Origin of the sequence: Streptomyces sp. NPDC004732 (assembly GCF_040609235.1) — a bacterium.
Taxonomy (GTDB): domain Bacteria; phylum Actinomycetota; class Actinomycetes; order Streptomycetales; family Streptomycetaceae; genus Streptomyces.
Genome location: NZ_JBEXJR010000009.1, coordinates 111530 through 224773, shown reverse-complemented (window position 1 = coordinate 224773; position 113244 = coordinate 111530). Strand labels below are relative to the sequence as shown.

Annotated in this window: 99 protein-coding genes and 3 tRNA genes (2 of these 102 only partly in view); 41 read left to right on the top strand and 61 right to left on the bottom strand. The window is 72.2% G+C overall.

The genetic code is table 11. From position 1 onward, the window contains the following. The 6 genes from ABZV77_RS27630 to ABZV77_RS27605 form a co-directional block, all read right to left on the bottom strand. Nucleotides 1–728: the 5' portion of an oxidoreductase gene (locus tag ABZV77_RS27630; RefSeq protein ID WP_356262136.1), read on the bottom strand. The gene continues 199 nt to the left of window position 1, outside the view; 728 of the gene's 927 nt are visible here — the first part of the coding sequence; the start codon lies at nt 726–728; its stop codon lies beyond the left edge, outside the window. Nucleotides 729–820: 92 nt separating this feature from the next. After that, nucleotides 821–1618 (bottom strand): SDR family oxidoreductase, encoded by a 798-nt coding sequence (locus ABZV77_RS27625; protein WP_356262133.1) that lies wholly within the window; start codon nt 1616–1618, stop codon nt 821–823. 90 nt (nt 1619–1708) lie between these two features. After that, nucleotides 1709–2293, bottom strand: a complete 585-nt coding sequence (locus ABZV77_RS27620) for a TetR/AcrR family transcriptional regulator (RefSeq protein ID WP_356262130.1) — start codon at nt 2291–2293, stop codon at nt 1709–1711. Between the two features lie 43 nt (nt 2294–2336). Then, nucleotides 2337–2678: a nitrite reductase small subunit NirD gene (gene nirD / locus ABZV77_RS27615; RefSeq protein WP_356262127.1), complete on the bottom strand. Its 342-nt coding sequence runs from the start codon at nt 2676–2678 to the stop codon at nt 2337–2339. Beyond that, nucleotides 2675–5236, bottom strand: a complete 2562-nt coding sequence (nirB, locus tag ABZV77_RS27610) for a nitrite reductase large subunit NirB (protein WP_356262124.1) — start codon at nt 5234–5236, stop codon at nt 2675–2677. Before nirB ends, nirD begins: the two co-directional genes overlap by 4 nt. Before the next feature lies 1 nt (nt 5237). After that, a complete protein-coding gene (locus ABZV77_RS27605) occupies nt 5238–6446 on the bottom strand; it encodes an FAD-dependent oxidoreductase (RefSeq protein WP_356262706.1) in 1209 nt (402 codons plus the stop codon). Nucleotides 6447–6727: 281 nt separating this feature from the next. On the opposite strand from ABZV77_RS27605, the gene ABZV77_RS27600 reads away from it, so the two are divergent. The 3 genes from ABZV77_RS27600 to ABZV77_RS27590 all read left to right on the top strand — a co-directional run bounded on the left by ABZV77_RS27600 (nt 6728) and on the right by ABZV77_RS27590 (nt 9340). Beyond that, nucleotides 6728–8224 carry a ferredoxin reductase family protein gene (locus ABZV77_RS27600; RefSeq protein ID WP_356262121.1) on the top strand — a complete coding sequence of 499 codons (1497 nt, stop codon included), beginning with the start codon at nt 6728–6730 and terminating at the stop codon, nt 8222–8224. A gap of 45 nt (nt 8225–8269) precedes the next feature. Further along, a complete protein-coding gene (locus tag ABZV77_RS27595) occupies nt 8270–8461 on the top strand; it encodes a hypothetical protein (protein ID WP_356262118.1) in 192 nt (63 codons plus the stop codon). 96 nt (nt 8462–8557) lie between these two features. Then, entirely contained in the window at nt 8558–9340 is a 783-nt protein-coding gene (locus tag ABZV77_RS27590; RefSeq protein WP_356262116.1) for a TSUP family transporter, read from the top strand. Nucleotides 9341–9365: 25 nt separating this feature from the next. Here the strand turns inward: ABZV77_RS27590 and ABZV77_RS27585 are convergent, their stop codons facing one another. From ABZV77_RS27585 to ABZV77_RS27560, 6 genes are all read right to left on the bottom strand, one after another. Beyond that, entirely contained in the window at nt 9366–10037 is a 672-nt protein-coding gene (locus tag ABZV77_RS27585) for a class F sortase (RefSeq protein WP_356262113.1), read from the bottom strand. A gap of 118 nt (nt 10038–10155) precedes the next feature. Continuing rightward, nucleotides 10156–10722 (bottom strand): hypothetical protein, encoded by a 567-nt coding sequence (locus tag ABZV77_RS27580; protein ID WP_356262111.1) that lies wholly within the window; start codon nt 10720–10722, stop codon nt 10156–10158. Between the two features lie 304 nt (nt 10723–11026). After that, nucleotides 11027–11872, bottom strand: coding sequence for an aminotransferase class IV (locus ABZV77_RS27575; protein ID WP_356262109.1), 846 nt, complete (start codon nt 11870–11872; stop codon nt 11027–11029). Next, entirely contained in the window at nt 11869–12390 is a 522-nt protein-coding gene (soxR, locus tag ABZV77_RS27570; RefSeq protein ID WP_356262106.1) for a redox-sensitive transcriptional activator SoxR, read from the bottom strand. The genes ABZV77_RS27575 and soxR overlap by 4 nt, the downstream gene beginning before the upstream one ends. Before the next feature lie 72 nt (nt 12391–12462). Further along, nucleotides 12463–13761, bottom strand: a complete 1299-nt coding sequence (locus tag ABZV77_RS27565) for a HAMP domain-containing sensor histidine kinase (protein WP_356262104.1) — start codon at nt 13759–13761, stop codon at nt 12463–12465. After that, entirely contained in the window at nt 13761–14495 is a 735-nt protein-coding gene (locus ABZV77_RS27560) for a hypothetical protein (RefSeq protein ID WP_356262101.1), read from the bottom strand. Before ABZV77_RS27560 ends, ABZV77_RS27565 begins: the two co-directional genes overlap by 1 nt. Nucleotides 14496–14730: 235 nt before the next feature. Between ABZV77_RS27560 and ABZV77_RS27555 the strand changes: the two genes are divergently transcribed. Beyond that, the gene (locus tag ABZV77_RS27555; RefSeq protein WP_356262099.1) at nt 14731–15198 is read left to right on the top strand and encodes a gamma-glutamylcyclotransferase family protein; all 468 of its coding nucleotides are present in this window, start codon (nt 14731–14733) and stop codon (nt 15196–15198) included. 183 nt (nt 15199–15381) lie between these two features. Then, nucleotides 15382–15672, top strand: coding sequence for a DUF6355 family natural product biosynthesis protein (locus ABZV77_RS27550; RefSeq protein ID WP_055570181.1), 291 nt, complete (start codon nt 15382–15384; stop codon nt 15670–15672). A 61-nt stretch (nt 15673–15733) separates the two neighbouring features. Here ABZV77_RS27550 and ABZV77_RS27545 read toward each other — a convergent pair whose 3' ends face one another. Both ABZV77_RS27545 and ABZV77_RS27540 read right to left on the bottom strand, forming a co-directional pair. Beyond that, complete coding sequence (locus ABZV77_RS27545) at nt 15734–17908, bottom strand: molybdopterin oxidoreductase family protein (RefSeq protein WP_356262097.1); 2175 nt, start codon at nt 17906–17908, stop codon at nt 15734–15736. Nucleotides 17909–18030: 122 nt separating this feature from the next. Then, nucleotides 18031–18687: an ElyC/SanA/YdcF family protein gene (locus tag ABZV77_RS27540; RefSeq protein WP_356262095.1), complete on the bottom strand. Its 657-nt coding sequence runs from the start codon at nt 18685–18687 to the stop codon at nt 18031–18033. Nucleotides 18688–19113: 426 nt separating this feature from the next. Here ABZV77_RS27540 and ABZV77_RS27535 point away from each other — a divergent pair, with 426 nt between their 5' ends. The 5 genes from ABZV77_RS27535 (at nt 19114) to ABZV77_RS27515 (ending at nt 26294) form a co-directional block, all read left to right on the top strand. Beyond that, the gene (locus ABZV77_RS27535; RefSeq protein ID WP_356262093.1) at nt 19114–20004 is read left to right on the top strand and encodes a sirohydrochlorin chelatase; all 891 of its coding nucleotides are present in this window, start codon (nt 19114–19116) and stop codon (nt 20002–20004) included. A 61-nt stretch (nt 20005–20065) separates the two neighbouring features. Then, nucleotides 20066–21376: a deoxyguanosinetriphosphate triphosphohydrolase gene (locus ABZV77_RS27530; RefSeq protein WP_356262090.1), complete on the top strand. Its 1311-nt coding sequence runs from the start codon at nt 20066–20068 to the stop codon at nt 21374–21376. Nucleotides 21377–21624: 248 nt separating this feature from the next. Continuing rightward, nucleotides 21625–22887, top strand: coding sequence for an FAD-dependent oxidoreductase (locus ABZV77_RS27525; protein WP_356262087.1), 1263 nt, complete (start codon nt 21625–21627; stop codon nt 22885–22887). Between the two features lie 43 nt (nt 22888–22930). Continuing rightward, nucleotides 22931–24829 (top strand): DNA primase, encoded by a 1899-nt coding sequence (dnaG, locus tag ABZV77_RS27520; RefSeq protein ID WP_356262084.1) that lies wholly within the window; start codon nt 22931–22933, stop codon nt 24827–24829. Between the two features lie 130 nt (nt 24830–24959). Next, entirely contained in the window at nt 24960–26294 is a 1335-nt protein-coding gene (locus tag ABZV77_RS27515) for a sigma-70 family RNA polymerase sigma factor (protein ID WP_356262081.1), read from the top strand. Nucleotides 26295–26322: 28 nt separating this feature from the next. Here ABZV77_RS27515 and ABZV77_RS27510 read toward each other — a convergent pair whose 3' ends face one another. The 4 genes from ABZV77_RS27510 to ABZV77_RS27495 form a co-directional block, all read right to left on the bottom strand. Continuing rightward, the gene (locus ABZV77_RS27510; RefSeq protein ID WP_356262703.1) at nt 26323–28221 is read right to left on the bottom strand and encodes an ABC transporter ATP-binding protein; all 1899 of its coding nucleotides are present in this window, start codon (nt 28219–28221) and stop codon (nt 26323–26325) included. A gap of 23 nt (nt 28222–28244) precedes the next feature. After that, on the bottom strand, nt 28245–29978 hold the full coding sequence (locus ABZV77_RS27505) for an ABC transporter ATP-binding protein (RefSeq protein WP_356262078.1): 1734 nt from the start codon (nt 29976–29978) through the stop codon (nt 28245–28247). A gap of 229 nt (nt 29979–30207) precedes the next feature. Next, a complete protein-coding gene (locus ABZV77_RS27500; protein WP_356262075.1) occupies nt 30208–31638 on the bottom strand; it encodes an FGGY family carbohydrate kinase in 1431 nt (476 codons plus the stop codon). 88 nt (nt 31639–31726) lie between these two features. Next, complete coding sequence (locus ABZV77_RS27495) at nt 31727–32029, bottom strand: YtxH domain-containing protein (protein WP_356262072.1); 303 nt, start codon at nt 32027–32029, stop codon at nt 31727–31729. Nucleotides 32030–32254: 225 nt separating this feature from the next. Here ABZV77_RS27495 and ABZV77_RS27490 point away from each other — a divergent pair. The 3 genes from ABZV77_RS27490 (at nt 32255) to ABZV77_RS27480 (ending at nt 32669) form a co-directional block, all read left to right on the top strand. Next, nucleotides 32255–32327, top strand: a tRNA-Asn gene (locus tag ABZV77_RS27490). A gap of 5 nt (nt 32328–32332) precedes the next feature. Beyond that, nucleotides 32333–32405: transfer RNA gene (locus ABZV77_RS27485), tRNA-Asn, on the top strand. A 187-nt stretch (nt 32406–32592) separates the two neighbouring features. Next, nucleotides 32593–32669 (top strand) — tRNA-Ile (locus ABZV77_RS27480). A 693-nt stretch (nt 32670–33362) separates the two neighbouring features. Here the strand turns inward: ABZV77_RS27480 and ABZV77_RS27475 are convergent. The 4 genes from ABZV77_RS27475 to ABZV77_RS27460 form a co-directional block, all read right to left on the bottom strand. After that, entirely contained in the window at nt 33363–33704 is a 342-nt protein-coding gene (locus ABZV77_RS27475) for a DUF397 domain-containing protein (RefSeq protein WP_356262070.1), read from the bottom strand. A gap of 97 nt (nt 33705–33801) precedes the next feature. Next, the gene (locus ABZV77_RS27470) at nt 33802–34095 is read right to left on the bottom strand and encodes a hypothetical protein (RefSeq protein WP_356262067.1); all 294 of its coding nucleotides are present in this window, start codon (nt 34093–34095) and stop codon (nt 33802–33804) included. After that, nucleotides 34092–34574 (bottom strand): hypothetical protein, encoded by a 483-nt coding sequence (locus ABZV77_RS27465; RefSeq protein WP_356262064.1) that lies wholly within the window; start codon nt 34572–34574, stop codon nt 34092–34094. Before ABZV77_RS27465 ends, ABZV77_RS27470 begins: the two co-directional genes overlap by 4 nt. A 107-nt stretch (nt 34575–34681) precedes the next feature. Continuing rightward, a complete protein-coding gene (locus tag ABZV77_RS27460; RefSeq protein WP_356262062.1) occupies nt 34682–35887 on the bottom strand; it encodes a helix-turn-helix transcriptional regulator in 1206 nt (401 codons plus the stop codon). Nucleotides 35888–35969: 82 nt separating this feature from the next. Between ABZV77_RS27460 and ABZV77_RS27455 the strand changes: the two genes are divergently transcribed. The 8 genes from ABZV77_RS27455 (at nt 35970) to ABZV77_RS27420 (ending at nt 42617) form a co-directional block, all read left to right on the top strand. Continuing rightward, nucleotides 35970–36638, top strand: coding sequence for an HAD family hydrolase (locus tag ABZV77_RS27455; RefSeq protein ID WP_356262059.1), 669 nt, complete (start codon nt 35970–35972; stop codon nt 36636–36638). Nucleotides 36639–36809: 171 nt separating this feature from the next. After that, nucleotides 36810–37151 carry a hypothetical protein gene (locus ABZV77_RS27450; protein ID WP_356262056.1) on the top strand — a complete coding sequence of 114 codons (342 nt, stop codon included), beginning with the start codon at nt 36810–36812 and terminating at the stop codon, nt 37149–37151. Nucleotides 37152–37157: 6 nt separating this feature from the next. After that, nucleotides 37158–37547 carry a hypothetical protein gene (locus ABZV77_RS27445; RefSeq protein WP_356262054.1) on the top strand — a complete coding sequence of 130 codons (390 nt, stop codon included), beginning with the start codon at nt 37158–37160 and terminating at the stop codon, nt 37545–37547. Nucleotides 37548–37963: 416 nt separating this feature from the next. Next, a complete protein-coding gene (locus tag ABZV77_RS27440; RefSeq protein WP_356262052.1) occupies nt 37964–38290 on the top strand; it encodes an HNH endonuclease in 327 nt (108 codons plus the stop codon). Then, a complete protein-coding gene (locus ABZV77_RS27435) occupies nt 38262–38804 on the top strand; it encodes a DUF4265 domain-containing protein (RefSeq protein WP_356262049.1) in 543 nt (180 codons plus the stop codon). Before ABZV77_RS27440 ends, ABZV77_RS27435 begins: the two co-directional genes overlap by 29 nt. A 587-nt stretch (nt 38805–39391) precedes the next feature. Beyond that, the gene (locus ABZV77_RS27430; protein ID WP_356262046.1) at nt 39392–39796 is read left to right on the top strand and encodes a helix-turn-helix transcriptional regulator; all 405 of its coding nucleotides are present in this window, start codon (nt 39392–39394) and stop codon (nt 39794–39796) included. Nucleotides 39797–39839: 43 nt separating this feature from the next. Then, entirely contained in the window at nt 39840–40643 is an 804-nt protein-coding gene (modA, locus tag ABZV77_RS27425) for a molybdate ABC transporter substrate-binding protein (RefSeq protein ID WP_356262043.1), read from the top strand. A gap of 6 nt (nt 40644–40649) precedes the next feature. Next, the gene (locus tag ABZV77_RS27420; protein ID WP_356262041.1) at nt 40650–42617 is read left to right on the top strand and encodes an ABC transporter permease; all 1968 of its coding nucleotides are present in this window, start codon (nt 40650–40652) and stop codon (nt 42615–42617) included. A 64-nt stretch (nt 42618–42681) separates the two neighbouring features. Here ABZV77_RS27420 and ABZV77_RS27415 read toward each other — a convergent pair whose 3' ends face one another. The 5 genes from ABZV77_RS27415 to ABZV77_RS27395 all read right to left on the bottom strand — a co-directional run bounded on the left by ABZV77_RS27415 (nt 42682) and on the right by ABZV77_RS27395 (nt 52602). Next, nucleotides 42682–44337: a GAF domain-containing protein gene (locus ABZV77_RS27415; protein ID WP_356262700.1), complete on the bottom strand. Its 1656-nt coding sequence runs from the start codon at nt 44335–44337 to the stop codon at nt 42682–42684. A 73-nt stretch (nt 44338–44410) separates the two neighbouring features. Next, a complete protein-coding gene (locus tag ABZV77_RS27410) occupies nt 44411–45448 on the bottom strand; it encodes a rod shape-determining protein (RefSeq protein WP_356262038.1) in 1038 nt (345 codons plus the stop codon). Nucleotides 45449–45684: 236 nt separating this feature from the next. Further along, entirely contained in the window at nt 45685–49791 is a 4107-nt protein-coding gene (locus tag ABZV77_RS27405; RefSeq protein ID WP_356262035.1) for an SAV_2336 N-terminal domain-related protein, read from the bottom strand. Next, on the bottom strand, nt 49781–50878 hold the full coding sequence (locus tag ABZV77_RS27400; protein WP_356262032.1) for a MoxR family ATPase: 1098 nt from the start codon (nt 50876–50878) through the stop codon (nt 49781–49783). The genes ABZV77_RS27405 and ABZV77_RS27400 overlap by 11 nt, the downstream gene beginning before the upstream one ends. A gap of 26 nt (nt 50879–50904) precedes the next feature. Further along, nucleotides 50905–52602: a trypsin-like peptidase domain-containing protein gene (locus ABZV77_RS27395; RefSeq protein WP_356262030.1), complete on the bottom strand. Its 1698-nt coding sequence runs from the start codon at nt 52600–52602 to the stop codon at nt 50905–50907. A gap of 295 nt (nt 52603–52897) precedes the next feature. Between ABZV77_RS27395 and ABZV77_RS27390 the strand changes: the two genes are divergently transcribed. Then, nucleotides 52898–56629 carry a S8 family serine peptidase gene (locus tag ABZV77_RS27390; protein ID WP_356262027.1) on the top strand — a complete coding sequence of 1244 codons (3732 nt, stop codon included), beginning with the start codon at nt 52898–52900 and terminating at the stop codon, nt 56627–56629. 58 nt (nt 56630–56687) lie between these two features. Here the strand turns inward: ABZV77_RS27390 and ABZV77_RS27385 are convergent, their stop codons facing one another. Beyond that, a complete protein-coding gene (locus tag ABZV77_RS27385) occupies nt 56688–58145 on the bottom strand; it encodes an acyl-CoA synthetase (protein WP_356262024.1) in 1458 nt (485 codons plus the stop codon). A 315-nt stretch (nt 58146–58460) separates the two neighbouring features. Here ABZV77_RS27385 and ABZV77_RS27380 point away from each other — a divergent pair, with 315 nt between their 5' ends. Beyond that, a complete protein-coding gene (locus ABZV77_RS27380; protein WP_356262021.1) occupies nt 58461–60857 on the top strand; it encodes a glycosyltransferase in 2397 nt (798 codons plus the stop codon). Then, nucleotides 60854–62122 (top strand): acyltransferase, encoded by a 1269-nt coding sequence (locus ABZV77_RS27375; protein WP_356262018.1) that lies wholly within the window; start codon nt 60854–60856, stop codon nt 62120–62122. Before ABZV77_RS27380 ends, ABZV77_RS27375 begins: the two co-directional genes overlap by 4 nt. A gap of 396 nt (nt 62123–62518) precedes the next feature. Here ABZV77_RS27375 and ABZV77_RS27370 read toward each other — a convergent pair whose 3' ends face one another. The 4 genes from ABZV77_RS27370 to ABZV77_RS27355 all read right to left on the bottom strand — a co-directional run bounded on the left by ABZV77_RS27370 (nt 62519) and on the right by ABZV77_RS27355 (nt 67004). Next, nucleotides 62519–63598, bottom strand: coding sequence for a putative sulfate exporter family transporter (locus ABZV77_RS27370; RefSeq protein ID WP_356262015.1), 1080 nt, complete (start codon nt 63596–63598; stop codon nt 62519–62521). Continuing rightward, entirely contained in the window at nt 63598–64167 is a 570-nt protein-coding gene (locus ABZV77_RS27365) for a cysteine dioxygenase family protein (RefSeq protein WP_356262012.1), read from the bottom strand. Before ABZV77_RS27365 ends, ABZV77_RS27370 begins: the two co-directional genes overlap by 1 nt. A 101-nt stretch (nt 64168–64268) precedes the next feature. Next, nucleotides 64269–65174 carry a LysR family transcriptional regulator gene (locus ABZV77_RS27360; protein WP_356262009.1) on the bottom strand — a complete coding sequence of 302 codons (906 nt, stop codon included), beginning with the start codon at nt 65172–65174 and terminating at the stop codon, nt 64269–64271. 102 nt (nt 65175–65276) lie between these two features. After that, the gene (locus ABZV77_RS27355) at nt 65277–67004 is read right to left on the bottom strand and encodes a serine/threonine-protein kinase (protein WP_356262006.1); all 1728 of its coding nucleotides are present in this window, start codon (nt 67002–67004) and stop codon (nt 65277–65279) included. A 171-nt stretch (nt 67005–67175) separates the two neighbouring features. Between ABZV77_RS27355 and ABZV77_RS27350 the strand changes: the two genes are divergently transcribed. Then, nucleotides 67176–67490 carry a hypothetical protein gene (locus ABZV77_RS27350; RefSeq protein WP_356262003.1) on the top strand — a complete coding sequence of 105 codons (315 nt, stop codon included), beginning with the start codon at nt 67176–67178 and terminating at the stop codon, nt 67488–67490. Here the strand turns inward: ABZV77_RS27350 and ABZV77_RS27345 are convergent. The 10 genes from ABZV77_RS27345 to ABZV77_RS27300 form a co-directional block, all read right to left on the bottom strand. Further along, nucleotides 67480–68076, bottom strand: coding sequence for a hypothetical protein (locus ABZV77_RS27345; protein ID WP_356262000.1), 597 nt, complete (start codon nt 68074–68076; stop codon nt 67480–67482). The two genes, ABZV77_RS27350 and ABZV77_RS27345, sit on opposite strands and share 11 nt — an antisense overlap. Beyond that, nucleotides 68057–68860, bottom strand: a complete 804-nt coding sequence (locus ABZV77_RS27340) for an FkbM family methyltransferase (RefSeq protein ID WP_356261997.1) — start codon at nt 68858–68860, stop codon at nt 68057–68059. Before ABZV77_RS27340 ends, ABZV77_RS27345 begins: the two co-directional genes overlap by 20 nt. 13 nt (nt 68861–68873) lie before the next feature. After that, on the bottom strand, nt 68874–69101 hold the full coding sequence (locus ABZV77_RS27335) for a Trm112 family protein (RefSeq protein WP_356261993.1): 228 nt from the start codon (nt 69099–69101) through the stop codon (nt 68874–68876). Next, on the bottom strand, nt 69098–70006 hold the full coding sequence (locus ABZV77_RS27330; RefSeq protein ID WP_356261990.1) for a hypothetical protein: 909 nt from the start codon (nt 70004–70006) through the stop codon (nt 69098–69100). The genes ABZV77_RS27335 and ABZV77_RS27330 overlap by 4 nt, the downstream gene beginning before the upstream one ends. 14 nt (nt 70007–70020) lie before the next feature. Further along, entirely contained in the window at nt 70021–70755 is a 735-nt protein-coding gene (locus ABZV77_RS27325; RefSeq protein WP_356261988.1) for a class I SAM-dependent methyltransferase, read from the bottom strand. Next, nucleotides 70752–72257, bottom strand: a complete 1506-nt coding sequence (locus ABZV77_RS27320) for a condensation protein (protein ID WP_356261985.1) — start codon at nt 72255–72257, stop codon at nt 70752–70754. The genes ABZV77_RS27325 and ABZV77_RS27320 overlap by 4 nt, the downstream gene beginning before the upstream one ends. Continuing rightward, complete coding sequence (locus tag ABZV77_RS27315; protein ID WP_356261983.1) at nt 72254–76699, bottom strand: alpha-(1->3)-arabinofuranosyltransferase family protein; 4446 nt, start codon at nt 76697–76699, stop codon at nt 72254–72256. Before ABZV77_RS27315 ends, ABZV77_RS27320 begins: the two co-directional genes overlap by 4 nt. After that, on the bottom strand, nt 76696–77415 hold the full coding sequence (locus ABZV77_RS27310) for a class I SAM-dependent methyltransferase (RefSeq protein WP_107098211.1): 720 nt from the start codon (nt 77413–77415) through the stop codon (nt 76696–76698). The genes ABZV77_RS27315 and ABZV77_RS27310 overlap by 4 nt, the downstream gene beginning before the upstream one ends. After that, a complete protein-coding gene (locus tag ABZV77_RS27305) occupies nt 77412–78596 on the bottom strand; it encodes a glycosyltransferase family 4 protein (protein ID WP_055569861.1) in 1185 nt (394 codons plus the stop codon). Before ABZV77_RS27305 ends, ABZV77_RS27310 begins: the two co-directional genes overlap by 4 nt. A 357-nt stretch (nt 78597–78953) precedes the next feature. Beyond that, nucleotides 78954–79988, bottom strand: a complete 1035-nt coding sequence (locus ABZV77_RS27300) for a DUF3068 domain-containing protein (protein ID WP_356261980.1) — start codon at nt 79986–79988, stop codon at nt 78954–78956. 227 nt (nt 79989–80215) lie between these two features. Between ABZV77_RS27300 and ABZV77_RS27295 the strand changes: the two genes are divergently transcribed. The 3 genes from ABZV77_RS27295 to ABZV77_RS27285 all read left to right on the top strand — a co-directional run bounded on the left by ABZV77_RS27295 (nt 80216) and on the right by ABZV77_RS27285 (nt 82643). Next, complete coding sequence (locus tag ABZV77_RS27295; protein ID WP_167355687.1) at nt 80216–80368, top strand: hypothetical protein; 153 nt, start codon at nt 80216–80218, stop codon at nt 80366–80368. Nucleotides 80369–80515: 147 nt separating this feature from the next. After that, nucleotides 80516–81793, top strand: a complete 1278-nt coding sequence (locus ABZV77_RS27290; RefSeq protein ID WP_356262697.1) for a helix-turn-helix domain-containing protein — start codon at nt 80516–80518, stop codon at nt 81791–81793. A 127-nt stretch (nt 81794–81920) separates the two neighbouring features. Next, the gene (locus ABZV77_RS27285; protein ID WP_356261977.1) at nt 81921–82643 is read left to right on the top strand and encodes a hypothetical protein; all 723 of its coding nucleotides are present in this window, start codon (nt 81921–81923) and stop codon (nt 82641–82643) included. A 40-nt stretch (nt 82644–82683) separates the two neighbouring features. Here ABZV77_RS27285 and ABZV77_RS27280 read toward each other — a convergent pair whose 3' ends face one another. Then, nucleotides 82684–83136 carry a MarR family transcriptional regulator gene (locus ABZV77_RS27280; RefSeq protein ID WP_356261974.1) on the bottom strand — a complete coding sequence of 151 codons (453 nt, stop codon included), beginning with the start codon at nt 83134–83136 and terminating at the stop codon, nt 82684–82686. Nucleotides 83137–83265: 129 nt separating this feature from the next. On the opposite strand from ABZV77_RS27280, the gene ABZV77_RS27275 reads away from it, so the two are divergent. Together ABZV77_RS27275 and ABZV77_RS27270 are read left to right on the top strand one after the other, a co-directional pair. Then, nucleotides 83266–84297 carry an NADP-dependent oxidoreductase gene (locus tag ABZV77_RS27275; protein ID WP_356261972.1) on the top strand — a complete coding sequence of 344 codons (1032 nt, stop codon included), beginning with the start codon at nt 83266–83268 and terminating at the stop codon, nt 84295–84297. Between the two features lie 105 nt (nt 84298–84402). Continuing rightward, nucleotides 84403–84831, top strand: coding sequence for an organic hydroperoxide resistance protein (locus ABZV77_RS27270; RefSeq protein ID WP_055553766.1), 429 nt, complete (start codon nt 84403–84405; stop codon nt 84829–84831). Nucleotides 84832–84922: 91 nt separating this feature from the next. On the opposite strand, the gene ABZV77_RS27265 is transcribed toward ABZV77_RS27270, so the two are convergent. Together ABZV77_RS27265 and ABZV77_RS27260 are read right to left on the bottom strand one after the other, a co-directional pair. Beyond that, on the bottom strand, nt 84923–86083 hold the full coding sequence (locus ABZV77_RS27265) for a serine hydrolase domain-containing protein (protein ID WP_356261970.1): 1161 nt from the start codon (nt 86081–86083) through the stop codon (nt 84923–84925). Between the two features lie 87 nt (nt 86084–86170). Continuing rightward, the gene (locus ABZV77_RS27260; RefSeq protein ID WP_356261968.1) at nt 86171–88750 is read right to left on the bottom strand and encodes a M14 family zinc carboxypeptidase; all 2580 of its coding nucleotides are present in this window, start codon (nt 88748–88750) and stop codon (nt 86171–86173) included. A 139-nt stretch (nt 88751–88889) separates the two neighbouring features. On the opposite strand from ABZV77_RS27260, the gene ABZV77_RS27255 reads away from it, so the two are divergent. Continuing rightward, entirely contained in the window at nt 88890–89723 is an 834-nt protein-coding gene (locus ABZV77_RS27255) for an EI24 domain-containing protein (protein WP_356261966.1), read from the top strand. On the opposite strand, the gene ABZV77_RS27250 is transcribed toward ABZV77_RS27255, so the two are convergent. Together ABZV77_RS27250 and ABZV77_RS27245 are read right to left on the bottom strand one after the other, a co-directional pair. After that, nucleotides 89681–90931: a pyroglutamyl peptidase gene (locus ABZV77_RS27250; RefSeq protein WP_356261963.1), complete on the bottom strand. Its 1251-nt coding sequence runs from the start codon at nt 90929–90931 to the stop codon at nt 89681–89683. The genes ABZV77_RS27255 and ABZV77_RS27250 overlap by 43 nt on opposite strands. Nucleotides 90932–91000: 69 nt before the next feature. Beyond that, nucleotides 91001–91291: a hypothetical protein gene (locus tag ABZV77_RS27245; protein ID WP_356261962.1), complete on the bottom strand. Its 291-nt coding sequence runs from the start codon at nt 91289–91291 to the stop codon at nt 91001–91003. 123 nt (nt 91292–91414) lie between these two features. Here ABZV77_RS27245 and ABZV77_RS27240 point away from each other — a divergent pair, with 123 nt between their 5' ends. Both ABZV77_RS27240 and ABZV77_RS27235 read left to right on the top strand, forming a co-directional pair. After that, nucleotides 91415–92011: a TetR family transcriptional regulator C-terminal domain-containing protein gene (locus ABZV77_RS27240; RefSeq protein WP_356261960.1), complete on the top strand. Its 597-nt coding sequence runs from the start codon at nt 91415–91417 to the stop codon at nt 92009–92011. Between the two features lie 130 nt (nt 92012–92141). Further along, nucleotides 92142–92771: a LysE family transporter gene (locus ABZV77_RS27235; protein ID WP_356261957.1), complete on the top strand. Its 630-nt coding sequence runs from the start codon at nt 92142–92144 to the stop codon at nt 92769–92771. Here the strand turns inward: ABZV77_RS27235 and ABZV77_RS27230 are convergent. Then, a complete protein-coding gene (locus ABZV77_RS27230; protein WP_356262694.1) occupies nt 92734–93639 on the bottom strand; it encodes an aminoglycoside phosphotransferase family protein in 906 nt (301 codons plus the stop codon). The genes ABZV77_RS27235 and ABZV77_RS27230 overlap by 38 nt on opposite strands. A gap of 130 nt (nt 93640–93769) precedes the next feature. Here ABZV77_RS27230 and ABZV77_RS27225 point away from each other — a divergent pair, with 130 nt between their 5' ends. After that, nucleotides 93770–94357 carry a GNAT family N-acetyltransferase gene (locus ABZV77_RS27225; protein WP_356261955.1) on the top strand — a complete coding sequence of 196 codons (588 nt, stop codon included), beginning with the start codon at nt 93770–93772 and terminating at the stop codon, nt 94355–94357. A 13-nt stretch (nt 94358–94370) separates the two neighbouring features. Here the strand turns inward: ABZV77_RS27225 and ABZV77_RS27220 are convergent, their stop codons facing one another. After that, nucleotides 94371–95351 (bottom strand): LysR substrate-binding domain-containing protein, encoded by a 981-nt coding sequence (locus tag ABZV77_RS27220; protein WP_356261952.1) that lies wholly within the window; start codon nt 95349–95351, stop codon nt 94371–94373. 58 nt (nt 95352–95409) lie between these two features. Here ABZV77_RS27220 and ABZV77_RS27215 point away from each other — a divergent pair, with 58 nt between their 5' ends. Together ABZV77_RS27215 and ABZV77_RS27210 are read left to right on the top strand one after the other, a co-directional pair. Continuing rightward, nucleotides 95410–96228: an NAD(P)-dependent oxidoreductase gene (locus ABZV77_RS27215; protein WP_356261950.1), complete on the top strand. Its 819-nt coding sequence runs from the start codon at nt 95410–95412 to the stop codon at nt 96226–96228. A 16-nt stretch (nt 96229–96244) separates the two neighbouring features. After that, nucleotides 96245–96655 (top strand): RidA family protein, encoded by a 411-nt coding sequence (locus tag ABZV77_RS27210; protein ID WP_356261947.1) that lies wholly within the window; start codon nt 96245–96247, stop codon nt 96653–96655. On the opposite strand, the gene ABZV77_RS27205 is transcribed toward ABZV77_RS27210, so the two are convergent. Then, nucleotides 96563–97195, bottom strand: coding sequence for a TetR/AcrR family transcriptional regulator (locus ABZV77_RS27205; RefSeq protein ID WP_356261945.1), 633 nt, complete (start codon nt 97193–97195; stop codon nt 96563–96565). The genes ABZV77_RS27210 and ABZV77_RS27205 overlap by 93 nt on opposite strands. Before the next feature lie 168 nt (nt 97196–97363). Here ABZV77_RS27205 and ABZV77_RS27200 point away from each other — a divergent pair, with 168 nt between their 5' ends. Continuing rightward, nucleotides 97364–99850: a glycoside hydrolase family 3 C-terminal domain-containing protein gene (locus tag ABZV77_RS27200; RefSeq protein ID WP_356261943.1), complete on the top strand. Its 2487-nt coding sequence runs from the start codon at nt 97364–97366 to the stop codon at nt 99848–99850. 18 nt (nt 99851–99868) lie between these two features. On the opposite strand, the gene ABZV77_RS27195 is transcribed toward ABZV77_RS27200, so the two are convergent. Then, on the bottom strand, nt 99869–100858 hold the full coding sequence (locus tag ABZV77_RS27195; RefSeq protein WP_356261940.1) for an aldose epimerase family protein: 990 nt from the start codon (nt 100856–100858) through the stop codon (nt 99869–99871). A 24-nt stretch (nt 100859–100882) separates the two neighbouring features. Next, nucleotides 100883–101794: an SGNH/GDSL hydrolase family protein gene (locus ABZV77_RS27190; RefSeq protein WP_356261938.1), complete on the bottom strand. Its 912-nt coding sequence runs from the start codon at nt 101792–101794 to the stop codon at nt 100883–100885. A gap of 342 nt (nt 101795–102136) precedes the next feature. Between ABZV77_RS27190 and ABZV77_RS27185 the strand changes: the two genes are divergently transcribed. Beyond that, on the top strand, nt 102137–102631 hold the full coding sequence (locus tag ABZV77_RS27185; protein WP_356261936.1) for a DUF3145 domain-containing protein: 495 nt from the start codon (nt 102137–102139) through the stop codon (nt 102629–102631). Nucleotides 102632–102710: 79 nt separating this feature from the next. Here ABZV77_RS27185 and fabF read toward each other — a convergent pair whose 3' ends face one another. From fabF to ABZV77_RS27160, 5 genes are all read right to left on the bottom strand, one after another. Beyond that, entirely contained in the window at nt 102711–103973 is a 1263-nt protein-coding gene (gene fabF, locus ABZV77_RS27180; protein ID WP_356261933.1) for a beta-ketoacyl-ACP synthase II, read from the bottom strand. Between the two features lie 71 nt (nt 103974–104044). Then, nucleotides 104045–104293, bottom strand: a complete 249-nt coding sequence (locus ABZV77_RS27175; protein WP_016642582.1) for an acyl carrier protein — start codon at nt 104291–104293, stop codon at nt 104045–104047. Nucleotides 104294–104391: 98 nt separating this feature from the next. Continuing rightward, a complete protein-coding gene (locus ABZV77_RS27170) occupies nt 104392–105396 on the bottom strand; it encodes a ketoacyl-ACP synthase III (RefSeq protein ID WP_356261929.1) in 1005 nt (334 codons plus the stop codon). Nucleotides 105397–105424: 28 nt separating this feature from the next. Further along, nucleotides 105425–106336 carry an ACP S-malonyltransferase gene (locus ABZV77_RS27165; RefSeq protein WP_356261926.1) on the bottom strand — a complete coding sequence of 304 codons (912 nt, stop codon included), beginning with the start codon at nt 106334–106336 and terminating at the stop codon, nt 105425–105427. A gap of 100 nt (nt 106337–106436) precedes the next feature. Then, complete coding sequence (locus ABZV77_RS27160) at nt 106437–107645, bottom strand: helix-turn-helix domain-containing protein (protein ID WP_356261923.1); 1209 nt, start codon at nt 107643–107645, stop codon at nt 106437–106439. A gap of 70 nt (nt 107646–107715) precedes the next feature. Between ABZV77_RS27160 and ABZV77_RS27155 the strand changes: the two genes are divergently transcribed. Further along, a complete protein-coding gene (locus ABZV77_RS27155; RefSeq protein WP_356261920.1) occupies nt 107716–108378 on the top strand; it encodes a pirin family protein in 663 nt (220 codons plus the stop codon). Between the two features lie 73 nt (nt 108379–108451). Here the strand turns inward: ABZV77_RS27155 and ABZV77_RS27150 are convergent, their stop codons facing one another. Both ABZV77_RS27150 and ABZV77_RS27145 read right to left on the bottom strand, forming a co-directional pair. After that, the gene (locus ABZV77_RS27150) at nt 108452–109273 is read right to left on the bottom strand and encodes a serine hydrolase domain-containing protein (protein ID WP_356261917.1); all 822 of its coding nucleotides are present in this window, start codon (nt 109271–109273) and stop codon (nt 108452–108454) included. 19 nt (nt 109274–109292) lie between these two features. Next, nucleotides 109293–109775: a GNAT family N-acetyltransferase gene (locus ABZV77_RS27145; protein WP_356261914.1), complete on the bottom strand. Its 483-nt coding sequence runs from the start codon at nt 109773–109775 to the stop codon at nt 109293–109295. A 94-nt stretch (nt 109776–109869) separates the two neighbouring features. Between ABZV77_RS27145 and ABZV77_RS27140 the strand changes: the two genes are divergently transcribed. Both ABZV77_RS27140 and ABZV77_RS27135 read left to right on the top strand, forming a co-directional pair. Further along, nucleotides 109870–110331: a MerR family transcriptional regulator gene (locus ABZV77_RS27140; protein WP_356261911.1), complete on the top strand. Its 462-nt coding sequence runs from the start codon at nt 109870–109872 to the stop codon at nt 110329–110331. 3 nt (nt 110332–110334) lie between these two features. Then, on the top strand, nt 110335–111351 hold the full coding sequence (locus ABZV77_RS27135) for an aldo/keto reductase (protein ID WP_356261908.1): 1017 nt from the start codon (nt 110335–110337) through the stop codon (nt 111349–111351). A 233-nt stretch (nt 111352–111584) separates the two neighbouring features. Here ABZV77_RS27135 and ABZV77_RS27130 read toward each other — a convergent pair whose 3' ends face one another. Beyond that, the gene (locus ABZV77_RS27130; protein WP_356261905.1) at nt 111585–112865 is read right to left on the bottom strand and encodes an acyltransferase; all 1281 of its coding nucleotides are present in this window, start codon (nt 112863–112865) and stop codon (nt 111585–111587) included. Continuing rightward, nucleotides 112862–113244, bottom strand: the end of a protein-coding gene (locus tag ABZV77_RS27125) for an alpha/beta hydrolase (RefSeq protein ID WP_356261903.1). It continues 781 nt past the right edge of the window; 383 of the gene's 1164 nt are visible here — the last part of the coding sequence; the start codon falls outside the window, past its right edge; the stop codon is at nt 112862–112864. The genes ABZV77_RS27130 and ABZV77_RS27125 overlap by 4 nt, the downstream gene beginning before the upstream one ends.

Below are 113244 nucleotides of genomic sequence, written 5' to 3'. Positions count from 1 at the left end.
CCGGCCGCCGCGGACTGGGCGAGGAGCCGGTTGCCGAGTGCCACGATGCGTTCGGCGGCCTTGCGGCCCTCCATCTTGACGCCCGCGGTCTGCAGATTGGTCGAGGCGTAGCCCGGGTGCGCGGCGGCCGCGAGGGTGTCGGCGCCGGACAGGGCCAGGCGGCGCGCCAGCTCGTGGACGAAGAGGAGGTTGGCCGTCTTGGAGCGGCCGTAGGCGATCCAACGGCGGTAGTTCCGCTCGCTGTTGAGGTCGCCGATGTCGATGTTGGCGAGCGCGTGCAGACCGGACGAGACGGTGACGACGCGCGCGTCGGGGGTGTCCAGGAGGCGGGGGAGCAGCAGCCCGGTGAGGGCGAAGTGCCCGAGGTGGTTGACGCCGAACTGCGTTTCGAAGCCGTCGGCGGTGCGAAGGTAGGGGAGCGCCATCACCCCCGCGTTATTGATCAGCAGGTCGAGGCGCGCGCTGTCGTACGCGGCTGCGAACTGTCGTACGGACGCCAGGTCCCCGAGGTCGAGTGCCCTGAACTCGACGTCCGCGTCCGGCACTTCGCGCAGCAGCCGGTCCACCGCCGCGACGCCGCGTTCCGCGCTGCGGCAGGCAAGGATCACGTGGGCGCCGCGGCGGGCGAGCTCACGCGCGGTGACGTAGCCGAGGCCGCTGTTCGCGCCGGTGACCACCGCGGTGCGGCCGCTCTGGTCGGGGATGTCGTTCGCGGTCCAGGCCGCCATGGGTGGGCTCCCTCTCCATAGGCTTCTTGATCAGAAGTGGCTTCTTACTCAAGAGTAGGTCGGAGGGGGAGCCCGCGGCAGGGGGCCACCGTTCAGGCCGCGGCGCCGCCGTCGATCACCAGGTCGGCGCCGACCACCGAGCCGGATTCGTCGGAGGCCAGGTACAGCACGGCCGCGGCGACCTCCTCCGTCGTCGACACGCGGCCCAGCGGCGTCGACTCCTTCATGCGGGCCGCGCGGTCGGCCTCGGTCTCGCCGGGGCGGAACGACATGGTGGTGTCGGAGGAGCCGGGGCTGACGGTGTTGATGCGGACGCCGTCCCTGATGTGCTCGGCGGCGGCCGCGCGGCTCAGCGCGGAGACGGCGGCCTTGGTCGCTCCGTAGGCGGCCGTGCCCGGCGTGCTGGTGTGCGCGCCGAGGGTCGAGCCGATGTTGACGACGGCGCCGCCCGCGGGCTGGGTGCGCATCTGCTTCACCTCGGCCTGCAGGGCGAGCAGTACGCCGGTGACGTTGATGTCGAGCATCGTGCGCCAGTCCTCCTCGGCCAGCTCGGCGACCGGCTTTCCGGCGCGCAGGACGCCCGCGTTGTTCACGGCCACGTCGAGCGAGCCGAAGCGGTCGACGGTGGCGGCGACGAGCGCGGCGAGGTCGGCGGAGCGGGAGACGTCGGCGGTGACGACGAGCGCCTTGCCCCCGGCACCCGCTATGAGGTCCGCGGTCTCCTTCAGGGGGCCCTCGGTGCGCCCGGCCACCACGACGTTCGCGCCCTCGGCGGCGAAGGCGAGCGCGATGGCCCGGCCGAGGCCGGAGCCACCGCCGGTGACGAGCGCGGTGCGGCCGGTGAAGCGGGCGCGAGGGGCGTGAGGGGTGTGAGGGGTGTGCGCAGTCATGACGGGCTCTTTTCTTGACCGATCGGTTCAGTATTGGGGCAAATAAAAGATGGCTGTACGTGGGTGGGTGGAAAAGCGCCGGGCGGCGGGTCAGTCGAGCAGTGCCAGTGTCTGCTCCACCGCGTCCCGCACCCGCGCGGGGTCCTTGGAGGCCTTGCCGACCACCCGCACGCCCTGCAGCATGACGAGCAGCATGCGGGCCAGCGTCAGCGGATCGCGGCCCTCGGGCAGCTCGCCCTGCGCCTGCGCCCGGACGAGTGCGGAGTGCAGCAGGGTCTCGATGTGGTCCCAGCTGCGCTCGACGCAGCGGGCGGCGGACTCGTCGTGCGGGCCGAGCTCGGCCGCCGTGTTGGTGATGAAACAGCCGCTCAGGCGCCCTTCGCCGGTGGACGCCTCGTTTCCGAAGCGGCGCACCACCGCGCGCACGGCGGGCAGTGCGGGGCCCGGCTGCGCCAGCTCCGCGAGCAGGCGCGGGTTCTGGATCTCGCCGTACCGCTCCAGCGCCTTCAGGTACAGCTCGTGCTTGTTCCCGAAGGTTGCGTAGATGCTGGCGCGCCCGATGCCGAGCGCCTCGACGAGGTCTGCCATCGACGTCGCCTCGTAGCCACGCCGCCAGAACAGCTCGAGGGCCGACTGCAGCGCGGCGTCCGGATCGAATTCCTTGGTCCTGGCCACGAGGGGAATGTTACGTCTTTCTGGAACGAACGGTCAAGCAATCTCAGGCAACCCGTACCGGGTGCACCGCGACCGACACCTCCTCGTCGTCCAGGCACCGCCCCGTCTCCAGGTCGAACCGCTGCTTCAGGAGCGGCGAGGCGACGAACGGCCGCCCCTGCTCCGTCCCGAGCAGCCCCCGGGAGAGCACCGCGGCGCCCGTGAACGGGTCGCGGTTGTCGATCGCGTACGCGCGGCCCTCGCGGTCGAGGAAGAGCGCGGCCTGCCTGCCGTCGGGCAGCAGGGCCGCGAGTCCCCGGCCCGGCACGAGCTGCGTACGGTCGCAGATCTCCAACCAGTCTTCTTCGAGGCGGAGTTGAATGCGGACGGAGGTCGAGCCGCTCATCGGGTGGCTCCTTCCAGGGGGCGGGGGCCGATGGACAGAAGGGGAAGGTCGGGCTTGATCTGGTCGCGCTCGGGGACGAAGCCGACCGTGGGGTCCGGCACGCCCGGCGCGTTCACGAAGGACACGAAGCGCGCGAGCCGCTCCGGGTCGTCGAGGGTCTCGGCCCACTCGTCGCGGTAGTGGGTGACGTGCGCGGCCATCAGCGACTCCAGCTCGTCACAGATGCCCAGCGAGTCGTGCACGACGACGTCCCGCACGTGGTCGAGGCCGCCGTCGATCCGGTCGAGCCAGGCGGCGGTGCGCTCCAGACGGTCCGCGGTGCGGATGTAGAACATCAGGAACCGGTCGATGAGGCGCACCAGTTCGGCGTCGCTCAGGTCCTGCGCGAGCAGGTCCGCGTGGCGCGGGGTCGCGCCGCCGTTCCCGCCGACGTACAGGTTCCAGCCGCTCGCCGTGGCGATGACGCCGAAGTCCTTGGACTGGGCCTCCGCGCACTCGCGGGCGCACCCGGACACCGCCGACTTCAGCTTGTGCGGGGCGCGCAGGCCCCGGTAGCGCAGCTCCAGGTCGATGGCCATGCGCACGGAGTCCTGTACTCCGTACCGGCACCAGGTCTGCCCGACGCACGACTTCACGGTGCGCAGCGCCTTGCCGTACGCGTGCCCCGACTCGAAGCCCGCGTCCACCAGCCTCGTCCAGATCATCGGGAGCTGCTCGACGCGCGCCCCGAACAGGTCGATGCGCTGCCCGCCGGTGATCTTCGTGTAGAGCCCGAAGTCCCGCGCCACCTCGCCGATGACGATCAGCTTCTCCGGTGTGATCTCGCCGCCGGGGATGCGCGGCACCACCGAATAGGAGCCGTTCTTCTGGAGGTTGGCGAGGAAGTGGTCGTTGGTGTCCTGGAGCGCGGCCTGTTCGCCGTCCAGGACGTACCCCTTCGCGCCGATCGACGGCGCGAGCGACGCGATGATCGAGCCGACCGCGGGCTTGCACTCGTCACAGCCCTCGCCGCCGCGCGCCCCCTCGCGTCCGTGCCCGTCGAGCAGCTCGCGGAAGGAGGTGATCCGCAGGGCGCGCACGATCTCGTACAACTCCTGGCGGGTCTGCCCGAAGCAGCCGCACAGCCCGTCGTCGCCGCTCTTCGGCAGCAGTTGCCCGATCACCTTCAGGCAACTGCCGCAGCCCGTACCGGCCTTGGTGCACTTCTTCACCTCGGGCAGGCTGGAGCAGGCGCAGATGGCGTCCTTGGTGACGTTGTGGCAGTTGCAGATCACCGCGGATCCCGGCAGCGCCTCGGGGCCGAGCGCGACGGGGGCGCCCGCGCCCGCGGGCAGCACCAACTGCTCGGCGGGCACCGGCGGTACGGACCCGGTGAGCGGCCGCAGCACCCCGTACTGCTCCGCGTCGCCGACGAGGATGCCACCGAGCAGCTCGCCCTCGGGCGACATCACCAGCTTCTTGTACGTTCCCGAGCGCGAGTCCGTGTAGACGACGTCGAGGCAGCCCTCCGCCGTGCCGTGTGCGTCGCCGAACGACGCGACGTCGACGCCGAGGAGCTTCAGCTTGGTGGAGAGGTCGGCGCCGGTGAAGCTCGCCTCCTGGGCGGCGATGTCGGCGGCCGCCGTCTGGGCCATCTCGTAGCCCGGCGCGACCAGGCCGTAGACACGGCCGTCCGCCGCCAGCGCGCACTCGCCGATCGCGTACACGTCCGGGTCGCTGGTGCGGCACTGCTCGTCGACCGTGATGCCGCCGCGCTCGCCGACGGTCAGGCCGTGGTCGCGGGCCAGCTGGTCACGCGGCCGCACCCCCGCGGAGAACACCACCAGATCCGTGGCGACCTCGCTGCCGTCGGACAGCTTCATGCCCGCCACGGCACCGTCCTCGCCCGCCACGATCTCCTGCGTGCCGGTGCCGGTGTGCACGGTCAGACCCATGCCCGTGATGGTCCGCAGGAGCGCCGCGCCGCCGCCCTCGTCGACCTGCACCGGCATCAGCCGCGGCGCGAACTCCACGACGTGCGTGGCGAGTCCGAGCCCCTTGAGCGCGCCCGCGGCCTCCAGGCCGAGCAGCCCGCCGCCGACGACCGCGCCGGTCGTCGCCCGCCGCTTCGCGTACTCCTCGATGGCCAGCAGGTCCTCGATGGTGCGGTAGACGAAACAGCCCGTCGCGTCCTTGCCCGGCACCGGCGGCACGAAGGGGTACGAGCCGGTGGCGAGCACGAGCTTGTCGTACGTGAAGACGGCGCCCGAGCGTGCGGTGACCGTCCTCGCCTCGCGGTCGAAGCTCTCCGCCGCGTCGCCGACGTACAGCTCGATGCCGTGCTCGTCGAGGAACTCCCGGTCGGTCAGGGAGAGGTCGTCGGGCGTGCGGCCCGAGAAGTACGAGGTGAGCTGTACGCGGTCGTAGGCCGGGCGCGGCTCCTCGCACAGCACCACGACGCGGTGGCTCGCCGTGAGCCCCTGCGCGGCGGCGGCCTCCAGGAACCGCTGGCCGACCATGCCGTGGCCGACGAGCACGAGGGTGGGGCGGGGGAGCGGGGTCTGTGCGGGCGTTGGCATGTCAGCGGCCTCCGTCATTCGTGAGCAGGTGGAGTAGCGGGCTGTCGTCGTCGGGCAGCGGGTCGTCGGCCTCCCAGGCGCGGGCGAGCGTGCCGACCGCGGCGAGCTCGCCGAGCAGCACCCCGCCGACGAGGCGGCCGCCGCGGACGACGACCTTGCGGTACGTGCCGCGGGTCGCGTCGGCGAGCTGGACGACGTCGTCGTCGGGGCGCGGCTCCGGGTCCCCGAAGGCCGCGAGGTCCAGCGGTCCCGGGCCCGGCAGGGTGAGGCGGGTCAGCGTGCGGGTGCCGGTGTAGGGGCGCGGGGCGGTCCCGTCGGCCGGTGCGTGGCCGAGCGCCGCGGCGAGCGTGTCGGCCTGCTCGACGGCGGGCGTCGCCAGGCCGTAGACCCGGCCCGCGTGCTCCGCGCAGTCCCCGACGGCCCGGATGTGCGGGTCGGACGTCCGCAGCAGGTCGTCCACGACGACGCCCCTGCGCACGTCGAGCCCGGCGGCCTGCGCCAGACCGGTGCGGGGCCGCACGCCGCAGGCGAGGACGGTCACATCGGTCTCCAGCAGATAGCCGTCGGCGAGTTCGACGCGGCGCACGGCCCCGTCGGTGACGCCGACCCCGCGCACCCGGCACTCGGTGTGCACCTCGACGCCGAGGTCCGTGAGGTGGCGCCGCACCAGCTCCGACGAGGCCGGGTCGAGCTGGCGCTCCATGAGCCGCTCGGCCTGCTGGGTCAGGACGACCTGGGCGCCCCGCACGGCGAGGGCGCGGGCCGCCGAAACGCCGAGGAGGCCGCCGCCGATGACGACGGCACGGACGCCCGGCGTGAGCGCCGCCGACAGCGCGAGGCAGTCGTCCATGGTCCGGAACGCGTGCACGCCGCCGGGGAGTTCACGGGCCCCCGGCGCGAACAGGCCGCGCAGCGGCGGCAGGACGGGGTTCGAGCCCGTCGCGAGGACGAGGGTGCCGTACGGGACGACGCTGCCGTCCGCGCAGTGCACGCGGCGCTCGGCGCGGTCGACACGGACCGCGCGGGTGCGGAGCACCGGCCCCGGCGGACTCGGCAGGGCGATCACGTCGGGTCCGTACCGGCCCGCGAGGACCTCGGCGAGCAGCACGCGGTTGTACGGGGTGTGCTCCTCCTCGCCGATCAGTACGGTGCCCGCGCCGAGGCGCTGCGCCACGCGGGTACCGGCCAGGCCCGTGCCGATCACCACCACACCGTCGGCCGGTGCGGCGCCGGTGCCGGGCCCTGCGGCGGTCGGCTGCGCCGCTCGCGGCTGCGGTGAGGAGGTCATGTCCCGAAGCGTGCGACGCCGGTGTTACCCGGCAGGATCGGCCCTGTTTCCCTGGCGGAACGCTGCCCTCAGCGGGGTCCGTGAACGGCTGTGAGGGCCCGTTGCTTAACCCCCGTTGAGCCGATCCTCAAGGCCGCCTTAAAGAACGGGCGGACGCCGCTGACCAGGAACTTCCAGGCCCTCACGGCGCCTAGTGTGCGGCCGTGACCACCGAGGCTGCCGACCCCCGAATCGACGCGTACCCAGCGCTGGCCGCGTACCTGCGCCAGCTGGACGCCCCGCTGGACCAGGGCATTCCGCCGATGCCCCAGGAGCCGCCGCGCACGACCGGCGGCGGGCGGCGCCGCGTCCGCGCGACGCCCCGCAAGACGCCCCGAGCCACCCCCGCCCCACCCGTACGCATCACCTTCCGGACCCTGCGCATCGGAATCATCGACGGGGCCCTTGCCATCACCGCGCTGTGGGCCGTGCAGGCGGAGCCGTCCGCCCGGCTCGACGTGCTGTTCGCCACCGGGGCGCACCTGACGGGGCTGCTCGCCGGGTACGGCATCCTCGTCATGCTCTTCCTGATGGCCCGCGTCCCCGCCGTCGAACACGGCGTCGGCGCCGACCGGCTCGCCCGGAGCCACGCCCTCGGCGGCCGGTACGTGCTGAGCCTCTGCGCCGCCCACGCCCTCCTCGCCCTCTGCGGCTACGCAGCCCACGCCGACACCGACCTCCTGCACGCCACCCTCGACCTGCTCGGCTATCCGGGCCTCGCCGCCGCCACCGTCGGCACCGCCCTGCTCGCCGCCGTCGGCGTCACCTCCGCCCGCACCCTGCGCCGCCGCATCCCGCACGAGACCTGGCGCGCCGTGCACCTGCTGACCTACCTCGGCGCCGCCCTCGCCTTCGCGCACCAGCTAGCGGGTCCCGACGTCGCGGGCGGCGTCCTGTCCCTCGGGCTCTGGTCGCTGCTGCACGCCACCGTCGCCGTCCTCCTCGTCTGGTACCGCATCGTCGTCCCCGTACGGCAGGCGCTGCGGCACAGCCTGCGCGTCATCGGCGTGCACGACGAAGGACCCGGCGTCGTCTCCGTCGTCGTGCAGGGCATCGGCGTCGACCACCTGCGTGCCGAACCCGGACAGTTCTTCCGGTGGCGCTTCCTCCAGCGCAGGCTCTGGCACACCGCGCTGCCCTTCTCGCTGTCCGCGCCCGTCCGCGACGACACGCTGCGCATCACCGTCAAGGCGGCGGGCGACCACACCCGGCGGATGCGGCGTCTCAGGCCCGGCACGCGCGTCCTGGCCACCGGCCCCTTCGGCGCGCTCACCGCGCACCGGCGCACCCGGCGCAAGGTGCTGCTCCTCGCGGGCGGCGTCGGCATCACCCCGATGCGGGCCCTCTTCGAGACGCTGCCCGGCGGCCCCGGTGACATCACCCTGCTCTACCGCGCGGGCAGCGCCGAACAGCTCGTCCTCAGGGAGGAGCTGGAGGCCATCGCGCGGGGGCGGCAGGCCGGGCTGCACTATCTGCTCGGCCGCTCCGACGCGTCGTTCGACCCCCTCGCCCCGCAGGCCCTGCGCAATCTGATCCCCGACCTCGCCGACCACGACGTCTACCTGTGCGGCCCGCCCGGCATGTCCGCCGCGGCGACCACGGCGCTCGTCCGCGCGGGCGTCCCGGAGGAACGCATCCACGCGGAGTGCTTCACGTTCTGAGCGCCGCCGCACACCGCACCGCACCTTTCCCCGAGAAAGCAGGACATGGGACGCCACCGCAGACCCCTCGCCCCCGCCCAGGGACCCACCCTCCAGGCCCGCAGGAAGCTCGCCGCGGGGCTGGCCGGGGCGAGCGCGCTCGTCGCCACGGCCCTGGCCCTCGCGGTCGACCCGGCGGCACCCCCGGCCCCCGACCGCCCCGCGGCGGGCATACCCGCACCACAGGCAGCTCCCTGACATCAGAGGTCTCAGACAACTCCCTGACCTCAGAAGTCGCTCAACTTTCACCTATTCGATGGACTGCGTGATCACCGCGTCCTTAAGGTCGCGATCATGCCTGACATATCCCTGACCACGGTCGTCGTCCTGTGTCTCGCCGCCCTGGCGGCCGGGTGGATCGACGCCGTGGTCGGCGGCGGCGGACTGCTGCTCCTCCCCGCCTTGCTCCTCGGCCTGCCGGGCGGCACCCCGGCCGCGCACGCCCTCGGCACGAACAAGGCGGTCGCGATCGTCGGCACGACGGGCGCCGCGGTGACGTACGTCAGGAAGACACCGGTCGACGTGCCGACGGCGGTGCGGATCGGCCTCGCCGCGCTCGCCGGGTCCATGGGCGGCGCGTTCTTCGCGGCGGGCATGAGCACCGACGTGCTGAAGCCCGTGATCATGGTGGTGCTGCTCGCCGTCGGCGCCTTCGTGATCCTCAAGCCCGCCTTCGGCACGGCGCCCGCCACCGGGCCCGCGTCCCCGAAGCGGATCCTCGCCGCGATCGGCCTCGCGGGCCTCGGAATCGGCTTCTACGACGGGCTCATCGGGCCCGGCACCGGCACGTTCCTCGTCCTCGCCCTGACCGCCGTGCTCCACCTCGACCTCGTCGCGGCGTCCGCCACCGCGAAGATCGTGAACTGCTGCACCAACGCGGGCGCCCTCGCGATGTTCAGCTGGCAGGGCGCGGTCCTGTGGCAGCTGGCCGGTCTCATGGCCGCCTTCAACCTCGCGGGCGCCATGTTCGGCGCGCGCACGGCTCTGAAGAAGGGGAGCGGCTTCGTCCGCGTCGTGCTCCTCACCACCGTCTTCGGGCTCGTGGTGAAGATGGCGTACGAGCAGTGGGTGGCGTGAGCGGTGCGCGGCGGGAGAGGGATCCTCAGCGGACCGCGGTGAGGTGGGCGAAGACCACCACGTTGCCCTGGTAGCCCGTCCGCTTCGAGTACTTCCCGCCGCAGGTGATGACCCGCAGCTCCGGCCGGTTCGCGGCGCCGTACACCTTCTCGTCGGGGAAGTCCGCGGCGTCGTACACCTCGTTCGCGTGCACGGTGAAGACGGCGACGCTGCCGTCCCTGCGCTCCACCTCGATCGTGCGGCCCTTCTGCAGCGCGCCCAGCTCGTAGAAGACGGCGGGCCCCTCCTTGTTGTCGACGTGGCCCGCCACGATCGCGGTGCCGCGCTCGCCGGGCGTGGTGCCCGCCTCGTACCAGCCCGCGAGGTTCTTGCGCTCCGGCGGCGGCACGTCGAGGCTGCCCTGCCGGGTCAGGCCGAGGCCCATCAGGGGGGTGTCGACGCCGATCGCGGGGATCCGCACGCGGTCGGGCGGGGAGGGCGGGAGCGGCGTGGTCCCGGAGTCGGGGTCGATGCCGGGGCCGGTGCCCGGGGCGGTGCCTGGGGCGGTCGAGGGGGCCTGCGCGGCCTGCGCGGCGGACGGCTGGGGCGGCGGGTGCGACTCGGCGCCGTTGCTGAGCAGCCACGCCCCGGAGCACAGGGCCACGGCGGTGACGGCACCTATGACGGCGTTGCCGGTCTTCCTGCCCGTACGGCGCATCTGGCGGCCTCCTCGTGGTCACGGCGGACAGGGCCCTCGTCCCCCTCCCCGCCCGCGAGGGGACACGGGCCGGGAGGGGGCAGGGGTGGCGGTACCGGTGGACAGCGGAGGGTGTCCGTCAGATCCTGTCGCCTCTCGCCCGGCGATGCAGGAGCCAGGTACCGCCCGCGGCGGCGACGGCCAGGGCCGCCACTCCCGCCGCGGTCTGCACGGGGTCGGGGCCGAGTGCGCCGCCGACCCCCGTCTTCACATGCCCCTTGGGGAGCTGCTGCTGCCGTTCACCGGCAGCGGCGGTGGAGGTGATCGTCACCATGAGATCGCCCGCGACCTTCTTGTTCTTCGCCCCCGAGCCGCCGGACCCGGAGCACTTCGCGACGATCTCGTACGTGCCGGGCTGCGCGGACGGCGGCACCTCGAACCGCCCGGCCGCGGTCTCGCTGCTCTCCGGGTGGTTGCTCGGCGCCAGCGTGAACGTGCCCGCGCCCACCGCGCTCGCGTCCCCCGTCGCGGTCCCGCCCGAGCCGCAGGCGGTGGTGTTCACGGTGACGGTGGAGCCGGGGGTGACGGTGGCGGGGCGGATTTCGAGGCCCCCGGCCGGTGGGCCGGGAGCGGCGGAGGCGGGGACGGCCAGAGCGCCCGCCGCCACGGCGAGAGCGGTACCGGTCAGCAGACGGGCGTAGCGCATGTGGTCGTTCCTCCGAGGGCCATCGCACGGGCACGGCCCGCGGCACCCCCAAGTGCCGCTGCGTCGGTCGAACCCCGCTCTACCGAGGTAAGTGGCACTCGGCGGCCCACGCCTCCTGATGGGGCATCAGAAAGGCCGGGTACGGGGGTCTTCCGGTGCGGTGGGAGGAACGTTCCAGCAGGTCACCGGCGTGTCGGCGGACAGTGTCCGAAGGGTGTGCGGCTCGCCTGTGAATGGGTGACCCGATGCGCCAGGCGGGGCGCGGGGGCGGGGTGCCGAGAGGTACGGCGGGCGCCCCGGACGGTCAGAAGGCGTCCCACGGCACCTCCTCGTACGCCCCGGCCACCGTCGCCATCAGCTTCTCGTCGACCCCGTACACGACGTCGTCGATCCGCCGCACGGGACGGACCCCCCACGCATTGGTGACGAAGGCCGCCGCGTACGAGGGGAGGTCCGCGAGGGTGACCGGGGCCTGCCGGGTGGGCAGCCCCGCGGCGGGCAGGCGCGACCGGACCAGCTGCATCGTGATGCCGGACAGGTGCGGCGCGTCCGGCCACACGACGTCCGTGCCGTCGAAGAAGGCGATGTTCGTGACCGCGCCCTCGCTGACCTCCCCGCCGGGACCGGTGAGCAGCACCTCGTCGAACCCCGCGGCCCGCGCGAGCTCGGCGTGCCGGGCCTGGCCGAAGCCGCCCAGATGCTTGATGTGGGCGAAGGGCCGCTGGTACGCCACCGAGCGCAGCGACTGCGCTCGGGCCTCCATCGTGGCGGGCAGCTCCGTGGGCGGCCGGACGGTGACCAGGTGGGACGGCTTGCCGTCCGGGGCGTGGACGTAGACCCGTACGGACGCCTCGGTGGTGTCGTCGCGCAGGATGTGCCGGACCAGGCCGCGCACGTGCTCCCCGTCGACGCCGTGCCCGAAGAGCTCCCGCGTGGCCGCGTCGAGCCGGGCCAGATGACGGTCAAGGCCGCGCACCTTGCCGCCCCTGACCTGCATCGCGGTGAAGTGACCCGTCTGGACGAGGGCGGGCCACAGCAGGTTCTCGGCGGTCGCGGGACGCCCGTCGACCTCGATGCGCTGTGCCAGTGCGGCGGTTGTCGTGGCAGTTGTCGTGGCAGTTGTCCTGGGAGGTGTCCCGGCGGTTGTCATACGCACGCGTCCTTCTGGTCTTCCGCCGCCGTCCCGCAGGCCCCGGTGGCGCACGGAACCTGCTTCTCGACAAGGCGGCGCGGGCCGGGGCCGCGTGCGCCGAGCGCGTCCAAGGTGTTGGAGAGCGAGCACCGGGACAGCGAGAGGCAGCCGCAGCCGATGCAGTCGTCGAGGTTGTCGCGCAGCCGCTGGAGGGTCCGTATCCGGGTGTCGAGGTCCTCGCGCCAGCACTCGGAGATCCGCGCCCAGTCCGCGCGGTTCGGCGTGCGGTCCTCGGGGAGCATGGCGAGCACCTCGCGGATCGCGGCGAGCGGCATGCCGAGCTGCTGCGAGGTGCGGATGAAGGAGACCCGGCGCAGGGTGTCCCGGCTGTAGCGGCGCTGATTACCGGTGGTGCGTCGGGACTTGATGAGCCCTTCGGTCTCGTAGAACCGCAGGGCAGAAGGGGCGACTCCGCTGCGCGCTGCGAGCTCGCCGATGGTGGCTTCCTTGGCTTTCGGTGCGAGGCGGTGCGTCATGCGGTCAGCGTAATGACCCCTGGGGGTCAGGTCTCCGGCAAGCGTGCGGTCAGGTCCTCGGCAAGTACGCGGTCAGGCCTCCGGCAGGCGCACCACCGCCACCGCCCCGCCGTCCGCCGCGTTGGAGAACTCCACGTGGGCGCCGATCACCTGGGCCTGGCCGCACGCGATGGTCAGGCCGAGACCGGTGCCCTGGCCGCGTTCCCGCGCGCCGGTCTGGAAGCGCCGCGGGCCGTCCGCCAAGAGGTGGTCGGGGAAGCCGGGACCGTGGTCGCGGACCGTGACCTCGACGCCGTCGACCCGCACCTCGACCGGATCGCCGCCGTGCTTGCGCGCGTTGCCGACGAGGTTGGCGAAGATGCGCTCCAGACGGCGCGCGTCCGTCCGTACGAAGGTCTCGTACGCGCTGTCCGCGCCCACCGCCGTGAAACCGGCCGTCGACCCGCCCGCCCGCTCCGCGATGGCCTCGACGAGCCGCCCCAGCGGATGCACCTCCAGGTCGGGTTTCTCCACCTCCGCGTCGAGGCGCGCCACTTCGAGCAGGTCCTCGGTGAGGGTGCGCAGGGCGCAGACCCGGTCGCGCACGAGCTCGGTGGGGCGGCTCGGCGGCAGCAGTTCGGCCGCCGTGTGCAGACCCGTCAGCGGGGTGCGCAGCTCGTGGGCGACGTCCGCGGTGAAGCGCTGCTCGGCCTCCAGGCGCTGCTGCAGGGACGCGGCCATCGTGTCGACGGCCGTGGCGAGTTCGGCCACCTCGTCCTTGCCGTGCCGCACGCCGGGCGGGCGCGGATGATCGATGCGGGCGTCGAGGTCGCCCTGGCTGATGCGGCGCGCGATGGCTGCTGCGGTGCGCAGTTCGCGGCTCAGCCTGCTGGAAAGACCGGCGCCGCCGAGTGCGGCGAGGCCTACGACGACGGCGCCCGAGACCAGCAGCTGCCGGTCGAACTCGGCCATGTCGTCGGCCTGTTCGTGCAGCGGTTCGCGGATGGACAGGACGTGGCGGGGGTGGTCGCCGACCGGCCGTGCCGCCCAGACGCACGGGTCGTCCGACGTCAGGTCGAGGTAGGTGGTGCGCTGCCCGGCCAGCGCCGCCCGCCGCAGCGACGCGGGGAGGCGGGGGTCGTCGATGGCGGCGTCCGTGTCGGTCTGGTCGACCTGGCCCGTCAGCTCGTACAGCTGGCGCAGCCGGACGAGCTGCGCCACCGCGCCGGAGCGGGCCCCCGAGGAGATCTGGTCGAGCCGCGCGTGGTGGACGAGCAGACCGATGGCGACGGCGACGACCGCGCAGCCCACGGCGAGCAGCGCGGCGATCTTCCAGCGCAGCCCGAGACTGTTGAGCGCGGCACGGGCCCTGGCCGTGGGCCTGCGCGGCATCAAGGGCCCCACGGGGAGGGGGAGCCGGAGGGGGAGCCGGAGGGGCCGGGGTGCTGGTCGTTCGTCCCGGTCGTCCCAGACGTCCCGGTCGGCCGGGGCGACCTCTTGTAGTTCTTGATGTCGCTGACCGTGGACATCCGCGCGCCGTCCCAGTGGAAGCGCACGGCCTGCTCGCCGCCCTCCGAGCACGGGGTGCGCACCAGCAGGTCGGGGCCGATCGTCTCCACGCTCAGGCTCCTGCCGGAGGTGAACAGGATCGGGTAGACCTTGCCGCCGCGCTCGGTGTAGACGGCGAGGACCGACCGGCCGCTCTCCGTGTCGGCGGCCACGAGCATGTCGGGCTTCTTGTCGCCGGTGAGGTCCAGGAACATCGGCGGCCGTATCCCGGCCTGTCCCGGCCGGTCGATCATTCCGCGGTCGGCGAGCGGTTTCGTGCGGGGGTCGGCCCGCAGGATCTCGTGGACGTCCATCGAGGTGAGCCCGCCCGAACCGACCTTCAGGCCCCTCAGCGGCTGCGGGGGCGGCTGGCGCGTGGCGGCTTCGGCGCCCGGCGCCCGCGAGGTCTTCCCGGCCCAGGCGGGCCAGACCGCCTCGGGGCGCGGCTGTACGGAGACGGACGGCGCGGAGTCGCCGTGACCGAGGCCGTCTGTACTGGCGCACCCGGTCAGCGCGAGGGCCGCCAGGGCGGCGGAGGGTGCGCCCAGGAGGAGCAGGCGGCGAGGCATCGGATTCATGGGGTGGCTGACCGTCACGTGGGGGGCGCTGGTGGTGGCCGGTCCAGGGGGCTGCACCGGGGATTCGGCAGAGGACCGGCCACCGCTTTCGAAGGTAGGAACCCTCCATCACGGGAAACGGGAGGTTGTGTAACAGCTACGCCTAAGACCATCGAAAACACGCCACTCGGGACCTTCGCCCTGTCCACTCGACCCGGGCGCCCTGCACTGGGCCGCCGCTGTGCACAATCGGCCTATGGAAGACGAACGCGGCACGGCCCGGCTGCCGTTCTTCGTGTACGGCACGCTGCGCCCGGGGGAGCCCAACCACGCCGTCCACCTGCGCGGCCGGACCGCGGCGGAGGAGCCCGCCCTGCTGCCGGACGCCGTCCTCTACGATGGCCCCGGATACCCGTACGCCGTCGAGCGCCCCGGCGAGGGCCCGGTGCGCGGAGAACTGGTGACCGCGCTCCCCGCCGCCTACGACCGCCTCCTCGTCACCTTGGACCTCCTGGAGGAGTACGCCCCGGGCGACCCCCGCAACCTCTACGAGCGGGTCGTACGCGACGTACTCGACCACGCCGGGTCCGCAGTGCGCGCCTGGGTCTACGTCGCCGCCCCGCGCGTGGCGGCCGGGCTGCGCACCTCGGGCTCGCTGATCGGGGGCGGGGACTGGGCGTCCCACCGGCGGATCCGGCGGAGCAGCCACCTCCCGCCCCACTGATCAACTCCCGCCCCACAACGGCAAATGTGCAGTTCAAACGCTTACGCACCCGAACCGGTGATCTGAATCACTCGTGAGAGCGAGTTGGCGTGACTACGGACGGTGATCGAAGTGAAGCTCTCCGTGTGCACCTGTAGGTGTGCGAGTCGGTGCTTTTGCACCTTGTCTTAGAAGGAGTCGCTCATGCGAGTTCGCCGTTCCCTGCCGGCCCTCATCGGTGCCCTGGCCGTCGGCCTCGGTATGACCCTGGCGTCCTCGGCCTCCGCCGAGCCCGCGGCCGTCCAGAACCCCTGCGGGTTCTACGAGACGGGCAGCGACGCCTACTACAACCACTGCACCAGCGACGGCTCGCACATCGTGATCGAGATCGACGACTGGGGCCCCAACAGCGAGCAGTGCGTGGGCCCCGGCGTGACCTGGATCGGTTCCGCCTCGGGTGTCGACGGCGCCTGGTACACGGGCCGCACCTGCTGATCCCCGTCCCTCGCACGACCGCGGGTCCGGGGCCTCGGCTCCGGGCCCGCGCCACCCGGCCTCACAACCGCTCCACCCGCACCGCGCACACCTTGAACTCCGGCATCCGCGACACGGGATCCAGCGCGGGATGCGTCAGGGTGTTGGCCCGCCCCTCGCCCGGCCAGTGGAACGGCATGAAGACCGTGTCGGCGCGGATCGCCGACGTCACCCGCGCCGGAGCCACCGCCCGGCCGCGCCGTGAGACGACGGCGACCGGATCGTCCTCCTCGACCCCCAGACGCGCGGCGAGCCGCGGATGCAGCTCCACGAAGGGCCCCGGAGCCGCTGAGTTGAGCTCGTCGACGCGCCGCGTCTGGGCCCCGGACTGGTACTGCGCGAGCACCCGCCCCGTCGTGAGCAGCACGGGATACTCCGCGTCCGGCTCCTCCGCCGTGTCCCGGTGCACCACCGGCACGAACCGCGCCCGCCCGTCCTCGGTGGCGAACCGCTCCAGGAACAACCGCGGCGTCCCGCGACGCGCCCTGTCGTCATTGCCCTCCGCCTCCGCGGGACACGGCCAGAACACCCCCTCCCCGTCGTCCTCCCGCAACCGCTCGTAGCTGATCCCCGAGTAGTCCGCGGGCCCGCCCGCGCTCGCCCGGCGCAACTCCTCGAAGACCTCCTCCGGTTCGGTGGGGAACCCCTTCGCGTGCCCGAGCCGCGCCGCCAGCCCGTGCAGCACGTCGAGATCGCTGCGCACCCCGCCCGGCGCGGACACCGCCCGCTGCCGCAGCAGCACCCGGCCCTCCAGATTCGTCACCGTCCCCGTCTCCTCGGCCCACTGCGTCACCGGCAGCACCACGTCCGCCAGCCGAGCCGTCTCGGACAGCACCACGTCCGCCACCGCCAGGAAGTCGAGCGACCGCAGCCGCTCCTCCACATGCGCGGCACGCGGCGCGGAGACGACCGGGTTGGAACCCATCAGGAGCAGCGACTTGATGTCCCCGCCCAACGCGTCGAGCAGTTCGTACGCCGACCTGCCGGGCCCCGGCAGAGAGTCCGGGTCCACCCCCCAGACCCCCGCCACATGGGCCCGCGCCGCCGGGTCGGTCAGCTTGCGGTAGCCCGGCAGCTGGTCCGCCTTCTGGCCGTGCTCCCGCCCGCCCTGCCCGTTGCCCTGGCCCGTCAGGCAGCCGTACCCGGACAGCGGCCGCCCGGCCCGCCCCGTGGCGAGGCACAGGTTGATCCACGCCCCCACGGTGTCCGTGCCCTTGGACTGCTGCTCGGGACCGCGGGCGGTGAGCACCATCGCCGCGTCCGCGCCGCAGAAGAGCCGCACGGCATCGCGCAGTTGGGGCACCGCCACGCCGGTGATCCGCTCGACGTGCTCCGGCCAGTGCGCCATCGCCGCCGCCCGTGTCTCCTCCCATCCGCTCGTCCGCTCCTCGATGTACGCGTCGTCCGTGCGCCCCTCCGCCACGATCAGGTGCAGCAGGCCGAGCGCCAGGGCGAGATCCGTGCCGGGCCGCGGCGCCAGGTGCAGATCGGCCTGCTCGGCGGTCCGGGTCCGCCGGGGGTCCACGACGATCAACGTGCCGCCGTTCTCCCGCAGTTCCGTCAGATACCGCAGCGCGGGCGGCATCGTCTCGGCGAGGTTCGACCCGACGAGGATCACGCACCCGGTGCGCGGGATGTCCTCCAACGGAAACGGCAGCCCCCGGTCGAGCCCGAACGCCCGCTGACCGGCGGCCGCGGCCGACGACATGCAGAACCGTCCGTTGTAGTCGATCTGCGACGTGCCGAGCGCGACCCTCGCGAACTTGCCCAGCGCGTACGCCTTCTCGTTGGTCAGCCCGCCCCCGCCGAACACCCCGCACGCGTCCGCGCCGTGCTCGGACCGGGTGCGGGACAGCCCGTCGGCGATCCGGTCGAGGGCCTCCTCCCAGGTGGCCGGCGTGAGCCTGCCCGTGGCGTGGGACCGGACGAGTGGCTCCGTCAGCCGCACCCGGGAGGAGAGCACCGCGGGCGCCGTGCGCCCCTTGCCGCACAGGGCCCCCTTGTTCACGGGGAACCCGGCACGCTCCACGACCTCCACATCGCCACCGGGGCCCGTCGTCAGGCCCATCCCGCACTGCAGCGCGCAGTACGGACAGTGGGTCGCCGTCACCCCGGCCGGAGCAGCCGTGGACGTGGCCGTGGACGTGGCCGCGGCCGAAGAGGTCGCCGGTGTCACCGATGTCGCTGTGGAGTGCATACCGTCCAGCGTCCGCCGCGGTTGTTACGCGCCCCGGCGTGCTCACGTTACGCACGCGGTAAGCCGACCTCAGCGACCGCCGAACCCCGCTGTGAGGGCTGCGCCGCTCAGGGCTGCGCTGCTCAGGGCCGCGAGGCCAGTGCCCGTGCCACGCCCGGCTCCCGCGGACCCAGGAAGTGCGGGTCCGGCCGGAACGTAGCGTCGAGTGCCGCCTTGCCCGCCGCCAGGACCTCCCGTGCGCCGCCGTAGTACCAGGTCGTGTCGTGCACCGCGTCCACCGCGACCCCGTACGACGACACGCCCGCCGCGTCGCACAGCGCGACCGCCCTGCGTATGTGGAAGCCCTGGCTGATCAGCACCGCCCGGTCCACGCCGAATATCTTCTTGGCGCGGACGCACGAGTCCCATGTGTCGAACCCGGCGTAGTCACTCACGATCCGCCGGTCCGGCACGCCGTGCTTCTTCAGATAGGCGCGCATGGCGTCCGGCTCGTCGTACTCCTCGCGGCTGTTGTCACCCGTCACCAGCACGACCTTTATGCGGCCCGTGCGGTACAACTCCGCTGCCGCGTCGAGCCGGTGCGCCAGATACGGCGACGGCTCGCCCTGCCAGAGCCCGGCGCCGAAGACCACCGCGACCCGGGTGCGCGGCGCCTCGGCGACCGTCCCGATCTTGTCGTCCGTCGACACGAACAGCCAGGTCGCGGGCAGCAGCGCGAGCACGCACAGCACCATCACGGCCTGCACGGTCCGCCGCTGCTCCTTCCGCGTGCGCGGCATCCTCAGCCACGCCGGTCTGCGAAGCCACGCCGGTCTGCGAAGCCACGCCGGTCTGCGAAGCGATGCCGGTCCCCGCAGCCACGCAGGCGTCGACGCCTGCCACCGCCACCAGAACCGCTCCCGAGCCGCCCCTCGCGCCCCTCGCGCCCCGTCCCCACGTCTCTTCATCGGCGATCCGCCCCCGTACCCCGCCGGATCTCCCCCGATCCGATCATTGCCTCAACGGTAAGCCGCTCCGCCGACCGCGTCAGCGACCCGTGCCCCCGAAACACCCCCGAGACCGTCCCCCACACCACCCCGAAGCCCACCTCGAACCCCACCCCGAACCCACCCCTGACAGCGCCCCGCCACCCCCCGTGAGCCCGGCGCAAACAGTCGTCACGGCCGCGCAACGCCCCTGCAACACGTCCCGGCCATCCTCGGTTCATGACGCCGTCGAACCCTCTTCGCGACGAGTCCGGCAGCACTCACCTCGACAGTACGGCGCAGATCATGGACCGCATTTCCAGCCAGCTCGGCACCCAGCTCAGCCTCGTATCGCCCGACGGCAGACGCCGTCCCGCCCTCGTCCTGGTCGCCCACGGCAGCCGCGACCCCCGCGCCCTCGCCACCGTCACGGCCCTCGCCGAGCGGATCCGCGAGCAGCGGCCCGGACTCGCCGTCCGGCTCGGGCACATCGAGCTGAACGAGCCGCTGCTCACCGACACCCTCGACGAGCTCGCCGCACGCACCCGCGCCCAAGCCGTCCTCGTCCCGCTCCTGCTGAGCCGGGGCCAGCACGTCAAGCGCGACATCCCCGCGGCCACCGCCCGCTTCCCCGCCCTCGACACCCGCGTCGCCGCACCCCTCGGCCCCCACCCGCTGCTCGCCGAGGCACTGCACGCCCGGCTCGTCCAGGCGGGCTGGCCCGCGCGGCCGCACGGTGCGAGTGCCCGGCGCAGGCATGCGGTGGTCCTCGCCGCCGCGGGCTCCCGCGACCCGGAGTCGGCCGCCGACACGGAGACCGCCGCCGGGCTGCTCGCCGAACGCCTGGGCGTCCCCGTCGTGCCCGCCTACGCCGCACCGACCGCCGCCTGCCCCCGCACCGTGCCGGAAGCCGTCGCGATGCTGGCCGCGGAAGGGCGGACGCACACCGCCGTCGCCTCCTACTTCACCGCGCCCGGCCGCTTCGCCACGCAGAGCGCGGCCGCCGCCCCCTGGATCGCCGCGGCCCCCCTCGGCCCCCACGCGGCACTCGCCCACCTCGTCCTGCACCGCTACGACCAGGCACGCACCGCCCCGGCAGCAGCCCGCCGACGCAGCCTCAGCAGCGTCTGACGGAGGCCGGATCCACGAGGCCAGATCCCTGTTTGTCAGTGCTTGCGTCTACTGTCGGTGCATGGAAGGCACAGCACCGAACGCGCGATACGAGGCGTACAGCGCCTATGACGAGGCAGCCGCGGAGCGGTGGGCGGCCGAGCCCGACAAGAGGCCGGGGCGCACGGCCTTCCAGCGCGACCGCGCGCGCGTCCTGCACTCCGCGGCCCTGCGCCGCCTCGCGGGAAAGACCCAGGTCGTCACGCCGGGCACCAGGAGCCAGGCCTGGGACGCCAGCGCCCGCACCCGTCTGACGCACTCTCTGGAGTGCGCCCAGGTGGGCCGGGAGCTCGGCGCCGCCCTGGGCTGCGACCCCGACCTGGTGGAGACGGCCTGCCTCTCCCACGACCTCGGCCACCCCCCGTTCGGGCACAACGGCGAGCAGGCGCTGAACGAAGTGGCGCGGGACTGCGGCGGCTTCGAGGGCAACGCCCAGTCGCTCAGGCTCCTCACCCGCATCGAGCCGAAGCGCTTCATCCGCTCCGAGTCCACCGACGAACTCGTCAGCGTGGGACTCAACCTCACGCGTGCCGCCCTGGACGCCGCCACCAAGTACCCCTGGCCGCTGGGCGCCCACCCCACCGACCCGGCATCCACCAAGTTCGGTGTCTACGAAGACGACCGCCCCGTCTTCGACTGGGTCCGCAAAGAGGCCCCGGGGCAGCGCACCTGCTTCGAGGCGCAGGTCATGGACTGGTCCGACGACGTCGCGTACTCGGTCCACGACTTCGAGGACGGCCTGCACGCCGGTCACATCGATCCGAACGCGCTGCACGCAGAGCCCGAGCGCCAGGACATCTACGCCGTGGCGCTGGGGCGCTATGTCCCCGAGGACACCGACCCCGAAGAGCTCGCCCAGGCCCTCGACCGCCTCCTGGACCAGGAGTGGTGGCCGCACGGGTACGACGGATCGGCCGTCTCCCAGGCCCGGTTGAAGGACGCCACCAGCCAGCTCATCGGCCGCTTCTGTCTGGCCGCGGAGACCGCCACCCGCGCGCGGTACGGCAAGGGCCCTCTCACGCGGTACGCCGCCGAGCTCGTCGTCCCGCGCGCGGCGCGCCACGAATGCGCGGTGCTCAAGGCCGTGGCCGATCGCTATGTGATGCAGCGCCCCGCCCAGGAGCGGCTCCGCGCGGATCAGCGCATCGTCGTCGCCGAGCTCGCCGAGGCGCTCACCACCCGCGCCCCCGACGGACTCGACCCGCAGTTCCGCGCGCTGTACGACGCGGCGCCCGACGACCGCGCCGCGCAGCGCGTCGTCATCGACCAGATCGCGTCCCTCACGGATGCCGCGGCCCGCGCCCTGCACACGCGGATGACGGCGAGGCCCTGACCTGAGGTCCTGACATGAGGTCCTGACAAATCGAGAGCAAGTGACCATGGAAAGGCCGTGGCAGGGCCGTGGAGTGACCATGGAGTGACCACGGGGCGTGACGCGATGTGGCCAGTTGGGGGCAGGCCCCCTTCCCCCATCACGCTGCGTGCGGGACGCTCCCAGTGGCGGCAAGCCCAGTTGGCAAGTGTGGCAAGAACATGTTCTTCCGGGGGACACCCCCGGTACCCCGGGCAAGGAGGCATCAAGTGGTCGACGCGGATCAGACGTTCGTCATTGTCGGAGGAGGGCTGGCCGGCGCCAAGGCGGCCGAGACGCTCCGCTCCGAAGGATTCACCGGCCGGGTGATCCTCATCGGCGACGAGCGAGACCACCCCTACGAGCGCCCGCCCCTGTCCAAGGGGTACCTCCTGGGCAAGGAGGACCGCGACAGCGTCTTCGTCCACGAGCCGGGGTGGTACGCGCAGGCCGACGTCGAGCTGCACCTGGGCCAGACCGTCGTCGCCATCGACTGCAAGGCGAAGGCCGTGCGCCTGGGCGACGGCGCCGTCATCCGCTACGACAAGCTCCTGCTCGTCACCGGCGCCGAGCCCCGCCGCCTCGACGTCCCCGGCACCGGCCTCGCCGGCGTCCACCACCTGCGCCGCCTCGCGCACGCCGACCGCCTCCGGCACGTCCTGTCCGCCCTCGGCAGGGACAACGGCCACCTGGTGATCGCGGGCGCGGGCTGGATCGGCCTGGAGATCGCGGCGGCCGCCAGGGAGTACGGCGCGGAGGTCACCGTCGTCGAATCCGAGCAGACCCCGCTGCACGCCGTCCTCGGCCCCGAGATCGGCCAGATGTTCGCCGACCTGCACGCCGAGCACGGTGTCCGCTTCCACTTCGGCGCGCGGCTCACCGAGATCACCGGCCAGGACGGCATGGTCCTCGCCGCCCGCACGGACGACGGCGAGGAGCACCCGGCGCACGACGTCCTCGCGGCCATCGGCGCGGCCCCCCGCACGGCCCTCGCCGAGTCCGCGGGCCTCGACCTGGTCGACCGCGCCGACGGCGGCGGCATCGCCGTGGACGCGTCGCTGCGCACCTCCGACCCCGACATCTACGCCGCGGGTGACGTGGCCGCCGTCCACCACGCGCTCTTCGACACGCGGCTCCGCGTCGAGCACTGGGCCAACGCCCTCAACGGCGGCCCCGCCGCGGCCCGCGCGATGCTCGGCAAGGACGTCACCTACGACCGCGTGCCCTACTTCTTCTCCGACCAGTACGACGTCGGCCTGGAGTACTCGGGCTGGGCGCCCCCGGGCTCGTACGACCAAGTGGTCGTGCGCGGCGACGCGGGCAAGCGGGAGTTCATCGCCTTCTGGCTGCGCGACGGTCAGGTCCTCGCGGGGATGAACGTGAATGTGTGGGACGTCACTGACCCCATCCAGCAGCTGATCCGGCAGGGCACACGGCCCGACCCGGACGCCCTCGCGGACCCGTCGACCCCCCTGGCGTCGCTCCTGGCGTGACCGGCCGGGCGGGAGTGTCACAGGGGAGCCGTAGTATTCCTACGTGGCAGGAAGGATCAATGACGAAGACGTGAAGGCGGTTCGGGACGCGGTCCCGATCGACGCCGTGGTCTCCGACTACCTCCAGCTGCGCAATGCGGGGGGCGGAAACCTCAAGGGCCTGTGCCCCTTCCACGACGAGAAGTCCCCGTCCTTCCAGGTCAGCCCGAGCAAGGGTCTCTTCCACTGCTTCGGCTGCCAGGAAGGCGGCGACACGATCGCCTTCGTGATGAAGATCGACCACCTCACGTTCTCGGAGACGGTCGAGCGCCTGGCCGCCCAGGCAGGCATCACGCTGCGCTACGAAGAGGGTGGGTACAACCCCGCGCACCAGCGCGGCGAGCGGATCCGCCTGGTCGAGGCCCACAAGGTCGCCGCGCAGTTCTACGTGGACCAGCTGGAGAGCCCCGAGGCCGAGATCGGCCGGAAGTTCCTCGCCGAGCGCGGCTTCGACCAGGCGGCGGCCGCGCACTTCGGCGTGGGCTACAGCCCGGCGGGCTGGGACCACCTCACCCGCTATCTGCGCGGCAAGGGCTTCACCGACAAGGAGCTCACCCTCTCCGGCATCTCCCAGGAGGGCCGCCGCGGCCCCATCGACCGCTTCCGCGGCCGCCTCATGTGGCCGATCCGCGACATCGGCGGCGACGTGGTCGGCTTCGGCGCCCGCAAGCTCCGCGACGACGACAACGGCCCGAAGTACCTGAACACGCCCGAGACGGCGATCTACAAGAAGTCCCAGGTGCTTTACGGCATCGACCTCGCCAAGAAGGACATCGCCAAGTCCAGCCGCGCCGTCGTCGTCGAGGGCTACACGGACGTGATGGCCTGCCACCTCGCGGGCATCACCACCGCCATCGCGACCTGCGGCACGGCCTTCGGCGGCGACCACATCAAGATCCTCCGCCGCCTCCTGATGGACAACGGCTCGGCCCGGGTGATCTTCACCTTCGACGGCGACGCGGCGGGCCAGAAGGCCGCCCTGCGCGCCTTCGAGGACGACCAGAAGTTCGCCGCGGAGACGTACATCGCGATCGCCCCCGACGGCATGGACCCCTGCGACCTGCGCCTCGCCAAGGGCGACACCGCAGTCGCCGACCTGGTCGAACCGCGCACGCCGCTCTTCGAGTTCGCGCTCCGCCAGATCGTCGCCAGGTACGACCTGGAGACCCCCGCGGGCCGCGCGTCCGCCCTGGACGAGGCCGCCCCCGTGGTGGCCCGCATCAAGAACACCGGCGCACAGCACGAGGTCGCCGTGCAGCTCGCGGGCATGCTCGGCATCCTCGACACACAGTTCGTCGTCAAGCGCGTCGCCCAGCTGGCCCGCTGGGCCCGCGACCGCGGCGGCCGCGGCCCCGCCCCCGCAGCCCAGCGCTCCTCCCCGGCGTACGAGAGCGCGCCGCAGGGCTTCAGCGGCCCCGCGCTCAACCTGCGCAGCCCCGCCCACCGCACCGAGCGCGAACTGATCAAGCTGGCCCTGCAGTACCCGCAGTTGGTCTCCCCGGCCTTCGACGCGTACGGCCTGGACGAGTTCACCGCCCCGCCCTACGCCGCGGTGCGCCGCGCCATCGAGGAGGCGGGCGGCGCGGAGTACGGCGCACAGGACCCGCAGGAGTACCTCGTACGGGTCCGCGACGCCGCCCCCGACGACGCGGTCCGCTCGATGGTCACCGAGCTCGCCGTCGAGGCGATCCTGCGCAAGACCGTCGACGAGATGTACGCGGGCATCCAGCTGGTGCAGGTCCGGCTGCGCGCCGTCGACCGGCGCATCCGTGACGTCCAGGGCAGCCTCGCCCGGCTCGGCGCGGGCGGCGACCCGCAGCATCTGACCGCCGTGCAGAACGAGTTGTGGGTCCTCCAGCAGTACGGCCAGGCACTGCGCGAGCGGGGCGCGGACGCGCTCTGAGGCGACCTTCCGGGATTCGTTCCGGAGGCCGGGGTTACCCGACGGGTAACCACGCGGTTACGGACCGGACTCAAAAAGTCACCGCACGCCCCTCGTGGCGGCCGTGTGTCGTGCCCCACACTGGGTTCCGGTGCCTGAGTCCTCGGAGCGCGGCCGACCCGCCGACAGCGGGTCCGACACCCCCGCGGTTCCACAATTCGTGTTCGGGACGGACAGCGGCGAGGCCGTCGTCCCTCTCCCGTTGCCGCACGCCTCAGATGCGATCACCCTGGAGGTCGCCCCCGTGCAGACCCAGACCCTCACCCAGACCAACACCGCCCCGCGCGCGGATGCGGATACGGACGTCCTGGAGTCGGTCCCGCCACAGAGCCGAGCCACCCGGCACCCCGAGGCCTCGGCAGCGCAGGAAACGGCCCGGGAAACCGCACAGACCCACGAGACATCCGCCCCGCAGGACGAGGCCCCCGAGACTCCTGAGGCCCCTGACGCCCCCGAGGCCCTCGCGCCCGAGATCCTCGATCTCCCCGCGCCCCGCAGCCGCGCCGACACCGGCGGCCCCTCGTCCGACCTGTTCCGCCAGTACCTGCGCGAAATAGGGCGGATCCCGCTGCTCACCGCGGCCGAGGAGGTGGAGCTCGCCCGTGCCGTAGAGGCAGGCCTCTTCGCGGAGGAGAAGCTGAGCAACACCCCCGACCTGGACTCCCAACTCGCCCTGGACCTCGACAAGCTGGTCGTCATGGGCCGGATGGCCAAGCGCCGCCTCATCGAGGCCAACCTCCGCCTGGTCGTCTCCGTCGCCAAGCGGTACGTGGGCCGCGGGCTCACCATGCTCGACCTCGTCCAGGAGGGCAACCTCGGCCTGATCAGGGCGGTGGAGAAGTTCGACTACGCCCGTGGCTACAAGTTCTCGACGTACGCGACCTGGTGGATCCGCCAGGCCATGTCCCGCGCCCTCGCGGACCAGGCCCGCACGATCCGCGTCCCCGTGCACGTCGTGGAGCTCATCAACCGCGTCGTACGCGTCCAGCGCCGCATGCTCCAGGAGCGCGGGTACGAACCCACGCCCGAAGAGGTCGCCGCCCACCTGGACCTCCCGCACGAGCGCGTCAGCGAAGTCCTGCGCCTGGCCCAGGAGCCCGTCTCGCTGCACGCCCCCGTCGGCGAGGAGGACGACGTCGCGCTCGGCGACCTCATTGAGGACGGCGACGCCACCAGCCCCGTGGAGTCGGCGGCGTTCCTGCTGCTCCGCGAGCACCTGGAAGCCGTCCTCTCGACGCTCGGCGAACGCGAACGCAAAGTCGTCCAGCTGCGCTACGGCCTCGCGGACGGCAGGCCCCGCACCCTGGAGGAGATAGGCCGGATCTTCGGCGTGACGCGCGAACGCATCCGCCAGATCGAGTCCAAGACCCTCAACAAGCTGCGGGACCACGCCTTCGCCGACCAGCTCAGGGGCTACCTGGACTGAAGGCGGCCCCTGGCGGACGGCTGGTCCGCTAGTCCACCTCGGCCACGGCCTGCGCGAACTGAGCCGCGTACAACCGCGCGTACGCACCGTCCGTGGCCAGCAGCGCGTCGTGTGTGCCCTGCTCCACGATCGAGCCGTTCTCCATCACCAGGATGGTGTCCGCGTCCCGGATCGTGGAGAGCCGGTGCGCGATGACGAACGACGTACGCCCGTGCGCGAGGCGTGCCATCGCCTTCTGGATGAGCACCTCGGTCCGGGTGTCGACGGAGCTCGTCGCCTCGTCGAGCACCAGGATCACCGGGTCGGAGAGGAACGCCCGCGCGATGGTGATGAGCTGCTTCTCGCCCGCGCTCACGCCCGTGCCGTCGTCGTCGATCACCGTGTCGTAGCCGTCGGGGAGCGTGCGCACGAAGCGGTCGGCGTGGGCGGCGCGCGCCGCCTCCTCGATCTCCTCGCGCGTGACGTCCTTCGGCGCGCCGTACGCGATGTTCTCCGCGATGGTGCCGCCGAACAGCCAGGTGTCCTGGAGCACCATGCCGATCCCGGACCGCAGTTCGTCGCGGGACATCGCCGCGATGTCGACCCCGTCCAGGGCGATCCGCCCGCCCGTCACTTCGTAGAAGCGCATCAGCAGGTTCACCAGCGTCGTCTTGCCTGCGCCCGTGGGTCCCACGATGGCGACCGTGTGCCCCGGCTCGACGTCCAGCGACAGGTCCTCGATGAGCGGCTTGTCCTTGTCGTAGCGGAAGGAGACGTGCTCCATCGCGACGTGCCCGCGCGGCTTCTCGGGCCGCTCGCCGGGCACCGGGTCGGCCTCCTGCTCCTCCGCGTCGAGGACCTCGAAGATCCGCTCGGCGGACGCGACGCCCGACTGCACCAGGTTCGCCATCGAGGCGACCTGCGTCAGCGGCATCGAGAACTGCCGCGAGTACTGGATGAAGGCCTGCACGTCACCGATCGACAGCGACCCCGAGGCGACCCGCAGACCGCCCACCACGGCCACCAGGACGTAGTTCAGGTTCGAGATGAAGAACATCAGCGGCTGCATGACACCGCTGTTGAACTGCGCCTTGAACGAGGCCTCGTACAGCTGCTCGTTCTGCTCGGCGAACGCCTTCGCCGACTCCTCCTGCCGCCCGAAGACCTTCACCAGGGTGTGCCCGGTGTACATCTCCTCCACGTGGGCGTTGAGCGTGCCGGTCGTCTTCCACTGCTGCACGAACTGCGGCTGCGACCGCTTGCCGACCTTCGTCGCCACGAAGAACGACAGCGGCACCGTCACCAGCGCCACCAGCGCGAGCAGCGGCGACACCCAGAACATCATCACCAGGACGCCGATGATGGTCAGCAGCGAGTTGATGAGCTGGCCCATCGTCTGCTGCAGCGTCTGGTTGATGTTGTCGAGGTCGTTCGTGGCGCGGCTCAGCACCTCACCGCGCTGCCGCTTGTCGAAGTACGACAGCGGCAGCCGCGACAGCTTCGCCTGTACGTCGCCACGCATCCGGAAGACGGTCTTGTTGATGGCGCGGTTCGAAAGCCGCGTCGCCACCGCCATCAGCAGGCCCGCCACCAGGAACGTGCCGAGCGCGAGCAGCAGGACCTCGCCCACCGCATCGAAGTCGATGCCCTTGCCGGGCGTGAAGTCGACGCCGGAGAGCATGTCGGCCATGCCGCCGTGGCCCTTGTCGCGCAGGTTGTCGAGGGCCTGTTCCTTCGTGGTCCCCTCGGGCATGTCACGGCCGACGATGCCCGCGAAGAGCAGGTCGGTCGCGCGGCCGAGGATCTTGGGGCCGAGCACGGAGAGGGCGACGCTCAGGACTCCGGCCACGAGCATCGCGTACATCGTGGCGCGCTCGGGTCTGAACTGCGTGAGCAGCCGCTTGCCCGAGCCTTTGAAGTTCATGGACCGGGAGTCGGGGCCCATCATCGGTCCACCGATGCCAGGGGGCATTACGCGGCCTCCGCTTCCGTCAGCTGGGAGAGCACGATCTCCCGGTAGGTCTCATTGCTCTCCATCAGCTCGTGATGGCGGCCGGTGCCCACGACGCGGCCCTCGTCGAGGACCACGATGCGGTCGGCGTCCCGGATGGTCGACACGCGCTGGGCGACGATGACGACGGTCGCCTCTGCGGTCTCCTGGCCGAGCGCCGAGCGCAGCGCGGCGTCGGTGGCGTAGTCGAGCGCGGAGAAGGAGTCGTCGAAGAGGTAGATCTCCGGGCGCTGCACGAGCGTGCGGGCGATGGACAGACGCTGGCGCTGGCCGCCGGAGACGTTCGTGCCGCCCTGCGAGATGGGCGCGTCGAGCCCCTCGTCGAGGCCCGCGACGAACTCCTTGGCCTGGGCGACCTCCAGCGCGTGCCAGAGCTCCTCGTCGGTGGCGTCCGGGTTGCCGTAGCGCAGGTTGGTCGCGACGGTGCCTGCGAACAGGTACGGCTTCTGCGGGACGAGGCTCACGGTCTTCGCGAGCAGCGCGGGGTCGATGGTGCCCACGTCCACCCCGCCGACCAGGACCTCGCCCTCCGTCGCGTCGATCAGTCGCGGTACGAGGCTCAGCAGCGTCGACTTGCCGCTGCCAGTCGACCCGATCACGGCGGTCGTCTCGCCGGGCCTTGCGACCAGGTGGACGGACTTGAGGACGGGCTCCTCGGCACCGGGGTAGCGGAACCCGGTGTCCCGGATCTCCAGGTGACCGTGGCTGCGCAGCTCGTGCACCGGGGCGGCCGGGGGCACCACGCTGCTTGCGGTGTCCAGGACCTCCTCGATGCGCTCGGCACAGACCTCCGCGCGCGGCACCATCATGAACATGAAGGTGGCCATCATCACGGACATCACGATCTGCATCAGATAGGCGAGGAACGCGGTGAGCGCGCCGATCTGCATGCCGCCGCTGTCGATGCGGTGCGCGCCGAACCACACGACCGCGATCGAGGAGACGTTCACGACGGTCATGACGATCGGGAACATCAGCGCGAGCAGCTTGCCGGTGCCGATCGAGACCTCGGTGACGTCGGCGTTGGCCTTCCGGAAGCGCTCCTTCTCGAAGTCGTCCCGGACGAAGGCGCGGATGACCCGGTTGCCGGTGATCTGCTCGCGCAGCACGCGGTTCACGGTGTCGAGCCGCACCTGCCCGATGCGGAACAGCGGCCGCAGTCGCCGCACGATGAGGCTGACGCTGATGCCGAGGAGGGGCACGACGGCGACCAGGACCGCGGAGAGCGGCACGTCCTGGCCGAGCGCCATCACGATGCCGCCGATGCACATGATCGGCGCGGACACCATCAGCGTGAACGACATCAGGACCAGCATCTGCACCTGCTGGACGTCGTTGGTCGTCCGCGTGATCAGGGACGGAGCGCCGAACTGGCCCACTTCGCGCGCCGAGAACGACTGCACCCGGTCGAAGACCGCGGCCCGCACGTCACGGCCCAGGGCGGCCGCGGTCCGCGCGCCGTAGAAGACGGCGCCGATGTTGCAGACCATCTGCACGATCGTGACGGCGATCATGATGCCGCCGAAGCTGAGGATGTAGCCCGTGTCGCCGTCGACGACACCGTTGTCAATGATGTCGGCGTTCAGGCTGGGCAGGTAGAGCGCGGCGCAGGTCTGCAGGAACTGCAGCAGCACCAGCAGGACGATGGGCTTTCGGTACGGACGCAGATACGTCCGCAGGAGTCGTATGAGCACGCTCGGTCTCTCGAGGAGTCGGGTCTCGGGCCGCGGACTTTCGGGTCGCGGGTGTCGGCAGGGCGGGCAGGCGGACAAGGCCGCCCCCATCCTCCGACACCCGCCCCATGGCCGTGCAACCGATTAACCCATGACCCGGTCAAATTTCAGCCCGGGTCAAGAACTGGTCTCACTCAAGAATCGAAAGCCGTGAAAACCGTCAGCGTCGGCGTCAGTGTCAGCATCAGCGTCAGAAGGTGAAGGCCCCGGGGTGGGACTGCTCCCGCACCGTCGCGTACTGCTGGCGCACGGCCTGCCCCACCGCGAGCTCCTCGCCCGGCTCGAAGACCTGCGCGGAGGCCCCCTGCCAGTGCGGCAGCTGCCCGGTCAGCGCCCACGCGGCCTGCCGCGCCGCACCGATCGCCGCGTAGTCCGCGGGCTGCGGCACCACGACCTGCGTACCGAACAGCATCGGAGCCGAGGCCTGCACGGCGGGCAGCTCGGCGGCGGCGCCCAGCAGGAACACGCGCCGGACGTCCACCCCCCGCCCCCGCAGTACGTCGAGCGCGTCGCCGAGCCCGCACAGCATGCCCTCGAAGGCGGCGCGCGCCAGGTGCTCGGGCTTCATCGACTCCCGCCGCAGCCCGGTCAGCGTCCCCGCGGCATGCGGCAGGTTCGGCGTCTTCTCGCCCTCCAGATACGGCAGGAACACCAGGCCGTGGGCGCCCGGCGTCGACTTCACGGCGAGCGCGGAGAGCTCCTCCAGGTCGGTGACCCCGAGCATCTCGGCGGAGCCGCGCAGCACCCGCACGGCGTTCGACGTGTGGACGACCGGCAGGTGCATCCCGGTGGCGTCCGCGAGCGAGGTGATGCTGCCACTCGCATCGGGCAGCGCCTCGTGGTGCACGGCCATCACGGAGCCCGACGCCCCGAGCGACACCACGGCGTCGCCCTGCTGGACCCCGAGCCCGAACGCCGCCGCCATTGTCTCGCCCGTACCTGCCGAGATCAGCAGCCCCTCGGGCGTCGTCCCCGCGGCCTCGGCGGGCCCGATCACCTCGGGCAGCATCGCCTGGTGCCCCAGGGCCATTTCGACGATTTCCGGGCGGTACGTTCCGCTCGCCGCCGACCAGTACCCGGTGCCCGAGGCGCCGCCGCGGTCGGTCGTGCGCCGGGCGGGCCGCCCGAGGAGCTGCCACACCAGCCAGTCGGGCGCCTGCAGAAGGCTGGCCACGCGCCGCGCGGCCTCCGGCTCCGTCTTCGCCAGCCAGCGCAGCTTCGTCACCGGCAGCGACGACTGCGGCACGCATCCGACGGCCTGCGCCCAGGCCTCACGGCCGCCGAGCCCGTCGACGAGATCCACGGCGGCCACCTGCGCCCGCCGGTCGTTGCCGACGAGCGCGGGCCGCACGGTGTTGCCGTGCTGGTCGAGCGGTACGAGTGCGTTCTGCTGGGCGGACACACCGATGGCCTGCACACCTTCGAGCAGCCCGCCCCCGGCGGCTTCGCCGAGGGAGAGCAGCCAGGCCTGTGGATCGACGTCGGAGGGTCGTCCGCCACCCTCGGCGTTCTCCAGCGGATGAGGGGCGTACCCCTGCTTGAGCACGGCGCCCGTGTCCGTGTCACAGACCACGATGCGCGTGAAATCGGGCGAACTGTCCAACCCTGCGACTATCCCCATGCCTGGAATTCTGCCGCACGGCGGGCGGTGTCCCGTACCCGTGTTCGCTGTCCGCGTTCACCGTCGTCCGCCGCCCGCGCACTGACCACTAGGTGTTGCTGGTGCCCCAGTCGTCCTCGACGCCCCCCTGGCCCCGCTCGCGCAGGGACCGGACCCGGTCGGCGACCGAGTCGGGCATCTTGTCCCCGACCTTCTCGGAGACGGAGTGGAAGGCCTTGCCCGCCACCTCGCGCCCCTGCTGCGTCGCGGACTCGACGGTGTTGCGCACGGCCGGGTTCTGCGAGATCTCGCGGGCAGACTTCTTCAACTGCTCGTAGCGCTCGCGTCCGGCCCGGGTCCCGAGCACGTACCCGAGGGCCAGTCCCGCCACGAATGTGAGCCGGTACCGCATGGCTGCCACCCTTCCCTTGCGTCGGCGTCGCACGTCTGTCACTCGTGTGTCAGGCGTCTGTCAGTCCTCTGTCAGGCGCCCGTCAGTCGTCTGTCGCTCGCCCGCTGATCCACCGAGGGATACCGATTGGCGGAGCACCCCCCTGCTTGCGCTAATGTATGTGTCGCAGCGAGCGCGCGCCGCCCGGAGAGTTCCCAGGTAGGTGCGTTCGATGCAACGAGACGATCCCCTGTAGCTCAATTGGCAGAGCAGCCGGCTGTTAACCGGCAGGTTACTGGTTCGAGTCCAGTCGGGGGAGCTCGGTCTCCTGTAGCTCAATTGGCAGAGCAGCCGGCTGTTAACCGGCAGGTTACTGGTTCGAGTCCAGTCGGGAGAGCTGTGACGAAGGACCCTCGAGATGCCTCTCGGGGGTCCTTTTTCGTGCTTGTTCCGCCCCTGATGGAACCACGCGGGCAGCCCTGCGGTCCTCATGGTCGAGCGATGCCGACCATCCGAAGCAGGAGATCGTATGAGCGGCTATGCTGCGGCAGACGGCGCGCACAAATGTGCGCGACGCGCCGTTAGGGGCGGTAGCTCAGCCGGTTAGAGCAGCGGACTCATAATCCGTCGGCCGTGGGTTCGAGTCCCACCCGCCCCACCACAGCGCTAGGCCGCAGGAACGTTTCCACCTGCGTCAACTGCGCAAACCTTCGGGGGGCGCCCGTTTGGGCGAAGTACTGGTGATCGTTGCCTGGCGCGCTGGCGCGCTGGCGCCCTGGGTCGGCCCGGTGGCTGGCGATCATGGTTCTAGACGTGCGGCGTGAGACGGCCGCGGCCGTCCGGGCGAGGCGCTCGCCCTCTGCAACGAGATCACCGGCCGCAACATCCCGCCGCGGGTGGCCCTGCTCAGGCGATCGACCCCACGGGCCGCGGCGCTGTACTGCATCACTGTGGCTGGCCGACACCGCACGCGATGTCACGGTCGGCTGACTGCGGGCCTTGGGGGGGGGAAAGGCTCTGTCCGAGGCCAAGCTGAGGGACCTCGTCCAGCGGGGGAGGCCCGGCCGATGGGCCGAGCCTCCCTTTGGCGGTGAGGTCCACGGCGACTCAGTTCACCGGTCCGCCTTCACGCCAGTACGGGTTGTCCAGGATCGCGTTCTGCCTGCGCACGATTGCGGCCGTGTGTGCGGGTGTCGGCCCGAGAGGTGTGCAGACCGGGCAGATGCTGGAGCCTGCCGAGCTGCGGATGGTTCGCAGTGGTGGCCCCTGGTGTGCCGAGCAGATCGGGCCGCTCGTCAATGAGCGGGAGTTGTCGTGCGGCGCCTGCCGGGTGTCGCGGGTCTCGCCGCCCGGGTCAGGCTGTGGCGTCTGTCGCGGCGGCTTGGAGCTCGTCCGCGTTTGCCCGGAACTCGTCGAACTCACCCGCGATCACCCCGTCGAAGAACTTGCTGATCTCCACCCGGCTCATGAGCAGTACCGGGGCGGCCGGGTCCTTGTCGTCGCTGATGGCGATCATGCGGGTGCCGTCGGGGATGCTGTGGTGCGGGTGGCCCTGGGCGGGCGGGGCCGCGGCGAGGATCACGCAGTCCTTCAGGATCGGGTCGAGGTCGGTGCGGCCCGCCTTGCGCCAGTCCAGGCGCGGCGCGTTCCAGTTGTCGTAGGGGATGGTGGTTCTGCCGTTGGTGAGCGTGCCCATGGGGCGCCTCCTGTCGGGTTGGGCCCTGGCCGGGCCAGGGCGTGGGTGCCCGCCGCGTGCGCGGCGGGAGTTCGGGAGTTCTAGGGGGGGCGGGTGGTCAGCCGCTGATGGAGTATTGGGCACCGGGAGGGCTCGGGCCTCGGCCCGCGCCGTTCGCAGGGCCTCGCTCTCCTTTGCCTGTCGGTTCCTCCCGCGGTGGCGAGGTCGTGCCGGTGGCGGCCGCGGTCCCGGAGAGGGCGGAGCGCGTGGCCCGGTGCGCGCGGCGCAGCCGTTCCCCCAGCGTGCAGTAGTTCTCGACCCGGCAGGGGGTGCAGTTGTCGAAGTGAGCGAGCAGGCCCTCGTACACCTGCTGTGCCTGCCGTTCCTCGGGGGGCGTTTCCATGAGGGTCACTGCTGGCTCCGTTGAAGCTCGCTGCGGGCGATGTGTACCAGGGCGGCGACGGACTGGACGGGGCACAGGTCGCCGACGATGCGAGGGCGCACTGCCCAGTACAGCCCGGTAGGTCCACGGAGATCGGACGCCGGGACGGACAGGAAGCCGCCGGCCCCCAGCATCGGGGCTTCGCTGTACTTCTGCATCCACCGCATCGTGGGGGATGGCTCGATGAGCGCGTAGTACAGGTGCTGCGGCCGGTTGTGGATGACCGGGCCGTTGAGCAGCTCGGCCAGCGTCGCGGTCACGATGTCCAAGTCCTCTGTCCCGACCGCCCGGTACACGATCCTGGCGGGCAGGCATACCGTGTTGAACCTCTTACCGAGCGGCAGCAGTGCGATCCCGCGTTCCGCCCATTCCCGGTGGGCCTGGTGCGGCGCGGCCTGCGAGCGCGCCAGCCAGTCGAATACCGCTGGTTGCTCTCTGGGACTGGTCATCGGGAGCGCCCTCACTGTCATGGTGATGTGCCTCACGCCAGTGACCTTATGGAGCCCTCAACGAGGCCAACCGAGCTGACAGTTCGGGTGAGCCACAGGCTCGTCCGCTAGACGATCCCCATCCGCACAGCCAGTTGCTCGGCCTGCCGCGCATGCATCGCTCGCGCTCGACGGATGACCGTGAGCACCAGCTGCCGCGCGAGCGGAGTCCGGGCCAAGTCCTCCGGAGCGATGGCTTCAAGAGCCAGCAGCGACAGCAGAACAGCAGCGTCGTCACGACGCTGACTGTGGCAGGCCGCCACTTCCAGCCCGAAGGTGAACTCGCGCTCCACCGAAACCAGCGGGCCGGTGTCGACGGCGTCCGCTGTGTGCAGGGCCTCGCCCGTCTCGCCCGCTTCCATCTCGATGGACAGCGCGTGCAGCGCGAGGTTCGTTGGCCCGAATACGGTCCACGCCACGTTGCTGTCGTCCGGCACCGCACGGGCCGCGGGCGCCGCCTGCTCGACCAGCCGCTCGCGCGCCTCCCACCATCGGCGTCGGCGAGAAGCCCCGAGCACGGCCACCAGCTGGAGAGCGCCGCCCATCGCCTGTCGCTCCAGTTCCGGCATGTGTGCGGTGGCCACCTGCTCGGCCGCCCGCAGCACCAGCTCTTCGGCTTCGGCAGGCTGGTCAGCAGCGAGAAGCACGTGCCCAAGGTTCCACTGGGCAGCGGCGATACGCAGCGGATCGTCAGTGTCCTCGGCGGCCCGCATGGCTCGATCGGCCGCCAGGGTGGCGAGGTCGACACGGCCGGTGCGACGCAGGTAGGAGCGGAGCAGGCAGTACAAGTCAGCGGCGGCACGTAGCACCGCACGTCGCTCGGCGGCGTCATTACCGGCGCGCGCTACGCGAAGAGTGTGCTCTACGTCAGCTACCAGGTCGGGGAGAGTGTCGGCCGCTGCGGTGAACCGTTCGGAACTGCTCTGCCAGCTGTGCCACGCTGCCTCGACCCGGTCTCTCAGCACGCCCGCGGGCACGGGGGTGGAAGGACGCGGGGGACCGTATCCGAGGAGGGCCTGGCCCACGGCAGCCTCAGGGCGGCCGATCGTCTCCTCCTCCTCGGGTGGCGGTTGCTCAGAGAGCAGGGCTGCGGTGGGAACGCCGAGCTCCTGCGCGAGGGCGTACAGGATCGGCAGTGACGGCACCTTGAGGCCCCGCTCGATCTGGGACAGATAGTCCGGGGAGATACCGACCAGCCCAGCGACCGCGTCCTGTCGGCGTCCGCCGCGGTAGTGCCGGATCCGGTCCCCGATAGGGAGGTCTGCCGCAACCATGCGCCCACTCCTCGCTCACTACTCCTGAGCGTAGGGTGCCCGCTACGTGGGGACATGGGAATCCAGCGAGGGAGGGGACGCCGTGGCGAAGCTGGTGCTGTGGGACATCGACCACACGCTGATGGCCATGCGCGGACTCGGCGGTGAGCTGTGGGCCGCTGCGTTCGAGGAGGTGACGGGCGTGCCTCTGCGCGAGCAGGCATCGGTGACTGGGTCGACGGAGCGTGTGATCCTGCGCGAGACGGCGCGGCTCCACGACATCCCTTTCAGCGACGACCTGTTCACGCGGTTCGCTGACGCGCTCGGTGCTGTGCACCTGCAGCGGGCGGCCGAAGTGCGCGAGCGGGGGCACGCGTTGCCCGGGGCCGCCACCGTCCTGGCAGCGCTCGACAAGCGCGGGGTCCGGCAGTCGGTGGTGACCGGCAACGTGCGTGGCGTGGCCGAGGTCAAGCTCGCGATGTTTGGCCTCGATACGTACCTCCGCCTGGACGACGGCGCCTACGGGGAGGACGGCGAGGAGCGGCCCGAGCTGCTCCGCGCGGCGCTGGCTCGCGCAGACGTACCGGCCGTGGACGCCGTGTTCCTCGGGGACACTCCTGCTGATGTGGCGGGCGGGCGCGATGCCGGGGTGCGGGTGGTGGCGGTCGCCACGGGCAGGACGACGCGGGCCGAGCTTCAGGGGGCTGGGGCCGAGGTCGTGCTCGACGAGCTCGCCGACACGGGGCGGGTCCTCGACGCGATCGGGGCATGACGACAGGCCCCCTTCCGCCTGAGGTGCATTTCAGGGGGCTTGTGCCACACGTACTGCAGTCGGGTTGGGGTCCAACGCCTCGGCTTTTGGCGTCCGTTCGGGGGCGGGGCGGGGTTGTGGCCGGGGTAGCACCTTCACGTCGGTATACCACCGAATCTGACTGTTGCTGATGTGCACACGTACTATGTGCTGGCGGGGGCCACACCAGTACTCGTTCACAATTCCGGGCCGTGCGGAATTTCGACCCGTCACGAGAAGGCCGGTGATATCGGCAATTATACTGATGGGCAGAAGACCCGGGATCCGGCGTCGCAGTGGTATCACGAGGAATTGAGTAATGACGAGCTCCTGGACGGGATCAACAATCCTGGCGACGGAGACGGAATCCTCGTCTCGCGTGACGGCAAGATTCTTGGAGGACATCATCGCAAGGATGAACTCCGAAGAAGGATTCAGGACGGACGCATCGACCCGGATACGGAAATACGCGTTGATGTCTACGATCCGGAGTAGTGCCTGATGGCTCTGATTCATTCAACTGACCCTGACTTTCGGGTATGCCAGATCAGCTTCGAAACGCTGTTGGCGATCCAGCTGGAGGCGGAGGAGCGATCCTGGGCAACTCGGTGGTCCTCGGTGGACGCGCTCCGCAGTCAGGTCAAGGATGGCGCTGTCGTCCTCCAAGCACTGATGCGGGAGGAGCGAGAGGGTGCTGTGCGGGCGTATAGGTGCCTCGTGTTGTTCTCGTCCGCAGACGGCAAGGACGCTGGCGGAATTACCACGATCGATCTTGACCCGGCAAGGTTCGAATCGTTGGAACGGCTTGATCGTGACCCGGATGTCCGGAAGGCTCTTGTCCGAATGTTCTCCCTTGCGACAGGTGGGATTTCGATGCTCTCGAAGCAGTGATAGGTTCCGAGGACTTCTGCGTTTGAACCTCTCCAACTCGATGTCGAGTTGGTCAGTTCAATGGAACTCGGGGATTCGAAATCTCAATCGGAGTCTCATTCTTAAAGGGTCTCTGAATTGAAGAATCTTGACACACGGAGATTCTTCACTGTGGCCCGAACACCTCTGGGGCCCGCTGATGTTCAGCGGGCCCCAGAGGCGTTTGATTGCAACGGTGACGGCAACGTCAGCGGACGACGGCTGCGGTGGGCGGGTCGTCCGGGGCGTCGGTCGGGCCGAGGATGCTGCCGAGGGTGTCGTGGAAGCGGATCGTCCGGAGTCCCGCGCTGTGGAGGAGGCGGCGGGTTGCGAAAAAGCAGGTCGAAGGCTTCGCTTAGCACACGCTCTATGCGCTGGCGGGTGCCACGCCGGTCCTGGTGCACAACTGCAACAGAGCTGGTTTGGATTTCACTGACGCCGAGAGACAGAAGGATTATGACGCCAACGCGAAGAAGAACGGTGGCAGTTACAGGTGTGACTATTGCAAGCAGAAGGTGGAGCGACGGGGATCGCAAGACGCTAACGGAAATTCCATCCCGGGAAGGCCTGACGATGCCCAGATCGACCACATAGAGCCGAAGGCCAGCGGCGGGCATGGTGGTGCGCATAATGGTGCCGTTGCTTGTCGTCGATGCAACAGGGATAAGTCTACGAAGACGATAGAAGAGTGGGACGATGAACTCAGAGACTTCCTCGGCCCATAGTGGCGATGAGTCGGTATCGGTGGATAAGCCTGACAGGTTGTACAAGGTAGCCTTCGATCTCCCCGGTGAGGTTGCTGATTGGGCCCAGGCCTCTTCGGAGCGGCTCTGGACTGGGAAGACCTCGGTGCAGATGGAAGTCGAGGTTCGGAACACTCCCTTTTACGTTAAGGGAGTCGCCTATGGGGATATTGTGCGGGTCAGGCCCGATCACGAGCGCAGGGAGCTCGTGTTCGAGGAGTTCGTGTCGGAGGGTGGGCATTCGACGGTGCGGGTCATCATCAGAGCTGAGGGCGCGAGGGGCGTGGTTGACGACGTTCTCCGCAGCTTCGAATGCTCTTGGGAGATTGATGCGACGGGGTACTTGTGGGCAATCGATGTGCCGCCGAATGTTGATTATGCATCAATGAGAGTTGCCCTCCTTCGTGTTGCCGGTGAAGGGGAAATTGGCATTGAAGAAGGTGCTCTTGCCAGGGCTCGACGCGATGAGCTCGGATTGTCGGAGTTCGATCGTTAATTGGGTTCGAGGGAGGCCCTGACGGATTCCGGTGGGGCTTCCTGGGCGTTGGTGGAACGGTGACGGCAACGTCACCGGACGACGGTTGCTGCGGGTGCGGTGTCAGGACTGGCACCGGCCGTGATGCCGATGTGGGCGCTTGGCCGAGGAGTTCCTTGAACGCGACGTGGTCGCCTCCTGCTCCCGGGGGAAGCAGATCTATCGCAGGAGTTTCGATCGCTGAGATTGCCGGGTGTGTTTGGTGGTGACGTCCGGGTTGTGGGGCAACTCGAGAAGTTCAGGCCACTAGGGCGGGCAGGACCGGCTACTTGGCGATGTTCCACGCCCTGAGCGCCGCGTCGTCCGCGCTGATTCGCGATCACGCTCAGGCGCGAGACGAGGGTCAGCAGTGTGGGGAAGGGGCTGGACCCCGTAGTGGGGGCGGTCGGTCGGGTGGGCAGGGCGGTTCGGGGCGCCTATGCGTGCTCGCCGCTGCCCGCGTCGCGGGTTGGAGGTTCCTCCAGGGAGTGGGGCGCGTAGGCGCATCTGCGGTGGATATCCCTATCAACTTTTACAAATGCGAGCCGATCGCGCTTATCTTGTCGCATATGCAGTCCTACACAATCGGGCAGGCCGCCCGTCTGCTCGGGGTCAGTCCCGACACCGCGCGCCGTTGGGCGGACGCCGGTCGGGTCGCCACTCATCGCGACGAGGCCGGGCGGCGGCTCATCGACGGGCGGGATCTTGCCGCCTTCTCCGTCGAGGTCGGGCAGGGCGGTGGTGCGGGTGTGGGGGACGAGGACGTTCCGTACACCTCCGCTCGCAATGCCTTTCCCGGCATCGTCACCGCCGTGAAGCTCGGTGACGTCGCCGCGCAGGTGGAGATCCAGGCCGGGCCGCACCGGCTGGTCTCCCTGCTGACCCGCGAGGCGGTGGAGGAGCTCGGCCTTGAGGTCGGGGTCGAGGCCACCGCACGGGTCAAGTCCACCAGCGTTCACATCGATCGTGCCTGAGCGCGTCGCATTTCTGTGTTCTTCGTCCGCTAGGAGCCGTGCCATGTCCCCGAAGTTCTCCGCTCGCCCCGTCCGCCGTACCGCCGCCGCTGTCGCCACCGCCGCGCTGCTCCTGCCGCTCGCCGCCTGCGGCAGTGACGATGACAGTGACGGGAAGAAGGACGGCGCGAGTGGGAGTAAGGACGTGAGTCTTACCGTTCTTGCTGCCTCCTCCCTCACCGACGTCTTCGCCACCGCCGAGAAGGCGTACGAGAAGGAGCACCCGGGGACGAAGATCACTGTCTCCGCCGCCGGGTCCCAGGAGCTTGCCGCTCAGGTCAAGCAGGGGGCGCCCGCCGATGTGCTCGTCACTGCCGACACCAAGACCATGGACGGGCTGAAGGGGGAGACCGGCAAGCCCACCGTCATCGCCAAGAACCGGCTCGTCATCGCCACCCGCGAGGGCAATCCGGAGAAGGTCAAGGGGTTGAAGGACCTTGCCGACAGCAAGTTGAAGGTCGTTCTCGCCGATGACACCGTGCCCGTCGGGCGGTACAGCAAGCAGGTCCTCGACAAGCAGGGCGTCAAGGTGAAGCCGGTCTCCAAGGAGGCCAACGTGCGGTCCGTGCTCAGCAAGGTCGAGCTCGGTGAGGCCGATGCGGGCATCGTCTACAAGACCGATGCCGCCACCGCCACCGACAAGGTCGACGCCGTCGAGATCCCCGACGCGCAGAACGCCGTCGCCTCCTACCCCGCCGCGACCCTCAAGGGCTCCGAGAACGGCGACGCGGCCGCCGCGTTCGTGAAGTGGCTCAGCACGCCGGAGGCGCAGAAGATGCTGCGGGACGCCGGATTCCAGAAGCCGTAGCCCCTGATGGCCCGGCTCGGTTCCAGTTCTCGGCCCCGCGTGCGCTCCCGTGCGCCGCTCACGCTGGCCGTCCCCGCCCTGCTCGCCGTCGCGTTCCTGTTGATGCCGCTCGTCGGCATTCTCGCCCGGACCGAGTGGGGCGACCTCGGGAGTCATCTGACGACTCCCGGGGTCACCCAGGCCCTGAAGCTCTCGCTGCTCGTGTCCTTCTGGGCGCTCGGGCTCTCGCTCGTGCTCGGGGTGCCGTTGGCCTGGCTGCTGGCCCGGGTGGAGTTCCGGGGGAAGGCGCTCGTCCGGTCCCTCGTGCTCCTGCCCATGGTGCTGCCGCCGACCGTCGGCGGTGTCGCGCTGCTCCTCGGATTCGGGCGGCGCGGGCTGCTCGGGCCCTGGCTGGAGGACACCTTCGGGGTCGTGCTGCCCTTCCACACGTCGGGGGCCGTCGTCGCCGCGACGTTCGTGGCCATGCCGTTCCTCGTCATCAGCCTGGAGGGGGCGCTGGGCGGGCTGCGGCCCGGCTTCGAAGAGACCGCCGCGTCGCTCGGGGCGTCTCCAGTACGGGTGTTCCTCACCGTCACCCTGCCCATGGTCGCCCCCGGGCTCGCCGCGGGTGCCGCGCTGACCTGGGCGCGGGCGCTCGGCGAGTTCGGGGCCACCATCACCTTCGCGGGCAACCTGCCGGGGACCACGCAGACCCTGCCGCTCCAGGTGTATCTGCTCCTCCAGGATTCCCCGGAGGCCGCGACCTCCCTGTCGCTGCTGCTCCTCGCCATCGCGATGGCCGTGCTCGTGGGGCTGCGGGGGCGGTGGACGGCCGGGGCGGGGGTCTCTGTGAGGGGGCGGGGGCCCGTCACGGACGAGGCGGCGGCGGACGGTGACGATTCCCGGGGGTCGACCGAGCCGGTCGGCAAGGAATCCGATCGGGCCGTTCCCTCGGAGAAGTGGGCCCTGCACGCCGACGTCACCGGCTACAACCAGCTCACCCTCGACGCCGGACCCGGCACCACCATCGCCGTCGTCGGGCCCAACGGCGCGGGCAAGACCACGCTCCTGCGCGCCCTCCTCGGCCTCACCCCGCGCGCCCACGCGCTGCTGCGGCTCGGCGAGCACGACGTCACCGCCCTGCCGCCGCACCGGCGCGGGGTCGCCTGGGTGCCCCAGGAAGGCGCGCTCTTCCCGCACCTGAACGCGCTCGGCAACACCGCGTACGGACTCCGCGCGCAGGGCGTCCGGCGCGCCGAGGCCCGCCGCGACGCGCAGGCGTGGCTCGACCGGCTCGGCGTCGGACACCTCGCCCACCGCAAGCCCGCCCAGCTCTCCGGCGGGCAGGCCCAGCGGGTCGCGCTGGCCCGCGCGCTGGCCGCCCGCCCCCGGCTGCTGCTCCTCGACGAACCGCTCGCCGCCCTCGACCAGACCACCCGCGCCCACGTCCGGCACACCCTGCGCCGCCACCTCGACGGGTTCGGCGGCGTCTGCCTCGTCGTCACGCACGACCCCGTCGAGGCCGTCTCGCTGGCGGACCGGGTCCTCGTACTCGCCGAAGGGCGTACGTTGCAGGACGCGCCGCCCACGGAGGTCACCCGGCACCCGCGTTCGCCCTGGGTGGCCCGCATGCTCGGCCGCAACGCCTGGCCCGGCACCGCGACCGCCGATGGGACGCTCGCGCTGGCGGGGGAGGGGCGCCTGGTCGTCGCCGATCCGCTGGAGGAGGGCGCGCGGGCCCTCGCGGTCATCGCGCCGGAGGCCGTGTCCGTGCACTGCGAGAAGCCGGCGGGCAGTCCCCGCAACGTGTGGCCGGGGACCGTCCGTGAGATCACCACCGCCGGTAGTCGGCTGCGGGTTCTCGTCACCTCGGTCGAAGCGCCCGACCTGGTCGCCGAGATCACGCCCCAGGCGGCCGTGGAGCTCGGGCTCGTGGAGGGGGCCGAGGTGTGGACGAGCGTGAAGGCCACGGAGGTGTCGGTGGTGGCGCTTTGAGGGGGCCAGAGGGTCCGTTTGAGGGGGCCGGAGGGTCCGTAGGGCGGGGCCGCGGGACGCAGCGCTACAGCGGCGCCTGCCACGTCGCCGTCGTTCCCGCCTCCACGCCGTCCGTGTCCCCGTCGTCGTACACCGTCAGCCGCACGCCCGGGCGGCCGTCCGGCAGCGTCGCCCGCGCGTCGATCGCGACGTCGACGCGCGTGACGCCGGTGCGGCGCGACGCCGCGGCCAGGGCCCGGCGCAGGGCGGCGAGCAGATGGCCCGCCGCCGGGTCCGTGACCTGGGCGTCGACGGCACCGGCGAAGTGCACCGACGGCTGGATGCCGAGGACCGCGGCCGCGCCCGCCGTCTCGCGCAGGACCTTGCCGCGGAACGTGGCGGGGGCGTCGGCGGGCGGCTGCTGGAGCGCGAAGATGGCCGTGCGGACCTCCTGGATGGTGGACTCCAGCTCGTCGACGGCGTGGTCCAGCGTGGACTCGACCTTGGTCGACTGAGCCCTGCGGCGCGTCGACTCCAGCATCATGCCGGTCGCGAAGAGGCGCTGGACCACGAGGTCGTGCAGGTCGCGGGCGATGCGGTCGCGGTCCTCGAAGACCGCGAGACGCTCTCGGCTCTGCTGGGCGTCGGCCAGGACCAGGGCCAGCGCGGCCTGCGAGGCGAACTGCGTGGCGAGCAGGCGTTCGGCCGAGGTGTAGGCGGGCGCGCCGCGCCTGCGGGGCAGCGCGAGCGTGCCGATCAGCCGACCGGCGGCCTGCAGCGGCAGCATCATGCTGGGGCCGAAGCGGGCGCGTACGTGCGTCGTCATCCGGGGGTCGGTCGCCGAGTCGTCGATGTACACCGGTTCGCCGCCGAGGAGTTGGGTGAGGACCGCGCTCCCTGGCTCGATGGTGGTGCCGATGAGGTCGGTGTGGGGGGTTGGGGAGGCCTCATGGGTGTGGGTGTGGGTGTGGGTGTGGGTGTGGGGGTGCGGGTGCGGGTGGGTCTGCGGAGTCTGCCGGGGCGCTTCGGTGCGGGCCGCTTCAGTCGCAGGGCCTGGGGGACGCGCCGCCCCTTCGCCGGGCCCGCGCCTGCCTCCCGACGCCCCCCACCCGTGCGGCTCCCCGTCCGTCGCGGCCGCGACGATCCGCATGCCGCCCGCCTCCGTGGGCTGCAGGACCACGCCCGCCGCCGCGCCCGCGAGGATCCGCGCCCGGTCCGCCACCGTCATCAACGCGTCGGCCGCCGCCTCGCCGGTGAGCAGGGCCGTGGTGACCGCCGCCGCGCCCTCGATCCAGCGCTCCCGCTGCCGGGCCGCCTCGAACAGGCGGGCGTTGCCGATCGCGATGCCCGCCTGGCTCGCCAGGACCTTCAGAAGCTGCCGGTCCTCGTCGGTGAAGGGGCCGCCCCGGGCCTTCTCGGCGAGCAGCAGGGTGCCGAACGGGTCGTCGAGGACGTGGATCGGTACGTCGATGACGGTGCCGTCCGCGTTCGGGCGCACGCGCGGCACGCCGTCGGGGAAGCGCCCGGGGCCGCCCGCCACGAACACCTCGGCCGGACCCTCGTGACCTGGGGCGTCGACGCCGAGCGTGCCGAGTCCCGCCCCGGTCAGCCGGGCCGCGCTGTCCACGATGTGCTGCAGCGTGGCCCGGAGTTCGAGGTCCGTGCCGACGCTCAGGACCGCCTCCAGGATCGGCTGCATCGAGGGCTGCGGTGCGGCGTCCGCTCCTTCGGGCATCGGCATCTCGGTCACGTACGACGTACTCCATGGTCGGTGGAGACAGGTGCTGCCTCTCGGCCGGGCCGGTCGGGTCGGGTCAGCCGGACAGCGGAGCCAGCGCCAGCGGTTGGATCTTGCCCTCAAGCATCGCACCGAGCCCCAGCACAGCGCACACATCCGGCCGTTCCGCGATATGTACGGGCATACCGGTCGCGTCCCGCAGCATCTGGTCGAGGCCCGGGAGCAGCGCGCTGCCGCCGACCATCATGATTCCGCGGTCCGCGAGGTCGGCCACCAGGTCCGGCGGGCAGTCGCGCAGCACCTTGCCGATGCCGTCCAGGACGGCGGTCAGCGGCGTGTGGATGGCGTCGCGGACGGCGGCCGTGTCCACCTGGACGGAGCGGGCCAGGCCTGTCGCGACGTCCCTGCCGTGGATCTCGGTCGACTCCGGGCCGTGCGGGGTGAGGCCGTTGCCGCTCAGGGCGAGCTGGAGGGGGCGTACGGACTGGGAGGGCAGCATCAGTTCGTGGTGGTGGCGCAGGTGCTGCACGATCGCGTGGTCGATGGCCTCGCCGCCGACGGGGATGCGTTCCGCGGTCACGATCGAGCCGAGGGAGAGGACCGCGACCTGTGTGGTGGCGGCGCCGCAGACGAGGATCATCGTCGCCTCGGGGCGCTCCACCGGGAGGCCGCAGCCGACGGCTGCCGCGATGAGGGTGTCCACCAGTTCCACGCGGCGGGCCCCGAGCCCGACCATCGTCTCGACGGCGGCGCGCTGGGCCAGCGGGTCCGCGTCGTGCGGCGTGCAGGCGGCGGCGCGCAGCCGGGGCTTGCGGCGCAGGGTGCGGCGGAGCTTCTCGCCGAGCAGATGACGCAGCATGCGCTGGGCCATCTCGATGTCGACGACGGTGCCGCCGGAGACGGGGCGGACCACCCGGATGTAGCCGGGCGTACGGCCCGTCATCTGCTCGGCGAACTGGCCGACCGCGATGAGCGCGCCCGTCCGCGTGTTGATGGCGGCGGCGCTCGGCTGGTCGACGACCAGGCCCGCGCCCTTCACGAACACCCGGGTCCTCGCGGCTCCCAGGTCGACGGCGATGTGGCAGCGGCGCAACTGCTCCAGACTGACGGTCATGGCAGATCCTCCCGAGAGCGCAGACCGTACGGACCGTCGGACGGCGGTCCTGTCTCGCATCGTGCGGCGGCCGCGCGCGGCCCGCGCGTTGAGCTGAGCCGGGCGGGGTGCCGCCGCACGGGTGGTGTTGACGGCGTCGCAGGCGGTGCGGTGGTTCGCGCGAACAGTGCGGTGGTTCCAGTGGACCCGGAGGGGTTGCTACCGAAAAGGCGCATACTCGCCGATCTGACGGGGTTTCATCCGCCCCCTCGTGCTCCGTCCCCTCGTGCTCCGCCCCCTCGTGCCTCCGCGCGGACGATGTCGACGAACGCGCGCACGGAGTCGACCGTGCGGGAGACGCCGACGGACCGGAGACCCTCCGCGGACGACCGGTCGGGGGCGTGGCCGACGAAGGGGACGCCCAGACTCCGGGCGGCGACCGCCTCGTGCGGGGACGCCCCGAGCATCAGGCAGCGGTCCGGTGCCACGGCGAGCTGCCGCAGCGCCCGGTTCAGGCAGTCCGCGTCCGGCATCAGGCGCGCGAGGTCCGCGGTGCGGCCGTGGATTCCGCCGCGGGGGGCGGGGAGGCCGTGCGCGTCGAGGTACTTCGACACGGCCTGGTGGGAGGTGTCGGTGACGATCGCGACAGGGTGGTCCGTGAGGAGCGTGCGGAGCGCGTCGCTCTGGGCCAGGGGTTTCGCGGCGGCCGCGCGCTCCGTCTCCAGAGTGGTGAGGCGTGCGTGCAGCTCGGCGGCGTACTCCTGGTGATGGGCGAGCGCGCGCAGGACGTCCGAGGGATGGGTGAGGTGCCCGCTCGGCACGACGCTGCTGTCCGAGTTCAGGAGCGGTACGCCGGACAGCGCGTCGTCGAGGCGCCGGTACTCGCTGACCACGGAGAGGAGGGAGAGGGCGGCCGCACGTGCCGCCCTGCCCCGGAAGAGGTGGGTGAAGACGCCGTCGAAGCCGAGCAGGACCGGTGTGCTGGGCGTGGTGGTGGGCGGTGCTGCCGTGATGCGGCCGTACCAGTGGCTGATGTCGGGCACCCGCTCGAATGTGGGGGCGCCGGGCAACTCCTGGAGGCCGAGGCTCGGGAACAGCGCGTCCGGTACGGCGATCACGGCGCCCTCTTCACGGTCGAACAGGTCCCGCAGTCCTTCGGGGAACCGTGGCGAGAAGGCCGTCGGGCCGGGGGCTTGCGCGACCGTGACGGCGAGGGCCAGGTGCGGCAGGTCCGTGAGGAGGGCGGGGAGCCCTTTCAGGAGGGCCGGGAGGAGTTGCACAGGGTGGGCCTCGGGGGCGACGGCCACCTGCCAGCCCAGGGCGACCGGCTGGAACGTGTACCGCTCAAGACCGCTGTGGGCCAGCAGGCCGGAGAGCCGTTGGCCCAGCTGCTCCTTGAGCGCGTCGGACCGGTCGCCGGGCTCGACGCACTCGAAAGCCACGACGGTGTGCTGCGGTTCTCCGCCCACGACGGAGTCCACGCGCAGCAGACGCTTCAGGAGCCGGTTGATGTCCGCCCGCGCCCGAGCCGCGGCCGGTCCCGGCACCCCGTCCAGAGGCTTTCCGCGCCACAGCGCGAGGGCCTCCCGCGCCAGGTCGCGGGCGGTTTCCAGGTCCCCCGACTCCTGTGCCGCAGCTGCCTCGTCGGCCAGCTGTACGCAGCGGAACAGGTCTACGGAGTCGACGCCCGGAAGGCGGAGGGAGTAGCCGTCGGACTGCTCGGACAGCGGCAGCTCCATCACGTCGCGGATGTGGGTCAGGCAGGCGTCCAGGAGGGAGAGGGTGGGGTCGGCGCGGTCGGCCCCCCACAGGCCCTCCGCCAGCTCCGCGTACGAGAGGGGGCGGCCCTCGTGGAGCAGCAGCATGGAGAGCACCGCCCGGCACTCCGGCGTGCCCGTCGGCACGGGGCTGCCGTCCCGGAGGACCGTGAGTGGGCCCAGCAGGGAGCAGGTGACCTCCGGCATCGGAGACGATGCGAGGTCCAACAGCTGTGCAGCACCTTGGCGTTGGCGGTCGACCCGGCCGGATTCGAGGTCGAGGACGGCCGATTCCAGGGCCGTCAGGACCTCTTCCGGGAGGATGCCGGGGCGTACGGGGCCCGGCGCCCGGCCCACCGGCCTCGTCGCCGAACCCGTGTACGTCTCGTGGACGAGGCGCCCCAGCGCCAGCAGATCGGCCCGCCGGGTCGCCGGGCTGTACGGAGTGAGGGTGAAGCCGCACAGGACCGGGCCGCGCTCCGTCGGGACGCGCACCTGCTCCGCCGAGACGGCGCCGTGCGCAAGCCCTTGGGCGTGCAGGGCCAGGACCGCGTCCGCCAGGGCCGGGACCACCTGCAGCAGAGCCAATCCGGGGAGGCCCTCCGGGTGTCCGAGAAGCACCTCGTCCAGATTGCGGCCCGGCACGAACTCCATGACCAGGTAGGGGATTTCGCCGCCGGAGCCCTCTTCGCCGTCCACGCCGTGGTCACGGACGGCGGCCACGTGCGCGTGCCGGAACCGTTCGAGCCGGGCCGCCTCGTCCGCGAACGAGGCGCGCAGCCGGTCCGACGCCGCCAGGAACCGCTGCACCACCACGAGCCCGCCCTCGTCGGCGAGATCGTCCGCGAGCCACACGCCGGGGCTCCGGCCGATCTGTGCCACACCCCGGTAGCGCCCGCCCAGCAGGTGGTCCCGTTCCCCGCCGAGCTGCCGGACGCTCTCGCGGGTCACGGTCGCGAACGCCCCGTCCGTGCCGGGCTCCGCCCCCTCGCCCCCGGGGCCCGGCACATGGGCCACCGCCCGCAGCTCGCCGGGCGCGACGCCCGCCCTGTCGTCGATCAACCCGCCCACCTGGGCGAGGAGTTCACGGGTCCGCCCGCGTGCCGTGCGCGGCAGGCTGCGCAGCAGCAGCTCGCGTACGCCGTCCCGGAAGGCGTACACGCCCGGCGGGCCCTCCAGGGACTCGGCGAGCATGCCGCTGAGGATCACCTCGGCGAGGTGCTGGGGACGCGGGTGCCTCTCGACCGCCCGGTGGACAAGGCGCATGACCGTCAACTGCGGCTCGCCCAGCGCGAGATGACCGGCCAGCCGGAACGCCTCGGGCGATGCGGTCGAGCGGAAGCGCAGCACGAGCTCCTCGGCGGTGAGCCGGGTGATGTCCTCGCGGGGCGGGGTGCCCGCATCCGGCGCGGGGGTCAGCGGCGACAGCGGCGGTGTCGGCGTCAGCCAGGCGACCGAGCCGGGGACCCGGGCCCCGCCCGGGTCGGTGACGAGCGCCGCCCAGTTCGCCAGCCAGTTCGCCGCCGGTTCCAGGACGGGCAGGGGCAGCGCGCCCTCGGGCCGCGGCGATTCGAGGGGGTCGTATGGGGTGAACGTGAGGGTGGCTGAAGGGGCCGCGGGGTGCGGTGCGGAGAGCAGGCCGGGAGTGGTCGGCAGGGCGGTGGTGCGCCACAGCCACTCGGGGAGCGGCTGGACGACGGCCAGCGGCGTACGTGCCGCCCAGCGGCGCAGCGTGCGGTACCAGCGGACGGCGCCCGCGCCCTCGCGCCATTGGGGGCCCATGCAGTCGCTGACCACCAGGACGACGGTGCGCCCGTCGGCGGGCACGGATGCCGCACGGGCCGGGACCGTGCCGTCGGGCGCCGCGCGGTGCAGCTCGACCGTGCGGAACACGCCGGACTGGGCCAGCGCGGTGTGCAGCTCCCGTACGAGCGGCCGCCACATCGGCATCGTGGCGCCGCCGTCGTGCACGACGCAGAGCCGGAGCCAGCGCTCCGGGGACGGTTCGAGGACCGGCAGCCAGCCTTGCGGGCGTCCGCCGAGGAGGGCGATGCGGTGGGCGGTGGCCTCCTCGTCCAGGAACCGTTTGGTGGGCGAGGGGACGTACCGCTTGAGCGGGCGCACCGCTCGTTGCAGCGCGAGCGGGTGGGCGATCATCGGCGGGACGGGTACGTGCACGGGGACGCGGCGGACGCCCGGTGCGGGCGGGCGCGGTGCGGGTGCGCGTGGTGTCCCGTGGTTGCCGGGCGGGGGTTCCGGAGGGCGGGGCTTGCGGAGCGGGCGGGGCGGGAGGTGCAGCGGGACGCGGTCGTCGGCGGGGCGCGGCGCGTCGGCGTCCTGGTCTGGGGCCGTGTCGTCGGGGCCGGGTTCGGGTGCGGGGTCGGGGAGTGGGGTGGGTGAGGGCGGCTCCGTTGCGCGGGGCTCGGCCTGGCGAGGGTCCGGGGCCGGGGCAGGGTCCGGGTCCGGCGGTGCAGGCAAGTGGGACGCCAGCCACAGGAGTTCCGCCAGCTCGGTGGGCGTGAGACGGCGCGAGCCGCCCGACACGTCGGCCAGCAGCCCGGCGAGGTGGGCGACCTCGCCGGGGCGCGGGGGCCGGTCAGACGGCATCGCGGCCGGTGTCGGCGGACGCCGACAGATAGGGCATCAGCTGCTGTGCCAGTACGTCCCGCGAGGCGGCGTCGAGGTCCGCGGCGCCGGTCAGGTAGATGGCGTTGAGCAGCTGGTCGGTGGCGAGTTCGCCGCCGTTGCCGCGTTCCAGGAAGCGGGTGATGAGGCCGCGGGCGTAGGCGTCGGGCTCGCCGAGGTGGGCGCGGACGATCTCTTCCAGATGCTCGTCGCGCGGCTGGCGCAGGCGCAGGGTGACGCAGCGGCGCAGGAAGGCGGGCGGGAACTCGCGCTCGCCGTTGCTGGTGAGGACGACGAAGGGGAAGGCGCGGCACCGCACCCGGCCCTTGGTGACCGTGACCGGGGTGTCCGTGCCGTCGGTCAGGAGGGTCGCCAGCGGGGTGCGCTTGGCGACCCGCAGCAGTTCGGGGATCTCGTACTGGCCCTCCTCCAGGATGTTCAGGAGGTCGTTGGGGAGGTCGAGGTCGCTCTTGTCGATCTCGTCGATGAGGAGGGCGCGGGGGCGTGCGTAGGGCAGGAGGGCGGTGCCCAGGGGGCCGAGCCGCAGGTGGTCGGCGACGCCCGCGCGGTCCGCGGGGGGCGCGGCCTCGCCGGGGGTGTGCGGGGTGTGAGGGGTACGAGGGGCAACCGGTGCGCCCGGTGCGTGCGGGCGGGGCCGGGCGTCGTCCCGTGCGGCCCGCCCCGCCGCGTACAGCCGGGACAGCGGGTCGTACTGGTAGAGCGCGTCGTGCAGGGTGCTGCGGCTGGTGATGTTCCAGCGCAGCACCGGGCCGAGCCGCAGCTCCCTGGCGACCGCGTACGCGAGGCTCGACTTGCCGCTGCCGGGCGGGCCCGTGACCAGCAGCGGACGCCTCAAATAGAGGGCCGCGTTGACGAGTTGGACCGCCTCGTCGGTGGCGCGGTAGGTGCGGGCCCGGTGGGCGCGGTCGGGGGAGGTGGTGGCTCCGTCGTCCGCCGGGGTCTCCAGGGCGGGGCCGCCGTCGAAGGCGCGCCAGGGCGGGGGCGGCGGCAGGTCGGCGATGCCGTCGTGGGGCGCTGTCCTGCCGGTGTAGACGGGCCACTTGCTCATGCGGGGTCTCCGTGGGGTGCGGGCGCTCAGCGGGTGACGGGGGAGAGTTGCGGGGCGGCGGCCGCGTCGGGCAGGCAGCGGGGGTCGTCCCACAGGAGCTGTACGTCCCTGGCCCAGTGCCGGTCGGGGGCGTCGGACGCCTCGGCGCTCTCGCGCAGGTCGAGGACGTGGCGGGGCAGTTCGGCGGGGGGCAGGCCGTCCAGGTACGCGGCGAGCCCGTCCAGGAATTCCCTTCCCGCGCAGGCCTCCGCAGGGTCGTGGTCGCCGCACTCGCAGCCGGTGCGCGGCCACACCAGGATGGGCGCGGGCGCGTTCAGCGAGGCCTCGAAGTGGGGCCGGACGCGGGCCGCGGTCGGGGCCGCGGCGAACCCGGCCAGGTCCGCCTCGTCGCGGCGGAGCAGGAAGCGGAGCCTGCCCGGCTTCTCGACGGTGCCGCACTCGACGCGGTGCAGCGTCGCCGACGCCCTGTCGCCGAGCCGCTCCCACTTGCGGGCGAGCTGATGCCGCAGGCCGCCGGTCCGGCGGGAGCGTTCGGTCACGACGAGCGGGTAGTGGCAGCCGAGCGGTGTCGGGTCGGTGGCGCTGCGCTGCCAGTTCGCGACGGGCCAGTTGAGCCACTCGCGGGGCAGCGCGAAGGCGATCAACTCGTCCGAGCCCGGCGGGACGTGGCAGAACGCCTTGTCGATGTGCTCCTGGACGTGGGCCCGCAGCTCGCTCCTGTGCAGGGTGCGCGAGTCGACCGGGTGGCGGCGGCCCTCGCGGTGGGCGGAGACCGTCACGAGGACCTGGTCGGCGTCGCCGCCGCTGTGCTCGATCTCGATGAGGATCGGGACCCAGTCGGGGCCGGACGCCGAACGGGGCGCGTCGGCGGGCCGTGGCGGGGCGTCGAGCAGCGCGGCGAGCCGGTCGGCGAAGCGGGTCGCGGCGGCCGGCTCCGCGACCTCCCACAGCAGGTACCAGGCGGCGGCCCACAGCGACTCGAAACCGCCCTCGGGAACCGGCGGGCCGAACGGGCCCGCGGCGTCCAGGTACAGCCGCTCGGGGTTGCGGGCGAACTCGGTGTCGGCGGCCTTTCCGACCAGTTCGCGCAGGCGCTCCGCGGTCGCCGGGGAGTGGTCCGGCGTGCGGACCAGTTCGGCGAGGCCCGGCCAGTAGCGGCACATGACGGAGGTGGGCAGCATCCGGCCGCTGAGGTTGTCGGGCGAGCCGTCCGCCGCCGCCAGCATGCCGACGACCCGCCCCGTGTCGGCGAGGGCCACTGCCGCGCCGCTGAACCCCGGCGCGAGGCGCTGCCCGTGGGCGCTCCACGCTTCCAGGTGGATCCACTCGTCCGCGATCAACTGGGCTGCGGGGGCCCGGTACTCGACGATCGTGCCCTCGTCGTACCCCTGGGGGAAGCCGTACACGATCAGGCGCGGTCGCGGATTGCCGTACGCGTCCTCGGGCGCCGCGAACTCGGCGGGGGCGACCCGCACCGGGCGGTCCAGTTCGAGGACCGCTAGGTCGCCCGGGTCGTCGTGGCGGCCCTGCCAGCCGCCGTGGCCGGTCACCGTGGCGCGGACCGGGGTGAGCTTCCTGTGCTGCGGGAAGGTGACGGTGACGGGGTGGCTGTCGCTGTCGCGGACGACGTGGGCGCAGGTGAGCACGCGCCGCTCGGATACGAGGAAGCCCGCGCCGACCTCGCCGCCGCAGTCGATGCGGGCGTGCCAGGAGACGTTCTTCATAAGGCCTCACCGCACGACGAACTGCCCATGGTGCGCACCCCCGTTGAGCCAGTCCGGCCACCGCGATCCGGACGCCCGGTTCCGGCTCCCGTATTGTCGCGGACGGCGTGTGCGGCTGTCACCCGCCTTCGTGACGCCGCCCGCGGGGCGCGGCCCGTCGAAGGACCCTGGCGGATAGTCGCCCTGGCGGCTTCCCGCCACGTCCCGTCAACTCCCCAGCACCGTAAGGCCCCTGACACTCTTCGCAGCACTCGGGCACCACCCCCGCCCGGGTCCGACGAAGAGAGGCAGCCTCATGACCAGAGCCCCCGCGCGGCGAAGAGCCACGCTCGTGGCCGCCGCCGGTCTCGCGTTCGCCCTGCTTCCCGCCGGGCAGGGCGCCGTGGCCGACGACGCGCCCGGGTCCGCGCCCGGCCGCACCACCGGTGCCCCCCGCACCCCCGATGCCACCCGCACAGCCAACGCCACCCACACCGTCACCCTGATCACCGGCGACAAGGTCACCGTCACCCGGCTCCCCGGCGGTCGGCAGACCGTCACCGTCGACCGGCCCGCGGGCGCGAGCGGGGCGGTGCGCAGCCAGGTGGCCGACGGGCACGTCACCGTCGTACCGGACGAGGCGCGGCCGTATCTGCGCTCCGGTGCCCTCGACGAGCGGCTGTTCGACGTGACCCAGCTGATCCGGCAGGGCGCCGCCGAGCAGGGCAGGGCGACCGCCGAGCAGGGCAGGGCGACCGCCGAGCTGCCCCTCATCGTCACGTACGACAAGAAGAAGGCGCGGGCCGCCGCCCGCCAACTCCCCCGCGGCGTCGAGAAGGTGCGCTCCCTGGCGAGCGTCGACGGCCTCGCCGTCACCGCCGAGAAGCCGGACGCCCTGTGGCGGTCCGTGAAGCGCGGAGACTCCGGCATCGACAAGGTGTGGCTCGACGGGCGAGTCGAGGCCGACCTGGCGCAGAGCAACGCGCAGATCGGCACCCCGAAGGCCTGGGAGGCCGGGCTCACGGGCAAGGGTGTGAAGGTCGCCGTCCTCGACACCGGGGTCGACGCCGGGCACCCGGACCTGAAGGGGCGCGTCGGCGAGAGCAAGAGCTTCATCCCCGGCGAGGAGGTCGCCGACCGCAACGGCCACGGGACGCACGTCGCCTCCACCGTCGGCGGCAGCGGCGCCGCCTCCGAGGGCGCCAAGGAGAAGGGCGTCGCGCCCGGCGCCGCGCTCGCCGTCGGCAAGGTGCTCAGCAACGAGGGCTCCGGCAGCGAGTCGGAGATCATCGCGGGCATGGAGTGGGCGGCGAAGGACGTCGACGCCAAGGTCGTGTCCATGAGCCTCGGTTCGCAGGAGGCCAGCGACGGCACCGACCCGATGGCCGCCGCCGTGAACTCCCTCTCCAAGGAGACCGGCGCCCTCTTCGTCATCGCCGCGGGCAACACGGGCGCACCCTCCTCCATCGGCTCGCCCGGCGCCGCCGACTCCGCGCTGACCGTCGGCGCCGTCGACTCCGCGGACAAGGCCGCGTACTTCACGAGCCAGGGCCCGCGCATCGGTGACCACGCGCTCAAGCCCGACCTGTCGGCGCCGGGCGTCGACATCCTCGCGGCCCGCTCCCAACTCGTCGACGGCGAGGGCTTCTACACCGAGATGAGCGGTACGTCGATGGCGACCCCGCACGTCGCGGGCGTCGCCGCACTGCTCGCCGAGCGGCACCCCGACTGGTCGGGCGCGCAGCTCAAGGACGCCCTGATGGCCAGCTCCAAGCAGCTCGACGCATCGGCGTACGAGCTGGGGGCGGGGCGGGTGAGCGTGCCCGACGCCATCGACGCGCAGATCACCGCGACGGGCAGCACCGACCTCGGCTTCTACGGCTGGCCCTACGAGGACAACAAGCCGGTCGAGCGGACCCTGACCTACCGCAACTCCACGGACAGCGCCGTCGAGTTGAGTCTCGCCGCGGAGGGCGCCGCCGACGGCGTCGTCACGCTCGCCGACTCCACCCTCACCGTCCCGGCCCACGGCACCGCGTCGACCACCGTCACCGGGGACGGGGCGAAGGCGGCGGTCGGGAACACCAGCGGCGCCGTCGTCGCGAGCGCCGGTGGCAAGAAGGTCGCACACACCGCGTTCGGCCTGGTCAAGGAGGAGGAGCGGTACACGCTCACCGTCCATGTGAAGGACCGTGACGGCGCCGCGGCCCCCGCCGACCTCGTGGTGCAGCAGCTCGCCGAGGGCACCGAGCCGTTCCCGGCCGCCGTCGACGGCTCCGGCACCCTGGAGCTGCGCCTGAAGCCGGGCACGTACGCCCTCTCGACCTTCCTCGACGTGCGCGGCGGCAACGGCGCGGACTCCCTCGGCCTCGGCTTCCTCGCCGACCCGCAGATCCGCCTCGACCGGGACCGCACGGTCACCCTGGACGGGCGGAAGCTGCGCGAGATCAAGGCCGACGTGGACCGGCGCACCGAGACCCGGCAGCTGCTCATGGAGTACGACCGCAAGGCGGGCGGCGCCGACCTCATGGGCGCCGTCCAGGTGCCGGTGAAGTACGACAGCATCTTCGCCGCGCCCACCGCGAAGGTCACCGAGGGCAGCTTCGAGTACCGCACCGTGTGGCGGCTCGGCAAGCCTCTCGTGGACGTGCGGGGCGTGCGCGAGGCCGTCGCCCAGCCCGGCGGGACGATCGCCGCGGGGCGCAGCAAGTGGGCGCTGGTGGACGCGGGCGACGGCACCCCGGCCGCGTACGAGGGCAAGGACGTCCGCGGCAAGGCCGTCGTCGTGCGCCGCACGGACGCGGTCACCGCGTCGCAGCTGGGGCAGGCGGCGCAGGACGCGGGCGCGAAGGCGCTGTTCGTGACGGACGACCGGGCGGGCCGCCTCAACGCCTGGTTCGGCACGGACGACAACGGCGACCGCCCGCTGCAGATCGCCACGGTCGACGCCGCCGACGGGGCCGGGCTCATCGCGGCCGCGAAGGCGGGCAGGAGGGTCGAGAGCACCGGAACCCTCAACACCCCCTACGTGTACGACCTTTCGGAAGGGCATGCGGGGGCCGTCCCCAAGGGGGATCTCACGTATGAGCCGACGAAGCGCGAACTCGCCGTGGTGGAGAGCAAGTTCCACGCGGTGAAGCCCGCGGCGGGCGGCGAGTACCGCTACTCGATCACCGACGCCTTCCCCGTCGGCCTCGGCTTCCAGGAGAAGATCGACTACCCGGCCGAGCGCACGGAGTACGTCTCCACGGGCAAGGGCCAGCTGTGGCACGAGTCCGTGTCCACCGGGCCCGGGGCGCTGGAGGAGCGCAGCGGCCTGGTCGCCTACCAGGGCGGCAGGCGCACCGGCCTCGACTGGTTCAAGCCGGTCCTGCACCCCTGGCTCGGCACCGGACTCGGCTGGGGGCAGACGCGCACCGGAGACAACCTGGAGTTCAACGTGCCCGGCTGGGGCGACTCGGGACCGGACCACACCGGCTTCGGCGACGTCTGGAACGAGGACTCGATGACGCAGGTCAGCGAGGTCTTCGTGGACGGGGTGAGCGCCGACCGGCGCAAGAGCTCGGGCGTGTACGTGTGGGACGCGGACCCCGCCGAGCACACGTACAAGGTGGCGACCGACACGACCCTCGCCCCGGAACGCTGGCAGCTCGCGACGAAGGGCCACGCGGAGTGGACCTTCAAGTCGAAGCGGACGCCCGCGGACAGGAAGACCTTCCTGCCGCTGCTCAACCTCGGCTTCGACGTGGACACGGACCTCTCGGGCGCGGTGCGGGGCGGCCGGACCGTCGGCGTCGGGATCTTCTCCGAGTACGTGAAGGGGGCGGCCGACACCGGCACGATCGGCGGCGGCAAGCTGTCCGTCTCGTACGACGAGGGGAAGACGTGGCAGCCGGTCGCCCTGGACCGGGACGGCAGGAAGGCGTCCTGGGAGGGGAAGTTGAAGGTGCCGGGCGGCGCGAAGTCCGTCTCGCTGCGGGCCTCGGCGAGCGATGACCGGGGCGGTTCGGTGTCCCAGGAGATCGTTCGGGCGGTGGGGGTGAAGTAGGGGGCACCTCCCCCTCCTGGGGCCGGGCCGGGCCGGACTCCGGCCCGGCCCCAGGAGCTCACCCGGTCGGCAGGGCCCGCTTCATGATCTTGCCCATGTCGTTGCGTGGCAGGGATTCCAGGTAGCGCACGACGCGGGGGCGCTTGTGCGGGGCCAGGCGGGACGCGACGTGGTCCGCCAACTCCGCTGCGGACGGCGGGGCATCGGCGTCCGCCGGGACCACCCACGCCACGATCCGCTCGCCCAGGTCGGGGTCCGGCTCGCCGGTGACCGCGGCCTCCCGCACCCCCTCGTGTTCGAGGAGCGCGTTCTCGATCTCGCCCGCGCCGATCTTGTAGCCACCGCTCTTGATGAGGTCGGTGGCCTTGCGCCCGACGATGCGTACGTATCCGTCGGCGTCCCGCAGCGCCATGTCGCCGGTGCGGAACCAGCCGCCGGGCGCGAAGGCCCCCGCGGTCGCGTCCGGACGGTTCAGATACTCCGTGAAGAGGTTCGGGCCCCGCACCTGGATCTCGCCCACCGCCTCCGGGTCGTCCGCCGCCACCTCCTGGTCCGCCTCGTCCACCAGGCGCAGCTCGACGCGGGGCAGCGGCACGCCGACCGCGCCCGCGCGCGGCTCCCCGTCCGCCCGGACGCTGGTGTTCATCAGGGTCTCCGTCATGCCGTACCGCTCGATGACGCGACGGCCCGTGGCGGCGGCGATGCGCTCGTGGTCGTGCACCGGGAGCGCCGCCGAGCCGGAGACGAGGAGGCGCGCCCCGGCCAGCGCCTTCGCCAGCTCCGGTGCTTCCGGCAGGGCCTCGGCGATCCGGTGGTACATCGTCGGCACCCCGAACAGCATGGTCGCCCCCGAGCCGAGCTCGCGCGTCACGCCCTCGGTGCCGAACCGGCCGAGGTGCCGCACGGAGCCGCCGCGCCGCAGCGGGCCCAGCGTGCCGAGGATCAGGCCGTGCACGTGGAAGAGCGGCAGGCCGTGCACGAGGACGTCGTCGCCGGTCCACTGCCAGGCGTCCTCCAGGGCGTCCAGGGTGGCGGCGATCGCGCGGCGGGGCAGGACGGCGCCCTTGGGCGGGCCCGTGGTGCCGGAGGTGTAGACGATCAGGGCGGGGGATTCGGGGCCGGGTTCGCCGGGCGGGGCCGCGGGGTGGTCCCCGCCGTCCTGTCGTACGTCGACGTCGACGTCGTGGCGGTCCAAGGCGGCCAGGGCGGGCGGCAGTTGGATGCCGGGCTCGGTGAGCACCAGGGAGGGGGTGCTGTCGCGCAGGATGTGGGTGAGCTCCGAGTCGCCCGACTTCGGGTTGAGCGGCACGGCAGGGACGCCCGCGAGCAGCGCGGCGACCACGCCGACGGCCGTCTCCAGGGACGGCGTCGCCCAGACGGCGACCCGGCCCGCGTCACGCAGCCGCAGTGCCAACGAGCCCGCCGCCGAGGCCAGTTCGGGGTAGGTCAGCGAGCGGTCGCCGAACCGGAGGGCCTCGCCGCGCGCGGTGTCCAGGGCCGGGAAGAGGGGATCCACGTCTCGTACTCCTCGTCGTCTGCGTTGTCTGAGCTGTTTGCGTTGTCTGGGCTGGCTGCGTCGTCTGCTCGTTCGGTGCACAGGCTGTGCAGTCTCTGCACCGGAGCGTAATGAGAGTGTTACGCCCCCGAAGGTGCGGTGTCACAGTGATCACTGAGGCTGATGTGGCTGTCAGTCACCCGACCTCACTTCCGAAATCCGGTCCTCCCCCCACAATCCGAACAGGATGGGACCACCTTCATGTCTGATGTTCTGAGGCGTCCCGACGCCTCTACCGCCTCACCCCCCTCGCCCTCCTCGCCCCCCTCGCAAAAGGTGCTCATACCGAACCAGTCCACCACCCCCGACCCCCCGCCGCCGGGCCACCCCCACGTGCTCGCGGTCGGCGCCCCCGGACCCGACCGGGAACAGCTCACCCGCACCCTCCGCCTCACCGGCCACGAGGTCACGCACGCCGTCCCCGGCGACGTGCACCGCCAGGTCAGGCAGGCGCCGCCCGACGCGATCGTCGCCCTCGACGGCGGGCCCGACGGCCGCAGGCAGGGCCGCGACGTCATCAGGGAGGTGCGCGCGGACCCGGCGGGCCAGGCGCTCCCGCTCGTCATGGTCACCGCGGCGCGCACCCCCGCGACGGTCGCCGAGCTCCTGCGGCAGGGCGCCGACGACTGCGTGACGGAGGCCTTCGACCCGGACGAGCTGTCCGCCCGCATCGCGGCCAAGCTGCACCGGGTCCCGGTCCCCGCCGACCAGTTGCTCCTCGACCCGCGCACCGGCCTGTACTCGGCGCCCCACTTCATGGCCGAACTCGACCGCGAACTCCAGCGGCCCGCCGCCGCCCGGCGCGGCGGCGTCCTCGCCGTGGTCCGCGTCGCCGAGACCGAGGCCCTGGAGACCCGCCTCGGGCCGCGCGTGCGGCGCGAGATCGCCGAGCGGCTCGCCCAGGTCGGCAACGGGGCATCACCGGCCCGGACGGAGCCGGAGGCCCGGGGCAGGCTGGGCAGCGTCTGCGACCGGCTCGGCTGGGACGAGGAGGGGCGCCTCCTCGTGCTGATGCCGGGCGTCGACGAGGAGACGGCGACCGAGACCCTGCGCGAGTTCGCGGACTCCGTCGCCGGAACGCGGTTCGTCGTCGCCGACGAGAACGTCCGGCTCACCCCGGCGGTCGGCTGGACCCCGCTCACCGCCTGCACCGGCAAGGGCGCCAGCGCGCTCGCCGCCGAGCGGGCGCGGGACGCCGCCGAGGAGGCGCTGCGCCACCGCGACCTGCGGCCCGTGCGCTACGAGCCGTGGATGCGGACCGCCGCCGCGCACGGTCACCGCCGCGCGCGGCCCGGCCTGCGCGGCCTGCTGTCGGCGGTGGCGCCGCTGCTCTCGCCCGTCCTGATGCTGGCGCTCGGCGTGGGCGTGCCGTTCCTGCTCTACCAACAGGCGTACGCCATGGGCTGGGACGCGGCGGCCGTCGCGTACTGGGTGGTCGTCGCGGGCCTGGTGACGTCCGCCTTGCTCATCGTCCTCGAATGCCTCTTCTCGCTCGACGCGAAGCCACGCCCGGAATCGCCGGGGCAGCCCTACCCGGCGGCGAGCGCGGTCATCGCGGCGTACCTGCCGAACGAGGCGGCGACGATCGTCGACACCGTCGAATCGTTCCTGCGCCTGGACTATCCGGACGAGCTGGAGATCGTCCTCGCGTACAACACCCCGCACCCGCTGCCCGTCGAGGAGACGCTGCGCGACATGGCGCGGCGCGACCCGCGCCTGGTGCTGCTGCCGGTGGCGGGCAGCACGTCCAAGGCGCAGAACCTCAACGCGGCGGTGACGCGGGTGCGCGGCGAGTTCGTCGGCATCTTCGACGCCGACCACCATCCGGCGCCGGACGCGTTCCGGCACGCCTGGGACTGGCTGTCCAACGGCTACGACGTGGTGCAGGGCCACTGCGTCATACGCAACGGCGAGAGCTCCTGGGTCGCGAAGCTGGTGGGCGTCGAGTTCGAGGCGATCTACGCGGTCAGCCACCCCGGCCGCACCCGGCTCTACGGCTTCGGGGTCTTCGGCGGCTCCAACGGCTTCTGGCGCACCGACCTGCTCGCCAGGACGCGCATGCACGGTTCGATGCTGACCGAGGACATCGACTCCACGATGCGCGCCCTGTCCGCGGGCGCGCGCATCGCCACGGACCGCACCCTCATCTCCCGCGAGCTCGCCCCGACGATGCTGAAGCCCCTGTGGAACCAGCGCTCGCGCTGGGCACAGGGCTGGCTCCAGGTCTCGCTCGAACACCTGTGGCGCGGGCTGCGTTCGCCGGTCTTCACGCGCCGCCAGAAGGCGGGCCTGTTCGTCCTGCTCGGCTGGCGCGAGGTCCAGCCGTGGCTGACGCTGCAGATCCTGCCGATCCTGCTGCACGCGGCCTGGCGCGCGGGCGGCGCGGACCGGCTCGACTGGGCCGTCCCCGTCTGCCTGATCGCGGCCGCCGTCACGATGTCGGCCGGTCTGGTGCAGGCGGCGTTCGCGTGGCGGCTCGCGGTGCCCGAACTGCGCCGCCGCAAGAGCTGGTTCTGGCGCTACCTCTTCGTGTCGACGGTCTTCTACACCCACTTCAAGAACATGGTCGCGCGCGCCGCCCATCTGAAGGAGGCGCTCGGCGACCGGCAGTGGCGCGTCACCCCGCGGGCCGTCGCCGCCGCGGGAACGGCCGGTACGGGAGGGGGTTCGTGACCTCGCTCGTCGCCCCCGAGACGACGGCGCCGCCCCGTGCCCCCGAGCGCCGGGAGCCGCAGGCCCGCGGCCGCGCGCTCGAACTCCAGGGCTTCCGGGGCCTGGCCGCGCTCAGCACGGTCGTCTTCCACGTCTGGCAGCAGTACTACACCTACGACGCGGCGGGCTCGCACGCACCGGTCGACAACCCGTACGTCGGGGCGCTGCTCTCCCTCGAAGTGATCGACCTCTTCTTCGTGATGTCGGCGTACCTGCTCACGCTGTCGTACGCGCGAGCGGCCATCGACGGCAAGGAGGGCTCGGTCAGGCCGGGACGGGTGTTCCTCTTCCGGCGCGCGATCCGCATCCTGCCGCTGTACTTCCTGGCGGTCCTCGTCGTCTGGTCGACGCGCAACCCGACCCTGCCGGGGGACTGGCGGGACCTGGTCGAACACCTCACGTTTACGCACGTCTTCGACCGGGACCGGATCTTCTACACGCTGGGCCCGACCTGGTCGCTCTCCCTGGAGGTCGCCTTCTATCTGGTCCTCGTGGCGCTCGGGCCGCTCGCGGTGCGCGCCTGCCGGGGGCTGCGGACCCGGCGGGCCAGGGCGGCGCTCTGCGCGGCGGGGTGCGCGGTCCTCTTCGCCGTGCCGCTCGTGTGGATCTCCTGCGCGCGCTATGTCTTCGACGTGCCGCACACCGACTGGCCGGTGTACTTCGGACCGCAGGCCCGCTTCGGCGGCTTCGCGGCGGGCATGGCCCTCGCCGTCCTGCTGACGGCGCTCGGCGACGACCGGGGCAGGCTGCGCGCCCGGTGGGCGAGCGCCCTGTCGGCCGCGGCGCTCGGCGGGCTGCTCACCCTGTCGTACCTCTCCGATCCGGAGAACCCCGCGCAGACCTTCTACCACCCGATCGCCGCCGTCTTCTGGTTCGCGCTGCTGTACGGGACGCTCCACGTCCGGCACCGGGAGCGCCAACGGGTGCGCTGGCACGCCCTGTTGCGGGCCCGCTGGGTCACGGGTGTGGGACTGATCAGCTACAGCCTCTACATCTGGCACGAGCCGGTGATGCTGCAGCTCGACAAGTCGGGGCTGCTGCCGTCGGCGCAGGCGGGCTTCCCGGTCGCGGTGCTCGTCGTGGTCCTCGTGGCCCTCGCGGTCGGGACGGCGAGCTACTGGTTCGTGGAGTATCCGGCGGGCCTGCTCGGCCGCGCGAAGGACGGCAGGGGCCGGGCGCGGGAGTTCTACCCGGGCGCGGAGAGCGAGGCCACCACGGTCCGCTGACCCGGACGGCACGCACAAGGCGACGCCGCCTCCCCCGTGGGACGGGGGGAGGCGGCGCCGCCGCGATGCGGTACGGGTGACGTCAGACGAGCCAGCCGAGGAAGTGGGCGAGACCGGCGACGACGTCAGTGATGAGGTTCATGGTGGTGCTTCTCCTTGTGGGACTTTTCGGAACAACTCCCCGGCCCTGTATGGGACATGGACCGGGTGCGCGGTCACGGTCTGCAGCCCGTCGCTTGCGCAACGTAAGCATCGTCAATCACGGGTGCCCCGCGCAATTCCTGGCGCCACGATCACCTGTTCCAGGGAACAACTGCCCAGTCGTTCGCATCGGTTGTTCGTATCCTGGCTGCCTTGGCCGCCCTGCCGCCCTGGCCGCCCCGGCCGCCCCCGACTTCAGTACGTCAGCACCACACCCACGTACGAGATCCCCGCGATCACGCCCCACGAGACGAGCCCGAGCGCCGCGACCCGGCCGCCCGTACGCGTCAGGGACGGCAGGTCGACCGCGCTGCCGAGCCCGAACAGGGCGGCGGCCAGCAGGAGTTCCTGCGCCGTCTGCGCGGCGTCGATCGCCCCGCCGGGCAGCCACCCGGTGGTGCGCAGCGCCACCATGGCGAGGAAGCCGACGACGAAGAGCGGCACGAGGGGCGGGCGCTTGGTGCCCGCGGCCCCCTCGGCCAAGCCGCGCCCCTGCCGACGCGCTCGTACCGAGAGGGCCACCGCCGCGACGAGCGGCGCGAGCAGGGCGACCCGCATCAGCTTGACCAGGACCGCGTCGCCCAGCGCCCCCGCGCCCGCGGTCTGCGCGGTCGCCACGACCTGGCCCACGTCGTGCACGCTCGCCCCGACCCAGCGCCCGAACTCCGCGTCGCTGAGCCCCAACGGACCCTGCAGCAGCGGCAGTACGGCGATGGCGAGCGTGCCGCACAGGGTCACCAGCGCCACCGAGGTGGCCGTGTCCCGCTCGTCGCTCTCGGAGACCTCGCTGACCGCGCCGATCGCGGAGGCGCCGCAGATCGAGTAGCCGGTGGCGATCAGCAGCGGCTGGTCGCCCTGGAGCCCCATGCGGCGGCCCAGCCACCAGGTGCCGAAGAAGGTGACCGCGACCACGCAGAGCACCATGACGACCGACGCCCAGCCGAGCCCGAGCACGTCGTCCAGGCTCAGCTTCAGACCGAGCAGCACGATGCCGACCCGCATCAGCCGCTTGCCCGCGAACGTCAGACCGGCCTTGCCGGGGCCGCGCACGAACGCGTGGGCCGCGCCCGGCACATGGGCTGCCGCAATGCCGAGCACCACGGCCGCGGTGAGCATCGGGATGCCCGGCACGAGGTGGTGCACACCCCAGGCCACGGCGACGCCCGCCACCGCGAGCGTCAGCCCCGGCAGCTTGCGCGGCGTGCGCCGCGGGGGCGCGGCGGACGCGACGGGGTGGTTGCGGGACCTTCCGGTGCGCTCTCCGAGCAGCGCCATTACCGGTCGGCCGGGAGCTCGTACACCCGGCGGACACTGCTGCCGAGCCGGGCTATGTCCGCGCCGTAGATGTGGATCGATATCGCGAGCGTCCCGCAGGCGTTCCACACCCGGTGGATGTCGCCGGGCGGCGCGAAGCCGCACACCGAGCCCTGCGGGTTGACGACGTCCTCCGTGGCGACGAGGCGGGCGGCGCCCCCGGGCCCGGCGGCGGGCACCAGGCGGTAGCGCCGCTCCTGCTCCTCGCCCTCGTGCACGCCCGTGACGCACCACGACACGTGGTCGTGGACGGAGGTCCGCTGCCCCGGCAGCCAGACCAGCGCCACGATGGAGAAGCTGCCGTCGTGCTCGGCGTGCAGGACGTGCTGGCGGTAGTGCTTGGGGTCGCCCTCGCGCTGTTCGTCGGTGAGCAGGTCGGCGTTGCCGAGGTGGGGGGCGAGCCGTTCGCCGACCAGGTACGCGGTCAGGTCGGGAGGCAGGCCGCGCCCCACGGCCTCGCGCACGTCGGCGACGAGGGTGTCGAGGCGCTCTGTGGTCCGGGCGGCCCGGTACGCGGTCGGGGTCGTCATACGGGCAGCGTCGCGCCGCCCGATCCATCACGTCCAACGACAGTTTTTTGGCCTCCCCCCAACTTCCGCTTATGGGAAGCGCGCGGGGGAGGGGCAGGCGATCAGCAGCCGACGCGGTTGGCGGCCACGGTGCGCAGCTCGTCGAGGACCAGGGCGGTGGCCGGGATCCGCAGATGGTCCTTGAGGACGTACGCCGACACCTGGCGCCGCGACGCCGGGTCCAGGGCGCGGCCCGTCACCTTCTTGTGGCAGAGGAAGTTCAGGACGAGGCCCGGCATCATCGCTATGCCGAGCCCCTCGGCGACCAGGCTCTGCACCACCAGGTTGTCGTCGGTGGTGAACGCGATCTCGGGCGCGAAGCCCAGCTCGGCGCACTCGTGCAGGAAGTTGGCGCGGCAGCGCGGGCAGCCCGCGATCCACCGCTCCTCGGCCAGCTCGGCGAGCTTGACCGAACGCTGGCGTGCCATGCGGTGCCCGGACGGCAGCAGCACGGTCAGCTGGTCCTCCATCAGCGGGATCTCCGCCAGCTCCGCCGGCACCTCGTCGTGCAGGCCGGGATAGGTGAAGGCGAGCGTGATGTCGCACTCGCCGCGCACCACGCGCCGCAGCGACTCCGGCGGCTCGTCCTCCAGGAGCTCCACGCGCACGCCCGGATGTCCGGAGGCGAGCCGGGCCAGGGCCTCCGGGATGAGCGTCGCGTTGGCGCTGGGGAACGCGCAGACCCGGACCCGTCCCGAGCGCAGCCGCGTGATCGCGTTCATCTGCTGCTGGGCGGCCGAGATGTCGTCCAGGATGATCCCCGCGTGCCGCGACAGCGCCTCGCCCGCCTCGGTCAGGCGCATGCGGCGGCCGACGCGGGTGAAGAGCGGGGTGCCGACGGACCGTTCGAGGGCCTTCATCTGCTGGGTGATCGCGGGCTGGGTATAGCCGAGGGAACGGGCGGCCGCCGAGTACGAACCGGCCCGGACCACCTCGTGGAACGTCTTGATGTGCCGTGAATCGAACACCGCTGAATCATAAGCAGATGTTGGAGGCGGCGAACAAGGCCGGGGTCCGGCTTTTGCCCCGGCGGCAAGGGGGCGGTGTCGCGGAGTGCCGGGCGGCGGGTGTCACGGAGTGAAGGACTCCACGGCCTTGTCGAAGTGACGCTTCCCCGTGGCCTGCTTGCTCGCCGGGGCCGAGACCCACAGGTCGTACATCTTGCCGCCCTCGTCCCAGCTCATGTCGTACGTGACCCGGGGGCCGCCGTCCGCGGCCGTGCCGTTCCACGTGAAGACCCAGAGCGCGGCGGGGTGACCGTTGTGCGTGGTCTCGGTGACCGAGCCGCCCCGGTAGCCGGGGTAGTCCGACGGGCCGTCCTCGTGGGCCTGCTGCATCACGGCGAGCGGTCCTTCCGGGTCCTTGGCCTGCGGGTGGATGCCGACGCGGTACGTCTTGCCCGTCGAGTAGTAGTAGACGCGGGGCGGCTCGGGGGAGCGGGTGAAACCGGCGGGGAGCGAGAGGGAGAAGCCCGCCGGGTCGGTGACCGTGCGGTAGCCCGTGGGCGCCGGTTCGCCGCCTCCACCGCCGCCGGACGCGGGCCCGTCGCCGGTCGGCTTCGTGGGAGCGGTCCCGTCCTTGTCGCCGTCGGTGCCGGTGTTGTCGCGCTCGCCGGGGGACCGGGTCGCCTTGCCGCCCCGGGGCGGCTTGGGCGACTTGCTCCTGGTCGGCTTCGCCTCGGTCTTCTCCGGCTCCGGCGACCGCGGTTCCTCCCGCACCTTCTCCGCCGGGCCCGCGCCGTCCGCCTTCTGCTCCGAGCCGCTGTCGCCCTTGGTCAGCAGCCACACGCCGCCGCCCACGCCGCCCGCGGCGAGCACCGCGACGAGGACGCCGCCGAGCAGGGAGACCCGCATCCGTCCGCCGCGGCGGCGGGCGGCGGGCGGGGTGCTCAGCACGATGGGGTCACCCGTGTCGTCCGCACCGCCCTTCCGGGAACGCGGGGCGGGCGTCGGCGTGTGCGCCACCGTGGGCAGCCCCGCCTGCGCCAGGAAGTCCCGCAGCGCCCGCTCGGTCTCGTCCGCGCCGAACCGCCGCTCGGGGTCCCGTTCGAGCAGTCCCCGTACGACGGGCAGCAGCGGCCCCGCCGACTGCGGCGGGCGGATCTCGTCCACCACCACGGCGTGCAGCACCCCCGCCACCGAATCCCGGTGGAACGGCGACTCCCCCTCGACCGACGCGCACAGCAGCACGCCCAGCGACCACAGGTCCGACTCCGGCCCCGTGTGCCGCCCCGACATCCGCTCGGGCGCCGTGTACTCGGGCGACCCCACGAACGCCCCGGTCTGCGTGAGCGTCGTCTGCCCGGCGACCTGCGCGATGCCGAAGTCGGAGAGCACCACCCGGTCCGTGCCCGACTCGAGGAGGACGTTCGCGGGCTTCAGGTCCCGGTGCAGCACCCCGGCCGCGTGGGCGGCGCGCAGGGCGGCCAGCAGGGCGAGGCCGATCCGGGCCGCCTCCGCCGGGGCCAGCGGGCCGTCCGCGGTGATGCGGTCGGCGAGCGAGCGGCCGTCGATCAGCTCCATCACCAGCCACGGCTGCTCGTCGTGCTGCACGACGTCGTGCAGCACGAGGATGCCCGGGTGCTTCACCTGGGCGACCGAGCGGGCCTCGCGCAGGGTCCGCTCCCGCTGCCGCTCGGCGTCGAGCCCGGAGAGCCCGGTGTCGACGTGCAGCTCCTTCACCGCGACGTCCCGGCCGAGCAGTTCGTCCTGCGCCCGCCACACCGTGCCCATGCCGCCGCGCCCGAGCCGCGCAGTGATGCGGTAGCGGCCGGCTATCAGTTCCCCCGTGCTTGCCATGGCCGCATCATACGAACTTCCGCTGCCTGACCAGCAGTTGGGCCGTCAGGGGTGGAGGTGTTCTGACGGTTCCGGGGGGATGGTGAGGGGAGTGTGAACGGCGCGCGACCGCGGCGGGTCTGCTCCCGCGCGCTGGTTACGTGATGTGTGTGATCCGTTACTTTTAGCTACATGAATCGACGACGCATGACCATGGTGGCCAAGGTGACCAAGACGCTCGGGGTGCTCGCGGCGGCCGCGGCACTCGCCCTCTCCGTGCCGACTTCGGCGTACGCGGCGGACGGCATCCTCAGCATCAACGGCCAGCATTACGTGGATCCGAGCGGCTGCTACGGGGTCGACTGGTTCCCGACCTCGGTCACCAACAACACGAATGCCATCGCCGAGGTCCACTCCGGGCCCGACTGCACCGGCCCGGTCGAATGGCTCGTGTACCCGGGCGAGGCGTACCAGACGGAGACCGCGCAGAGCGTCTTCATTCTCTGACGCCCACCCGCTGCAGCAGCCCCCAGGTGAACTCCGCCACGCAGTGACGCCGTTCACCGCTCGCGTCCGGCGCCTCGAACGCCAGGCCCCATCGCGTCGGCGCCGTCCCCTCCATGGGACGCGCCGGGGCGAAGGCGCGGGCCGCCTCGTCGACCGTGCACGACCAGGGGGTCAGGTCGTCGAGCGTGCGGAGGTCGGGGCCCGGCGCATCCGGCGCTCGCACCAGCCACTCGTTCCACACCGCGCCGTTCGGCGCCCGCAGCACCTCGAAGCGCAGGTCCGGCCAGAGCGGCACCGGCCAGAGCAGCGCCTCGCACTCCAGGTCGCCGATCCGGCGGCGGGCCTTCACCTCGGGCGGGCCTAGCACCGAGCGGTAGCGGGAGGCCGCGCCCCGGGACCGTGAGGACCGGGTCATCGCCTGCCAGCGGCGGTTGGCCTCCCGCATCTCCGCGATGGAGACGCCCAGCTCGTGCCGTGCGCTCTCCACCAGGTCCGCGTTGTGGTCGGCCATCCGGCGCAGCAGGACCAGCTGGAAGTCCAGCGCGGTGAACGGGGCGGGGGCGGAGCTAGTGGGCATGCACCCCATCGTCGCGCACCGCGAGCGTTCCCGGGCGGTGCCCGTCGGGAAGGAACAGGACCGAGTTGACGTACCGGGGATGTCTCGGCGTGAGCACCCGCCGCAGCAGGCCCTGCGACACGACGTACGAGGTGCCCGACTGGTGCGTCTCCAGGTCGAACGCGTCGAGCGGCAGCCAGCTGTCGTGCGGCAGTACCCAGCCCCGGTAGCCGTGGTGGCGGGTCAGCAGCTCCACGATCGGGGCGATCGGCTGGATCCGCGACTCCAGTTCGAGGAAGATCGCCGGGCGGTCGCGGGTGATCAGCTCGTGTGCGCCGCGCAGCACCTGCAGCTCGTTGCCGTCCACGTCGATCTTGACGAAGTGGACGTCCCGCAGGCCCAGGCCGTCCAGGGTCAGACACGGCACGTCCACCGCCACGTCGTGGATGTCGCGCCTGACCAGGGACGAGACGCCTCTCTCGCCGCGGTCGCCGCGCGGCAGCCAGAGCCGGGCCGTGCCCGGCCGGTCCGTCGCCGCCGCCTGGATCACCCGGACGTTGCGGGGCGTGCTGGCGGCGAGGAGCCGCGCCAGGTGCGGCACCGGCTCGACGGTCACCACGCGGTCCGCGCGCGAGGCGAGACGGCGCGACCACGGGCCGTACCAGCCGCCGACGTCCACGGCGGTGCCGCAGCCCGGCGGGCAGAGGTCGGCGAGCCGGGCGAGCTCCGGTTCGAAGCGCGGATAGACGAGCCGGGCCAGGGAGGCGATCAGGCGGTCGGGGACGAAGGGCGCCACTCGGGCGGCGAAAGTCATGCGCACCCCCTCGTCACGGGGACATTCGCTTGAGCAGTTGCTCGTGCTCGTCCTCCGGGACCTGCTCGCCGGAGGACGGCAGCAGCTGCGGTATGCCGTCGACGACCGGATAGCGGCGCCGCAGCCGCGGGTTGTAGAGCGACTCCTCCGGTACGAGGGGGTCCGCCGCGGTCAGCAGGTGCAGCGGGCCCTTGTCCAGGGGGCACGCGAGGATCTTCAGCAGCGGGTCTTCGGGGTTCATCCGCTGGTCAACTCCTTGGGAGCGGTTGAGGGTGGGGGAGCGGTGTCGTCGTGCTTCGGCATGGCCAGGAGGACGGAGACGGCCAGGAGCGTGCCCGCGATCCGCAGCGTCAGGCGCACCGGCTCGTGCGGCAGCGCCTCGCCGAACGCCAGCGTCCCGAGCACCGCCGTGAACAGCGAGGTCACCGTCGTGCACACGGGGACGATGAGGGACGCCCGGCAACGCTGCAGGGCCGCCTGCGACATGATCAGGCCGAACGCGCCGGTGAAGAGCAGCAGATAGGGGTAGGGCGAGCGCAGCAGGTCGCCGATCGCGCCCCCGATGTCCTCCGTCGTGAGGTAGCTGGAGACGCCCTTGATGGCGAGCGAGCTCACGCCGTAGAGGAGTCCCACCGCGACGCCGTACTCGACGCCCGCCGTCGGCATGCGGTGCCGGTGCCTGGCACGGCGCTCCGCGGAGCCGTACAGCCAGACGCCCGCCGCGAGCGAGGGCAGGCACACCGTGAGGATCAGCGGCACGGGCGCGCCGTGCCCGACCGTGTCGCTGTCCTCGCTGAGCGAGAGGACCACCATGAGCAGCGCGATCAGGATCCCGCCGACCGCGTACCGCTCGCGGCCCGAGGTGCGCTCGCCCAGCAGGACGGAGGACAGGAGCAGGAGCAGGACCAGGCCCGACACGAAGATGCCCTGCGCCGCGGCGATCGGCAGCGTGCGGTACACGGCCAGCTGTGCGCCGAAGCCCGACGCCAGGGCCAGCGAGCCGCCGATCCACAAGGGGCTGCTCAGTACCTGCCTCAGCAGCCTTGTGGGGTTGCGGACGCTCACCGACGGCATCGCCGTCAACGCTCTTTTTTCCAGGACGAATCCCGTGCTGTAGAGCAGGTTCGCGAGCAGTGCCGCGGCCACGCCCCACCACATGATCAGGCCTTTCGGGCGTGCAGCAGGAGGATCGAGGACGCGCTGGGCACGGCGCAGGCCAGCCGGTCCAGGGCGCGCAGCGGGCGTGGCACCCCGTGGAAGGGCGCGCCCGACAGGCGTACGACCTCGAAGCCGGAAGCGGCCACGAACTCGCGCAGGGCGCGCGCCGTGTACAGCCGCAGATGGCCCACGACCTCCTTGCCGGGGCGGCCGTGGATGGCGCGCAGGCTCACCTCGGAGAAGACCGGCTGCACGCCTGCGAGGAGCAGGCCGCGGTTGTACCAGGCTGCCAGGTTCGGGGTGGAGAGCATCAGGTGCCCGCCCGGGCGCAGGACTCTTCTGAGTTCGTCCAGGGCGCTGTCCGGGTCTACTAGGTGTTCGACCACCTCGCTGAACAGCACGGCGTCGGCCGCCCCGTCGGCGAACGGCAGCCCGCCGTCGGTGAGTTCGCCGCGCACCACGTACGGCAGGCGGGCGTGCGCGCGCTTCAGCGCGTCCTGCGACCAGTCCACGCCGACCACGCGGTGGCCCGCGAGGAGCGGCGCCGCGGTCGCCGCCGCCGTGCCGTCGCCGCAGCCGATGTCCAGGACCGTGGCGGTACGGGTGGTGGCGGGGCCGAGCGCGGCGGCGAGGATGCGGGCCTGGCGGATGCTGCGGGCGTCGCCCGATGCCACGGGGACGGCCGGGTCTTCGTAGAAGTCCCGGAGGCCCTTGGGGCGCTGGGTGGTTGTGGTCACTTCGGCCCCCCGTCCTGGGGTTCGGTGTGTTCCGTCGCGTGGAGGTAGTGCTCGAAGAGGTCGCGCAGGTGGGCGCCGTCGCCGTGGCTCAGTAGCGTTCTGGACCAGCGCAGGGCCAGGTGCAGTCGGCCCGCCGTCGACGCCGTCGTCACGGTGAGGCCGCGCGGCAGGCGGGCGGGTGCGGAGAACCAGACGGCGTGCGCGCGGCCCGCGTCGCCGAAGTCCAGGGCGTAGGGGACGCGGCCGATGTTGCTCAGGAGCGTGGTCGACGTCCAGGGCGCGGCGGCCCTGCGCAGGCCGCGGGTGACGGCGGCCCTGAGGGTGACGGGCAGGACCGGGGCGGTCAGGAGGGCTGCGCCGTGGCCCAGTTGGGGGCGGGAGAGTGCCTTGAGGGCGCGGGTTCGCTCGGAGGTGCGGCGCAGTAGGTCTCGGGTTGCCTCCGGGGTCCAGTCGCGTGAGGCCAACTCGGATGCTTTGAAGGGGACTTCGACTAGGCGGGTGCCGTTGCCTATCGGCATGGTGGCGTCCCGGGGGCGGTCGTCCACGGGCATTGTGATGCGGAACGGGCGGGGGCGGGCCCCGTGTTCACGGTTCCAGTGCGCGATCATCAGCGCGGTGGCGACCATGAGTTGGTCGTTCACCGTGAAAGGGGAGCCCTTGGGTCGGTGGGGGACGGGGAGCTCCGCCACGAGCATGCCGTTGCCGGGGGAGGGCTCTGGGGTGCCCTTGGACACCCGGGCCGGGGGTGACCATCCCGAGGGGGCGTCGGGTGGGGGCTCCGCTGGTGCCTGTTGTGCGGCGGGGGCTCGGGTGGGAGGTGCCGCCGGGGAGTTGTCCTTGCCGCCGTAGAGCTCGGCTGCGGTGGCCAGTACGCGGAGGCAGGCCGGGCCGTCCAGGGCCGTGTGGTTGATCGTCAGGAAGAGGACGGAGCCTGGGGCGGGTGTGCGCTCTGTTGTTTCCGGGGCGGGGCCGCCCCGGTATGTCCGTCCTCGCCATCCCTGCGGCTCTGTCGGCTCCTCCGCCCCGGAAGCCTGTTCCTCTGTGCTCCGGGCGGACATACCGGGGCGGCCCCTCACGTCTGTTGTTCGGCTCTCCGCCGGTACCACTACCTCGAGGCGGATCGGGGGGGATGTGGTGAGTGGAGGGGCCTCTGCCAGGGCGCGTTCGCGGGCGCGTTTGAGTGCGTCGGGTTCTGGGGGCGGGAACGTTACTACCTGTAGGTCTGGGGCTTGGGTGAGTTCCCACTCGTAGCGGCGGCGGTACCAAGGGCCGCGCGCCTCCCGCATCAGGATGCGCGGGTGGCGGCGCAGGGCCTCGGTGAAGGCGGCCCGGAGGCGGTCCGGGTCCGGGGTGCCCGGCAGGTGCACCTCGATGTGCACGGTCTCCGGCTCCTCCTCCTGGAGGCAGTGCCGTGAGACCTCGTCGACGACGGGGAACGGCACGCGCGCGGGCGGCCGCCCGGGGCCGTCCGCGCGCCGTGCCGGGTGTTCCAGTGCGGTCATCGCTGGGGGCCTTCTCCTGTCGTGGACATACGCCTGCGGCGCGGGAAGCGCACCGTCCTGCGGCCCGGCGGCGCGGGCGCGGGCTGGGCCGACTCGGGGCCCCGGGCCGAGACCGTCGGGCCCGCGGCTGCCTCTGCGTCCCCGTCGCGCTTGCGGCGGGGGAGCGGGGGTGCCTGACCGGGTGGGGCTTGGGTCGGGGCTAGCGGCAGCGTCGCCGGGTCGGGGGTGGGGGTGGGGGTGGGGTCGGGGTCGGGTGTGGGTGGCGGGGGAGTGCCGCCTTCGGGTGTGTGTGGGGCGTATTTCAGCGTATTCGTGGTGCGGGGGTGTGTCTCCTTTACCGACACCAGGGCCGCGAATACTGCTATGAGGGCTAGGAGTTGGGCTGTTGGGCCGAACGCTCCCTCGTCGGATGCGATCGGCTCGCCCGCGCCTGTTGCCGCTGCGATGCCTGCTCCCGCCATCGCCAGGAACGCGATCGGCACGAGGAGTGCGTGCCGCCAGTGGGCCAGGAGCGCGAGTGCGGGGACCAGGAGCGCGAAGGGGCCCGCGATCACCACGGCCACCAGCGTGAGCGCCACCGTGCCGAGGATGAGGCCGGGGGCGGGCGGCGCCGCGGACGGGGCGTCGGTGTTGGGGTCGCGGCGGCGCACCAGGACCAGCGCCAGCAGGGCCAGGACGCCGATGCCTGCCAGGATCAGGCCGATCTCGTAGAGCTGCGAGGGCTCGTAGGTCAGTTTGACCGTGCCGCCCTCGCCGTTCGGCACCAGCCAGCCCTGCTGCCAGCCGTCGAGCCGCACGGAGGTCAGCTCCTTGCCGTTGAGCGTGGCCTTCCAGCCGTCGTTCACGTTCTCGTACGTGGTGAGGTACGAGGCCGCGCCCGCGCCGACCTTCAGCTCGCGGCGGTCGCCCAGCCAGTCCTTGACCTTCAGTTCACGCGAGGTGGTGTCGAGCGCGCCCGGCGTGCCGGTGGTCAGGGAGGCGTCCATGACGGCGAGCGGGCCCGCGTCGCCCGTCTCCAGGCTGTGCGCCCCTGCACCGAGGCGGATCGCGGGGGCCTCCTCGCCCTGTCGGCAGAGCGTGATGTCCACCGGGCGCCGGTCGGTGAGGTCCTGGATGCGGCCCTTGGCGCTCGTCTCGTACAGCTCGCCGTCGATCGACATCGTCGGGCCCTGGCCGCACGGCAGTGAGAAGCGGTCCCGGGGGGATGGCTGCTTGGTGCGGTACTTGTCCAGTGCCGGGACGTATACCTCGGTGAGGCCCACGGGCAGTTGGAGGTTGGCGTCCGCCACCGGGTTGTGGACCGTCAGCGGGGCGGTCTCCGTGATGGTGATGTCCATCTCGTCGGTGGTGATCGGCGCGAAGCGGGCGTTGCCGTTCTCGTCGACGCCCGCGGTCGCCGCGCCGTCCGGCGAGCTGATCTCGATCTTCACGGGCCTTGTGGACAGACCGCCCGCCGCGGGCAGCACGAGCTCGCCCACCGGCTGTTTGTCCGGCCACTTGAGGTGGATGACGGGGCGGTTGTCGCTGCCCGCGATCCAGGCCGTGGTCAGGTCTCCGTCGGTGAGGTTGCGCGGCGACAGGCCGCTGCCGAGCTTCGCGGTGGCGTCGGCCGTCGCGATGATCTGCTGCTCCTGCTCGGGAGCCACCTTGTAGAGCAGCTCGTCGAGTTCACGGCCCGGCACGGCCACCGCGCTCGCCTTCACGTCGTACGCGCCCTCCGCCGTCGTCGTGAAGCGGCGGTGCAGCCCCGACTCGGTGTCCACCTGCGAGAAGGCACCCGGGTCCGCCGTGCGGTGCAGGGAGAACTTGGTCGCCTTGGCGTCGGTGGACTTCTCCGCGTCCTTCGGGAGTTGGAGGAGGCGAGTGACGCGTACGTCGGGGATGGTGATCTCTGAGAAGCCCGCGCCCGTCAGGCCGGGGCGGGCCACCTGGGTGTCCAGGATCGTGATCTTGACGAAGTCCGTGTCGCCCGGTTGGGCCCTCACGCGCTGCGGCTGCCCGTTGGGCTGGAGGGGGCTCGTGATGCTGCCGTGCTCCGTCTCCACGCGGATCCGGGTGGGCGCCGAACGCGTGCCCTCCTGCGGCAGCGGGGTGACGCGGAAGGACGACGGCATCGCGACCTTCGAGTTGAACTCCGCCTTGATCCACTCGCCGTCCGCGGAGTCGGCGCTGCCCTCCGCCCAGGCCGTGGCCGGATTCCCGTCGAAGGCGTTCGCCGGGTCGTACTGCGGCAGGTGGAACAGCCAGTTGCCGTAGCTGGACGCCGAGACCGACTTGGCGCCCCGCAGCTCCGACGTCGTCTGGTGGTCGATGCCCTTGCTCGGCAGGATCTGGTGCGGTTTCTCGTCCGGGTTCTGCAGCGCGTCGACGGCGTTCCGCTCGCTGCGCCCGTACGTGTAGGAGGTGTTGGAGTTGACCAGGCCGAAGCGGGTGTCGGCGCGGCGCATGCCGTCACCGACCGCCTGCAGGCCCGGCGCCCCGATGCCCGGATGGTTGTCGCCGGTCAGGACGGCCGGGCGGTCGCGCATCGACGGGTCGGCGGAGAGCGGAAGGAGCGACTCGGGGCCGCCGCTGACGACCGCCGTGTTGGACACCGGCTTCAAGCCCGCCTGGCCCGGCCGCTCGGTGCCTTCCTTGGGCGCGTAGATCTCGACCGCGCGCTGGCGCGGGTAGAGGCCCTCCACCTGGATCGGGGTGTCGTTCGGGATGATGCCGTCGGTGGTCTGCGGGCCGAAGCCCGTGACGCGGCGGAAGCCGGACTCCTCCAGGGTGCGCTTGACCGTCGCGGTGGGCACGTTGCCGACCTGGTCGGGGTCGAGGTCATTGCGTACGACGACGTAGTGCAGACCGGCCCGCGTCACGTAGTCGCGCAGGCCCGGCACTTCGGCGCCGGTCAGCAGCGCGTTCTCGACGGCGTCCATCGCGCGCCGGTTGCCTGGGGCGCCGAACGGCACGTAGTCGCGCTGCGCCCAGCGCGAGTCGGCGAGCACGTCGAGGGGCTGGTCGATGGGGGAGCCCCAGGTGTAGATGCCGTGCGCGGTCGCGGGCACGACGAGGGCCCGCGAGTCGGGCGAGTACTTCTCCAGCCAGTCCGCCGTCGTCTGCCAGTACGTGGGCAGCTTCTGGAACGAACCCGGCTGCAGGATCGAGCCGTTGAGGTAGGGCAGCGCGAGGCCGGGCAGGACCAGGACCGCCGCGATCAGCGGCGCGTACCGCCGGCCGCGCACCCGCCGGGCCCCGCGCGCCTGCGCGGCCACGCCCACCAGGTGCATCAGGCCGAGGACCAGCGCGAGGGCGAGGCCCGTCTGGAACTTGTAGATGTTGCGGAACGGGACGAGCCCGCCGTCCAGCCAGGACTGGACCGTGCCGTGGAAGGGGGCGCCGAACGCGCCGCCATACCCGGCGAGGGTGACCAGGACGACAGAGAGGACCGTCAGGACCAGCCAGCGGCGCTCCGGCAGATCGCGCCGGGCCAGGCCCGCGAGGCCGATCCCCGCGGCGAGCGCCGAGCAGACGATGGTCACGACGGCCGTCGCCACGGTCCAGCCCGCGGGCAGCCAGGCCTCGCCGAAGTGCAGGTACGCCACCCAGTTGCCCGCGCCGCGCAGGGCCTCGGTCGCCGACATGGTGCCGGTCGTGGTCGCCGAGTCCTCGACGAACGGCAGGAAGTTCTCGCCGTAGATGCCGAGCATCAGGAGGGGGACGACCCACCAGGCGGTGGCCAGGATGACGCCCGGCACCCACCAGGTGATCAGCTTCCGCTTGCGCGGGCCGTTGGGGCGGGAGAGGAGGTAGAGGCCCACGGGCAGGAGGGAGGCGAGTGTCGCCGCCGCGTTCACCCCGCCCATGAACGGGATGACCAGCGCCGAGCGGCAGGCGGCGAGCCGTGCGCTGATCCGCTCGTTGGTCAGCGGGAGCAGCACCCACGGCAGGAACGCGCCGGGCAGCGCCGCCGCCGACGTGGAGCCGATGACCACGGTGAACGTCGGCCACAGCGCGTACACCACCGCGCCGAGGAGACGGCTCTGGCGGCTGCCGATGCCGAGGCGTTCGGCGAGCCGCAGCGCGCCCCAGAAGGCCACCGCCACGATCAGCGAGAACCAGAGCCGCTCCGCGATCCAGACCGGCAGCTGCACGAGCTTGGCGAGCCCGTAGAACGGCAGCATCGGGAACGCATAGCCGACGTACTGGTCCTGGATCCCGCCGAAGCCGCCCCGGTCGTGCCAGAGCTGCCCCAGGTCGGAGAGGAACTGCCAGGGGTCGACGGCGACACCGAGCTTGGTGTCGAACGTCATCCGCCCCGGTTTCACCGCGAGGAAGAGCACGAACACCACGGCCCAGAACCCCAGGAGCCAGCGCCACGAGCGCGGCCCCCGCGAGGGATCGGGGGCATCGGTCGTTGGTCTGACGGCCGCCGGGGGTGGGGCCTGGACCGTGGTCATGGACACCGCCTGAGGATGAGGAGGAGATTCCAGGTCGCGATCTCGCGCACACCCGGCACCTTGGTGATCGCCCCGGCCAGGAACGGCCAGTAGCGGGAGCGCGCCGACACGATCTCCACGTCGTCGCGGCCCCGCACCTGGCGCAGGGTCGCTCCGACGTGGTGGACGAAGAGGTTCTCGCCGAGCGTGTGTTTCGCGGCCTTGCCGGTACGTCGTTCATAACGGGCCCGGGCCCGCTCGGCGCCCAGGTAGTGCCAGGGCGCCCACTCGTGACCGCCCCACGGGGACAGCCAGTTGGTGAACGAGACATAGATCAGGCCGCCGGGCCGGGTGACCCTGACCATCTCGCTCAGGAACGTCTGCGGGTCGTCGACGTGCTCCAGGACGTTCGAGGAGAACGTGACGTCGGCGACGCCGTCCGCGAGCGGCAGCAGATACCCGTCGGCCACGACCGCGCCCTCGGGCGGCTTGGCCCCCAGCTCGGCCGGGTCGGGCTCGAAGAGGAAGGACTGCGCGCCGCGCCGCCGGAACTCCTCGGTGAAGTAGCCGCCCCCGCCGCCGATGTCGACGACGACGCGGTCCTTCACCGGCACGTACGCCTCGACCTGGTCGGCGGCGTCGCGGGCGAGGAGCGTGTAGCACCGCTCGGGCTCCTGCTGTTCGCGCAGGAAGGCCCGGAAGAGGGTGGCGGAGCGGCGCAGCGAAGGGTCCTTCACACAGACCTCTGGGGAGTCGGGGGTCCATGGGACACCTGGTGTGCGGCGACCGCTTCGGCCGCCACCGCCTGGAACTGCCGGACCGTGTTGCCCCAGCGGAACTGCACGGCCCGCTCCCCGGCCGCCTTGCCGAGGGCTCTGCGGCGCTCGGCGCTGAGCGCCAGGGTGCACCAGGCGGCGGCGAAGGAGCTCTCGCCCCTGGCGAGGAGTCCGGTCACGCCGTCCTCGACGGAGTCGCGCACGCCCGGTACGTCGAAGCCGATCGAGGGCGTCGAGCGGGTCGCCGCCTCGGTGATGACGAGCCCCCAGCCCTCCACGGCCGACGGATGGAGCAGCATCCAGGCCTCACAGAGCAGGCGGTGCTTCTCCGCCTCGGAGACATGGCCCCTGAACTCCACGCCGGGACCGGCGAGTTGTTCCAGGCGCTGCCGCTCGGGGCCGTCGCCCACGATCACGAGCCTGCCGCCCGTGACGGGTCTGACGCGCTCCCAAAGCCGCAGGAGCAGATCGATCCGCTTGTACTCGACGAGCCGTCCCATCGCGAGGAACAGCGGCTCGTCGGAGCGGGCGTGCAGCGGCCCCGGTTCCTCGACGCCGTTGTGCACGATGCGGATACGTTCCCGCTCGACGCCGATGGCGCGCAGCGCCGTGGCCGTCGACGGTGAGACGGCCACGAGCAGATTGCCGCGCTGTGCGCCCGAGAGCGCCCAGTGTTCGAGCCTGCGGCCGAGCCGCGCCGCGGGGGCGAGCGCGCCCTGGAAGCGCATCCCCCACAGGTCGGTGTGGACGTGGTTGACCAGGCAGAGGGTGGGCCCGCGGTGCCACAGCGGCGCCAGGTACGGCATGCCGTTGCAGACCTCGACGAGCAGGTCGCAGTCGCCGACCTGCCGGGTGAACGCGGTGCGCGCCCGCAGGTAGTGGCCGAGATCGCCGCCTGCGGAGACGACGCGGTAGTCGCGGTAGGCGGCGGGTCCGCCGCACAGCAAGGTGACCTGGTGGCCGAGTTTGCTGAGGCCGTCGGCGAGCCGGTCGACGAGGAGTTCGGAGCCGCCCGCGGCCGGGTTGCCGAGGTCGCGGTGGGCGAGGAAGACGATCCGGCGCGGTTGTGGGGGAGGCGCCGGAAGACGCTCCGCGCGGCGTGGGGCGGCCGCGCGCAGCGAGGACGGTACGTGCTGGGGCATGCGTGCTCCAACTCGTCTCAGGGTGCGGAACTGTGGGGGGTCCGGTCGGGCGGAACGGTCCTGCTGGGTTCTGCGGATCCTGCTGGGGTGGAGCGGGCCGGGCGGGCGGAGCGTGGGGCTCACGAGCGTGCGGTGCCCGGCCTGTGCGGGGTGGTGCGCCGGTCGTGCCTGTGTGGTGCGTGGGCGGTGCTCGGGTGGTGCCGGGGGCGGTGCTGGTGTGGTGCGTGGGTGGTGCGGGGGTTGTGCTCGGGCGGTGCGGGGACTGTGCGTGGGTGGGGTGGATAGTTTTCGCCGCCCCGTACCGCGGGGCTACTCACTGAAGTGACAATTTCTGCGCTTTCAACAGCTGACGTCTCATCACATCGTGGTGGGTTGCAGGGCGGTCGGTGACGTGTCCGGATTCGGACTCCCCGGCTCCGCAGATTTACCGTGCCGTCCCTGACCGTTCGCCCCGTCGCCATGACGCCCTCGTACGAGGAGCACGATTCCCGCCACCGCGAGTACCCCGCCGAGCACGCCCGCACCGACCGGAAGCGTCTCGCCGACCAGTTCCAGCCGACTGCTGTCGTCGTCGGCGAGCTTCACCTGGGCCCTCTGGGTGTCCGGCGTGAACGCGATCCGGTCGCTGTCGAGCAGCACCGTCGCGTCCTTGTCCGAGCCCGGCGCCCGCAGCGTCTTGCGGGGGCCGATCGCGGCGTAGATGATCCGGCCGGTGCGCTGGTCGGCGACGAGCTCGATGCCGTGGTTGGCGTAGTACTCGTCCGCGATGACCTGGCTCTTCCGCGGCTGTCCGACCATCCGCCCCGGCACCTGACGCGTGCCCGTCTTGGTGGCCTTCACCGTCCCCGTGAAGCGGTAACCCTCGTACCCCTGGACCTTCTTGGTGCCCTTGTAGGTGAGCGGCACGGTCGCGCCCAGGGTGTTGTCCCACCAGCGGTAGGACCGCTTCTCCACGTCGAAGGGGAACTTCAGATAGGCCTCGCCCTCGAAGTACGGCTCCTCGCCGCAGCAGTGCACCGGCGCGTTCGTCTTCCGGTCGGTGACCCAGCGCTCCAGCGTCCACTGGAGCGAGTCGTGCGGGTCGGCCGCGGGCAGCGACTTGTCCGGGTCGACGGACGTGGACACGTCCCAGACCGCGCGCCCGCTGTCCTCGCTGTCGGCCACGTCGCCGCGGACCTGGCGGGTGATGGTGAGGTCCTTGTCGTGGACCGTCTTGATCTTCTCGGTGTCGAAATAGCTTCCCTTGCCTTTGAAAACGGTCGTGATGTCGACATCCACGGGCGTGCGTTTCGCGCGTGGCTCGACGTACCAGGCCAGCATCGGTGCGAGGACCAGAAGAAACGCGCCAAGCCCGAGCAGGATCAGCGACAGAGGAGAGGCGGTGCGGCGCATGAGGTCACTCCTGGGCTGAGGGCGGGAGAAGTGTTACCGAGCCGTATGGGCCGGGAACCGTAGGCGCACCCTTGACGAAGTGTCAATGCATTGCAGAGACTGAGGACTTGCCGGACGGGGCCGGCACGGGCTGTGCGACCAGCGCTTTGTGGCCGGGGCTTCACCACCGGCCGAGGGACTGCGCGACCAGGGTGGGACGACCTCCGACAGAGAGGCTGACCCTCGCAATGCACCGACTGCTCGCCGCTTCACTCACCGTCGCCGCCGCGGCGCTCCTCGCCGTGGGCGCGGCGCTCGGCATCGTCGCGCTCCTCGACGCCACCCCGGACCAGCCCAATACGCCGCTCGTGCATTACGAGGCGCCGGCGCGGGGGCAGTGAGCGACCGTGGCCGCGACCCACGCCCAGGCGTCCGACGACCTGGCGGCTGACGGCGAATTCCCGGACGGTCGGACTCCGGATGCTGTCGATGTCGCCGATGTCGCCGATGCAGCCGACACCCCGCACGGCCGCCCCGCCGGTGATCCGGTGCCGGAGGCCAGGACCCCCTTCCGCTCCGCCTGGCGCGACGTACCGCCCCGGCAGGTCCGGGAGTTCGCCGCGCTCGCCATGGAGGAGGTGCCCGCGCTCGCCCAGGACATCCTGCGCGAGATCCGCGCCGAATACCCCGGCCTGCCCGTCGTCCTCGACGACTCGGGCGAGCCGATGGCGCTGATCGGCATCCGCCGCGCCCTGGAGGGCTTCGTCCAGCAACTGGCGTCCCAGGAGGGACGGCCCCGCTACCACCTGGAGGTCTTCCAGGAGTTCGGCCGCGGCGAGGGCCTGCACGGCCGCAGCCTCGACTCGCTCCAGGCGATCTACCGCCTCGGGGTGCGCCTCGCCTGGCGCCGCCTCGCCGAGATCGGCCAGCAGATAGAGATCCCGCCACCGGCCATGTACGAACTCGCCGAGTCGGGCTTCGAGTACCTGGACGGCCTCGTCGACCAGTCCGTGCGCGGATACGCGGAGGCGGCGGCCCGCGAGGCGGGCGAACGGCTCAGGCTGCAGCGCAAGTTGATGGAGCTGCTGCTGTCCGACCGGCGGTCCGACACCGGCTCGGGGGCGTCGTACGGGTCGGGCTCCGGCTCCGCGTCCGGCGCCGGTGCCCTCGGCAACGGCCTCGGCGAGCGCGCCGCCCGCGTCGGCTGGCAACTGCCCGAACGCGTCGCTGTCGGCGTCCTGCTGCGCCCCGCGCGGGAAGCCGTCGCGCCCGCCGTCGGCGAGGGCGTCCTGCTCGACATGGAGGCCGAGCAGCCCCGCATGGTCGTGCCCGACCCCGACGCGGCCGGCCGCCCCGAGCTCCTGCGCCGCGCCATGACCGGCTGGTCGGGCGCCATCGGCCCGCCCGTGGCCCTCGCCGACGCCGCGAAGTCGCTGCGCTGGGCGGAGGCGGCGGTGCGCCTGATGGAGCGCGGACTGCTGCCCTCCGGTGAGGTCCTGCACTGCACGGAACACACCGAGGCACTGGTGCTGCTGCAGCCGGAGGAGCTCATCGAGGACCTGGCCCGCCGCTGCCTCGCCCCCCTGGAGCACTGCGGGCCCGCCCACGGCCGCCGCCTCGCCGAGACCCTCCTCGCCTGGCTTGAGACCCGCGGCGGCGCCCCCGAGGTGGCGGCCCGCCTGGGCGTCCACCCGCAGACGGTCCGCTACCGCCTGCGCCAGATCAGGGAGCTCTGGGGCGACGAGGTGGACGATCCGGACCGCCGCTTCGAGCTGGAACTGGTGCTGCGGGCCCGCCGGTTGAGGGGGCAGCTGGGCAGGGCGTGAGAGGTGCCGCCGGGCGTGGCGTGCGCAAGCGCCACGCCCGGAACCGACCGGACCTTTCGATTCCGCACACAACTTTCACAGCCCCGGCTTCCGCTGTTACGGGCGCGGCACCTAGCCTCCATGCCTCATGGACTACTGCCACCCGTGCCGCAGGCACCTCAACGGCGCCCTCGCCTGCCCTGGGTGCGGAACCCCGGCCGAAGCCTGCCGGGAGTACGCGCAGTCCGTCGCCGCGTCGCGGGAGGAACCCGACGCCCACGACGACGCGTACGAGGAGTCGTCGCCGCGCACCCGCGCCCGCCGCAAGGAGCGCACCCGCAGGGCGCACCGCCGCAGGCGCCGCAAGATCCTCTTCGTGACCGCGGGACTCGCGCTCGCGGCGGGCGGCCTGAGCCTCGCCGAGCTCGGCACCGAAGGCGCCTCCGAGGACCCCGCCGCCGCGTCCGCGCCGGACGGCGGCACGGAGGATCCGTCCGCGGTACGCCCGACGGACCCGGAAGGCACCGCCGGAGGCGGCGCGACGGCCGAGGACGCGGCGGCCACGTCGGCGCGTCCGACGGCGGAGGAGTCCGGGGACGCCGACCAGAAGGACGAGAAGGACGCGAAGGACGCGAAGGGCGGCAAGGACAAGAAGAAGCGGGGCGAAGGCGGCGACAGCGAGGGCGAGCAGGGGCAAGAGGGCGACGAAGGCCCCGGTGCCCCGACCTCCACCACGCCCCCGCCGCAGGACGACACCCCCGGAACGCCCGGCTCGACACCCCCGCCCCCGGCCGACGACCCGAAGCCGACGAAGCCCCCGGAGCCGACCCCGACCGAGACGTGCGACCGCTTCCTGTGGTGGTGCACGTAAGCGCCTGCCTCTGAGCAGGGCAAGGGGCGGATCTCTGGGGTCAGATCTCTTCGCCCAGCATCCTGCGCAGCAGCCCCCGCAGTGCGAGCCGCTCCTCTCGCGAGAGCTCCGCCAGCGGCTCGCGCGCGAAGTTCAGCGACTCCCGCAGGCCGCGGGCGACCTCGATGCCTTCCGCCGTGGGCGCCGCCAGCTTCACGCGCCGGTCGGCCGCGTCGGGGCGCCGCTCGACGAGGCCGCGCGCCTCCAGGCGGTCGACGATCCCCGTGATGTTCGACGGCTCGCACTTCAGCTTCTGCGCAATGCGGCGCATGGGCATAGGTTCGAGGGAGAGCAGCCCGAGGACACGGGCCTGTGCGCCGGTCAGCGCGTGCTCGGCGGCCGCCTCCTCGTACTCCTCGTAGTAGCGCGCCACGACCGTGCCGATCAGCTCGACGACTTCGAGTGTCAGCGGGTCGGTGCGGGGGGTGCGGGCGCTGGAGCTACTGGTGTCCATGCTCACCAGGCTACCCGTTTACTTGACATCATGAAATATTCAGGAGCATGGTTGTTTCACAACCTGAAGCATTTTTCGTAACCCTGGCGCTGGCACGCAACAGCCCGCACGCAGTAGGAGGACGCCCCCATGACCGTCACCCCCGAGCAGCTCCCCTCCGTCGGCCGCGAATGGCACCTCGTGCGTCGCCCGTCCGGCTGGCCGGTCCCCGAGGACTTCGCGCTGCGCGAGGTCCCGGTGGAGGCTCCGGCCGAGGGCCGCGTCCTGGTGCGCAACCTGCACTTCTCCGTCGACCCGTACATGCGGGGCCGGATGAACGACGTGAAGTCGTACGTGCCGCCGTTCCAGCTCGACCGCCCCATGGAGGGCGGCGCGGTCGGCGAGGTCGTCGCGTCGAACGCCGAGGGCTTCGCGGTGGGCGACCACGTCCTGCACTTCGCGGGCTGGCGCGAGTACGCCTCCGTGCCTGCCCAGCACGCCACCAAGGTCGACCCGCAGGCCGCCCCGCTCTCCGCCTACCTCGGCGTGCTCGGCATGACGGGCCTGACCGCGTACGCCGGGCTGCTCGAAGTGGCCTCCTTCAAGGAGGGTGACGCCGTCTTCGTCTCCGGCGCGGCCGGTGCGGTCGGCGGCCAGGTCGGCCAGATCGCCAAGCTGAAGGGCGCCTCGCGCGTCGTCGGCTCGGCCGGTTCGGACGAGAAGGTGAAGCTGCTCGTCGAGGAGTACGGCTTCGACGCGGCCTTCAACTACAAGGACAAGAAGTCCGTCGCTGAGCAGCTCAAGGAGGTGGCCCCCGACGGCATCGACGTCTACTTCGACAACGTCGGCGGGGAGCACCTGGAGGCCGCCATCAGCCGCCTCAACGTGCACGGCCGCGTCACCATCTGCGGCATGATCGCGGGCTACAACGACACCGAGCCGACCCCCGGCCCGCGCAACCTCGCCATGGTCATCGGCAAGCGCCTGCGGCTGCAGGGCATGCTCGTGCAGGACCACGCCGCGCTGCAGCCCGAGTTCGTCCGCGAGGTCGGCGGCTGGATCCGCTCCGGCGAGCTCAAGTACCGCGAGACGGTCGTCGAGGGCGTGGAGAACGGCGTGGAGGCCTTCCTGGGCATGCTCCGCGGCGAGAACACCGGAAAGATGATCGTCTCCCTCGGCTGAGCGACTCCCGCCACCATCGGGTGGCTTCCGCCATCCGATAACCTAATTCCGCAAACCGTGGTTGTGGGCGCGCGCCACGTCATGTCTCAGGAGGAAAAGGCAGTTATGTCCATCCAGAAGATCGACGTCAAGTACACCGCCGTAGCCACCGCGGAGAACGGCCGTGACGGACGTGTGGCCAGCGACGACGGCAAGCTCGACGTCGTCGTGAACCCGCCGAAGGAGATGGGCGGCAGCGGCGCGGGCACCAACCCCGAGCAGCTCTTCGCCGCCGGTTACAGCGCCTGCTTCCAGGGCGCCCTCGGCGTGGTCGCCCGCAAGGAGAACGCCGACATCTCCGGCTCGACCGTGACCGCCAAGGTCGGCATCGGCCAGAACGAGGCCGGCGGCTTCGGCCTGGAGGTCGTGATCACGGCCGCCATCCCGAACGTGGACGCGGCCACCGCGCAGTCCCTGGTGGAGAAGGCGCACCAGGTGTGCCCCTACTCGAACGCCACGCGCGGCAACATCAAGGTCGAGGTCTCGGCCGCCTGACCACAGGCCGTACGTACGTGAGGGCCGCACCCCGCTCCGGGGGCGGCCCTCACGCGTGCGCGGGGCGCGTGGCCCGCTTCGGCCAGGGAGCTCAGCCGGCCACGAGCGCCGCCTCGTGGACCGCACGGACCAGCCGCTCGTTCTCCACGGCGGGGCCGCCGGGGAAGGCGAACCGTCGTCGCGTGTAGCCGTAGGCGAGCCCGCTGCGCGGATCGGCGAGTGCCTGCGAGCCGCCCGCGCCGCTGTGTCCGATGGTGCCCGCGCCCAGGAACGGGTAGACGGCCACCGATGTCGCCTGGAAGCCGACGGCGAACGCCTTGAAGGCCCCCGCCACCAGGTCGTGGCCGACCGACTGGATCTGCCCGAACTCGGCGACGGTGTCCGCCTTGAGCAGCGCCTCGCGGCCATCGATGCCGGTGACCGCCGCCGCGTACATCCCGGCGAGGCCCCGCGCGGACGCGACGCCACCGGCCGAAGCGGGCCCCATGGCGCGCAGGCGGCGGGAGTTGGGCATCGCCTCCAGATCGGTGGGCTCCGCGGTGTGGCGGTTGAAGGCGATGGAGCCGAGGCTCTGCGGCTGCGGCGGCAGCGCGTCGAGCAGGGCCGCCTGCTCGGGCGTGGGCGCCATCGGCTGCACGGAGCGGAACCGGCCCTCGTGCTCCTCGGGCAGCCCCAGGAAGAAGTCGAGCCCGTACGGGGCGCGCACCCGCTCCTCGTACACCTCCTGCAGCGTCCGCCCGGTGGCCCGGAACACCACCTCTCCGGCGAGCGCACCGATGGAGAGCGCGTGGTAGCCGAAGGCGGTGCCCGGACGCCAGAAGGGGCGCTGCGCGGCAAGACGCGCGGCGATCACCCGGTCGTCGGCGATCTCCTCGGGCGAGAAGCCGGAGCCGGCGCCAGGGACACCCGCGCGGTGCGCGAGCAACTCCCGCAGGGTCACCGCGCCCTTGCCCTCCGCCGCGAACTCCGGCCAGTAGTGGGCGACCGCCCGGTCCAGGTCCAGGACCCCGTCCTGCACGAGCAGGGCCACGACGAGGTGGGCGGCGCCCTTGGTGGAGGAGTAGACGCCGTAGAGGCTCTCGCCGGTGACGTCAGGGCCCACCCACAGGTCGACGACCTTGCGGCCCCGCACATGGGCGGCCAGCTGGCCCTCGTACTCGGGCAGTTCGTTCGCGAGTACGGCGGTGAACTCCTCGCGCACCGCCTCGTACCCGTCGGCGACCGTTCCCTGCACTCGGATCTCACGGGTCATGGCAGCGGGACCTCCAGGGGCGCGGTGATGTCATGGTCTGTGTGTCCGTGACGTGATCAACCGCCGCGCCCCCGGCGCGCATTCCCGTTACCGGCCGACGCTCAGCAGCGCCCGCCCGACCTGCGGGAACATCCCCTTCGGGTGGTCGCGGAAGAGCGGCTCCGTGCCGAACAGCACCACGTCCGTGGCCCCGTCCGACCCGCTGACGACCGCCGCGCGGCCCGCGGCGTCCGCGGGCCCTCCCGTGCCGTCCTCCGCGGCCCGCCAGTGCCCGGACACCAGCGGGTTGCCGGTGCCGTACTTCTGCTCCACGCGCACACCGGGGCCGAGGTCGGTGAACCACGACGGCGAGTAGACGAAGCCGTGGTCCGGCGCGCCGCCCGTGACCGTGCCGCCCGCGTTCACCACGCGGACCACGCCGTTCGCGTCGCCGTTGCCCCCGACGGCCTTGACGGCGAGCAGCCCGGCGTCGGCGTTGAGCGCGGCACCGGCCGCGCCACGCCCGACCAGGCCGCCGCCCCCGGCGAGGAACCGGTCGAGCCGGTCCCTGGCCGCCGTGTTCAGCTCGCTCCGGTCAAGACCGGCCGAGACGAAGAGCGCGTCCGCCTTCTTCCAGTCGAAGCCGGAGTTGAGCACGGCGGTCGACACGGGCACCACCTTGAAGTTCATCTCCCGCAGCGCGAACAGCTCGCCCGGCGTGACGGCCGCGGCGACCCGCGTCCGGTGCAGGGCCGCGCCGCCCTTCGCCTTCGTGGCGTCGAAGGCGACGTCGTACTTCTTCGCGGCGGCGGCCGCGGCACGGCGCGCGGAGGACGGCACGACGGCGCTCCCGTCCCGGTCGCGGCGCACGGAAACCCCCTTCGCAAGCAGGGAGTTGAGGGCGGCGATCTCGCGCGGGTCGTCGAGGCGCAGGCGCAGGTTCCCGCGCGGCGCCACGTACCCGACGCGGGACGCCGCGTGCACCGCACGGCCGTGCACGCCGCCCAGGTCACCGCTCTTGACGGAGTCCACGCTCGCGCCCCACAGCCGTCCGAGGCTCCAGCCCGAGATGTCGTACATCGTCGACACCTTGTCGCTGATGTCCCGCCCGTCGGCCAGCATCACATTGGCCAGGCCCCGCTTGGGCTGGTGCATGTCGACGACGTACGAGCCCTTCGGATACGTCCGCCCGCCGAGCCGGAACGCCTTGCCCGCCCGCTCCACGCGCACGTCGTTGGCGACCAGATGGTCCACGAGCCGCGCCGCCGCCGCGGCGGAACGCTGGCCGCGCCCGCCCGCCGGAATCACGTACGCCCGCGGGAACTCGGTGGTGTACACGTCCTCGGGGCCGATCCCGGGCACGCCCGGCACGGTCTCCTCCGACACCGGCACCTGCTTCGCGCCCGTCGCGCCCCGCCGGAAGACCTCGATCTGGTCGGCGATCACCGAGGTGCGGTGCCGGTCGGTGTAGTCGAGGGTGGCGCGCATCGCGGCGCCCGCGATGTCCGTGTTGATCCTGGCCCGGCGCCGCAGCTCGGCGACCGGCTGCGACTCGTACTCCTCGTTGTTCACCTGCATCGGGAACTCGATGGTGTGCGTGGCCACCGCCCCGTGGAACGGCATGTACTGCGGGGTGAAGATCGGCGGCCAGTCGTCCCAGCCCTCCTTCTGGTCACGGAAGGGGATGACGGCGGGCTTCACACCGTCCTTCGCCTCCGTGTATCCGAGGCCGTTGACGGCGGCCTCCATGCCCAGCGCGTTGGCGTAGGTATTCTTCAGGAAGAGGTCGTACTCGTAGTTCTCGCCGTGCGGGGGAGTGGTCGGCTCGATCAGTGTGCCGTTCACATAGCCGTGCAGGTCGATCATGACCGCGGGCTGCTTGGCGATGGCGATCTGCCGGACCGCGCGGGCCTCGGGCTGCGAGGCGGTGATGAAGTCGCGGTTCAGGTCGAAGCCGTTGGCGTTGGCACGGGTGCCCGCGATGCGGCCGTCGGGGTTGGTGGTGACGTTGAAGTAGAGGCGGTTGTGCGCGAGCAGGTCCCGGCTCTTCTTGTCCTCGGCCTTCGCGAGCTTCTCGATGAGCTTCAGGGCCGCGTCGGTGCCCTCCCACTCGTTGCCGTGGATGTTGTTGTTGATGAAGACGGGCGTCTTGTACGAGGACTTGATCGCGTCGTCCTTCGCGGCGGCCGCGGGCGAGTTCTCGATCCGCTCGCGCATCCGCTCCTGCCGGGCCGTCTCGCGCGCGGACTCGGGCGCGGTGACGGTCACGAGGTAGAGCTGGTGACCGCCCGCCGAACGGCCCGCGATCTCCACGCTCACGCGGTCGCCGATGCGCTGCAGGTCGTTCAGTTTCGGGGCTATGCCGTGGTACGGCGTCAGCCCCAGTTTTATCGACTTGTCGGCAGGGTTCTCCGGGGGCAGGTCGAGCTTCTGCTCGCGCGGATACCCGCGGCCCTTGTCGCCGCCGAGCCCCGCGGCTCCGGACCGCGCGTCGCCGAGGGCGCGTTCGGCGGCGGCCTCCGGGGCCCTGGCGGCCCGGTCGGCGCCGAGCGGTGAGCCCTCGCGGGTGACCGGGCGCGGCGTCGGATCGGCGGTCGCGCTGCCCGGGACGAGCGCGGTGAGGACCAGTGCGCTCGCGGTGGCTGCGGTGGTGAGCAGAACGGGTCTGGATGGCCGGGATATACCCATACGTACCTCCGGAAGATCGGTACGCGAGGTCTTACCGGTTCAACACCCGTTCAACAAGAGGGCCTTGCGTCCCGGCTGTGACAGTCCCGGCACACGATCTTGAAGAACCCCCCGGCGACCTGCGGCTAAGGTGTGCCGCATGCGCGATCTGGGTGTGGGCTTCGGCTACTTGATGAAGGGGCAGCGCTGGGTCGCCCAGCACGGCAAGCAGTACGGATGGGGGCTGCTGCCCGGCCTCATCACGCTCGTCCTCTACGCGGCGGCGCTCGTCTCGCTCGCCCTGTGGGGCATCGATCTCGTCGGCTGGGCCACGCCGTTCGCCGACGACTGGTCATCGCCCTGGCTCGGCCTCTTCCGCGGCTTCCTGACGGCCCTGCTCTTCGCCCTCGCGCTGCTGCTCTCCGTCATCACCTTCACCGCGGTGACCCTGCTCATCGGGGACCCCTTCTACGAATCGCTCTCCGAGCAGGTCGACATCTCCGAGTGCGGCCACGCCCCCGAGTCGGGCCTGCCGCTCTGGCGCGACCTGTGGATCTCCGCGCGGGACAGCCTGCGCATCGTGGTGCGCGCGCTGGTCTGGGGCGTGCTGCTCTTCGCGCTCGGCTTCATCCCCGTCGTCGGCCAGACCGTCGTCCCGGTGATCGGCTTCTGCGTGACCGGCTTCTTCCTCGCCGAGGAGCTCGCCGCGGTCGCGATGCAGCGCCGCGGCATCGAACTCCGCGAGCGACTCGCCCTGCTGCGCTCCCGCAAGCGGCTCGCCTGGGGCTTCGGGACGCCGCTGGCCGTCGCCTTCCTGGTGCCGTTCGTCGCCGTGTTCCTCATGCCGGGCGCGGTCGCGGGCGCGACGCTGATGACACGGGACCTGCTGGGCGAGAACGGCTCGGACGGCGACGGCTCGGACGGCGGTGGCTCACGTACCGCCGTCGGCGGTCAGGACGACGACGCGGCGACCCCGAGGATCCCCCGCACCTGAGCGATGATGTCGAGCCGGTTCCGCACGAACTCGGGATCGGTGACGTCGCCCGTCGCCGGATCGGTGTTCCCTGCGCCGAACTGCAGGACCGGCGTGTGGACATGGCCGCCGGGCAGCCGGTCGTGCAGCCCGAGCCGGTCCCGCAGCAGGGTGGCGCGGTAGGCGATCTCGTTCGACAGATAGTCCCCGCCGCCGCCCGCACGCGCCGCCGACCCCTCGGTGGGACCGTCGGGCCGGACCACGGGCTCGCTGCCGCCCGCCGGTATCTCGGTCACCGACGTGTTGTCGTACACCGGGAAGCGCCCGGTCTTCGCGGCCACGATCTCCTTGTACGGGAGGGTCGTCGACGTCCACTGGGGCTGCGTGGCCGGATCGCTCACCGGCACGATCCCGGTGCGTGACAGGTTCTCGTTGTCGCCGAAGCCGCCGCGCCAGGCGCCGTTGGTCCGCTCGATGTCGAACTTGCCGACGCGGCCCTGGCTGATGGTGGTGAAGAGGTCGACGTGGGGCAGGTACGGGCGCAGCGCCCGCTCCACGGCGCCGTCGGCGAAGTCCTCCCAGCGGACCGGGAAGACGACCGCCTCGACGCGCGCGGGCCCGTCGGCGGTCCTGATCGTCGTGCCGTCCAGGGCGAGGGCGGCGGCGCCCGACGGATTGCTGATGCGGACGTCGCGGTCGAGGGTGAAGGGATCGAATCCGGTGACGAGGATGCGCTTGACGTGCTTTCCGGGGCGGTGGTCGACGGTGTCCTGGCCGCGGGAGGACCGCTCCAAGGCGCCCATGAGCCGGTCCCGCTGGTGCTGGCTGAGGGAGAACCGGTTCGGCTCCCACTGCCGCAGCTCGCGCGTCATCCCGAGCCGGGCCCAGTACAGCGGCCGGTCGTCGTCCTTGCTGAGGCCCGTCTGCGGCTTGCCCTGGGCCCGCTCGACGGCCCGCCGCCACAGCGACTGGCCTTCGCGTACGACCAGCCGCCGCGCCTGGTCGTAGGAGCGGACCTTCCCCAGCGCACCGGCGAACTCCGTTGCGACGGAGTCGAATCCGCTGCGCCCCAGGATCTCCTGCGGGGCGGCGCGGTCGAGCCGCGCCTCCTCGGTGGTGGGGGCGGCGGTGGGGGCCGTGTGCCCGGCCGGGGCGGCGGATGCGGACGCCGGGACACCGAGCCCGGTCAGCAGGGCGGCGACGCCGAGGGCGCCAATTCGTGAGAGCACGCGAGTCCTTCCGTGACGGGTGAGGTGGCGGAAGTATCGCGGGACGGGACGGTCGAGCGCTACGGCTCGCTACTTCGCGTTGCGCAGCATCCGGGCGCGGGCCGCCGCGGCGAGCAGCGCGCAGCCGACCGCGCCGACCACCAGATCCACCCAGGCGGGCGCCCCTGCCTCCCGCAGCACGGCGGAGACCCCGAACGAGGTGTCCCACCCCGACTCGGTGATCGCGGAGCCGAAGCCCTGCACGAGCAGGATGGCGCCGAAGAGAGCAAGAAGCCCGCCGGAGGACTTCTTGGCCTTGGCCTTGGGCGGGGTCTGGCCCTGGTTCTGAGCCTGGTGCTGAGCTGGAGTCCGGCCGGTCATGCGTATCTCATCTCCCCGATTGCGAGGCCTTGCGGGCGTCACATTTTTCCGATGCGGTCGCATCAGATCATGCCCGCCAACGGGATATGATGCAACCGCATCGAATAGGAAGGCGCCCCCAACATGCCCAAGCAGGTCGACTACGAGGACCGGCGGAGCCGTATCGCCGAAGCGGTCTGCCTGCTGATCGCCCGCTCCGGGATGGAGTCCGTCAGCCTGCGGGACGTGGCCACGGAGGCCGGGGTGTCGATGGGGGCGGTGCAGCGCTGCTTCCGTACGAAGGACGAGATGCTGCTCTTCGCCCTGGAGGGCATCTCGGAACGGATCGGGGACCGGGCGAAGGCCCGCATCGAGGCGTCGGACGCCCCGGAGTCGGCCGTGACGCTGCTGGACCGGACCCTGTCCGCGCTCGCGCTCGTCGAGCCCGAGGACAGGACGGAGGCGCAGGTCTGGGGGGCGTTCGTCGCGCATGCGGCGGTGAGCGAGGAGTTGGCGGGGGTGCTGCGGGACACGTACGCCAAGCTCTACGAACTCCTCGTCTGGCTCCTCGAATACGGCCGCACCACGGGCGAGCTGCGCCCCGACCTGGACGCACCGACGGAGGCCCGCATCCTGGTGGCCCTGACGGACGGCCTCACGGCGGAGGTCTTGGTGGGGCATCTTGCGCCGGAGGCGGCGCGGGGGGTGTTGAGAGGGTATGCGGAGAGGCTGACGGCATAGCCCCTACTCCCACTGCGCGTTGCGGGGCAAACGGGTGGGCGGGTGGGAAAACTCCGCCGCGAAGCGGCGGTTCAGAGCTCCTACCCAGCGGGACGCCGCAGGGCAACGGACAGGCTCGTAGGCTCAACACATGAGCGCGATAATGATCGCGGGCCTGCTGGCCGGTTACGGCATAGCGATGCCAGTGGGCGCCATAGGCGCCTACCTCGTGGCGCTCACCGCGCGGACGACCCTCAAGACAGGCGCCTGCGCCGCACTGGGCGTGGCGACCGCCGACGGACTCTACGCACTGGTGGCCGCACTAGGCGGCGCCTCGCTCACCGACGTGGTCGAGCCGGTCATGGCGCCGCTGCGCTGGGCCTCGGTCCTGGTGCTCGTCGCGATGGCGGCACGCGGCGCGGTGACGGCGGTCCGCGCGTACCGCGGACGTGCCGCCGCCACCGTCAGGACCGGCACCGCCGTCGGCCCCGCCCGCGCGTACGCGGCCCTGCTGGGCCTCACCCTCCTGAACCCCGCCACCGTCATCTACTTCGCCGCGCTCGTCCTCGGCAGTCCGGCCACGGCATCGCTGACGCGCACGGCGCAGGCGGTGTTCGCGCTGGCCGCCTTCGTGGCGTCCGCGAGCTGGCAACTGCTCCTGGCGGGCGGCGGCGCGCTGTTGGGCAGGGCCCTCACGGGCCGCAGGGGCCGACTGGCCACCGCGCTGGCGTCGAGCGCGCTGATCACGGGCTTGGCGGCCCACTTGCTGCTGAGCGCCTGACGAGCCGCCCGATCACGCGCCGCGCGGTGTCGGCCATCACGGGGTTCGTCTCCTGGTAGTACGAGAGTTCCATGAGGGCGATCGTGAGCGCCCAGCCCTGCCCGCGCGCCCACATGTCGTCGTCGACGGCCGGTCCGAGGGCGGTACGGAAGACGGGGCGGGCCGCGGCGTCCATCAGGTACCACGCGGCGATCAGGTCGACGGCGGGATCGGCCGTACCCATGCACTCGAAGTCGATGACGGCACCGAGCCGCCCCTCGTGGACCAGCACGTTCCCCGGCTGGAGGTCCCCGTGCACCCAGACGCCGGGACCCTGCCACGGAGCGGCGCGCAGCGAGGCGTCCCACACCTCCGTGACGGCGTCGGCGTCGACGACCCCGCGCAGCCCGGCGATGACCTCGCGCGTGGCGGAGTCGCGCGACGCCAGGGGATCGCCGCGGTAGGAGGCGGGGGCGCCGGTCGGGTCGACCTCGCGCAGGGCGGTGATGAACTCGGCCATGTCCTTGGCGAACAGGGCGGGTTCGGCGAGCGGCCGCCCCGCGACGGGCGTCTCGCCGTCGAGCCACCGGAAGACGGACCACGGGTACGGGTAGCCCTCGCCGGGGCCGCCCATGCCGAGCGGCGCGGGTACGGGTACGGGGAGCGCCGCCGCAAGGCCGCGCAGCCACCGGTGCTCCCGCTCGACGTCCTCGACGGAGCCGGACCGCCTCGGCAGCCGCACCACCATGTCCGCGCCGAGCCGGTACATCGCGTTGGACGTCCCCGCGGAGTCCACGCGCTCCACGGGCAGCCCGGCCCATGCCGGGAACTGGTCCTCGACCAGCCGACGGACCAGCGCCTCGTCGATGTCGGCCTCGTCGGCGTGCATCTTCCCCGTACCCACATGTCTCCCTCGTCCGCCGGGCCCGAAGTCCGAACCCCGGGCCCGGACGGTATCCGCTTCCGTAAGGTCGGTCGAACAGAATTCGGTGCACCTCTCAGGAAGAAGCCACATCCGAATGACCACGGCCGTGAACCTGACCGTCGAACCAGCCCCCGGCAGACCGGGGTTGACGCTCCGCCCCTGGACCGCCCGCGACGTCCCCGCCCTCCTCGCGGCCTACCGCGACCCGCATCTGCGCCGCTGGCTCCTGCTGCGTCTGGAGAGCGCGGCGGACGCGCATCGCTGGGTCGAGGAGCAGCACGAGGCGTGGGCCGCGGGCACCTGGTTCAGCTTCGCGGTGCTCGAAACCGGCGCGGATACCGGTACCGATACCGTTACCGACCACCCCGTGGGCAACGTCGTGCTCAAGGTGGAGCCCGACAGCTCGCGCCCCGGCGCCGCCTCGGAAGTCGGCTACTGGACCGACCCCGGGGCCCGGGGCAGGGGCGTGGCCCCGCGCGCCCTCGAAGCCGTCTCCCGCTGGGCGTTCGCCTCCCTGACCCTGTCGGTGCCCGGCCGCCTCGAACTCCTCCACGCCGCCGCCAACGAGGCCTCCTGCCGCGTCGCCCAGAAGTCCGGGTACGCCCTCCACTCCGTACTGCCGCCCTTCCCGCCCGACTATCCAGGTGAAGGCCACCTGCACGTCCGCGTGGACAAGCCTTAGGGCCCCCGGGGCCCTAGCCGTCGCGCGCCCCCAACCCCCGCGCCGCCCCCCGAAGCGCCCCCAGGAACGGCCGTACCGCGGGCGCCGGTACGCGGCCCCGCGCCGTCGCCGCGTACACCGCGCGCGGGGGCACGCCCTCGTCCCGTACCGGCACCAGCACGATGTCCGGCCGCACCCCCTCCGCCGCCAGCGCGGGGACGAGGGCCACGCCGAGCCCGGCCGCCACGTACCCCTGCTTCGCCGTCCACTCCGCGACGACGTGCGCGACACGCGGCCGGAAGCCGTGCCGCAGCGCCGGGTCGAGCAGGGAGCCCTCGATGCGGGAGCTGCCGGAGATCCAGTCCTCCGCGGCGAGTCGGTGGAGCCGCAGCCCGGGCTCGCCCGCCAGCGCGTGTCCCGCGGGCAGCGCGACGTAGAGCGTCTCGTCGAGCAGGTGGTGCAGCTCGTACGCCTCGCCGGGGCCGGGCGGGCGCGGCAGGGTGCCGCCCGTCGCCGACACCACCGCCAGATCGAGCTCACCCTCCGCGAGCCGGGACAGGAGCGCGGGTGTCAGGCCCTCCTCGCGGGTGAGGGTCACCCCGGGGTGCCGGGAGCGGAAGGCGGCGATGGCCCGCGGCACGAGCCCCGCGTCCGCCGTCGCGAACGCCCCGACCCGCAGCAGCCCGCCCGCCGCGTCCCGAAGGGCCGCCAACTCCCGCCCCATGGAGCCCAGTCGGGCCAGCAGCTTCTCCGCGTGCGGCAGCAGCGCCCGGCCCTGCGCCGTCGGCCGCACCCCGCGCGGCAGCCGGTCGAAGAGCGGCGCCCCGCCGAGCGCCGCCTCCAGTGCGGCGATCTGCCGCGACACGGCGGACTGCGTCCACCCGAGCTCCCGCGCGGCCACCGTGAACGACCCGTGCCGGGCCACGTCCAGGAAGGTCCGGAGCCAGCCGGTCGACAGCTCGGGCGGGGCGCTGTCGGAGCCGTGGGGGCGGTGTGCGGCATGCGGGTTCGGCATGGGTCGCATGCTAGACATTCGCTTGTCGCATCGCGTGGCCGGGCCTAGCGTCGGACGCATGGAAAAGATCGCATTCCTCGGCCTGGGACACATGGGCGAGCCGATGGCCCGTCACCTGCTGGCGGCCGGGCATCCCTTGAGCGTCTGGAACCGCACCCCCGAGAAGGCCGACGCCCTCGTCGCGGAGGGGGCCACGGCCGCCGCGAGCCCCGCCGACGCCGTGCGCGAGGCCGACGTCGTCATCACGATGCTCGCCGGGCCCGCCGCCGTGCGGGGTGTTGCGGACGCCGTGGTCCCCGAGCTGCGCCCCGGCGCGTACTGGGTGGAGATGTCGACCGTCGGGCCTGAAGTGGTACGGGAGTTGGCGGGCCGCGTCCCGGACGGCGTGACCCTCGTCGATGCCCCCGTCATGGGCAGCACGGACAAGGCCGCCGCGGGGCGGCTCGGCATCCTGGCGGGCGGCGACGCGGCGGGCGTGGAGCACGTCCTCGCCCGCTTCGGTCCGGTCACCCGCACCGGCGCCCTCGGCTCCGGGGCCGCGCTCAAGCTCGTCGTCAACACCGCCGTCATCGGCGGCGTGGCCCTGGTCGCCGAGGCGATGAAGCTCGCCGACGCGCTCGGCCTGGACGAGGACACCGCCAAGGGAGCCCTCGCCGCGGGTCCGCTCGGCGGCGCCGTCGCCCGCGCCTTCGCCACCGACGTGCACTTCGGCAGCGACCTCGCCGTCAAGGACGTCTCCCTCGCGACGGAGGTGACGCAACTGCCCGCCATGGAGGCTGTGTTGGGTCACTTCCAGGCGGCCGCCGCCGATCCCGGCATCGTCCACGAGGACGTCGCCCGCGCCGTCACCCACATCCGCGCCCGCCGCGACAGCTGAGGAGCACAGAACAGACATGCAGATATCCATCGACAACCCCGCCGGAGCCCCACAGCCCTTCGGCCCCTACTCGCAGGTCGCCCGCGTCGAACACGCCGACGGGGGCGTCCTGTTGTACGTCTCCGGCCAGTGCGCGGAAGGGGACGGCATGGCCGCCCAGTCCCGCGGTGTCTTCGAGGCCCTGAAGCTGCTGCTCGCGGCGCACGGCGCGGGGCTCGACGACATCATCAACATCCGTACGTATCTGACGGACATGGACGGCTTCGCCGATTACGCCGCCGTGCGCAAGGAGTTCCTCACCGGGACCCCGCCCACCAGCACCACCGTCGCGGTCTCACGGCTCGTCCCGCCGCGGGCGCTGGTCGAGGTCGAAGTCGTCGCCGCCGTCGGCGCCGGGGGAACTGTCGCCGGGGGAGCCGCCCAGTAGCCGCAGGAAGTCCCTGAACGCCCCCGGCATGTCCACCGCGTCGGGGGCGAGCAGCCACTGGTACTGCAGGCCGTCCATCGCCGCCACCATCAGTGGCGCGGCGGCCTCCGGGGTGAGCCCGCCCGGTAGCCGGTCGCCGTACTCGGCGCGCAGCACCTCCGTGAAGTTCTCGCGCACCGCCTCGTACCGCTTCGTGAAGAAGGCGCGGGCGGGGTGCCCGTCCGTGACGCTCTCGCCGAGCAGGGCGGAGAAGGTCTGCACGATGCCGGGGCGCATCGCGTTGTACTCGACCAGCGAGCCGAGCAGATCCAGGCGCCACTCGCCGCGCGGCACCGCGTCCCACTGGTCGCGCGCCTCCAGGACGGCGACCAGCAGGGCCTCCTTGGTGGGGAAGTAGTGCAGCAGGCCCTGCTGGGTGAGCCCGACCCGCTCGGCGACCGCCCCGAGGCTCGCGCCCCGGTAGCCGCGCTCGGCGATCACCTCGAACGCCGCCCGGAGGATCTCCGCGCGCCGCTCCTCGCTCCTGGCCCTGGCCGCCATGGCCCGCACCCCTTCCCTACGTCCTCGCTCGGAGGACCGTACGACATCTTCGAACACAGACCGCAGATAACGACAGAGTAACGAAACCTACCTCTCTACAGGTAGCCGATGCACGATGGGAGGACCGGCGCGGAACGCACGAGACGGACGGAACGAGGAGGCACCGCCATGGCGGAGACCCAGCCCACCGGGCAGCGGCAGGACGAGGAGCAGGAGCAGGCGCGCGAGGCGGCCGTCGAGGCTGCCCTCGGCAAGCTCGATCTCGACGCCAAGGCCCGCCTCCTGGGCGGCCGGAACATGTGGGCCCTGCACGCCCTGCCGGAGATCGGCCTCCGGTCCCTCGTGATGTCCGACGGCCCGGTCGGCGTGCGCGGCGTCCGCTGGACCGCCGACGACCCGTCCGTCGCGCTGCCGTCCCCCACCGCGCTCGCCGCCACCTGGGACCAGGACCTGGCCCGCCGCGCCGGTGTCCTGCTCGCACAGGAGGCCCGCCGCAAGGGCGTGCACGTCCTGCTCGCCCCCACCGTCAACCTCCACCGCTCCCCGCTGGGCGGCCGCCACTTCGAGGCGTACAGCGAGGACCCGTACCTGACCGGAGTCATCGGCACCGGCTACGTGCGGGGCGTGCAGTCCGGCGGCGTCGGCACGACCGTCAAGCACTTCGTCGCCAACGACGCCGAGACCGACCGCTTCACCGTCGACAACAAGGTGCCCCCGCGCGCCCTGCGCGAGCTGTACCTGGCGCCCTTCGAAGCGATCGTCGCCAACGCCCACCCGTGGGGCATTATGACCGCGTACAACCAGGTCAACGGCGTGACCATGACCGAGCACCGCCACCTCGTCGGCGAGGTCCTGCGCGGCGAATGGGCCTTCGACGGCTTCAACGTCTCCGACTGGATGGCCGCCCGCTCCACCACCGGAGACATCGAGGGCGGCCTCGACGTCGCCATGCCGGGACCGAAGACCGTCTACGGCGAGCCGCTCGCCGCCGCCGTCCGCGCGGGCGAGGTCGCCGAGGAGACCGTCGACGCGGCCGTCCGCAACGTCCTGCGCCTCGCCGCCCGCGTCGGCGTCCTCGATGGCGCCGAGCCGGTCGTCGCCCCGCGGGACCTCCCGGCGCGGACCGACGGCGAGGCCCTGGCCCGCGAGATCGCCCGCCGCGCCTTCGTCCTCGTGCGCAACGAGAACCGTGCCCTCCCGCTGAGCCCCGACGGCAGCGGTGCGGGCGCGGGCACCGTCGCCCTCATCGGCGCCGCAGCCCGCGACGCCCGCATCCTCGGCGGCGGCTCCGCCACCGTCTTCCCCGCCCACGTCGTCTCCCCGCTCGACGGCCTGACCGCCGCCCTGCCCGAGGGCGCGCTCACGTACGCCGTCGGCGCCGACCCCAGCGACGAACTCGCCGCGGCCGACAAGGGGTTCGCGCTCCGCGCGATCTGCCGCGACGCCACGGGCGCCGTCCTCGGCGAGGGCAGCCTCCCCTCCGGGCACGTCCAGTGGATCGGCGACGACCTGCCCGAGGGCGTCACCCACGAGACCCTGGCGGCCGTCGACGTGGTCGGCACCTTCACCCCGCGCGAGAGCGGCGAGCACGTCTTCGGCACGAGCGGCCTCGGCGGCTTCACCCTCACCGTCGGCGGCGAGACCCTGTACGACGGCGTCCAGGGGATGGGCTCCGCGTCCGATCCCTTCGAGGCGTTCTTCGGCTCGCCCGTCGAGCGCGGCAGGGTGCGGCTCACCGCAGGTGAACCCGTCGAGATCAGCATGCGCCACCCGCTCAGCAAGGACGTCGAGGCCCCGCTGCAGGGCGTCGTGTTCTCCCTCGTCCACCTCGGCCCGCGGCGCGACCCCGACGAACTGATCGCCGAGGCCGTCGAGGCCGCCCGCGCCGCCGACACCGCCGTCGTGGTCGTCGGCACCACCGAACGCGTCGAGTCCGAGGGCTTCGACCGCCGCGACCTGCGGCTGCCGGGCCGCCAGGACGACCTGGTCCGCGCCGTGGCCGCCGCCAACCCGAAGACCGTGGTCGTCGTCAACTCCGGCTCACCGGTGGAGCTGCCCTGGCGCGCCGATGTCGCGGCCGTCCTGCTCGGCTGGTTCCCCGGCCAGGAGGGCGGCGCGGCCCTCGCCGACGTGCTGCTGGGCGCCGAGGAGCCCGGTGGCCGCCTCCCCACCACCTGGGGCGACCTGGCCGCGGCCCCCGTCACCGAAGTCACGCCCGAAGAGGGCGAACTCGCCTACGCCGAGGGTGTGTTCATCGGCTACCGCGCCTGGGAGAAGGCGGGCGCCACGCCCTCCTACGCCTTCGGGCACGGCCTCGGCTACACCGACTGGACGTACGAGTCGCTGACCGTCGAGGGCGCGACGGCCACGATCCGCGTCCGCAACACCGGGGACCGCACGGGCCGCGAGGTCGTCCAGGTCTATCTGGCCCCCGCCACCGGCGACCCCGGCCGTCCGGCCCGCTGGCTGGCCGGGTTCGCGAGCACGGTGGCGGCGCCGGGCGAGACGGCCGAGGTGACCGTGGAACTCCCGCGCAGGGCCTTCGAGACCTGGGACGAGGGCACGGACTCCTGGACGTACCGGAGCGGCACGTACGAGGTCCAGGCGGGCCGCTCGGTGGCCGACCGACGGCTGACCGAGACGCTCATCGCCTGAGGGGTCCGGGGGACCGCGCTAGCGCGAGGAGAAGCCGTACACCGTCTCCGAGGCGTACACCCCGCCCGGCCGCAGCTCCGTCACCGGGAACCGCGGCCGGTTCGGGGAGTCGGGGAAGTGCTGCGTCTCCAGCGCGATCCCGCCGCCCGGCGCGAACGGCAGATCCGGCGCGAAGTGGTCCGCCGTGTAGAGCTGCAACCCCGGCTCCGTCGTCGAGACGGTCAGCACCCGGCCGGAGCCGGGGTCGCTCAGCTCGGCCACCTCGACCGGCTCCGCGGTGACCCCCTTGTCGAGCACGTAGTTGTGGTCGAAGCCGGGGCCGACCTCGCGTGCCGCGCGGAAGTCGCACCGCGTCCCCGCCACGTCCGCGTACTCCCCGGTGGGAATCCCGTCACCGTCCACCGGGGTGGTGCGGGAGGCGGCGATCCGCACCTCGTGCCCGAGCGCGGTCCCGGTGCTCGCCCCCGCGAGGTTCCAGTACGTGTGGTTGGTGAGGTTCACGACGGTCGGCGCGTCCGTCGTCGCCTCGTACGCGATCCGCAGCGCCCCCGCCTCGTCCAGCGCGTACGTCGCCGAGACCGCGAGCCGCCCGGGGTAGCCCTCCTCGCCGTCGGGGGAGACCCGCGAGAGCCGCACCCCGTGTTCGTCGGCGGGCTCCGCGTCCCAGACGTGCTTGTCGAAGCCGCGCGCGCCGCCGTGCAGCGCGTTGGGCCCGTTGTTGCGCGCGAGGCGGTACGCACGCCCGTCGACCTCGAAGGAGCCGCCCGCGATCCGGTTCGCGTACCGCCCCACCAGCGCCCCGAAGTAGGGCCCCGGATGCGCCAGATACCCCGCAAGCTCCTCGAACCCCAGCGCCACCGAAGCGACCCGCCCGGAGCGGTCGGGCACGTGCGTCGACTGCACGATCCCGCCGTACGTCAGGACGCGTACCCGCACCCCGGCCCGCTCCAGCGTCCAGCGGTGGACGGGACTGCCGTCGGGAAGCGTCCCGAAGAGTTCACTACGCATGATCGAGACCCTACGCGGCCCCCGTCACGCCACGGGCTTCCTCGACGTCACCTGCCGGTAGGCGATCTCGGCGAGCCGCGACTGGCCGTTCTTGCTGGGGTGGAACCAGTCCCAGTGGCTCAACTGGTCGCCGTCGAAGCGGTAGTCGAAGACCGCCCCGCCGTCGTAACGGCAGCGCCGGTCCTTGCCGCACACGTCCTGGAGGACCTTGTTGTACGCGATCACGCGGTCCTGCACCGAGTCGCGCCGCTGTGTCGCCGCGGAGTTCAGGTCGTCGGGGTCGGCCAGCATGGACGAGCAGATGCCCAGCTTCCACACCTGCTTGCCCAGCGGATTGGTCCGCCCCTGGGACCAGAGCCGCTTCAGGTCCGGCACCGACGCCACGTACACCTGTGCCTTCGGCAGCTCGCGGCGCAGGGTGCGCAGCGCCTGCTCGAAGTCGGCGCGGAACTCGCCGACCGGCGTCATCGCGGCGGCCGACGAACGGCACGCGTCATTGGCGCCCGTCATCACCGTCACCAGCTCGGGACGCTCCGCGGCGGCCGCCTCGATCTGCCCGCTCAGATCCTCCATACGGGCGCCGGTCTTCGCGTGGTTCCAACTGTGCGAGGCGGCCCGCGCCTTCCCGAGCAGCCGCGTCGCCAGGCTGTCGACCTCGGTGTCGGTGCCGGTCGCCCAGGACACCTCGGGGCAGTCGGAGAGCACCGAGCAGGCGTCGAAGCCGCGCGTGATGGAGTCGCCGACCGCGGCCAGCGAGCGGGGCGAGGTGTCCCAGGCGGGAGTTGGCTTCGGGGACGGCTTGCCGTGGGCGGACTCGCCGCCCGGTGCCCCCGAGTTCCCGCCCTGCGCGTCGCAGGCGGTGAGCGCACCGCCGCAGAGAAGGGCCGCCGTCGCGAGGGCGACGACGGCGTGTGAGCGACGCCTGCGGTTCCGCATCCCTGCTCCCCTCAGTCGTTCAACGTGACGTCGTGCGTGTGCCCAAGGTTGCGCCCCGCCGGGTGAAAGGTCGGAGTTTCCTGGCCTTTGGACCGACGGTACGTCACACTCCTTGCGCCGCCGCACGGTAGCCTCGGGCCCGTAGCCGCCGGGCCACTGCTGTCACGGCAGCGACAGGGCGGGTGGTCCACCCGGTGACGCCTCGCTCTTGTGGTTCCGCTAAATTACATCACGTCACATCTGTCCCCTTTTCCCAGGTTTATCTAGTATTTGGGGAAAACTGCTCGGCACGGGCGCGAGGCCGCTGGGGAAGGCGAACCTCGACCCACACTGGAGGTCCCGGTGACGACACGTGGAGTTCTGTATGTGCACTCCGCTCCGCGCGCGCTGTGCCCACACGTCGAGTGGGCTGTCGCGGGCGTGCTCGGTGCGCGTGTGAGCCTCGACTGGATCAGGCAGCCCGCGGCGCCGGGCACCTGGAGATCCGAATTCTCCTGGCAGGGCTCGGTGGGCACCGCCTCCAAGCTCGCCTCCGCCCTGCGCGGCTGGGATCTGCTGCGCTTCGAAGTCACGGCGGAGCCCTGCGCAAGCGCCGAGGGCGAGCGCTACAGCGCCACGCCCGAGCTCGGCATCTATCACGCCGTCACCGGCATCCACGGTGACATCCTCATCCCCGAGGACCGGCTCCGCGCCGCGCTGGCCCGCTCGCAGCGCGGCGAGAGCGATCTGGCGGCCGAGCTCGCCAAGCTCCTCGGCAAGCCCTGGGACGACGAACTCGAACCGTTCCGGTACGCGGGCGAGGGCGCGCCCGTGCGCTGGCTGCACCAAGTGGTCTGAGAGCCTGTCTCACGCGAAGGGGCCCCACCGATCGGTGGGGCCCCTTCGCGTACGTACCGCAGGCTCAGCCGCGGCAGGCTCAGACGGTCCGGAACGCCAGGACGACGTTGTGGCCGCCGAAGCCGAACGAGTCGTTCAGCGCCGCGATCCTGCCCTCGGGCAGCGGGCGGGCCTCGCCGCGGACGATGTCCGCGTCGACCTCGGGGTCGAGGTTCTCGAGGTTGATCGTCGGCGGGGCGACGCGGTTCTTCAGCGCGAGGACCGTGGCCACGGTCTCCACGCCGCCCGCGCCACCGAGCAGGTGACCGGTCATCGACTTGGTGCTGGAGATCGCCATGTGGTCGACGTCGTCGCCGAACGCCTTGCGCAGCGCCTTGATCTCCGCGACGTCACCCTGCGGCGTCGAGGTCGCGTGCGCGTTCACGTGCGCCACCTCGGCGGGCTTGAGGTCCGTCGTGTCGAGCAGGTTCTGCAGCGCCGCGGCGATGCCGTTGCCGGACGGCTCGGGCTGCGTGATGTGGTGGGCGTCGGCCGAGATGCCCTGGCCGATGGCCTCCGCGTAGATCTTCGCGCCGCGGGCCTTGGCGTGCTCCTCGGACTCCAGGACGACGACACCGGCACCCTCGCCGAGCACGAAGCCGTTGCGGGAGGCGTCGTAGGGACGCGAGGCGCCCTGCGGATTGTCGTTGTCCTTGGACATCGCCATCATGTTGCCGAACGCGACGATCGGCAGCGGGTGGATCGCCGCCTCCGTGCCGCCCGCGACGACGACGTCGGCACGGCCGGTGCGGATCATCTCGATCGCGTAGCCGATGGCCTCGGCGCCCGAGGCGCAGGCCGACACCGGCGTGTGGACGCCCGCGTGGGCGCCCAGCTCGATGCCGACGTTGGCCGCCGGGGAGTTGGGCATCAGCATCGGCACGGTGTGCGGGGAGACGCGGCGTACGCCCTTCTCCTTGAGCACGTCGTACTGGTCCAGAAGCGTGGTCACGCCGCCGATGCCGGAGGCGATGACCGCGCCGAGACGGTGCGGGTCCACCGAGGTGTCCTCGCCCGCCTTGGCGGTGTATCCGGCGTCCGCCCAGGCCTCCTTGGCCGCGATCAGCGCGAACTGCGCCGAACGGTCCAGCTTGCGGGCCTGCGGGCGGGGGATGACCTCGCCCGGCTCCACGGCGATCTGACCGGCGATGCGGACGGGCAGCTCGGCTGCCCAGTCCTGCTCCAGCGCGCTGACGCCGGAGCGGCCCGCGAGCAGGCCCTCCCACGTCGACGCTGCGTCGCCACCCAGCGGTGTGGTTGCGCCGATACCGGTGACGACCACGGTGCGATTGGTCGAGTTCACAGGAAAATTCTCCACGGTGTTGAGGGGATCAGCGGCGCCACCGCCGGGTGGCGACAGAGCAACGGGCTGGGTCAGCCCTGGTGCTCGAGGATGTACTTGGTCGCGTCGCCGACCGTCTTGAGGTTCTTGACGTCGTCGTCCGGGATCTTCACGTCGAAGCGCTCTTCGGCGGCGACGACGACCTCGACCATGGACAGCGAGTCGACGTCCAGGTCGTCGGTGAAGGACTTGTCCAGCTGGACGTCCTCGACCGGGATGCCGGCGATCTCGTTGACGATCTCCGCGAGACCGGCGACGATCTCTTCCTGAGTGGCGGCCATGTTGGCGCTCCTTCTTATGTATCCAGAGGGTGTGGCGCCCGCCGCGGCAGCGGCAGGTTGGTTTCAGCGGTACGGATCGGATGATCCGGACGTGATGCCTAGGGGAGGGTAACGACCGTGGCGGCGTACACGAGACCCGCCCCGAAGCCGATGACGAGGGCAGTGTCGCCGCTCTTCGCCTCCCCGGTCGCCAGGAGCCGCTCCATCGCGAGCGGGATCGAGGCGGCCGAGGTGTTGCCGGTGGTGCGCACATCACGGGCGACCGTGACGTGTTCCGGCAGTTTCAGAGTCTTCACCATCGAGTCGATGATCCGCTCGTTGGCCTGGTGCGGAATGAAGACATCCAGGTCGTCCGCGGTGATTCCGGCCGCGTCCAGCGCCTGCTGGGCGACCTTCGCCATCTCGAACACGGCCCAGCGGAACACCGCCTGACCCTCCTGCGTGATGGCAGGGTACTTGGCAGGCGCACCGCCGTTGCGGTACACGTCCCAGGGCTCGGTCTGCTTGATCGTCTCGGACTTGTCGCCCTCCGAGCCCCAGACCGTCGGGCCGATCATCGGCTCCTTGGCGGGGCCCACGATCACGGCGCCCGCGCCGTCACCGAAGAGGAACGCCGTCGCGCGGTCGTGCAGGTCGGTGAGGTCGCTCAGCCGCTCCACGCCGATCACCAGGACGTACTCGGCGGAACCCTCGACGACCATGCCCTTGGCGAGCGTGAGGCCGTAACCGAATCCGGCGCAGCCCGCGGAGATGTCGAACGCGGCGGGCTTGCCCGCGCCGATCTTGTCCGCGATCTCGGTCGCGATGGCCGGGGTCTGCTTGAAGTGCGAGACGGTGGAGACGATCACGGCTCCGACCTGCTCGGGCGTGATGCCGGCGTCGGCGATCGCCTTGCCCGAGGCCTCGACGGACATCGCGGCCACGGTCTCCTCGTCGGAGGCCCAGTGGCGGGTCGCGATGCCGGAGCGGGAACGGATCCATTCGTCGGACGAGTCGATCGTCTCGAGGATGACCTCGTTCGGCACGACACGGGTGGGACGGTAGCCGCCGACGCCCATGATCCGCGCGTACGGATGGCCCTGGCTGGCCTTGATCTTCGTCATGCGCTACGGCTCCTTGTCTGTCGTCGGCTCAGGAATGCTCGGCGACGAGCGCGCGGGCCGCGTCGAGGTCATCGGGGGTCTTCACCGCGAGCGTCTTGACGCCGGGCAGGGCACGCTTGGCCAGACCGGTCAGGGTACCGCCGGGGCACACCTCGACCAGCGCCGTCACGCCGAGCTCCTTGAAGGTCTCCATGCACAGGTCCCAGCGGACCGGGTTGGCGACCTGGCCGACCAGCCGGGAGATCACGTCGGCGCCGGTGGTGACCGTCCTGCCGTCGCGGTTCGAGACGTAGGTCAAGCGCGGGTCGGCGACGGCGAGGTCCGTGGCGGCCTCCTCCAGCACGGTCACCGCGGGCGCCATGTGCTCGGTGTGGAACGCGCCCGCGACCTTGAGGGCGACGACCTTGCGGACGCCCTCGGGCTTGTCCTCCTGCAGCGCCGCGAGCTGCTCCAGGGTGCCTGCGGCAACGATCTGGCCGGCGCCGTTCACGTTCGCCGGGGTCAGCCCGAGCTTCTCCAGGTGCGGGACGGTGACGTCGGGGTCGCCGCCGAGCAGCGCGGCCATGCCGGTCTCGGTGACGGCGGCGGCGTCGGCCATGGCGAGCCCGCGCTTGCGTACGAGGCGCAGCGCGTCGTCTTCGCCGAGCACACCGGCGTACGCGGCCGCGGTGATCTCGCCGACGCTGTGCCCGGCGACGGCGCCCGGCGTGATGTCACCGAGTGCCGCGGCGGAGAGCAGACCGGCGGCCACGAGCAGCGGCTGGGCCACGGCCGTGTCACGGATCGCGTCCGCGTCGGCCTGGGTGCCGTAGTGGGCGAGGTCGAGCCCGATGGCGTCCGACCAGGCGGCGATGCGGTCGGCAGCACCGGGGAGGTCGAGCCAGGGGGTCAGGAAGCCGGGCGTCTGAGCGCCTTGGCCGGGAGCGACGAGTACGAGCACTCTTACACTCTCTCTTGTGGACGGTGGGAGCCGCCCGTGGGGACAGGGACGAAGAACAGCTGGGGGATTTGTAGGGGGCCGACAAACCCGCGGGCAAACCCTACGACTGGGGATCGGCGTCGGCCAGACGTCCCAGGATCAGCGCGATACGCAGCGTGAAAGCGGAGCGCACATCGGAAGGCGACCAACCGGTGACGTCAGTCACACGTCGGAGCCGGTAGCGCACGGTGTTCGGGTGCACGAAGAGCATTCTGGCCGCGCCTTCGAGGCTGCTGGCCTGTTCCAGATAGACGCTGAGCGTCTCCAGGAGCGCGGAGCCCGCTTCCTCCAGTGGTCTGTAGATCTCCTCCACCAACTGCTCGCGCGCCGCCGGATCCCCTGCCATCGCGCGTTCCGGCAGCAGATCGTCCGCGAGGACGGGCCTCGGGGCGTCCTGCCAGGCGGCGGAGGCCTTGAGCCCGGCGGCCGCGGCCTGCGCGGAACGGGTCGCGGCGAGCAGGTCGGGGACGATCGGTCCGGCCACCACGGGGCCCGCGGCATACGGCCCGATGAGGGACTTCGCCACATGCAGCGGATTGTCGTTGCCGCCCGCGATGACGACCAGGCGGTCACCGAGGACACCCGTAAGGACCTGCAGCTTCGCGTGCCGGGCGGCGCGGCGGATGGCCTCCACCGTGAGCTCGCTGTCGCCGTCGGGGGCCGTGCCGAGGACCACGCAGACGTGCTCGGGGGAGTTCCACCCGAGTGCGGCGGCGCGCGAGACGGCTCCCTCGTCGGCCTCTCCGGACAGCACCGCGTTCACGACGAGCGACTCAAGACGGGCGTCCCAGGCACCGCGTGCCTCGGCGGCCTGTGCGTACACCTGTGCGGTGGCGAAGGCGATCTCGCGTGCGTAGACGAGCAGTGCCTCCCGCAGCACCGACTCGTCACCAGGGGCGGCGACCTCGTCGATCGCCGACTCCATGACCTCGATCGTCGTACGCACCATCTCCACGGTCTGGCGCAGGGTGATCGCCCTGGTCAGTTCGCGGGGTGCGGTGCCGAAGACGTCGGTGGAGATGGCCTGGGGGGCGTCCGGGTGCCGGAACCACTCGGTGAACGCGGCGATACCGGCCTGGGCGACCAGACCGATCCAGGAGCGGTTCTCCGGCGGCATCGCCCGGTACCAGGACAGCGTCTCGTCCATGCGCGCGATGGCCTGCGCCGCGAGGCTCCCGGACGACTTCTCCAGACGCTTCAGGGTCGCGGCATGGGCGTGGGCGGACCGGCGGGCGTCCTGATGGGCTTCGTTCGCTGAAGGTTCGGGCACGGGACAAGACTGCCTTATCGGGGCGGGGACGTGCGGTGCCGGGGCCAGGACCTGTCCTACCGTGGGGGGCGTGATTGATGTACGGCGCTCCGGCGACCGGTACCGCGGCGGGGAGACCGCGGCCGGTATCGAGTCCTCCCACGCCTTCTCCTTCGGACCCCACTACGACCCCGACAACCTCCGCTTCGGCGCGGTCCTGGCCTGCAACGAAGAGCGCCTCGCGCCCGGCGCGGGCTTCGACGAGCACCCGCACAGCCACACGGAGATCGTGACCTGGGTCGTCGAGGGCGAGCTCACCCACCGCGACTCGACGGGCCATGCGTCACTGGTCCGCCCCGGCGATGTCCAGCACCTCTCCGCGGCGGGCGGTGTCCGCCATGTGGAACGCAACGACGGCTCGGACCCCCTCGTCTTCGTCCAGATGTGGCTGGCCCCCCTCTCACCGGGCGGTGACCCGTCCTACGAGGTGGTCCGCGGAATCGCCGACTCGACGCCGTACGCCGTGCCCGGCGCGGGCGCCCTCCTCCACGTAAGACGCCTGACGACGGGGGAACGACTGGCAGTCCCGGACGCGCCGTTCGTGTACGTCCACGTGGTGCACGGCGAACTGTCGCTGGCCGACGACCGACTGGGCCCGGGCGACTCCGCCCGCATCAGCGGGGAATCGGCCCTGGAAGGGCTGGCGTCGGACGCCACGGAACTACTGATCTGGGAAATGACGAGCGCCCTTTAGTCGCCTGGCCGCATAGCCGCCTGGCTGGCCAGCCGCCCAGCCGCCCAGCCGCCGTCAGGCACGGTCGGGTCGGTCACCCGTGGAGCTCGGCGAGCACCGCGTCGGTGAACGGGGGCCACACCTCCGCGGCCCACGGCCCGAAGGGCCGGTCGGCGAGCGCGACGCAGGCCGCCCGCGCATCGGGGTCGATCCACAGGAACGTCCCCGCCTGCCCGAAGTGCCCGAACGTCCGCGGCGACGACGAACTCCCCGTCCAGTGCGGCGCCTTGGAGTCCCGGATCTCGAACCCGAGCCCCCAGTCGTTGGGGTTCTGGTGCCCGTACCCGGGAAGCACGCCCTTCAGCCCCGGGTACGTCACGGTCATCGCCGCGGCCACGGTCCGCGCGTCCAGCAGCCGGGGCGCCTGCACCTCCGCCGCGAACCGCACCAGGTCGTCGACCGTCGACACCCCGTCCTTGGCGGGCGACAGCTCGCCCTCCAGCGTGGTGGCCGTCATCCCCAGCGGCACGAGAACCGCCTGCCGCAGATACTCCTCGAAAGGAATGTCCGTCGCCTTGGCGATGTGATCCCCCAGCACCTCGAACCCAGCGTTCGAGTACAGCCGCCGCGTCCCCGGCTCCGACGTCACCCGGTGCTCGTCGAACGCGAGCCCGCTGGTGTGTGCGAGCAGATGCCGCACCGTCGACCCCTCGGGCCCCGCGGGCTCGTCGAGCTCGATCGCCCCCTCCTCGTACGCGACGAGCGCGGCGTACGCCGCGAGGGGCTTGGTGACCGAGGCGAGTGCGAAACGCCGGTCCGTGGGGCCGTGCGTCCCCGCGACGGTGCCGTCCGCACGGACGACGGCCGCGGCAGCGGTGGGGACCGGCCAGTTCTCGATCAACGCCAGGCTCTGCATGCCCCCGAGCCTAAGCGCCCTACAGGTTCAGCCGCATCGAGGGGTCGGCCTTGCGCACGAAGCCGAGCGAGGCGTAGAGCGGCTCCGCCTCCGCCGACGCATTGAGGTCCACGCTGCCCGCCCCGCGCTCACGGAACCAGTCGAGCAGCACCTCCATCGCCGCCCGCGCATACCCCTTGCGCCGCTGGTCCGGGTCGGTGGCGACGCTGAACACGCAGCCGACCGTGCCGTGCGGATTGCCCGCCCGCCCGATCCGGTATTCGAGCGTCCCGACGACCAGCGCCGCGAGCCCTTCCGGCCGCTCCGGATGATTGACGACGAACGCCGCGAAGCTTCCCTCGGGCTCCGCGAGCCGACGCCGTACGGTCGTCAGGGACTCGGCATGCCAACCGGTGTCGGACGCGCCCCCGGAGCCCGCGGCAAAGACAGAGTCGATCATCACCTGCCTCAGCCTGATCAGTTCGGCGGCATCCTCTGGCGTGGCACGACGTACGAGACTCATGCCGGGACCGTAGTGACCAGGGGGTGAGACGTCTCCTGAATTTCCTCCGGATCCGCTTGCTTGGAGTGCACTCCAAGGTCCTAGCGTGAGGGGCATGACGGTGATGGAGACCAGGACCGACGCGAGCGGGACCGCTGTCCGCGCGCCCGGACCGGCCGAGCCCCCGAGCCCGGACGGTCAGGACCACTACACGATCAGCGAAGTCGCCGCCCACACCGGTCTCTCCGCCTACACCCTGCGGTGGTACGAACGGATCGGCCTGATGCCGCACATCGACCGCTCCCACACGGGCCAGCGCCGCTACCGCAACCGCGACCTGAACTGGCTGGCCCTCGTCGGCAAACTGCGCCTGACCGGGATGCCCGTGGCGGACATGGTCCGCTACGCGGAACTGGTCCGCGAGGGCCAGCACACCTTCCCCGAGCGCCAGGAACTCCTGGAGCAGACCCGACGCGACGTCCGCACCCGCATCGCGGAGCTGCAGGACACCCTCGCCGTCCTGGACTACAAGATCGAAAACTATGCATGCGCCCGTACGGCGTCGGAGAGGCCCTGACTGATGACGGACAAGGCAATGGCGAAGGTGCGGCTCGGCACGGGCGGCCCAGAAGTCGGCGTCCAGGGTCTGGGCTGCATGGGCATGAGTTTCGCCTACGGCCCCACGGACACCGACCAGGCCAGGGCCACCCTGGACCGCGCCCTGGAACTGGGCGTCACCCTCTACGACACCGCCGACGTCTACGGCATGGGCGAGAACGAGAAATTCCTGGCTCCCTTCATCAAGGCCCACCGCGACGAGATCGTCCTCGCCACCAAGTTCGCCCTGGCCATCGACCCGGCGGAGCCGACGAAGCGGCGCATCGACAACAGCCCCGCGTACATCCGCTCCAGCGTCGACGCCAGCCTCCGCCGCCTGGGCACGGACGTCATCGACCTCTACTACATGCACCGCCGCGACCCGAACGTCCCCATCGAGGAGACGGTCGGCGTGCTGGCCGAGCTCGTCGCCGCGGGCAAGGTCAAGCACGTCGGCCTGAGCGAAGTCACCGGCGGCGAACTGCGTGCCGCGCATGCCGTCCATCCCATCGCCGCCGTCCAGTCGGAGTGGTCCCTCTTCAGCCGCGACATCGAGCAGGGCGTCGTCCCCGCGGCCGCCGAACTGGGCGTGGCCCTCGTGCCCTACTCCCCGCTCGGCCGCGGTTTCCTCACCGGCTCCTTCGTCAGCGCCGACAAGGAACTCGGCGAGGACGACTTCCGTCGCCAGCAGCCCCGCTTCACCGGCGCCAACGCCACCGCCAACGCCGCCCTCCTGGCCCCCGTCCGCTCCGTCGCCGAAGCCCACGGAGCCAGCCTCGGCCAGGTCGCTCTGGCCTGGGTCCAGCAGCAGGCCGACGCCCACGGCCTGCCCGTCGTCCCGATCCCCGGCACCCGCAGGCCCACCCGGGTCGAGGAGAACACCGCGGCCACCCGCATCACCCTCACCGACAACGACCTCGCCGCTCTGTCCCCGATCGCCGCGGCCGTCGCGGGTGACCGCTACGCCGACATGACCTCCACTTCGGCGGGCCGCGAGTAGTAACGGTCTCGGTGGGCCGGGTTGTGGGCTGAGCTGTGGGCCGGGTTGTGGGCTGAGCTGTGGGCCGGGCTGTGGGCTGAGCGCCTGCGTGGCGGCTTGTGTGGGCGCCTGCGTGGGTGGTCGGGGCTGGGGTCGAGGCCAGGGCATCCGCGTGGGTGACCCGGAAGGCTGCCAGATCGCTGACGCGACCCCCGCACTCACGCCAGCCCCCACACTCACGCCAGCCCCCGCACTCACGCCAGCCCCAGGGCGAAGACCGCGAAGCCTGCTGCCAGGAGCCCGGCGAGTGCGCGCCGCGCGCTCGACGCCCGCGTCCACGGGGCCTCGAACCCGCGCGCGTACCGGCCTATCAAGATCAGCAGCCCCGCGAAGACCGGAAGCCAGGCGACGCGCCCCGCCATCCAGCCGAACGTGTCGGGGCTGGTGGTCAGGCCGGGCACCCCGCCGAGGAACGAGCCGGGCACCGCCGCCGTGAGCAGCGCGGTCTGGTGCCAGCACAGGATCGTCATCGCGGAGAGGTTGATGACGACGACCGGAGCCCACAGAGTCGGCCTGCGCAGCAGCCTGCCGATGCGGTCCCGCAGGAGGATCGCCGCGCCGCTCTGCGCCGCGGCGAGGGCGAGGACCAGGAGCGACGGCGGATGCGAGTTGGTGCGGGCCTCGCCGGGGACGCCGACCATCGACGCCGGGTAGTGGAAGAGGAGGAGCAGCGCGGCGAAGAGCGCGGTACCGCCCACCAGGAGCAGCCACGCACCGTGCTTCCCCAGCCTCTTCTCGCCCCAGCAGACGCCCAGTTGATAGGCAAACAGCCAGCCCGGCAGCAGGTTCAACAGGCTCAGCCAGGAGGGCATCGCCTCCGCATACGGGCCGTAGCGCAGGAAGTCGACGACGGCCACCGACCCGAGCAGCGGCACCGCGGCCCAGACCTTCAACCGCTCCGCCGCGCGGATGCACCACGGGGTGAGGGCCGTGATCACCGCATAGACGCCCACGAACCACAGTGGCTGTATGACCAGCGTGGAGGCGGTGCGCAGGGTCGCACCGGGCACTCCCAGCGCGTACAGCGTCGGGATCAGTGCGGCCCACACGGCGGTCACGCCGAGGACCGGTCGGCCGAGCCGGGCGAGCCGCCCCCGCAGCCAGCCGCCCGTCGACTCGCCTCGCGCTCTCGCCCGGCGGTACGACAGCGTGGAGGCATAGCCGCCCACCAGGAAGAAGATGCCCAGCATCTGCAGCACCCAGCTGACCGGGGCGAGGAAGCCGAACGAGGCGAGCGGGCTGGTGTTGTGCAGGGCGCCGTCGGAGTCGAGGGTGAATCCGCCGAGGAGCCAGTGCCCGGTCGGGACGGCGAGCAGGGCGAGGGCGCGCAGCCCGTCTATCGCCCGGTCACGGTGGGCGGGGGTCTTGGCGTCGATGGCGGACGCGGTGCCGCGCAGCGCGCTCAGGGGGCGCGGTGTGTTCGGGGCGCGTCGTGTGGTCGGGGCGAGTCGTGTGTTCGGGGCGGGAAGGCTCATGTCCGTGCTCCGGTGGGAGTGGTGCCGTCGGGGGAGGCTTCTCCGTCGGCGATGAGGGCGAAGGCGCGCAGGGAGTCCGTGCCGGGGGCGAAGTAGCCGGTGTGGCCCTTGGCCTGCTCGGCCGGGACGCGGTGGGCGCCGAAGCCGGGGCCGGTCGGGTCCTCGCCGTGGCCGAGGCCGAACAGCTCGACGCTCGGCACGTTGTCGATCCAGTCGCTGGCGTCCTTGGCGGCCCAGACGCGTGCGGTGGTGTGCAGGTCGGTGACGCTGTCGGCGCGCATTCCCGGGGAGCCGAACACCACGAGGTCAGACGCGGGCAGCCGTGGTGCGGCGAGGCCGCACACCACCGAGCCGTAGCTGTGACAGAACACGGCGGGCC

Bases quoted from the DNA above. Each gene is read 5' to 3' on its own strand.
- ABZV77_RS27625 (WP_356262133.1), bottom strand. From the start codon at position 1,618: ATGACTGCGCACACCCCTCACACCCCTCACGCCCCTCGCGCCCGCTTC.
- nirD (WP_356262127.1), bottom strand. From the start codon at position 2,678: ATGAGCGGCTCGACCTCCGTCCGCATTCAACTCCGCCTCGAAGAAGAC.
- nirB (WP_356262124.1), bottom strand. From the start codon at position 5,236: ATGCCAACGCCCGCACAGACCCCGCTCCCCCGCCCCACCCTCGTGCTC.
- ABZV77_RS27595 (WP_356262118.1), top strand. From the start codon at position 8,270: ATGGGACGCCACCGCAGACCCCTCGCCCCCGCCCAGGGACCCACCCTC.
- ABZV77_RS27590 (WP_356262116.1), top strand. From the start codon at position 8,558: ATGCCTGACATATCCCTGACCACGGTCGTCGTCCTGTGTCTCGCCGCC.
- ABZV77_RS27585 (WP_356262113.1), bottom strand. From the start codon at position 10,037: ATGCGCCGTACGGGCAGGAAGACCGGCAACGCCGTCATAGGTGCCGTC.
- ABZV77_RS27580 (WP_356262111.1), bottom strand. From the start codon at position 10,722: ATGCGCTACGCCCGTCTGCTGACCGGTACCGCTCTCGCCGTGGCGGCG.
- ABZV77_RS27575 (WP_356262109.1), bottom strand. From the start codon at position 11,872: ATGACAACCGCCGGGACACCTCCCAGGACAACTGCCACGACAACTGCC.
- soxR (WP_356262106.1), bottom strand. From the start codon at position 12,390: ATGACGCACCGCCTCGCACCGAAAGCCAAGGAAGCCACCATCGGCGAG.
- ABZV77_RS27565 (WP_356262104.1), bottom strand. From the start codon at position 13,761: ATGCCGCGCAGGCCCACGGCCAGGGCCCGTGCCGCGCTCAACAGTCTC.
- ABZV77_RS27560 (WP_356262101.1), bottom strand. From the start codon at position 14,495: ATGAATCCGATGCCTCGCCGCCTGCTCCTCCTGGGCGCACCCTCCGCC.
- ABZV77_RS27555 (WP_356262099.1), top strand. From the start codon at position 14,731: ATGGAAGACGAACGCGGCACGGCCCGGCTGCCGTTCTTCGTGTACGGC.
- ABZV77_RS27550 (WP_055570181.1), top strand. From the start codon at position 15,382: ATGCGAGTTCGCCGTTCCCTGCCGGCCCTCATCGGTGCCCTGGCCGTC.
- ABZV77_RS27545 (WP_356262097.1), bottom strand. From the start codon at position 17,908: ATGCACTCCACAGCGACATCGGTGACACCGGCGACCTCTTCGGCCGCG.
- ABZV77_RS27540 (WP_356262095.1), bottom strand. From the start codon at position 18,687: ATGCCGCGCACGCGGAAGGAGCAGCGGCGGACCGTGCAGGCCGTGATG.
- ABZV77_RS27535 (WP_356262093.1), top strand. From the start codon at position 19,114: ATGACGCCGTCGAACCCTCTTCGCGACGAGTCCGGCAGCACTCACCTC.
- ABZV77_RS27530 (WP_356262090.1), top strand. From the start codon at position 20,066: ATGGAAGGCACAGCACCGAACGCGCGATACGAGGCGTACAGCGCCTAT.
- ABZV77_RS27510 (WP_356262703.1), bottom strand. From the start codon at position 28,221: ATGATGGGCCCCGACTCCCGGTCCATGAACTTCAAAGGCTCGGGCAAG.
- ABZV77_RS27500 (WP_356262075.1), bottom strand. From the start codon at position 31,638: ATGGGGATAGTCGCAGGGTTGGACAGTTCGCCCGATTTCACGCGCATC.
- ABZV77_RS27495 (WP_356262072.1), bottom strand. From the start codon at position 32,029: ATGCGGTACCGGCTCACATTCGTGGCGGGACTGGCCCTCGGGTACGTG.
- ABZV77_RS27475 (WP_356262070.1), bottom strand. From the start codon at position 33,704: ATGGGCACGCTCACCAACGGCAGAACCACCATCCCCTACGACAACTGG.
- ABZV77_RS27465 (WP_356262064.1), bottom strand. From the start codon at position 34,574: ATGACCAGTCCCAGAGAGCAACCAGCGGTATTCGACTGGCTGGCGCGC.
- ABZV77_RS27460 (WP_356262062.1), bottom strand. From the start codon at position 35,887: ATGGTTGCGGCAGACCTCCCTATCGGGGACCGGATCCGGCACTACCGC.
- ABZV77_RS27445 (WP_356262054.1), top strand. From the start codon at position 37,158: ATGGCTCTGATTCATTCAACTGACCCTGACTTTCGGGTATGCCAGATC.
- ABZV77_RS27435 (WP_356262049.1), top strand. From the start codon at position 38,262: ATGAACTCAGAGACTTCCTCGGCCCATAGTGGCGATGAGTCGGTATCG.
- ABZV77_RS27430 (WP_356262046.1), top strand. From the start codon at position 39,392: ATGCAGTCCTACACAATCGGGCAGGCCGCCCGTCTGCTCGGGGTCAGT.
- modA (WP_356262043.1), top strand. From the start codon at position 39,840: ATGTCCCCGAAGTTCTCCGCTCGCCCCGTCCGCCGTACCGCCGCCGCT.
- ABZV77_RS27420 (WP_356262041.1), top strand. From the start codon at position 40,650: ATGGCCCGGCTCGGTTCCAGTTCTCGGCCCCGCGTGCGCTCCCGTGCG.
- ABZV77_RS27415 (WP_356262700.1), bottom strand. From the start codon at position 44,337: ATGCCGATGCCCGAAGGAGCGGACGCCGCACCGCAGCCCTCGATGCAG.
- ABZV77_RS27410 (WP_356262038.1), bottom strand. From the start codon at position 45,448: ATGACCGTCAGTCTGGAGCAGTTGCGCCGCTGCCACATCGCCGTCGAC.
- ABZV77_RS27405 (WP_356262035.1), bottom strand. From the start codon at position 49,791: ATGCCGTCTGACCGGCCCCCGCGCCCCGGCGAGGTCGCCCACCTCGCC.
- ABZV77_RS27400 (WP_356262032.1), bottom strand. From the start codon at position 50,878: ATGAGCAAGTGGCCCGTCTACACCGGCAGGACAGCGCCCCACGACGGC.
- ABZV77_RS27395 (WP_356262030.1), bottom strand. From the start codon at position 52,602: ATGAAGAACGTCTCCTGGCACGCCCGCATCGACTGCGGCGGCGAGGTC.
- ABZV77_RS27390 (WP_356262027.1), top strand. From the start codon at position 52,898: ATGACCAGAGCCCCCGCGCGGCGAAGAGCCACGCTCGTGGCCGCCGCC.
- ABZV77_RS27370 (WP_356262015.1), bottom strand. From the start codon at position 63,598: ATGGCGCTGCTCGGAGAGCGCACCGGAAGGTCCCGCAACCACCCCGTC.
- ABZV77_RS27365 (WP_356262012.1), bottom strand. From the start codon at position 64,167: ATGACGACCCCGACCGCGTACCGGGCCGCCCGGACCACAGAGCGCCTC.
- ABZV77_RS27355 (WP_356262006.1), bottom strand. From the start codon at position 67,004: ATGGCAAGCACGGGGGAACTGATAGCCGGCCGCTACCGCATCACTGCG.
- ABZV77_RS27350 (WP_356262003.1), top strand. From the start codon at position 67,176: ATGAATCGACGACGCATGACCATGGTGGCCAAGGTGACCAAGACGCTC.
- ABZV77_RS27345 (WP_356262000.1), bottom strand. From the start codon at position 68,076: ATGGGGTGCATGCCCACTAGCTCCGCCCCCGCCCCGTTCACCGCGCTG.
- ABZV77_RS27340 (WP_356261997.1), bottom strand. From the start codon at position 68,860: ATGACTTTCGCCGCCCGAGTGGCGCCCTTCGTCCCCGACCGCCTGATC.
- ABZV77_RS27335 (WP_356261993.1), bottom strand. From the start codon at position 69,101: ATGAACCCCGAAGACCCGCTGCTGAAGATCCTCGCGTGCCCCCTGGAC.
- ABZV77_RS27320 (WP_356261985.1), bottom strand. From the start codon at position 72,257: ATGACCGCACTGGAACACCCGGCACGGCGCGCGGACGGCCCCGGGCGG.
- ABZV77_RS27315 (WP_356261983.1), bottom strand. From the start codon at position 76,699: ATGACCACGGTCCAGGCCCCACCCCCGGCGGCCGTCAGACCAACGACC.
- ABZV77_RS27305 (WP_055569861.1), bottom strand. From the start codon at position 78,596: ATGCCCCAGCACGTACCGTCCTCGCTGCGCGCGGCCGCCCCACGCCGC.
- ABZV77_RS27300 (WP_356261980.1), bottom strand. From the start codon at position 79,988: ATGCGCCGCACCGCCTCTCCTCTGTCGCTGATCCTGCTCGGGCTTGGC.
- ABZV77_RS27295 (WP_167355687.1), top strand. From the start codon at position 80,216: ATGCACCGACTGCTCGCCGCTTCACTCACCGTCGCCGCCGCGGCGCTC.
- ABZV77_RS27285 (WP_356261977.1), top strand. From the start codon at position 81,921: ATGGACTACTGCCACCCGTGCCGCAGGCACCTCAACGGCGCCCTCGCC.
- ABZV77_RS27280 (WP_356261974.1), bottom strand. From the start codon at position 83,136: ATGGACACCAGTAGCTCCAGCGCCCGCACCCCCCGCACCGACCCGCTG.
- ABZV77_RS27275 (WP_356261972.1), top strand. From the start codon at position 83,266: ATGACCGTCACCCCCGAGCAGCTCCCCTCCGTCGGCCGCGAATGGCAC.
- ABZV77_RS27270 (WP_055553766.1), top strand. From the start codon at position 84,403: ATGTCCATCCAGAAGATCGACGTCAAGTACACCGCCGTAGCCACCGCG.
- ABZV77_RS27265 (WP_356261970.1), bottom strand. From the start codon at position 86,083: ATGACCCGTGAGATCCGAGTGCAGGGAACGGTCGCCGACGGGTACGAG.
- ABZV77_RS27260 (WP_356261968.1), bottom strand. From the start codon at position 88,750: ATGGGTATATCCCGGCCATCCAGACCCGTTCTGCTCACCACCGCAGCC.
- ABZV77_RS27255 (WP_356261966.1), top strand. From the start codon at position 88,890: ATGCGCGATCTGGGTGTGGGCTTCGGCTACTTGATGAAGGGGCAGCGC.
- ABZV77_RS27245 (WP_356261962.1), bottom strand. From the start codon at position 91,291: ATGACCGGCCGGACTCCAGCTCAGCACCAGGCTCAGAACCAGGGCCAG.
- ABZV77_RS27240 (WP_356261960.1), top strand. From the start codon at position 91,415: ATGCCCAAGCAGGTCGACTACGAGGACCGGCGGAGCCGTATCGCCGAA.
- ABZV77_RS27235 (WP_356261957.1), top strand. From the start codon at position 92,142: ATGAGCGCGATAATGATCGCGGGCCTGCTGGCCGGTTACGGCATAGCG.
- ABZV77_RS27230 (WP_356262694.1), bottom strand. From the start codon at position 93,639: ATGCACGCCGACGAGGCCGACATCGACGAGGCGCTGGTCCGTCGGCTG.
- ABZV77_RS27225 (WP_356261955.1), top strand. From the start codon at position 93,770: ATGACCACGGCCGTGAACCTGACCGTCGAACCAGCCCCCGGCAGACCG.
- ABZV77_RS27220 (WP_356261952.1), bottom strand. From the start codon at position 95,351: ATGCCGAACCCGCATGCCGCACACCGCCCCCACGGCTCCGACAGCGCC.
- ABZV77_RS27215 (WP_356261950.1), top strand. From the start codon at position 95,410: ATGGAAAAGATCGCATTCCTCGGCCTGGGACACATGGGCGAGCCGATG.
- ABZV77_RS27210 (WP_356261947.1), top strand. From the start codon at position 96,245: ATGCAGATATCCATCGACAACCCCGCCGGAGCCCCACAGCCCTTCGGC.
- ABZV77_RS27205 (WP_356261945.1), bottom strand. From the start codon at position 97,195: ATGGCGGCCAGGGCCAGGAGCGAGGAGCGGCGCGCGGAGATCCTCCGG.
- ABZV77_RS27200 (WP_356261943.1), top strand. From the start codon at position 97,364: ATGGCGGAGACCCAGCCCACCGGGCAGCGGCAGGACGAGGAGCAGGAG.
- ABZV77_RS27195 (WP_356261940.1), bottom strand. From the start codon at position 100,858: ATGCGTAGTGAACTCTTCGGGACGCTTCCCGACGGCAGTCCCGTCCAC.
- ABZV77_RS27190 (WP_356261938.1), bottom strand. From the start codon at position 101,794: ATGCGGAACCGCAGGCGTCGCTCACACGCCGTCGTCGCCCTCGCGACG.
- ABZV77_RS27175 (WP_016642582.1), bottom strand. From the start codon at position 104,293: ATGGCCGCCACTCAGGAAGAGATCGTCGCCGGTCTCGCGGAGATCGTC.
- ABZV77_RS27170 (WP_356261929.1), bottom strand. From the start codon at position 105,396: ATGACGAAGATCAAGGCCAGCCAGGGCCATCCGTACGCGCGGATCATG.
- ABZV77_RS27150 (WP_356261917.1), bottom strand. From the start codon at position 109,273: ATGCAGAGCCTGGCGTTGATCGAGAACTGGCCGGTCCCCACCGCTGCC.
- ABZV77_RS27145 (WP_356261914.1), bottom strand. From the start codon at position 109,775: ATGAGTCTCGTACGTCGTGCCACGCCAGAGGATGCCGCCGAACTGATC.
- ABZV77_RS27140 (WP_356261911.1), top strand. From the start codon at position 109,870: ATGACGGTGATGGAGACCAGGACCGACGCGAGCGGGACCGCTGTCCGC.
- ABZV77_RS27135 (WP_356261908.1), top strand. From the start codon at position 110,335: ATGACGGACAAGGCAATGGCGAAGGTGCGGCTCGGCACGGGCGGCCCA.
- ABZV77_RS27130 (WP_356261905.1), bottom strand. From the start codon at position 112,865: ATGAGCCTTCCCGCCCCGAACACACGACTCGCCCCGACCACACGACGC.